Here is a 113,709-nt window from a genome sequence, read left to right as displayed (position 1 = left end):
GTTCACGCCGAACTTTTGATATTGGCTTTGAGTCAGGCACATCACCAAAATGTTTTAACCAAGCACTGCAAGCAGATACGCTACTTAGAATATCGGCAATTGGTGCGGGTGTTGAAATAACTATCTACCCTATTGAGAGCTAACCTTTCGCTCAACCACTGCTGCGGTCATTCTTGATACGCAGCATAGTTCACCTCGGCTATTCGTTATTTGGATATCCCAAACTGAAGTACGCCTGCCCAAATGTATTGGCTTGGCGATGGCTGTTAAAACCCCGTTTCTGGACGCTTTTAAGTGATTGGCGTTGATCTCCTGTCCAACACAGTAATACTTGGTAAAATCAACAACAAAGTTAGCAGCATAGCTTGCTACTGTTTCAGCTAAAACGACATTAGCGCCACCATGAACCATTCCTATTGGGTTGTGATGCGCTGGTATTGCCGGCATAGTTGCGACTAAATAATCCTCACCAATTTCGCTAATCTCAATGCCCATGGTTTTCATTAATGTGCCTTTGTCATTAATGCCTTCATCAAGTTGTTTACATTGTTCAAGAGTGATTGCTTGATACCAAATGCTCATCAGGCCTCCATTTAAGTTTGAGTAGTGTGTTCAGTCTACACTTTTGTACACTTTCCTACAGTTAAGATCATCAAAATAGCTAAAATGTACCGAATGTTACATTTTAGGAACACATAATGAAAAAAGGAATATTGCTATTAACTAGCTGCTTATCGTTTGTGAGCTATGCAGATATTAACCATCAGGTTGATCTCGGGTTTACGGATTTAAGCGGTTTGGATAAAGCATTTTTAGGTGCAAGATACCGTTATTTTAGTGATGACTTAAATGTCTTATCGGGTCCTCAAGAGTTGAAAAGTCATTTGCATCGAGTGAGTAATGTCGCTATCGGCGGGTTTGCTAACGATAACCTGTATTATCTTACCAGTGATGCGACTTATTATTGGCAACATGGCGTTATTTTAAACGCGGGCATCCAGCACGTGGAAGATGATAGCGGCATCAGGCAATCAGATAGTTCTTTGCTTAGTGCATCAATAGGTAATCAAGTAAATGAGCAATTGCAAATTGGCTTAACTGCTTTTTATAGTCGGGTGGAAGAAGCTCGTCATTTTTATCCAAGCGAGGAGTTCACTTCGGTTGAATGGAGTTATGCGCCTTATATTCGCTGGACTAATATCAATAATAATCAAGGCTGGGATATAGAGGCAAAACAATTAGCAGGGCGCTATCGCTACATCCAAGGCCGAGCTGCTTATTATATAAATCAAGACTGGTCTTTCGGCTTAATTGCTAACGTACATAGTCGGGGCAATCGAGATGATAATTATGAACTGCAAACACAATTTTGGTTTAATGAGTATGTAGCGCTAAAGTTTGGCTTGGGTTCAGCGCTTGACTCAAATGGGGGGTTAAATAGTGCTAGCTTATTATTGAGCGCTCGATGGTAACTCACTAGAGTTTGGGCTAATAAATTTAATATTTGCGATTCTCAAATAACTGTATATACTCACAGTTAAATGTACTGTATGGAAAACCAGTTGTATGCGCCCATTAACGAATCGTCAAGCTCAAATACTCGAACTAATCAAAGTGTTTATCAAAGACACTGGTATGCCGCCTACACGTGCAGAAATTGCACAAACCCTAGGCTTTAAAAGTGCTAACGCTGCAGAAGAGCATTTAAAAGCACTGGCAAAGAAAGGGGTTATAAAAATGAAGCCAGGCGCTAGCCGTGGTATTCAGCTGGTTGAAGAAGAAGAGCCAGAGCAGCTTGGTTTACCCTTGATAGGACGTGTTGCTGCTGGTGAACCAATACTTGCGCAACAGCATGTTGAAAGCCATTGCCAGATTGACCCTTTAATGTTTAAACCAGCTGCCGATTTTTTATTGCGCGTACAAGGTATGAGTATGAAAGATATTGGCATAATGGATGGTGATTTATTAGCTGTGCATAAAACGCAAGTGGCTGAAAATGGCCAAGTTGTTGTTGCTCGTGTTGATGATGATGTAACCGTGAAGCGCCTTGAAAAAGCTGGACGTAAGGTTTTATTGCATGCCGAAAACGAAGAGTTCTCAGCCATTGAGGTCGATTTAGAGCATGAGTCTTTTAATATTGAAGGGCTTGCCGTTGGTGTGATCCGCAACGCAGATTGGATGTAAAGCTACTTTGCAGCAAACCTATGTTGCACCAAATTGGTGATATTTGGTGCTTTCACTTCTTTATTGATTTAACCGCTCGTTTAAGCACTTACTCGGGGCCACTTAGTCCTTATATAAGCTAGATATCCTCTACTTTTAGCCATTCCCTTACCTTTACAAATTTAAAATAACGCGCTGATTTTGTATTGTTATTTTTGCACCAAAATAGAATTTTATTTGCACTAAAACTTGCTAATTGTTCATTTTTTAACTAATTGGTTAATACACTGAGTTAATAACTGATCTTTTGCGCTCTTGCTACACGATATTGTTGCATGCAAAGAGATTAACTTAACCAGTTACAATAAAAATAACGAATTGGCGCGAATAAAAGCAGTGCCGCCTTTTCGCTTTGCGTTTAGCAATAGCATCAAAAGGAGCCGTCACATGGGTAAACTGAGCTCTACCTTGTGGCTTATATTACTTATGCTACCGCAGCAATTATTGGCAAATAGCCAGTTTAATATGCGCGAGGGTGTAACCGATATAAGCAATAATGTTTATCAACTGCACATGACAATATTTATTATATGTTGTGTGATTGGGGTGATTGTATTTGCCGTTATGTTTTGGGCATTAATACATCATCGCAAATCAAAAGGGGCAATACCTGCCCAGTTTCACGAAAGTACCAAAGTAGAAATACTGTGGACTGCGATTCCGTTTGTCATTCTAATTGCAATGGCAGTGCCTGCAACAAAAACTTTAATTGCGATGGAGGATGCCAGTAAAGCAGATTTAACTATCAAAATTACCGGTTCGCAGTGGAAGTGGCACTATGAATACATGGGAGAAGACGTCGGTTTTTACTCGATTCTATCAACACCGAGTGACCAAATTACAAATCAAGCCGACAAAACGGATACCTACCTACTTGAGGTTGATAAACCTTTAGTGTTGCCAATCAATAAAAAAATTCGTTTTCTAATGACCTCAGATGACGTTATCCACTCATGGTGGGTACCTGACTTTGCCGTTAAAAAAGATGCTAACCCGGGATTTATTAATGAAACATGGACCAAAATTAACGAAGAAGGAATTTACCGCGGTCAATGTGCTGAGTTATGTGGCAAAGATCACGGTTTTATGCCTGTGGTGGTCGAAGCAAAGTCAGAGCAAGCGTTTGCTAATTGGCTTGCTGATGCTAAGCAAGCTAAAGTAAAAGCGGCTGCCGCTGATGCCGCGCTGATGGATCAAACGTTACCTAAAGAGGAGTTAATGACCTTAGGTGAACAAGTCTATATGGCTAGTTGTGCAGCATGTCATCAACCTACCGGTATGGGGCTGCCAGGCGTTTTTCCTGCACTTAAAGATAATCCTGTTGTGTTAGGAGATGTTAACGATCACATTGATGTGGTTGTGCATGGACGTCCGGGGACAGCAATGCAAGCATTTGTGAAACAACTATCAATAAAGCAACTTGCGGCAGTTATTACCTATAAACGAAATGCATGGGGTAATGACACCGGTGATGTAGTGCAACCAAGCCAAGTTCAGGCTTTGATTGATGCAACTGCGGAGGCTAAGTAATGAGTAGCACAACAGACGAAAATAATAACGGCGCTGCGCATCACGATGCTGGACATCATCACGGCGCAACAGGGTTTAAGCGTTGGCTATTTACGACGAATCATAAAGATATCGGTAGCTTATATTTAATATTTTCACTGACCATGTTTTTGATAGGTGGTGCCATGGCAATGGTGATCCGTGCTGAATTATTTCAGCCTGGATTACAATTAGTTGACCCACACTTTTTTAATCAGATGACCACTGTACATGGTTTGATAATGGTGTTTGGTGCTGTTATGCCTGCTTTTACAGGGCTCGCAAACTGGATGATACCGCTGATGATTGGTGCGCCAGACATGGCATTACCGCGAATGAATAACTGGAGCTTTTGGATTTTACCATTTGCGTTTTTGATTCTATTAGCGTCGTTATTTATGCCCGGTGGCGGCCCTGCTTTTGGTTGGACTTTCTACGCCCCTCTATCAACAACCTATAGTAACGACAACACAGCTTTATTTGTTTTTGCCGTCCATATTATGGGCATTAGCTCCATTATGGGGGCTATCAATGTGATTGTTACCATAGTGAATATGCGCGCGCCTGGCATGTCTTGGATGAAGCTACCGTTGTTTGTATGGACGTGGCTTATTACTGCGTTTTTACTGATTGCGGTTATGCCTGTTTTAGCTGGTGCTGTGACCATGGTACTAACAGATAAATACTTTGCCACTAGCTTTTTTGATGCTGCCGGTGGTGGTGATCCGGTGATGTTTCAGCATATATTCTGGTTCTTTGGTCATCCTGAAGTGTACATAATGATCTTACCGGCATTTGGTATCATTTCGACCATAGTACCTACCTTTTCACGCAAGAAATTATTTGGCTATGCCTCGATGGTTTATGCCACATCATCGATAGCATTACTGAGTTTTATCGTGTGGGCACATCATATGTTTACTACGGGTATGCCAGTGGCTGCTGAGCTGTTTTTTATGTATTCGACCATGTTGATATCAGTACCTACAGGGGTAAAAGTATTTAACTGGGTAGCTACCATGTGGCGAGGTTCAATAAGCTTTGAAGTGCCCATGTTATTTAGTATTGCGTTTATTGTGTTGTTCACTTTAGGTGGCTTCTCCGGTCTGATGCTAGCAATTACACCGGCTGATTTTCAGTATCATGATACTTATTTTGTGGTGGCGCACTTTCATTATGTTCTTGTTACTGGTGCGGTCTTTTCGATAATGGCTGGAGCTTATTATTGGCTGCCTAAATGGACTGGCAATATGTTTAATATCACCTTGGCTAAATGGCATTTTTGGCTGTCTTTGGTCAGTGTGAATGTGTTGTTTTTCCCGATGCACTTTGTTGGCCTTGCGGGTATGCCACGACGGATCCCTGATTACGCGCTGCAATTTGCTGACTTTAACGCCATTATCAGTATTGGTGGGTTTGCTTTTGGCTTGTCACAATTGCTGTTTGTTGTGGTGGTATTTAAATGTGCTAGAGGTGGCGAAAAAGTACCGGCTAAGGTGTGGGATGGGGCGCAAGGGCTAGAGTGGGAAGTTGATTCTCCTGCGCCATACCATACCTTTGACACACCACCGGAGATCAAGTAATGAACCATGCACCTTTGCTCAAGCGCTTAGTTTTAATATGCCTTGGCATGTTTGCCTTCGCGTTTGCTTTGGTGCCTTTATACGATGTTTTTTGCGATATCACTGGGCTAAATGGCAAGCCTTCTCTTGAGCAAGCAAAGCAAAGCACACAAGTTGTTGAATCACGAGAAGTTGATGTGAGTTTTACCACTCACGCGCAAAGTGGTGCGCCATTTGAAGTTTTATCTGATGAATATAGTGTGCTCGTAAAGCCAGGTGCGATGCGTGAAGTATTGTTTAAGGCAAAAAACCTCAGTAATGAAGACAAAGTTATGCAAGCAGTGCCTTCGGTGTCGCCAGGCAAAGCGGCAAAGTACTTACATAAAATGGCCTGCTTTTGTTTTGATCAACAGCCATTGAAAGCCGGTGAAGAAGTGGAGTTTAAATTACTTTTTTATGTTGATACCGAGCTGCCTGATGATGTGGAAGAGCTTACTTTGTCATATACGGTGTTTGATATTAGTAGCCAGTTAGTGGCTAGTAATTAGGAGCAAGTGAAATGAATCAAAATTACGATAAATACTATGTACCCGCGCAAAGCCCGTGGCCTATTGTAGGCGCTGTGGCGTTATTTTTAATCGCTGTAGGCGCAGCACTGACTGTGATGCAAGTAAACTCAGAAGGCGGCTCTGGCCAATATATACTTTATGGTGGCATCGCTATTTTGCTCTATATGTTATTTAGTTGGTTTAAAAATGTAATAGATGAGTCGCACCAAGGTTTGTATTCAGCGCAAATGGATCGCTCCTTTCGCCAAGGTATGAGCTGGTTTATTTTCTCTGAAGTGATGTTTTTTATGGCCTTCTTTGGTGCTTTATTTTACGCGCGAATGATCTCAGTACCTTGGCTAGGAGGCGCTGGCAATAACGCCATGACCAACGAAGTGTTATGGCCAACATTCGAAGCTATGTGGCCATTAGTTACAACTCCAGGTGGTGGCACAACACAAGCAATGGGCTGGCAAGGTTTACCATTAATAAATACCGTGATTCTGCTGATTTCATCAGTGACTCTACACTTTGCCCATGTCGCGATGGAGAATAATAAGCGCGGCCCACTTAAAGCCTTTTTAGGGTTAACCATTTTACTTGGCATTGTTTTTTTAGGGCTGCAAGTTGAAGAGTACATTCATGCCTACAATGACTTAGGTCTTACCTTAGACGCCGGTGTATACGGTAATACGTTTTTCTTGCTGACTGGGTTTCACGGTATGCATGTGACTTTGGGTACAATTATTTTATTAGTTGTATTCTTTAGAATCTTAAAAGGTCACTTTAGTCCAGATAAACATTTTGCTTTTCAAGCTGCGGCTTGGTATTGGCACTTTGTTGATGTGGTTTGGCTGTGTTTATTTGTGTTTGTATATGTGTTGTAGGGTTGGCATTTGGGTAGATGTAACCGAGTTTTAGTGCGGCAATAACAACAATGAGTACAACCACTGAAAATAACACGCGGCGGCCTAAATAATGTGACATTGGCCGCCTATTATCGCGCCCCGATACCATAATAAATAAGGCTCTGAATAAGTTAAAAAGTATAAACAATAACAACAGTACGATAATAATTTTAATAATCACTGGATTCACCTTTATGCAGCTAATTTTATGGCGTAAACAAAAGCTTAGCTCAATTTTCATCATTTGCGTGGTGCTAATTGTGTTGTTGGTGTGTTTACGCTTAGGCTATTGGCAGCTGCAGCGGGGAGAGGCTAAGGCACAGCAACTTTTGCATATCGCTCAGGTGCAATCACAGGGCGTAATGCCGTGGTCACAAGTATTAGCACTTCCTCGTGATTGGAATAAAACAGGCATACAAGCAACGATAACTGGCATTGTTAATAATGATGTGTATTGGCTGCTCGATAACCAAGTTTATCAAGGGCAAGTGGGCTATGACGTATTGGTACTGGTGCAGCCTTTAGCTAGCAATCAAGCCGTGCTTGTTAATTTGGGCTGGGTTAAAGCCCCTGCCTCTCGTAATCAGCTACCACTAATTACCTTACCTTTAGAACCTATTGAATTTAAGGTGCAGCTAAAACAAGGCCAGCTTAGTGGCTTTACATTAGATAATCCGGCAGATTCTAAACAAAATAACACCTGGCCTAAGCGGGTACAAACTATCGACTTAGAGTTATTCAGCCAGCAAAGCCGACAGCCTATAGTTGATTTTATCGGTTACCGCCAAGGTACTGGAGATGAGCTCGGGGTACCGCATTATCAAGCGGTGGTAATGAGTCCGCAAAAGCATTATGGCTATGCCGTACAGTGGGTATTAATAGGCCTGTCTTGTGTGGTGGTTGCAATGTTTGCCAACAAAAGAAGGAATCAAGATGAAAAATAAACCTATGATTGTTTTTATTGGCTGTTGTTTAGTGCCTTTAATTTTGGCTTATCTTGCGTTAAAGCTAGATTGGATACCTTCAGCCTCGACCAATAATGGTGAGTTTTTAACAACAGAAATAAAATTAAAGAACTGGCAAAACTCAGAGCACAAACAGTGGACCATCGCTTTAAATCATCCGCAACAATGTCAGGATGCGTGTGCACAACAGTTACAAGCACTTGATAACTTGTATGTAGCCCTTGGTAAAAACCAAGGCAAAGTCGATATGGTTATTTTAGGCTCGGCGCAAAAACCAACGTCAACATGGCGGCAAATAGCTGGCTCAGATGAGCTAGAGCCAGCTAGTTTATATTTAATTGATCATATGGGGTTAGTGGTTTTGCAGTATCCCTATCAGCAAGAGCCGCAACAAAACCGACTGGTACAAAAAGGGTTATTAAAAGATTTAAAAAAGCTACTGAACTACTCTCGCTCAAGTTAACGTGATCTTAGGGGCTGATTATGTATAAAAATTATAAATATTTAGTGATAGCAACCTTCTTTTTATCAATTTTAGTAGTGGGGTTGGGCGCGTATACCCGTTTAAGTGATGCCGGGTTAGGTTGCCCAGATTGGCCTGGCTGTTATGGTTTTCTAACTGTACCAAAGCATGAGGCTGATCTGGCTTTGGTGGAGCAAACTTACCCTGACATGATGTTTGAAACGGCAAAAGCGTGGAAGGAAATGATTCATCGCTACTTTGCTGGCACCTTAGGATTACTAATTTTAGCGCTGTTCATAGTGGCATTTGTGAAGCGCAAACAGCCAACGATGCCTATAAAATTGCCGTTATTGTTATTAGTGCTGGTGGTGTTTCAGGCTGCTTTGGGAATGTGGACGGTGACGATGAACTTACAACCGTTAATTGTTATGGGGCACTTGCTCGGCGGTTTTAGTATTTTATCACTGGTGGCGCTACTTTATTTGCGCTTAACAGCAAAACCCATTCCGGGTGGTGATGCACCTGCGAGGGATCAGTTTAAACTAAGTTTAGTTGCTCTAGTGGTTTTGATATTACAAATCGCATTAGGGGGTTGGCTTGCCGCTAATTATGCTGCGCCACATTGCAATGGTTTACCGCTTTGCAGTTATGGTCAGCCATTTTCTTTCAGCAGTGTATTCCAGTTACCCTTGGAACACAGTACCTATGAATATGGCGTGTTATCGCAACAAGCTAGAATGTCAATTCACTTACTGCATCGGATGTGGGCGCTTGTGACCTGCGTTGTGTTGGCGCTGATTATGTGGCGTATTTATAGTCGGGCAGTTTCGGCTAAAATTAAACATTGCTGCGCATCCGTACTGGTCGCTTTATTTTGTCAAATCGCGCTTGGTTTGGCAGTTGTACATTGGCACTTTCCTCTGGGTATTGCACTGGCACATAATTTAATGGCAGCCATACTGTTAATTACCCTTGTTCGTTTATGTTTTTATCTAAAAGCCCGTACCTAGGAGGCTGTTATGGCACATTTATTAACAATAACTAAAGATGCACCTCGCCAACTAACTGAGCTATTTAAAGATTATTTAGCTATTAGTAAATTTAAAGTAGTCGCTATGTTGGTGTTAACCGCTTGGGTCGGATTAGCATTAGCCCCTGATGTTGGCCGTGGTATTGGAGTGCAGTTTATAAGCCTCTTAGGTATTGGCTTGTTGTCGGCAGCCGCGGCGGTAATCAATCATGTGGTTGATAGTGAAATTGACAGTAAAATGGCTCGTACAAGGCACAGACCGGTAGCAAAAGGGCGTTTATCTAAATTTCATGCATTAAGTTTTGCCAGTGTTATTGGCGTAAGTGGTTTTACTATGTTGGTCATTTGGGCTAACACGCTTACAGCAATTCTCACTTTATTTGCTTTAGTGGGTTATGCATTTATTTATACTTCATTTTTAAAGCGTGCTACACCGCAAAATATTGTCATTGGCGGGCTTGCTGGAGCGATGCCACCCTTACTGGGCTGGGTATCTGAAACCGGGCAAATGGCCGCTGCACCTTGGCTATTAGTAATGATCATATTTACTTGGACACCACCGCATTTTTGGGCATTAGCTATTGCCCGAAAAAGTGATTATGAGCGAGCTAAAATTCCGATGTTACCAGTGACACATGGTATCGACTTTTGCAAAACATGTGTCATTGCATACTCTGTGTTACTTGCTTTGGTGTGTGTATTACCTTATTTAATTGGTATGTCAGGGCTAATTTATTTACTCGCTGCTACACTATTAAATACAATGTTTATTTACAAAGCGATTAAGCTAAAAGTAGCGCCGAAAGATGATACTGCCATGGATTTATTTCGTTTTTCAATTATTCATTTGATGATACTCTTCGTCGCCTTATTTATAGATAAATGGCTGGTTATATGAAGTTTTTAACTGTGGCACTTAGCAAGCGTTTTTTTATGCTAATAAGCGTGATGCTATTGGCATCATGCAGTGATGCGACGAAACCTGATGTAGAAGCGTTAGTGTATGAGCAAGCTAAGCCTCTGAGTGATTTTACGTTAGAGGATCAAGATAATAAAAAAGTGACTAAAGCTACATTTCTTGAACAATGGAATTTGGTGTTTTTAGGCTATACCAGCTGCCCTGATATTTGCCCATTAACGCTAGCAAAATTAAACGCCGTACATAAAGCGTTAAATGAGCAATACCCATTACAAATTTGGTTTTTATCAGTGGATCCTAAACGTGATACAGCCGATAAACGTAAAGCCTATATTGATTATTTTAACCCAGATTTTTTAGCAGTGTCAGGTGAGCATAAAGACTTATTTCCATTGGTGCGTGAGCTTGGATTAATTTATGCCATTAGTGACAGTGATGAACAAGAGTACGCTGTTGATCACAGTGCGTCTGTTGCTATGGTTGATTCACGTGGGGCTGTGAGGGCAATATTTAAACCTGAGTTTAAACAAGGCAGTGTTCCCTTAATTAATGCAAAACAATTAATCAAAGAGTTTAAACAGGTAGCAGACTTTTATAAATAATCCACAATAAAAGGAGCATTGTGCTCCTTTTTTGTTTTCCGCAAACAAATTTCCTCTTTTTTTAATGCATATATGGCATTTTCTACAACTCGGTCTAAGCTTTTGTTATGAATTAGGTAATTACGAAAGTGATTAGTTTATGTTAAAGCTTCCTGAAGAGTTGGCGATCACTAAAATTGAATCCTTACATCAAGATTTATTAAATGAACTCAGTACGAATGATGATGTTTGTATAGACATTAGTGAGGTATCGCGTGCTGATACCGCTTCTATTCAATTATTGTGTGCATTACAGAAGCATTTACTTTCAGTTCACCACAAAATAATTTGGATTGGGCAAAGTGAGCCACTAAACAATGCCATCAATCAATTAGGTTTAAATGAATATTTAATACTCGATAATGCAAGTTAAGAGGTTTATATGAAAAGAATTTTAGCTGTGGATGATTCTGCGTCGATGCGTCAAATGGTGGGCTTTACGTTAAAAAAAGCGGGCTTTGATGTAACTGAAGCAAAGGATGGCAGTGAGGCGCTGAATATAGCTAAGCAACAAGGGTTTGACGCTGTGATCTCGGATGTAAATATGCCTGTTATGGATGGTATTACCTTAATTAGAGAGCTGCGCACGTTACCTAATTATAAGTTTACTCCCTTATTAATGCTGACTACAGAGTCGGGCATGGACAAAAAAGTAGAAGGTAAAGCCGCGGGGGCAACGGGCTGGATTGTAAAACCTTTTAATCCTGAGCAGTTATTAGCGGTTTTAAAAAAAGTGATTCGCTAATTTAGGGAGCGGGGCATGAGTATAGATTTAAGTCAGTTTTTTGAAGTTTTCTTTGAAGAAAGCTTTGAAGGCTTGGATGCCATGGAAGCGGAGCTGCTTAACTTGGTGCCGGGCGAAGAAGATTCAGAAACAATCAACACCATATTTCGTGCTGCACATTCAATTAAAGGAGGGAGTGGCACTTTTGGCTTTGACTCTGTAGCTGAGTTTACTCATGTATTAGAAACGCTGCTAGACGAGGTTCGTGAGGGCAAGCGCGTTTTAACCACTGAATTGGTAAATTTATTGCTAAAATCAGTGGATTGCTTAAGAGCAATGTTAAGTTCATTGCAGGCTGAACAAACCCCTGACTTAAGTGAGTCAACTGAGCTTAAAAAACAGTTTGAGAAAATTTTAGAACTTGATGATACCCCCTCAACTCAAGCTGACCCCGTTACTTCGAGCGCAGCCGAAGTAAATACCTATCAAATAGACTTTAAACCGCATCACCACTTATTTAAAACCGGTAACGAACCGCTGTATATGATCAGTGAATTAGCCGAGTTAGGTGATTTAGAGATTATTGCATTTCATAATGAAATTCCCGACATAACTGATATCAGTGTGGATGATTGCTTTTTGTCGTGGCGTTTTTTCTTAAATACCGACAAATCTGAAAAAGCCATTTCTGAAGTATTTGAATGGGTAGAAGACGATGCAGATATAACCATCACAATGTGCGGCGGGTTATTTTCAGATGAAAGCGATGATGCCGCAGACGAGACTGCAGCAGAGCCCGCTATAGCGCCAGCGGAGACATCAACAGTAGTGGTGGCTGAGCATGCAAAAAGTAAAACGAATGCTGTGAACAAGACGCCAGCACCTGCTGCAGAGTCAACGTCAATTAGAGTGGGTATCGATAAGGTTGATTCATTAATCAATATGGTTGGTGAGCTGGTTATAACCCAAGCAATGCTCAGTCAGCTAGGAGAGCAAGAAGTGACTGAAGCGACTTTAACATCACTACAAGAAGGATTAGCTCAGCTCGCTCATAATACACGAGATTTACAAGAAAATGTCATGCGCATACGGATGTTACCAATTAGCTTTGTGTTTAGCCGGTTTCCCCGTTTAGTCAGAGATATATCACAAAAATTAAACAAACAAGTCGAGCTGAAATTAATTGGTGAGCAAACGGAGCTTGATAAAACGGTCATGGAGAAAATTTCTGATCCTATGGTGCATTTGGTCAGAAACTCTTTAGATCATGGTTTAGAAACCGTTGATCAACGCATTGCCTCAGGCAAAGACCCTATCGGGACTGTGACCCTAAATGCCTTTCACCAAGGAGGCAATATTGTCATTGAAATTATGGATGATGGCCAAGGCTTAAATACACAAAAAATAAAACAAAAAGCCATTTCAAATGGGCTTATTAATGAGAGTGATGAATTATCAGATAATGAAGTTAACGAGCTCATTTTTATGCCCGGTTTCTCTACCGCGGATGAAGTAAGTGACCTTTCTGGACGTGGGGTCGGAATGGATGTTGTTCGGCGTAATATTCAATCGTTAAATGGCTCTGTTGAAGTGTCATCTGCGCCAGGCATTGGTTCTACCTTTACCATTAGGCTGCCGCTGACATTGGCAATATTGGATGGTCAATTAGTCAAAGTTGCACAACATACGTATATCATTCCGTTAATTTCTATCGTGGAATCGCTGCAAATTGATATCACTAAAGTTAGCCGAGTAGGTAAAGACCTAGACGTGTTGCGGCTACGCGACGATTACATTCCTATCTTACGTTTATACAAAATATTTAATCATCAAAATGCCATAGAAACACTCGATAAAACCTTATTAGTGGTGGTTGAAAGTGATAACCAAAAGGTAGGCTTATTAGTGGATGACTTACTATCGCAGCAGCAGGTTGTGATTAAAAGCTTAGAAGCAAATTATCAAAAAGTAGATGGTGTTTCAGGAGCAACTATTTTAGGTGATGGCCGGGTATCGCTGATTGTAGATATTAGCGGTTTGATCAAACTATCGGGCTTAAGAAAGCCGGGTAGTCAAGAGTTGATTGTTGAATCACAAGCCAGCTTGGAGGCGTCATGAGCGCACTAAGTAGTGAACTAGATAATAAATTGGTGCTTGAAAATGTACAGGGGGTAAAGCAGTTTCTTACCTTTATTATGGCAGATGAAGAGTACGGTGTAGATATCTTGACTGTGCAAGAGATCCGTAGCTGGGAAGATATTACGCAAATTCCAAATGCCCCAGATTACGTTAAAGGTGTAATAAATTTACGCGGCACAATAGTTCCTATAATTGATTTAAGGCTTAGGTTTGGCTTGGCGAGTATAGCGTACAACGCATTAACAGTAGTGATTGTCGTCAAAGTTGAGTTTGCACAACAAAGTAAAATTATGGGCATGGCGGTAGATGCTGTGTCTGATGTTTATAGCATTATGGAGCAAGATGCGAAGGTGGTGCCTTCATTTACAGAGTCAGACAACTCAGAGTTTGTTGCAGGATTGGTGAATGTGGGCGAAAAGATGGTTGCATTACTTGATCTAAAAAAAGCAATGGATATATGAATATCTATTAATCGAGCTAATAAAAGTTATATAAAAGGTGATGGACATGGGGTGGTTTAGTAATTCTCAACGGGCAAAATCAGAAAGTGATTTGGTTCTAACTGCATTGAATAAATCGTTAGCTGTTATTGAGTTTGAGCCAAATGGCACTGTTATTACTGCTAATAACAACTTTTTAGCTGTGATGGATTATCGTCTCGAAGAGATTCAAGGTCAGCATCACAGTATGTTTATAGACTCTGATGAAGCAGCATCATCACAATACCAAGAGTTTTGGCGACGCTTAAAAAGTGGCGAGTTCATTAGCGATGAATTTAAACGCATTGGTAAAAACGCTAAAGAAGTCTGGATCCAAGCAAGTTATAACCCTGTTATTAACGAGCAGGGTGATGTAATCAAAGTTGTTAAATTTGCTTCAGATATCACCAAACAAAAAAATGATGTCGCTGAAACTGAGGGGCAAATTGAAGCAATTAGCAAATCTCAAGCGGTAATAGAGTTTGAGCTTGATGGCACCATCATTACGGCTAATGATAACTTTTTACAGACTTTGGGCTATCAGCTTGATGAAATCGTTGGTCAGCACCATCGCTTATTTGTTACTAAAGCGTTGGCTGCAAGTAGTGAATACAAAGAATTTTGGCGCCAGCTTGGTCAAGGAAATTTTGATTCAGGTGAATACTTGCGTATTGCTAAAGATGGCAGTGAAGTGTGGATCCAAGCTTCTTATAACCCCATTTTTGATGCCAATGGTAAGCCTTATAAAGTCATTAAATACGCGACAGATATTACCGAGCAAAAACATGCTGAAGTTGAAGCTCACAAAAATTCGCAGTTATCCAGTGCGCTTATGGTTTGCCAAGCGAATGTAATGATTGCAGATAATGACCTTAAAATTGTTTATGTGAATGATCAAGTTCAGCGTATGTTGCAAGCAAGAGAAACGGCACTGCAAAGCGTATTACCTAACTTTTCTGTCGCTAAATTAATTGGCACATGCGTAGATGATTTTCATAAAAATCCACACCACCAAAGAAAGTTATTGGCTGAGTTAACTGAGCCTTATAAAGCAGAGCTTAGGCTCGCAGGGCTTATATTTAGTTTAATTGCGACCCCTTGGATTGGAACCGATGGCGAACGCTTAGGTACAATTGTTGAGTGGCAGGATATTACGGATGCGGTGAATCGAGCAGAACAAGAAAAGCTTGAAGCGGAAGAAAACTTACGGGTGCGACGCGCGCTCGACCGCGTCGCAACCAATACCATGATTGCTGATGCGAGTAACGATATTATTTATATGAATGAAGCTGTAGTAAGAATGATGCAAGCAGCTGAATCGGACTTGCGTAAAGACTTACCTAATTTTGATAGTAGTAAGTTGATGGGGCAAAACATTGATGTATTTCATAAAAACCCTGCGCATCAGCGCAATATGCTAGCTAAGTTAGAAACCACCTATAAAACAGAAATATTAGTAGGCGGACGTACTTTTAGCTTGGTAGCGAACCCAATTTTCACCCCTGAACAAGAAAGAATTGGTACTGTGGTGGAATGGGGCGATCGTACTGATGAAGTTGCAATTGAAAAAGAAATGGCTGATCTAATCACTGCAGCTGGAGAGGGCGATTTACAAACACGGGTATCAGTAGAAGACAAAAAAGGGTTCTTTTTACGCTTAGCAAAAGGGCTCAATAGTCTAATCTCCATCGTAGATGCAGCTGTTGCAGATACAGGGGAAATGCTTGCTGCGATGGCTAACGGTGATTTATCTATACGGATAGAAAAAGAGTATCAAGGCTCATTTGATAAATTAAAAACCGATGCGAATACAACCGCTGACAAGCTAACAGAGGTGATTAATCGCATTAATTCCTCCGCGACTATGGTTGCCAGTGGTGCTGAAGAAATATCTCAAGGTAATGCTGATTTAAGTCAGCGTACAGAAGAGCAAGCATCATCCCTTGAAGAGACAGCTTCAAGTATGGAAGAAATGACCAGTACGGTTAGGCAAAATGCTGACAATGCCAAAGTCGCTAATGGCTTAGCGGCAGAAACGCGTGATAAGGCGTTACAAGGCGGTGAAGTAGTTAACCGCGCGGTTGTTAGTATGTCAGCAATAAATGAATCAAGTAAGAAAATTGCTGACATTATCAGTGTTATTGATGAAATCGCATTTCAAACCAATCTGCTTGCGCTCAATGCTGCTGTTGAAGCCGCCCGAGCAGGAGAGCAAGGACGTGGTTTTGCTGTTGTAGCGGGTGAAGTACGTAACCTCGCACAACGCTCTGCTGGTGCCGCAAAAGAAATTAAAGAGTTAATAAGAGACAGTGTTGGTAAAGTGGAAGATGGAACGTTATTAGTCAATGAGTCCGGTGCAACATTGCAAGATATTGTAAGTTCAGTGCAAAAAGTGACGGAGATGATTTCGGATATATCGGAGGCATCTGAAGAGCAAAGTGCCGGTATTGAGCAAGTTAATAAAGCTATATCGCAAATGGACGAAATGACGCAACAAAATGCTGCATTAGTTGAGCAAGCATCAGCCGCAGGTGAATCCATGTCGGAGCAAGCAAATGATATGCGCCGGTTGCTTAATTTCTTTTCTCTAAGCCAGCAGGAAATGACTCAAACGATCGAATCAACCCCTGCTATAAAATCGCCAGTAACAGGGCATAGCCAAAATATTCGTAGTGCGCCTCGAGGTAACAACTTCGCCGATCCCGCGGACGAGTGGGAAGAGTTTTAGCGTAAAGTACAGGCAGTTTCTTGTTTAATTAGAGCTGCCAGTGCCAGGCTATTTTTACTATTGTATATCGGGCGCAAGCTATGAAAGAGTTTTTATTAACAGATAGTGACTTTAAAAAAATCGCATCATTGGTTTATAGCGCCTGCGGAATTGTACTTGGCGAGCATAAGCGAGAAATGGTTTACTCTCGTTTAGCTCGACGAATTCGCCGCTTGCAATTAGATAGTTTCAAACAGTATTTAGATTATTTAGATGCTCATAAAGAGCAAGAGTTTAGTGATTTTATTAATGCGATTACTACAAACCTAACGTCTTTTTTTCGTGAAGCTCACCACTTTGAATATTTAAAGTCACACATTGTTCCTGCGTTGTTACAAGCCAATAAACAGACAAAACGAGTAAGAGTGTGGTCTGCTGGGTGCTCGAGTGGTGAAGAACCTTACACCTTGGCCATGACATTAAATGAGTTATTTCCAACTAATTGGGATATAAAAATACTCGCCACCGATTTAGATTCTAATGTACTTGCAAAAGCGCAGTCGGGAAGTTACACCGCAGCGAATGTGAATGGTCTTGAGCAGCATCATTTACAGCGTTGGTTTTTAAAAAGTAAAAATGGTGAACTCTTTAAAGTAAAGCCGGAGTTACAAAAAAATATATATTTTAAGCGGTTAAATTTGCTTCAAGATTGGCCGATGAAAGGGCCCTTTGATGTAATATTTTGTCGCAATGTTGTCATTTATTTTGATAAGGCAACCAAAGATCAGTTGTTCCAACGTTATTGTAATATTTTAGCGCCCCATGGGCATTTATTTTTAGGTCACTCTGAAACTATGGGTAAGGAGCATAGTGAATTTAAGAATTTAGGTCGAACTATGTATCAAAAGGTGTTGCATGAAGCAGAGTCTTAAACCTGTATTACCCGGCTTTGAGCATGTAAAGCGGTTTTGGGACGCGGGTCATCAACATGTTGTTGCCAAAGTTTTGCCTGGCGAGTTTTATGTTTCTAAGCATAATGAATTAATATCGACCGTACTGGGTTCGTGTATTGCAGCATGTGTTTATGATGACCGTTTGGGCATTGGAGGCATGAATCACTTTATGCTCCCCATGGAAAAAGGGGCTGACTACAGTAATGCGCATAGTTTAAATTGCCGCTACGGCAATTGGGCCATGGAGTTTTTGATTAACGAAGTGCTTAAAAATGGCGCTTCTCGGCAAAATTTAAAGATAAAGTTGTTTGGAGGCGGGAAAATAATTCGCTCGATGACAGACATAGGGCTTGGCAATATTCGTTTTGCCTCTGCGTATGTTAAAGAAGAAGGGCTTGAACTGGTATCTCATGATGTGGGAGGGCCTTGGCCAAGAAAGGTATTATTTAATCCGCAAACAGGCAAAGCACAAGTGAAAAAGTTACGAGATATGCACAGTGATGCGCTGGAAAAACGTGAAATACGTTATTTACATGATATCGAAAAACAAGACTCGCAAACAGATATCGAACTATTTTAGGGGGGAGTATGATCAAAGTATTGGTTATCGATGATTCGCCCTTGATCAGGCAGCTACTAACAGAAGTGCTGAATCAAGCGAAAGATTTAACCGTGGTTGGTTGTGCGGAAGATCCATATCAAGCGCGTGAGATGATTAAACAGCTAAACCCTGACGTAATTACACTTGATATTGAAATGCCGAAAATGGACGGGATCAGCTTTTTAAAAAATTTAATGCGACTGCGGCCTATGCCAGTGGTGATGATTTCTACCCTAACCAAAAAAGGCTCACCAATAACGTTAGAGGCTTTGGAGCTTGGGGCCGTTGATTTTATTGCAAAGCCAAGTGTTAATGTTTCGCAACAATTTGCCCAGTACACCCAATTAGTGCAACAAAAAGTACGCACCGCAGCCTCAGCTCGGGTTCGGTCATTTAAAGTAATGCAAGAAAAACCGTTAGATGCATCGGCTATCACCGAATTTGATATAAAAGCTGTTTTAGCAATTGGCGCATCAACAGGCGGCACAGAAGCGATTAAAGAAGTACTACTTAGAATGCCAAAAAACTGCCCGCCGATAGTTGTTACGCAACATATTCCTCCCGTTTTTAGCAGTTCTTTTGCGCAGCGAATGGATAGAACCTGTGCGATTAATGTAAAAGAGGCTGAACACGGCGATAAGCTCGTAGCTGGTTTAGCTTATATTGCCCCAGGTGATAAACACCTCACCGTTATTAAGCAAGGTATGAACCTGTATTGTCAGTTAGATGAATCTACGCCGGTTAATCGTCATCGACCTGCAGTAGATACTTTATTTAATTCATTAGTGAATGTTTGCCCGAAAAATACCGTTGCTGCATTGTTGACAGGTATGGGAAGTGATGGGGCTCAAGGTTTATTAGCACTAAGACAGCATGGCGCCTATACCTTAGCGCAAGATGAGTTAACGTCGGTTGTGTGGGGAATGCCAAAAGCCGCCATAGAATTAAATGCTGCGACTGATGTTGTGCCACTGGATAAAGTGGCACATAAGTTACTACTACACGCGCAAAAACAACGCGCGTAAGCAGGTTACTTTACAATAACCCAAGGTTGTGAAAACCAGTAATAACTCCCCTTATACTGCTTAGATGGTGCTGTACAATTAAAACGAGAGCGCCCTTGGCTAAGCTTTTTCGGGGAGCTAACAGTTACAGTATCATCGCTGGTCCAATCAAGTTTTGCTTGGCCTACCCCCGACACATAACAAGCTAGTTGGCTTTTGTGAAAACCCCCCATATTAAAAGTAATACTAATTTGAGGTGGATTTTGCTGGGTAACACTATCGGTGTAAACAAGCTCTTTGATAGAAAAGGCACGAGAATTCAACTTAGTTATTAAAGTATCTAATTTGCTATAGAACCCAGATGCAGGAAAACGGGGCAGGCGGCTGAAATCTGACTCTGCATTTAGTGCGCCTGAGTGTTGACCTATGCCAATGAAGCCAAGTTCTTTCACCAGAGCTTGTAGTTGATTGTTAAATTCTCCATAAGGATATGCTAGGTACTTATAGTCATGGCCAATTTCTTCTTTAATGCGCTGTTGTGAAGATAAAATATCTTGCTTAATACGTGATTGCCATTGCGTATCGCTTTCACCTTCATACTTTTTATGTAAGTAATCATGTTGGGCGCTATGATTACTGATTAACGCCCCTTTTTTGGCGAGCTCTCTTAACTTATCCCACCCCATAACATAGCGTTTTCCTTCATCTATAAGCTTTGGGTTAACAAAGATGGTATAAGGAAAGTTAAATTTTTCCAGAATAGGCGCTGCTTGTTCATAGTTATTGTTATAAGCATCATCAAATGTAATTGCGACCGTTTTATCTGGTAAACTTTGCCCTGCTTGCAAGGTTGTTAATAATTCATTGAGCGGTATTACTTTAAAGTCATGTTGCTGCAAATAGCTAAGGTGCTCTGTGAATGTGTTGGCGCTAATGCTGGTGACTGCTGGTAGCGTTTCGCTCACATGGTGGTACTGTAAAATAACTGCGCTCTTGGCAGGTAAAGATAACCAAAATAGGATTGAAAAAACACAGTGAAACAATTTCTTAAACGTCATAAGGCACACCATCAAAGCTTGCTGTTGTTAGCGGGTCCAATGATACTATCAAATATAACCGTGCCATTGTTAGGAATTGTTGATACTGCGGTAATTGGTCATCTTGGCAGTGCCCATTATCTTGCTGGTATTGCCCTGGGTGCCTCGGTAATTTCATTACTATTTTGGCTTGCAGGCTTTTTAAGAATGAGTACCACAGGGCTTGTCGCACAGGCTTATGGTAAACAAGATGTGGAGCTATTGGCCGGTCTATTAAAACGTAGTTTAGTGTTGGCATTAATTGTTGCTTTCTCATTGTTAGCTTGCTCGCCATTAATAAAACAGGCTATCGCTTTTTTATCCGGATCAAATAGCGAGGTCTTACAGCAAGCCTATAGTTATTTTGATATTCGTATATTTAGCGCACCTGCAGCGCTATGTAATTTAGTATTATTGGCTTGGATGCTCGGCGTACATTATGGCCGCGGACCTTTTTACTTATTGTTAGTGACCAATATTACAAATATTGTATTAGATGTCTATTTTGTGGTCTTTTTAGATTGGCAAGTAGCGGGAGCTGCTTGGGCCTCGGTGATTGCGGATTATACCGCGCTTATATTTGCGCTTTGTATGGTACTTAAGTTAGCAAACAAAATGGCAGTGCCTCTTTTTATAGGCAATTGGTTCAGTGTTACCAAAATGCAGGATTTACTCAGTTTGAATCGCGATATTTTTATTCGCTCACTGATCTTACAGCTTTGCTTTAGTTTTATGACTTTTTACGGTGCGCGTATTGGCGAGGTAACCTTGGCGGCAAATGCCGTTTTGCTGAACTTTTTAATGTTAGTCAGTTTTGCACTAGATGGCATAGCCTACGCCAGTGAGGCTAAAGTGGGTCACGCTAAAGGACAAAATAGCGCACGCAAAATTCATCTATGGGTTAAGGTAAGTCTGTTTTGGGGGGTTATATTTGCCTTTGCATACAGTGTATTTTTTGCCTTGTTCGGTTCGCAAATTATTTCTTTATTAACCGATGTACCCGAAGTTATCAGTGCTGCAAATACGTACCTTCCTTGGTTAATTGTATTGCCAATTGCGGCGATGGGATGTTTTTTATTTGATGGCGTTTTTGTTGGTTTAACACGCGCGAAAGATATGAGAAATACCATGATTATCTCGGCTGGAGTTGGCTTTTTCGGTGTGTTTTTACTTTTTAGTGGCTGGCAAAACCATGGTTTATGGCTGGCAATGACCTGCTTTATGTTATTACGTGGCGTGACCTTGATTATAAGGTATGCGCAATTGTATAAAAAAGAATGTTTAACCGTGCAAAGTAGTGAGTAAGATTTTTGCACGTGAATTATTTCTCAAGATAGCTTAAAACTGTGTGATGATTGTGTTAAAACAATTACATAGATCACTTTTTAGCGACAACTATGACGGAACTTTATCACTGGTTTGATTTAATCGGCGTAGCCGTGTTTGCGGTGTCGGGTACTTTAATTGCGTTTGATAAAAAAATGGATGGCTTTGGTGTGGTGGTACTGGCAACAGTTACTGCTATTGGTGGAGGGACGCTACGTGATTTGATTTTAGATGTGCCGGTATTTTGGTTACATGATCAAAGTTATTTTGTTGCTATCTTAGCGTCGGTGTTTGTTACGGCACGATTGATTAATAAGCAAAAGTCTATTCCGTTATATCACTTACATGTTGCTGATGCTTTTGGTTTGGCATTTTTTGCTGTGATGGGAGCACAAAAAGCATTACTAGCAGGCATGCCAGCAATGACGGCGATTATTATGGGAATCATCACCGGGTGTTTTGGGGGGATGATCCGCGATGTATTAGCAGGCAACATTCCCATGCTTTTAAAGGGGGAGTTATACGCAATTACCTGTATTGCGGGTGGATTTGTGTATACGCAAAGCATTGCATTTAATGTGATGACCGAAGTTGCGATGGTATTAGCTATGCTGACCACTTTATTTTTACGCCTTGCAGCAATGAAATGGCATCTAACACTACATATTTTTAAATATCCTGACTAGACTGTAATAAAGGTTAAATTACAGGGACAAAGGATGTCGTTAGCACGTATTTATTCTCGCGCACAAATTGGAATACAAGCACCAGAAGTGATGGTGGAAGTTCACTTAGGTAATGGTTTACCAGCCTTTCATATAGTTGGGCTGCCTGAAGCGTCAGTTAAAGAAGCGAAAGACCGCGTACGTAGTGCATTAGAAAACTCTCAATTTGGTTTTCCAGATCAAAGGATTACGGTAAACCTAGCCCCAGCAGATCTGCCAAAAGATGGTGGTCGTTTTGATTTAGCAATTGCTGTGGGGATTCTCGTTGCCTCAGGGCAAGTGATCTGTAATGAGCTCGAGCGTTATGAGTTTTACGGTGAGCTTGCACTCAATGGCGAAGTACGAGGTGTGAATGCCATTCTGCCCTCTGTATTAGCGGCTAAGGAGCAAGGGCGGTGTTGTTTTTTACCCGCGGTAAATGACAGTTTAGCCAGTTTGGTTAATGGCGTGGCTCGTAAAGCTGTTTACTCCATTCAAGATGTGTGGAATGACTTGCTGAATCAACAACCACTGCCTTTAAATATCGAATATGCGCAGCGCGTTAATAATACGCATTTTATTCATGATTTAAGTGATGTTAAGGGTCAGCCGGGGGCTAAAAGAGTATTAGAAATCGCAGCTGCTGGTGGCCATAATTTGCTATTTTTAGGGCCGCCAGGTACCGGTAAATCGATGCTCGCGCAGCGTATGCCTACAATAATGCCGAGTATGTCTGATGAAGAAGCCCTCTCAAGTGCCGCGCTCTATTCTATCATTGGCCAATCTATCGATTTAACGAACTGGCGTAAACGACCCTTTCGTAGTCCCCATCATACCTGTTCAGCAGTGGCTTTAGTTGGCGGCTCATCTAACCCCAAACCGGGGGAAATATCATTAGCACACAATGGTGTTTTATTCCTTGATGAGCTCCCTGAATTTGAAAGAAAAGTGCTCGACTCTTTGCGTGAGCCTATGGAAACCGGCACGGTAACTATTTCAAGGGCTGCACGACAAATGGAGTTTCCCGCGCAATTTCAACTTATCGCGGCATTAAACCCAAGCCCTACAGGGTGTCATAATGATAAGCGGGCAACGCCTGATCAAGTAATGCGTTATCTCTCTCGAGTATCAGGGCCTTTTATCGACCGTATTGACTTACAAATAGAACTACCACGGTTAAATAGTATGCAGTTACAAAGCACCGAAGAGGAAGAAAGTAGTGCGACAGTACGCGCTCGGGTAGAGGCTGCTTATAATATTCAATTAACACGTCAGGGAAAAGTGAACGCCCGACTTAACAATAAAGAAATGAGCGAGCATTGTGCGTTGGCTCCAGCCGAATTAGAGTTTTTAGCCAAAGCCAGTGAGAAGCTGTCGCTATCGCCGCGTTCATATCATCGGGTTATTAAAGTTGCGCGGACGATCGGTGATTTAAAAGGGCAAACAAATATCAGTTTAATTGAGCTAAAAGAAGCCCTGAATTACAGGGCTTTTGAACGCTTGATTCACCAGTTAACACAATACTAGCAAGGCGAATAGTCATCAGTGATGCTTGAATTGTGCCTTCACTTGAGTAATGAGCGTCTCAGCTTGGGTAGAAGTGCAATAAAAGCGCTTCTTTAATTTTTTTACGCTGACTTCGTGTTTTTCTCGCAAAATTGAGTCTATGTGCTCGCTATCCAGCATTGATGTAGATGGATAATTTTCACGGTTATTGGCAATTAAAAAGTTTAACTTAGCTGCTGTTTCTTCATGCAATAATGTTAACTTTTTTATTAACTTAGCTACACCACTAGCTACGATAAGAAAGAAAATAAATAGTACTGCTAAATCTTCTCTACTCATGGGTGACCCCTAAATTATTTATAAACCACATTGGCTTTTTGGTGATGTTTTTTGTTCACCTTTTGTTTGAATTGCACTAAATAAAACGAATCAGTGAATAAAAGCCTCATGTATTTCATTATATCTTATCGAAGTTCAGGTTAAATACGTTCAGGTGGTGGCTAAAGGTGTTTGCAACGATTGATTAAAAAGTTAAACGTAAATACACGGTTACTATTTAGGGCTGCTTGAACTAAAAGCAATAAAACTAAATAGACAACATATAACCTTTACCACGCACGGTAACAATGCGTTTTTGGTCTTTTTCGTCACTGAGCTTTTTACGTAGTCGGCCAATCAAAACATCAACAGTGCGGTCATTAGGGCTCCAATCTGGTTGGCCTATTTCTTCGGAGATCTTTTCTCTTGGGGTGGCTTTTCCGGCATTGGAAATTAAGCAAATAAGTACTTTGTGTTCTGCTTCTGTCAGGCGTGATTCAATGCCGTTGGTTGTAATTAGAGTGCGGTTATCTGGATGCAGTTTAAAGTCTGCGTATTCAATAAACTCTTCGCTTTCATCGTTATCATTATTACTTTTTAGGCGTTTATATAGCGCTCGCATACGAAGTTCAAGCTCTAACAAATCGACAGGCTTACAAATATAATCATCAGCACCTTGTGCAAGGCCTGCAATTCTATCTGCTTGTGAGTCACGGCTTGATAGCATGATGACACCAATATTAGTTAGTGTGTTTAGCTCTTTTGCAAGGTGAAGGCCATCTCGCTCAGGTAAGACTATGTCAACAATGGCGAGTGAAATTGCATTGTGGTTGTTTTCACGGCAGCGAACTAGCTCCAAAGCTGACGCACCTGTTGCGTCAATTTCAATGTGAAACTCAGTTTGAGCAAAGTGATTGATGATGCGCTTGACTAATAATTCGTCATCTTCAACCAGTAAAACATGAATAGTCATAGTATCTTAATTACCTTTAATGATAACTCTATGTTAGCACTCATTAATAAAAGGGGAGAGTGCAGAAAGGGGATTTTTTATGGTTTTTTTGCACAAAACGAAAGAAAGAAAATAACCTATTTTCTTTCTTTCGGCTAAAACGTTATTTGGCAGGGTATAAATATTGCCACCATTGTGGCTCATCTTTTAAGTGCTTATCAAAATAAGCGAGCATAGTATCCCACCAGTTAAAGCGTTTATCACGGGCAAAAATTTGATGATCTGCACCCCTGTACTCAATAAGGTCTACGTCTTTGCCTAGTAGTTTCAGTGCTGTATACATATTATGACTTTCGCCGACTGGTACGTTTGTGTCTGAGTCACCGTGTAATAATAGTAAAGGCGTCGTTACTTTATCGGCATGAAAAACCGGGCTACGTTGGCTATATAAATCACTATTGTTCCAAGGAAAACTATTTTTAGATGCTTCGCCTGAGTATAAATAGCCCCACCAACCTTGCCCCCAATAGGAGGTAATATTGGAAATCCCAGCGTGGGCAATTGATGCACTAAACATATCGGTTTTAGTTGCAAGAAGCATGGTCATAAAGCCGCCATATGATGCGCCTAAATTACCTAAACGGTTGTTATCAATAAATGAGTAGTGTGCAAGTAAAGCTTGTGTACCTTGGATAATATCGTCAGCGGTGTGTTCGCCCCAGGCATTAACATGCTTAGCTGAGAACTCTTGGCCAAAACCGGTAGCACCAGTAGGTTGTACAACGTAAACGATGTAACCATTCTCTGCCCATAAGTTAAACGGGTAGCGGCCTGTAAAACCTCGTGATACAGGAGATGTGCCGCCATAGTAATAAATCAAGGCAGGGTATTTCTTTGATTTATCTAAATTGGTGGGTAGGTATACGCGGCCTTTAATTTCTACACCTTGTTGATTAGTAAAGTTAAACTCTTCAAGCTTTGGGATGTTAGTATCAGTATAAGCTAATGGCTTTGAGTCCCATATTGTTGTTGCTCTATTTTTATTTATATTTAAGCGTTTGAGTTGTTGCGGTGCAGATGCTGTTGTTCCACTATATAAGATGGCTGGCGAGCGGTTTTTTGCAACACTAAATTGTTCTACCACATCTAGCTTTGTGTTCAGCTTGTTAAATCGGCTTTTACTTAAATCAAATAAATACAGCTGTTGCGTGTCTTGCTCAGTTACTTTTAAAATCGCATCACCGTTTTTGAGCACATTTAATTGGCTAATGGCAGGGTCAAAATTTTTGCTCAATGCTTTGGCTTGTGTACCATCTGAGTTAAGTAAATATAGTTGGCCATCATAGTTGTTGGCGAGCATATCACGTGGGATATTGCGCCCTAAACCATCTTTAAAGTCAGGCCCTGCAATTATGTAGACACCCTTAGTTGTGTATTTTGCTTGATTGAAAGTTTTAAATTGACCAATAACTGTTTGCTTTGCTGATTCAATATCTGCTTCTACTAACGTTGTTACTGGATGGGTAGATGCCTCCATAGCCTGAGCGCTACGGCTGAGTAATACAGTGCTTTGCTCACTATTAAAATCTTCAATCTGGTGGCTCAGTGGCCCTTCACTTAAGGCTTTACTCAAACCTGAGTTAATATCAAGTAAATAAGCTTGTGTTGTAGTGCGTGCGTAAGACCAGCGATCTTGTAAACCTCGGTAATGTTTAGTTAATCCGTTATCTGGAGTGGGCGACTTTGACCAAGCATAAATTAAACTGTGGTTATCATAAAATGCAAAGCCACTGGCTCCTTCAAGGTCGCTGGCTATGACGTTAAGCGATAGGGTTTCACGATCCAGCTGTTTCAGTTGGCCATCTAGTAAATAAATCACAGAGTTATTATCTGGGCTCCAAATAACATTGCTAGGTTGGCCGGATTCAAACCGATACACAACTTCATCATCTTGATTTTTAAGCTCAGTGACTATTTGCGCTTGGTTGCCTGTTTTATCACTGTAATGGCGCTTACTACTAATATAGTGCTTAGCATCAGGTGCGAGGGAAAGCATGCTAATTGTCGGTGCATCAAATAGTTGTTTAGCCGATAAGGTGCGTTTTGGTTGTTGGCTAATCGTAATGTTATCAAGCTCTGATTCGGGGTTAAACTCTATTTCAAGGTCATGCCAATTCGCAACTTGCTCAGCAATGATCACAACTTGATGCTCGCCAGTTGCAAAAGCTAGTTCATAGCTGTGCTTTTTACCGTTTTGTTTCTGGCCATTAATAAATACTTGCGCTTGCTCAATACCATTTAGCTTAAGGGTACCTTGACTAAAGCGCTCGCTTTTAACAGTAAACTTTAACCCCTGTACACCGGCTAAAGTCAGTGCATTGATATTACTTAATGTTTGCCATTTATGCTGTTTGCCAAATACTGAGACTGTTTTGGTGTCTGCTTGTAAGCGAGGCAATAGATTATTGATAATCGCATCATGATGCTGTGTTTGATAAGGCTTAAGCTGCATTTGCTCGCCAAGTGGACCAATAAATGCAATATTATTTTTATCAACAGGGGCCGCTAAAGCAGAGCCCGTTGCACTGCATAGTGCCAAAACGCTGAGTATTTTTGCAACATAGTTGCGATAAGGTTTTACAGCTAAAATAGATGTCATAATTAAGCCTGTGAACGAAATTTGGCTAAATATAGCATGTATTGTTAGGATGCTCATTAGTCTAGTTATGAGGGAAATTGAATGACGTTATTAATTGTTTACATGCTAGCTGCCATAGTCATATCCTTCCTATGTTCGATCATGGAAGCCGTATTGCTAAGTATTACCCCTAGTTATGTTGCTTTACTACGCAAGCAAAAACCAAAACTTGCAAAGCGGGTAGAAAAGCTAAAGCAGAATGTAGATCAACCGTTAGCGGCCATTTTAACATTAAATACGATTGCCCATACAGCCGGTGCGGCAGGGGTTGGGGCGCAAGCCGCGGTGGTTTTTTCTGACGCAGCCGTGGGTATTGCCTCTGCGATAATGACGCTATTGGTATTAGTATTGTCTGAAATTATTCCAAAGACTTTAGGGGCGAATCATTGGCGCGCTTTAACTCCAGTCGTAGCACAAGGTTTGGTCTACCTAGTATGGGTGTTAAAACCTTTTGTGTGGTTTGCTGACAAGTTAACTAGCTTATTGGGTCGTAATTACGATGAAGCATTCTATATTCGCCAAGAAATTGAAGCAATGGCTGATATCGGCTCTGAATCTGGGGCTTTACATCAAGAAGAATCTGAAATAATTCGCAGCCTGTTACATTTTCGCCACGCCAAATTAGACTCAATAATGACCCCGCGTACAGTGCTATTTAAAGTACATAAAGATTTAACAGTTCATCAATATTTAGCCGAGCATGGCTCGTCATCATTTTCGCGGGTACTGGTTTATGATAAAAACGGTGATGATATTATCGGCTTTGTACATAAAAATGACATCATGTTGGCCTATCACCGTTTGGGTGAAGATTACAAAATAAGCAAATTAGTTAAGCCTATCTATACCGTTCCAGAAACACTCTATGTGCCAACCTTATTGCACACTTTACTGGCAGAGCGTACACATATTTGTTTAGTGATTGATGAGTATGGTGAAGTGCAAGGAATTATTACACTCGAAGATATGATAGAAGCCTTGATGGGGCTTGAAATTATCGATGAGCATGATCAATCTGCAAATATGCAAGTTGTGGCAAAGCAGCGTTGGCGGCAACGATTAGCGGCAAGCGATAAGCTACTCAGTGGTGACGAGCAAAATTACAAAAAGTAGCATCAGCTGCTGCTTGAATTCCCCACCATTTGTAGCCATGACTTAGCCCAGTGGACAAATTCGCTTTTAACTTTAGGGCGACAAATTAAAAACCCCTGCATTAAAATAAACTCTTTAAAACGATCCAAATATTCAAGCTCTTCGATGCGTTCAATACCTTCTGCGACGATTGCTATGTCCCTTTGAATGGCAATGTTCACTAAACTGCTGGTAACGACTTGGGCGAATTGATCTGTATCGATGTGGCTTATCAGAGTGCGGTCAATTTTAACCTCAGTAAAAGGAAGTGTTTTTAGCTGATTAACATTGGTAAAGCCAATGCCAAAATCATCTAAGGAAATATCAAAGCCGCGTATTCTTAGTCGATTTAAGGTTTCTAGTTGTGCATTACTACATAACGCATATTGCTCGGTGATCTCTAATATAATTTCACTAGGGGTTAAGTTATTAAGTTGCAATATAAGTGCGAGCTTATCAGGGCAGCTTAAATCTTCTAATTGGCAGGGAGATAGGTTAAACGCTAATTTAAATTTATACCCTAAACTATTTTTTAGGGCACTAAATTCATTGGTGGCTTTTTCAAATAGTTGAAAAGTGATCAGGTTTATTAAGTCTAACTGTTCCGCAACACATATGAAGCGTTCAGGTAAAATGACTTCATCTTGAGCGGTAGTAATACGCGCTAGCACCTCTACGCTTTCCACTTTATTTGTATGGCGGTTTACTTTTGGTTGGTAATAAGGCGTCACTTCGTTATGACTGATTGCATGTAGTAATCGTGCTTCAGTGATTGGTTCAATCGGTTTTTCAATATGGCAAGCTAAGTGCTCTAGTTTCTTTAGTAAGGTATGAACTTGGCTTAGTTGAACGGGTTTTGCGATATTACCAATCAGGTGCGCATTACTTTTTTTAGCTAAATCAGCAGCTAAGTCGATGACTTTAAGGTCCATTTCAGAAATAATAACAATTGCACCAGTGTAATTTATATCACCTAAATGACGAATAAGCTCCATGCCATCCATTTCAGGCATGTTCAAATCAGTGAATACGGCATCAAATCGTTGCGGTGATTGTTTAACTTTATCCAGGGCTTCTTGAGCACTTAGGCAGGTAGTAACATGGGGCACTTCTAGTTCACTTAAAATAGCCTCCATCACGACTAAAATAGCTTTCGAATCATCGACTACCAGTATATTACGGGCTAATTTAGACATCGTCACTCCTTGATTGAAAACTACCCAACCACTTAAAAGTAGTAGAATAAAATAAAAAAGTCAGTATTACGGCTAAAATAAATTCACTATTTAGGTTTAAAAAATAGGTATAATGCACGCATTGCTTTTAAGGTAAAAAAATATGATCAAAATACAACTCACACTTGCAGAGCAACCTTATAGCTTGGTGTTATCTGGGCAAAAAATAGTACAAATATTTCATCATCAACAAGCCATTGCTTTTGAAAATCCAAGAGAAAATTATTTTGAGTTTAATCTAGACGATAAAGTGGTTGGCTTTGATACTGCGCAGGTTAATGAACATAGCTTAATTTTGTATGTAAACGAACAGCTGGTACAAAAGTTAGCAATTCCTCCTATTGAAAAAAGTAAACCCAAACAAGGACTATTAGGTTTATTTGCGTTAGGCTTTAAGTTGTTTAAAAGTGCTAAAGTTGTCAAGGTTGCATTGGCTGGAGCATCCGTTGCTGGCTATGCTTGGTTGTTTACCTTTGAATTTGCCTTAATGCTGATTGCTTGCTTAGTGGTGCATGAATATGGTCATGTTAGAGCTATGCAGTATTTTGGCATAAAAACTAAAGGTATTTACTTAATTCCGTTTGTTGGCGGCCTTGCCGTCAGCGACGATAAAATTACTACCCGTTGGCAGGATGTGGTTATCTCACTTATGGGGCCCGCGTTTGGTTTGATCACCTCGGTACTTGGCGTGGTACTTTATTACGCCACTGAGATGGAGGTTTTCGCAGGTGTCGCGGTGCTCAGTGCCTTACTTAACTTATTTAACTTATTGCCCATTTTACCGCTTGATGGTGGTCATGTATTAAAAAGCATAAGCTTTTCAATGCGCTCATGGGTTGGCTTGAGTGTGTGCTTACTTGGTGTGTTATTTGGTTTATGGATAAGCTACACCTTTGGTTTAATGCTATTAGTATTTTTCTTATTTATTGGTGCGCTGGAAATTGTGTTTGAATGGCGCGGCCGCCACTTTTCACACCTTGTGCCTTTGGATAAATACGGTCAAGGGTTCTCTGCGGTAATGTATGCTTTGGTTGTGGCCGGGCACGTTGCGGTGATGATGCACTTTGCCGACTCAGAAAACCCGATATTAAGTCTACCTATGAAAATCTTATCGAGTTAACAGCCTTGAGTGTAATGCAAGCCAAACTAAGATCTGTACTACTTAAAAAAGGTTCTCCTTTCGCGTTATATTGCGTCTTTGCGGGAGGGATTGCCTTGCTTGGCTCATTTATAATATTAGCGTTCATTTATCTTATAGATAGCCTGTTTAATTTTGGCTGGGGGCCAAGTAATGAAGCTGAAGCGGTGGTTACATTCGCAGACTTTTTTGGTTATATAATTCTTGCTCCGGTAATCGAAACCTTTATTTTAGGTTTTTTTATCAGATTGCTTTTGCGCACTAAACTCACTCATTTGTGGATATGTATCGTGAGTGCTATTGGGTGGGGCGCTTTGCACGCTTTAGTTGAGACCGTGAATTTTTTGGTACAGTTTGGAGCTTTTTTATTTTTAGTCATTGTTATTTAACATGGCTCGATTGCTCTAAACGGCAAGCATATTATGCAGCTCTTTTACCTCATATGCTGCTCAATACCGCTGTTATGTTGACTTATATTGTACTGTAGGCAGTAATGAATAAGGTTGTTTTTAAAACGCAATAAATACACCAGTAATAATTATACAAAGCCCATAATGTCTTTGGCTTTTAAGCCTACAATAAGCAATACGGGTAACGCCATTGCTATGTGGGGCATATCTGCACCAACTGAGAGTGTTTTTATTATGGTTACATATTGCCAATTAATCATGAAATAGCTTAATTGGCAAATCGACCAAGGTATTAATTGTTAGTGTTTAACACAACTTTTAAGCGGTTTTGTACTTCTTCAACTAATAAGTCAGGTTGGAACTTGGATAAAAACGCATTACAGCCGACTTTTTCAACAAGGGCTTGGTTAAAGCTACCGCTGAGTGAAGTATTAAGCACCACATGCAGATTCTTTAAGCGATTATCGTTACGAATTTCATGGGTTAAACGATAGCCATCCATCGCTGGCATTTCGGCATCGGTGATCACCATTAATAGGTCTTGCTCTACGTTATCACCGCGATCGGCCCAGCTTTTCAGCATGTTCAAGGCTTCAAGGCCATTACTCGCTGGGATAATTTCAATACCTAACTGAGACAGGGTGTCACTCACTTGCTTGCGTGCTGTGGGTGAATCATCGGCATGGAGTACTTTGCGCCCGACAAACTCATTTACTATGCTTTTATCGAGAATTTCATCTGATATTTGCACTTCATACTCGACTATTTCAGCAAGCACTTTTTCTACGTCGATAATTTCGACCAATTGCTCTTGGCCATCTCGTTGAATTTTGGTCAGTGCTGTAAGGTAGTGGTTTTTGCCTACAGACGTTGGCGGAGGCATAATATCTGACCATGTCATATTAACGATTTGGTCAACTTTACCTATTAAAAAGCCTTGTACAGTACGGTTATATTCAGTAATGACTAAATTACTATCTTCGATATTTTTGGCCGCAGGCATGCAAATAGCTTGGCGTAAATCGATGACTGGAATTGATTCGCCACGAATGTTTGCGACACCGGATATTTTAGGATGGGCGTGAGGAATGATGTTTAAGTGAGGTAGCTTTACTACTTCTTTAATTTTAAATACATTCAGTGCAAATAAATGACGGCTATGTAAATAAAATAACAGTAACTCAAGACGATTCTCACCGACCAGTTGGGTTCGTTGATCTACAGAAGCTAATACACCCGACATAATACACCCGTCTTTAAAGTTATAATGCAATGATAGCTTACACTGTTTTTTGCCCCCTAGAAAATAATCTCTAAACATTGTCATCAATAACGCATTACAGTAACTTAGTGGGTAGATGAATTAGAATAATTAAGTGCTCGCATGCCTTTTATATTTAGACGATTTTTTTTATTGGTTAGAAGTCACATAGATCAAGTGAGTTGGCAAGCCGTAGCATTAGCAACACTACTGCATATGGCACTAATTTGGTTGTTGCTAGTATTTGCTGGTGAATCATCACTTACTCCAGCCAGTACGTTTGTTTATTACTATATAGTGACTACATCGACGGTTGGTTACGGTGATTTTAGTGCTAGCACTGATTTGGGACGTTGGATTGTCGCATTATTACAAATCCCTTTTGGGTTAGCTTTATTTGGTGTTCTGTTGGGTAAAACAGGGCAAACAGTTACATACTTAATTAGGCGTGCTATGACAGGTGATAAAAGTTTTTCGCATTTTAACAATCACATTATTATTTTTGGTTGGCATCAAACACGTACCAAAAAAATGATTGATTATATTTTGGCTGATCAAAAGCGAGCTGATAGGCGTATTCTCCTTGCTGTTACTGAGCAAATGGAGCATCCATTTTTAACTAACGAGCATGTAGATTTTGCCCGTTTAAGTAGTTTTACTGATTGTGAGCAATTAGAGCGGGTTGCAATTAAATACGCTGATAAAATTATTATAGATGGCCAAGACGACGATCAAACCTTTACGACCGCTTTACGAATTAGCAAGTTGGTGAAAGAAGGCTGCCATATTAGCGCGCATTTTAACGATGAAAGTAAAGTCGAAATGCTATTAGAGCATTGTCACAATGTAGAGTGCTCAAGTGCAAAGTCAGCTGAGATTTTAGTACGCTCAATGCAAGACCCAGGCTCAAGTCGCGTGCAAGAAGAGTTATTATCAACACTTCATGGCGATACGCAATTTAGTTTAGCTATTCCTGCTGGGTTAGCACAAATGGAGTTTGGTAAGTTGTTTCATCATTTTAAACATGATCACGATGCCATTTTACTTGGTGTTGCACATAACCTGAGTGCTAAAAATATGGATTTGAATCCACCGCTTAATTATCCTGTTAATAGTGGTGATATCTTACATTATATCGCGATTGACCGTGTGCTAAGTGACGAAGTCAACTGGCAAGAGCTGGCAAAATAATGGATGAAATCGCGTTTTTACTGCTGATCTTAAGCGCTTACATTTTACCTGTGGTGTTAGTGCTTAATAGTAAGCGTACGCAAGGGCATGAAAAAAACGCTTGGTTAATTGGCATCATTTTCTTTTCGTGGCTCGGACTTGTTATGTACTTTGCGATTGTGCCAAAGCATGGCCATAAAAAGAAAGGCCTAAAGAAAAAAGCCTAACTTAATATGCTGCCTCATTATCGCGTTATTTTAACTGCTTGAGCTTATGATCAATTAGTGGATCTTCTGGGGCAAGCTGTTGCGCCACTTCGAGCAGCTTTATGGCATCATTCGGGTGCTCATTTTGGTGTGTTATTGCAACATCAATGAGTGGTTGCACATCAATTTTATCTTTTTGCTCTTGCATATGAGCCTGTTTTTCATCAATTAGGATATTATGTGCGGTGCTGAGCAGCTCAAGGCGGTGCTCAGAGTGAGCATTCGCTTTATTAAGGCATTGGTAATAATCTTCTTTTAAACGTAATGTTTTTGTTTGTAATCTAAACTGCGCAATATCAAGTTGTTGATGGCGAATAAAATCAACGGCCACTTGTTTGTAAAAGCCAAACTTATTGAGGTAGCTGGCATGTGTGCCATGACCCATACCAAATACGCGTAAATGAGTGAGTTGTGGGTAGCGCTTTGCATGAAGGCGATCGATGTGGTTAGTTGGATCGTAAATAATGTAACCTTTGGCATGCCCAAGGTCGAGGTCATGGTAATCACTCTGCCAATCGAATTGTTGGGCTATATCGGTACTTGAGCGGGTATCCCAAGGTACGATATGTTTATTCTTGGTACTGACTGGGTGATAGAGTAATACTTGATCCAGCTTGAGTAATTTTGCAAATGCTCCCACTGCGTAGCCCCCTCGACTTAAGCCATAGCCTAAACGTTGGTTAAATGGCGCTAATAGCTCTGCAAGTTGCTCAAGAAAAAAGATGATACTGCGGTTTCTAAACCAGTTACTTTTGCCAAGATGCTGAAACGCGATAATGTTTACATTTTGTTTTTTCGCTAAGTTAAAGCCCCAAGGAGCAAACGCTTCATTAAGATCCTGCTCTTGATAATCTGTACCGGCAGGGGGAAAAGTAAAGAGTAGAGGTTTGTTAAGATCAGTAAAGTGATATTTTACGTAAACATCACCAAGTAGGTCACTGCCAGATAGCGGCAGCTTACTTTGTTGAACATCGCGGGGGTGAGTTAACCATTCATCAAGCCAATATAGTAGTTTCATTTACCCCCCATAAAAAATCGCGGCAGATCATAGCAAACGCATGCAAAATGGGTCAAACGTTGTCGTTAATTTGCCATACTGATGATTTCATCCCAATCATTTTGAGTCACTGGCATTACTGACAAACGGCCGCCTTTTTTTAGTGCAATGTCAGTTATAGCATCATTGTTTTTAATCGCTTTAAGGCTAACTAATTTATTTAGATGCTGCTGATAGGTCACATCAACAACTACCCAACGCGGATTGTCTGATGTGGCTTTGGCATCGTAATAATCGCTGCTTAAATCTAATTGGCTTGGATCAGGGTAGGCCTCACGAGTCACGGAGGAAATGCCTACTACGCCAACTTGTTTACAGCTTGAATGGTAAATCATCACTAAATCGCCGAGTTTTACATTATCACGCATAAAATTGCGTGCTTGGTAGTTACGCACACCTTCCCATTGCGTTGTTTGTTGTGGTGCATTTTTTAAGTCAGCAATTGAGAAAGCATCAGGTTCGGTTTTAAATAGCCAATAAGCCATTGTTATCTCCCTAAGATTTACATAATTATAGTCTATAGTATTATGTGAGCCTTGTCGGGATTGAGGATATAAAAATGAGTCAGGTTTTAGATGATTTACTTTCGTTATTAGCATTAGAAGAAATAGAGCAAGGCTTGTATCGCGGACAAAGCCAAGATTTAGGGTTCGGTGCTGTATTTGGTGGCCAAGTGATGGGGCAGGCACTTTCTGCCGCTAAAGAAACCTTACCGCAAGGGCGTATTGTTCACTCTCTGCATTCTTACTTTTTACGTCCGGGCGATGCCGCAAAACCGATTGTTTATGATGTTGAAACGATTCGCGATGGCAAAAGTTTTAGCACACGTCGGGTTAAAGCAATCCAATATGGCAAACCTATTTTTTATATGACAGCCTCGTTCCAAGGGCTTGAAGAAGGGTTATCGCACCAAGCAACTATGCCTGATGTACCACAGCCTGAGGAACTTAAATCTTCGCTGGAATTTTACCAAGCGAACGCCAGCCATATCCCAGAGGCGATCCGTAATAAGTTTATCCGTGAAGTGCCAATTGATATGCGCCCAGTAACTTTCCACAACCCGTTTAAGCCAGAGGCAATGGAACCTGTTAAGCATATTTGGTTTAAGGCCAATGGTGATATGCCAGATGATCAGCGTATTCATAATTATTTATTGGCCTATGCGTCAGACTTTGAGTTTTTACCAACCGCATTGCAGCCACATGGAGTGTCGTTTATGCAGCCAAATATGCAGGTTGCAACGATTGACCATGCAATGTGGTTTCACCGCCCATTTAGGTTGGATGACTGGATTTTATATACTATTGATAGCCCAAGCGCGAGCTCGGGGCGTGGTTTAGTACGTGGCCAGTTCTTTGATCGTCAAGGCAACTTAGTTGCCTCAACAATTCAAGAAGGTGTCATGCGCCAGCGTTAATATGCTAAGTGCGAGGTTAGATATAACAACTACCTAACCTCGCTTAGTCGTTACTTTGACTTTGCACTATATCGGTTATTGATTGCCAAATACGAGCAGGTAATAATGCTTTGAGGTGCATATAGAGCTCACATAGTTCATTACTGCCTTGTAAACCGTTTTCTGATTCGCTGATCAAACCTTGTTCTCTTAAGTTGCTAATAAAACCTACCAGCACTTTTTTGTCGAAAAACTCAGGACTCTTTATGCCATGTAAAGTACCAAGGCGCTGCGCTAATACTTGGCTTTCACGTTCTAGCTCTTCGCGATCAATGCCCGAGCTAGTTTGTATAAAGCCAATAGCAATTGCATAACGCTGTAAAGTTAAGCTAAGTGCGCGGCCTAGCATTTCTAGTTTTGCTAGGCAGTCATTGCTGTTGGTGATTTTTATATTATCTCCCTCTATTTCAATCAGCTCGTGATCAACAAAGCTTGCCAATATACGGGTGATATAATTTTCGTCTAATTCATGTAAAAACCACTCTTTAGCGAACAAAGGATAAAACTGACTAATCAGGTTTTTACATTCACTCAAGGTGGTGTTGTGGCTTTTGAATATATGTAAGGCGAGTAAGCTTGGCACGGCAAATACATGCAAAATATTATTACGATAATAATTAAACAACGTTTTTTCTTTGTCGTTGATAGCGATTATCTCGCCAAACTCATCACTTATTACATCAAATTTATTGAGTTTTAGGGCATGATTTAATAACTCTTGGGCACTCTCATCTGGTGCGCTTACTTTGTCGCTATAGCGTGCGTTACGCTGCAGATGTAAATAAAAATCAAGCTGCGCTAACAATTTAGGCTTACTCAGTGCTTGTTTATCATTAACTAGTAAAATCATCGCTAGTAAATTAACGGCATTGAGTGCTGCGGCACTATTGATATTTACCATGACTTTGTCAGCAAGATTGGCAACTTGTGGTCCTAACCATTGTGGTTTTTGTACATCAGTTGGGTGAATTGATTCGCGCCAATCTGGTTGATGCTCATTTAAATACTGGTTAATGGAGATTGGGTCGCCGAAGTTTAAATTACCACGACCATAGTTTTTCAAATTCTTAATGGCTTTAAAAATACCAAATACTGACTCGCCTTTTTTATCGTTACCAGCTAGTTCTTTCAGATAGGTATTGATCTCCATGACATGCTCATAACCAATGTACACCGGCACTATAGAGATAGGCCGGTCAATTCCGCGCATCATAGCCTGTAGTGTCATAGCCAGCATACCGGTTTTTGGTGGTAGTAAACGCCCGGTTCGACTGCGGCCACCTTCAGTATAAAACTTCACTGAATAGCCTTTAATAAACAGTTGGCTTAAATATTCTTTAAATACCGCAGAGTAAAGCTTATTGCCGGCAAAAGAGCGGCGAATGAAAAACGCGCCACTGCGGCGGAATATGCCACCGGCAGGGAAAAAGTTAAGGTTAATACCTGCTGCTATGTGCGGTGGTACTAAGCCTAGGTGGTAAATAGAGTAGGTAAGCAATAAATAATCCATATGACTGCGATGGCATGGCATATAAATTATTTCATGACCTTTATTAGTTAAATCGTGTAGTTGCTCGGTGTATTTAATATCAATACCGTTATAAAGCTTGTTCCATAACCAAGTAAGTACACGCTCTGCAACCCGAATTGTAGCGTCACTATAATTAGCGGCAATTTCATCAAGTAATTTTAAAGCGTTTTGCCTTGCTTGGTCATGGCTGATGTTTTTTTCTTTAGCTTCTGTTTGAATCGCTTTTTTAATCGTAGGTGAAGCTAATAATGAATTAAATAATTGTTCACGAGAGGGCATTTTTGGCCCTGTAGCCGCGAGTTTTTGTCGACGAAAATGAACACGGGCTACACGCAGTAGTTTATGAGGTAGTTCATTAACGTCGGCTTTTTCATTAACCAATAACGATAAATCTAATGGTTGGCTAAAGCGGACAAAATTATCGCGCCCTGAAAACAGTAAAACAAAAAACTTGCGAAACCAACTTGGTGTTAAAGAGTGCGAAACAAGTGTACCTAGCCCAGGCTTTTCTTTACCCGGATTACGCCCCCATAAAATAGTCACAGGAATGACCTGGACATTTTTCTCATCGCTGGCGATAAGTTGATCAATAATCAGCTTACCTTTTTGTAATGCATCGGTTGGTTTTGCTTTATCACCAAATAAAGGGGGAGGATTTTGCAGGCCAATAAAACGGTCAAGCTCTGCACTACCTAATAATTGTTGTTCAGTAGGGTTTGGTAACCCGTACTTTTTGCATACTTGAGCAAGCGCGGCTAAATCAGATCGTGCATTGAGCTTAACGATATAAAAAGTAGGATATGCCGGATTAAGGCCGTATTGTTCAATAGGGTTCTCAGGGAGTACTTTACTTTTTACAAGCAAGCGGTTCATCAGCATAGAGAAGAAGTTTAAACAATAATTAAAAATACGCATCAACTCACCAAAGTTAGAGGGTAAAAAGCAAAATAAGCGCAGATAATACCAAGTAATAACTGGACTGACCATTTATAGCAGTATTAAAGCCCTTTTATTATAGCTAATACTACTTTGAGTTTGTTGTGTTTTTAATGAACAATTCAAAATCTAGTAAGGATTATTGAAATAGTTGTTGCATTTATCACCAATATCACTATAATACGCAGGCTTTCAAAATTCCCCCGGGAACTTGGAAGGAACATTAAGCTTGGATTTCAAGCTAATAAAACAGGAGTTCCGATTTGGAACTCAACGTAGATATAAATCAACAACCGGCATCTTAATTATTAAGATTGTTTCGGTCGTTTTTTTATGCTCTTTTAAATGCTCTTTATATTGAGGTTTAAGAATGTCAAATCAACGCATTCGTATTCGCCTAAAAGCTTTTGACCACCGTTTGATTGACCAATCAACGGCGGAAATCGTGGAAACTGCGAAACGCACTGGCGCACAAGTACGTGGTCCAATTCCACTACCTACACGCTTTGAACGTTTTACTGTACTTACTTCACCGCACGTTAATAAAGACGCGCGTGATCAGTACGAGATCCGCACCCATAAACGTCTGATCGACATCGTAGAACCAACTGACAAGACTGTTGACGCTCTTATGCGTTTAGATCTTGCTGCTGGTGTTGATGTTCAAATCAGCCTGGGTTAATCGGAAGATTAGAGAGGTTTTAGGAAAATGGCATTAGGTCTAGTCGGTCGTAAAGTGGGTATGACACGTATCTTCACTGAAGATGGTGTATCTATCCCTGTGACAGTTATTGAAGCGACACCTAACCGCATTGCTCAGATCAAATCTGAAGCAACAGACGGTTATAACTCACTTCAAGTAACCGCAGGCACTAAAAAAGCAAGCCGTGTAAACAAAGCAGCAGCGGGTCATTTCGCTAAAGCTGGTGTTGAAGCGGGTCGCGGTCTGTGGGAATTCCGCCTAAATGGTGGTGAAGGCGATTTTGAAGTAGGCGCTGAGCTTACTGTTGAATTATTCAACGAAATCAACAAAGTTGACGTAACCGGTACTTCTAAAGGTAAAGGTTTCCAAGGTGGTGTTAAGCGCTGGAATTTCAGCATGCAAGACGCTACACATGGTAACTCTCTATCTCACCGTGCTCCTGGTTCAATCGGTCAAAACCAATCACCTGGTAAGGTGTTTAAAGGTAAGAAAATGGCCGGTCAAATGGGTAATGAGCAAGTAACAACTCAGAACCTAGAACTAGTTCGCGTTGACGCTGAGCGTAATTTGCTTTTAGTTAAAGGTGCAGTACCTGGCGCTATCGGCGGTGACGTTATCGTTAAACCAGCTGTTAAAGCATAAGTCCTGGAGATTTAGTGATGGAATTAGCAATTAAAGACGCTTCTGGCGCTCTTGAAGTTTCTGAAGCTACTTTTGGACGTGAGTTTAACGAAGCATTAGTACACCAAGTAGTTGTTGCATATGCAGCAGGTGCTCGTCAAGGTACTCGTGCTCAGAAGACACGTTCTGAAGTAAGCGGTGGTGGTAAAAAACCATGGGCTCAAAAAGGTACTGGCCGTGCACGTGCTGGTACAATCCGTAGTCCAATTTGGCGTTCAGGTGGCGTTAGCTTCGCAGCTAAACCACAAGACCACAGCCAAAAAGTAAACCGTAAAATGTACCGCGGTGCGATCAAAAGCATCTTATCTGAATTAGTTCGTCAAGAGCGTTTAATCGTTGTTGAAAGTTTTGGTCTTGAAGCACCAAAAACTAAAGAACTAGTTTCTAAGCTTAAAGAACTTGAGCTTAAAGATGTTCTTATCGTGACTGAAGAAGTAGATGAAAATCTATTCTTATCGGCACGTAACCTGTACAAGGTTGACACGCGCGATGTAGCTGGTATCGATCCTGTAAGCTTAATCGCTTTCGACAAGGTACTTATTACAGCTGCTGCTGTTAAGCAACTTGAGGAGACGCTAGCATGATCCGTGAAGAACGTCTTTTAAAAGTGATCCTTGCTCCACATATCTCTGAAAAGAGCACAATTGCTGCTGAAGAAAACAACACGATTGTTTTCAAAGTAACAAATGACGCAACTAAAGCTGAGATTAAATCAGCTGTTGAGAAGCTTTTTGAAGTGGAAGTAACTGGTGTTCGCACACTAAACGTTAAGGGTAAAACAAAACGTACTGGCATGCGTTTCGGTCGTCGTAGCGACTGGAAGAAAGCTTACGTTACTCTTAAAGAAGGTAGCGAGCTAGACTTTGTCGGCGGCGCCGAGTAATAAGGGGAGTTAGAATTATGGCACTTCAAAAGTGTAAACCAACTTCTGCGGGTCGTCGTCACCTAGTTAAAGTGGTTAACCCAGATTTACATAAGGGTAAACCTTACGCACCACTATTAGAGAAAAACTCTAAATCAGGTGGTCGTAATAACAATGGTCGTATTACGGTTCGTCATATCGGTGGTGGTCATAAGCATCATTACCGTTTAATCGATTTTAAACGTACTAAAGATGGCATTCCAGCCACTGTTGAGCGTTTGGAATATGATCCAAACCGTAGCGCAAACATCGCTCTTGTATTATATGCAGACGGTGAGCGTCGTTACATTATCGCACCTAAAGGCTTAAAAGCTGGCGATGCAATCCAGTCTGGTGTTGATGCACCAATCAAGCCTGGTAATGCATTACCTATGCGTAACATGCCTGTAGGTTCGACTGTTCACAACGTAGAATTAAAACCAGGTAAAGGTGCTCAAATCGCACGTTCTGCTGGTGCATACGTTCAAATCCTTGCGCGTGATGGTCAATACGTAACATTACGTCTTCGTTCTGGCGAAGTTCGTAAAGTACAATCTGATTGTCGTGCAACGCTAGGTGAAGTAGGCAATGCTGAGCATATGCTTCGTTCACTTGGTAAAGCAGGTGCAAATCGCTGGCGTGGTATTCGTCCGACAGTTCGTGGTGTTGCCATGAACCCGGTTGATCACCCACACGGTGGTGGTGAAGGTCGTACATCTGGTGGTCGTCATCCTGTGTCTCCATGGGGTAAGCCTACTAAAGGTGCTAAGACGCGTAAGAACAAGCGTACGGATAAATTTATAGTACGTCGTCGTACTAAGTAATATTGAGGAATAGCCATGCCACGCTCTCTCAAGAAGGGTCCTTTTATAGACCTACACTTGCTGAAGAAGGTAGAGAAAGCTTTGGAAAGCGGTGAAAAGAAGCCAATTAAAACTTGGAGCCGTCGTTCAATGATCATACCTAACATGATCGGATTGACCATTGCTGTCCATAATGGTCGCCAGCATGTACCAGTTTTCGTTTCTGACGAAATGATCGGTCACAAACTAGGTGAATTTGCACCAACTCGCACTTACCGTGGCCATGCTGCGGATAAGAAAGCGAAGAAACGCTAAGAGGGGAATGATAAATGCAAGCATTAGCTAAACATAAATTCGCCTCTGGTTCGGCGCAAAAAGCTCGTCTAGTTGCAGATCAGATCCGCGGACTACCTGTCGATCGCGCTCTAGAAATCCTGGCGTACAGCCCGAAAAAAGCGGCTGTATTAGTTAAAAAAGTACTTGAGTCTGCTATTGCTAACGCAGAGCATAACGAAGGTGCTGACATTGATGAGCTTCGCGTAAGCACGATTTTTGTGGACGATGGTCCTACAATGAAGCGTATTATGCCACGTGCTAAAGGACGCGCAGACCGCATCCTTAAGCGTACAAGCCACATCACTGTTGTGGTTTCAGATAGCTAGGAGTATAAGTAATGGGACAAAAAGTTCATCCTACTGGTATTCGCCTAGGTATATCTAAACCTTGGGTTTCTACCTGGTACGCGAGTTCTAAAGATTTCTCTGATCAGCTTTTTGGCGATCACAAAGTACGTACTTTCCTTACAAAGGAATTAAAAGCGGCTTCTGTGTCTAAAATCGTTATTGAGCGTCCAGCAAAATCGATCCGCGTAACAATCCACACGGCTCGTCCGGGTGTTGTTATCGGTAAAAAAGGCGAAGACGTTGAAAAGCTACGTCAAGCGGTAACTAAGATCGCAGGTGTACCTGCTCAGATTAATATTTCTGAAGTACGTAAACCAGAATTAGATGCACAACTAGTAGCAGACGGCATTGCCTCTCAACTAGAGCGTCGTGTTATGTTCCGTCGCGCTATGAAGCGTTCGGTACAAAATGCAATGCGCATCGGTTCTAAAGGGATCAAAGTTGAAGTTAGCGGTCGTCTTGGCGGCGCAGAAATCGCACGTTCAGAATGGTATCGTGAAGGTCGTGTACCTCTACATACTCTTCGTGCTGATATCGACTACGCAACTTCTGAAGCCTTAACCACTTATGGTATCATTGGTGTTAAAGTTTGGATCTTCAAAGGCGAAGTTATTGGTGGTTTACCACTAGTACAAGAGCAAGAGAAGCCAGCTAAACGCGCACCAAAGAAAGCCAAAAAAAGTGCTAAGTAGAGGTAGCGAGTAATGTTACAGCCAAAACGTACAAAATTCCGTAAAACGCACAAAGGCCGCAACCGTGGTCTTGCGCAAAACGGTAACAAAGTAAGCTTCGGTACTTTCGGTTTGAAAGCTACTGGTCGTGGCCGCATGACTGCTCGTCAAATCGAAGCAGCTCGTCGAGCTATGACACGTCACGTCAAGCGTCAAGGTAAAATCTGGATTCGTGTATTCCCAGACAAGCCAATTACAAACAAACCGCTTGAAGTTCGTATGGGTAAAGGTAAAGGTTCTGTTGAATATTGGGTTGCTGAAATTCAGCCTGGTAAAGTACTTTACGAAATGGAAGGTGTTTCTGAAGAGCTTGCTCGTGAAGCGTTCAACCTTGCTGCACGTAAATTACCATTCAAAACAACTTTCGTAACTCGGACGGTGATGTAATGAAAGCTAGCGAACTAAAAGACAAAAGCGTAGAAGAGCTTAATGCTGAACTTCTAGGACTTCTTCGTGAGCAGTTTAACCTGCGCATGCAAGCAAGCACTGGTCAGTTAGCTCAAACTCACACGCTAAGAACAGTACGTCGCGATATCGCGCGTGTAAAAACAATTATTAACCAGAAGGCAGGTCAATAATGAGCGATAAAATCCGTACTCTTCAAGGCCGTGTAATCAGCGACAAGATGGAAAAATCTTTCACTATCGCAATCGCACGTTACGTGAAGCACCCAATCTATGGGAAATTCATCAAACGTACGACTAAGTTACACGTACATGACGAAAGCAATACAGCTCAGGCTGGTGACGTAGTTACTATCCGTGAGTGTGCTCCTATTTCTAAGAACAAATCTTGGACTTTAGTAGACGTTGTTGAGCGTCCAAAGAAAGCTTAATTTTAATTAAGTTTACTTTACTAAAAAGCCCTGGCATTAGCCGGGGCTTTTTGTTTTCGCAGCTATAAGCGGTAAGCTTTCAGCCATCAGCTGATCGCAGTGAATTTGAGCCCCGTAGCTTGGGTTGAGTCTAGGACAACAAAGGAGAAAAGAACGCCATAAACGTGCTGAAATAATATTCTTAGAATTAAGTAACAACTAAATAACGGGTTTATAATTTACAAAGCTTATGCCTTTGTGAAAATACACCTACAATTATAGATAGTAAAATACACACTACAGAACCTACAATTAGAAAGCGGTTTTCGATCCTACTTACCTTTCTTTCGCCTACAATTTGATAAGTAGCGTCTCCTTCAATAAATCGCTCACCTTGATATTGCTGACTAATATTAAACGCTAAAAAGTCACCTTGTTTTGCCTGATAAGTAAAGTAGGTTTCCGGATAGAAAATTTCATAAGTTGCACATAGCCAAACAGTGAGGCTGATTAAAAACAATGTAAAACTTAAAATAGGCAGTATTTTTAGAGGTACTTTTGTTGATGGTGTCGATGGTAAACAGTGATCAAAACACGCCTCGCTATAACATACTTTCAGTTTTTCAATTACTTCAGGAGAGGGGATAAATTGTCCATTTTCTAGCTTTGATAAATATGATTGTTGAATACCTATCTCACGAGCAGCAAACGCTTGGGTCCACTTTCTGTTTGCTCGAAGACGTTTTAACTCTACCCCTAAAGATTGCATATCTAATATTCTTTTATTTATTGTTGACGCTTTATTATCACCAATTAGCTAATCTAGAGATAGAGGGATCACCAATATTCATATCTATGAATAAAAGAATACTATGAATATTAATGGATTAGCGTTTTTTATGGGTTATTTTAAATTATGCTAGCATTATCAAACTAACGAAAGGATATATTGTATTATGAAAGAACACGTCTATTTATTACTTAGCTCCATGGCTTTATTATTGGTAAGTTATCAAATTAATGCCGAACCTGTTTTTGCCGTTAAAGCTGATATTTATAAGTTAAAAAACGAAATAACAATTGATAGCAAAGTAGCTGAAACTTTAAAGCTATTAACCCCTATTCATCAGCCCGCTTTATTAGCTTTATTGGGTGAAAGCGCATTAATTGAGATTGGGGATGAAAACCGTTTAACCGCACTTGAAGTAAAGACAAATAAAGATGGTACCTTTTTCAATGCGGCGATGAAGTTAAAGGACAAAACAGATGGGAAGTGGCAATCGATAACGTCGTTTATGCCACATATACCAAGTGGGCAGACGGTGTACTTTAGCCGCAATTTTTCAGGTAGTACTTGGTTAATAAAATTAACGGGAAAACGGTTCGCATCTGAAGAGCTTGGATTAGCGAGTTTGCAGAACTAAATTATAAAAGTGATTGTTTTTAAATAAATTGGGCATAGCTTAAAAACCCCTTTACCTAAACCTAACTTGAGATTTTATGATGTATTTTTCTCACTGATTAATAACATTATGTGCCCAGTTCAAAATTACCTTTTAAGCCTTAGGCTAACAGAATATAAATCGTCATTTCTACAAGTCGTGAAGCTCGTTCAAGCAGTGCAACAGTCAATGGCAGACAACTGTGAGTTTGCGCAAGCGGCATTAGCTTGGGTAGAACGAAACAATCGCAACTGCATGATTACAAATGAATATGCACTGGTTACACTGCTACTCAAGAAGCTGTGTTGACAATCTTAGAACTAATACTAGAAGAGGTTGAAAAGCAAGGCTATTTCCACAGATCGGGATCATCTTGTTCAGGTGTGGTTTTATTTAAAACTTGTGAAAAACGATTGGCAAATATTCCAACGTACCCCCAAGCTGCAAAAAACAGGGCGACAAGAAGAATAACCAAACCAATGACTTGAAGAGTGTAGTGGCTAAAGTAGCCCAGCGCTATAAATATAACGGCCAGCACAAACAGTGCTAGGCCGCGTAAAAAGCGCTTTAAGCTGAGCTTAGGGTTTGAGCCTAAACGGTATATCAGCGGCTTTATCATGTTGCTTAGTAGTAAGAGTGATCGCCAGCTTGGTGATCGGTAATATCAGCAACCCCTGAAATTTCATCAAACTTAGCAATCATCTCTTTTTCAATGCCTTCTTTTAATGTGACATCGATCATAGAACAGCCATTACAACCGCCACCGAATTGCAGTACAGCAATGCCTTCAGCTGTTACTTCAACTAGGCTTACTTGGCCACCATGGTTAGCCAGCTGCGGGTTTACTTCGGTTTCTAGCATGTGCTGAATACGCTCGTTAAGGGTAGCATCATCACCAATCTTACGGGCTTTAGCATTAGGCGCTTTAAGCGTTAACTGGGTGCCCATTTTGTCAGTAACAAAATCAATTTCTGCTTCTTCTAAAAATGGTGCACTTTCAGCGTCAACCACAGCATCAAAGCCATTAAACGGAAGGCGAATATCGCTTGCTTCAACAGCATCTTCAGGGCAGTAAGAAACACCACACTCAGCTTGTGATGTACCAGGGTTAACAACAAATACGCGAATATTGGTTTGTTCAGCTTGGTCAGCTAATAATTTTGCAAAATGTGATTGTGCGGTTTCGGAAATAGAAATCATAAAACAACTATACTTGTTTAGAGCGTACTGACCTTTCGAGATTGCTTTTGCAGTAGTGTGTTTGGTTTTTAGGCAAGGCGGAACACGTGAAGTGTAGTTGCTCTACTTAAATCGTGTGATAACGCAGTATAAAAGCCAAACACGCACTGCCCTAAGGGTTCTGCCTAGGAATACCTTACTCTTTGTTGCTCGGACTTTACATAGAAAAACTATGCTACAGCCCTCGCGCCGCGATTAAGGAATTCCTAGGTTGAACAAATCCAATCCTGAAAGGTCAATACGCTCTTCATTACTCGGATACTGAGTATCATACTCCGCTCATCGCGTTGTCGCCAGTGTTGAGCGTAAAAAGTTGGCATCTAATTTAAGCAATGTTAGCGTGCAAACATTGATCATTTTATGAGTGTTTTATATGCGTTTGATAATAACAATCTTTACACTATTTTTGAGCTTTTCGAGTTTGGCTCAGCCGCTGTCGTATTATTTTGAAGACGACGTAAAATTTGACCCAGCAATCCCTACTCCAAAAGAAGTCTTAGGCTATGAAGTGGGCGAGTGGCACGTGCGTCACGACCAGCTAGTTCGATACATGGAAATACTGGCTGATAAAAGTGACCGTATGAGTTTTGAAGTGATTGGCCGCACTCATGAGCAGCGTCCTTTAGTAATGCTAACAATTACCGCAGCTGATAAGTTAGCGAATATTGAGCAAACACGCCAAGCTCACTTAGCGCGCCTGGCAGATAAAAACGCTAAAAAAGCAGACCAACCAGCAGTAGTATGGATGGGTTACAGCGTTCATGGTAATGAATCATCAGGCAGTAATACAGCGTTATTGGTAGCTTATTATTTAGCTGCAGCGCAAGGCAAAGAAGTAGAAACGTTATTAAACAATACAGTCATCTTACTTGATCCGTCATTGAACCCTGATGGCTTAGCGCGTTTTGCTAATTGGGCTAACAGTAACCGAGGTATGAATTTATCATCTGACCCACAAACCCGTGAGCATGTTGAAAGTTGGCCAAGTAGCCGCACAAACCATTATTGGTTTGATTTAAACCGTGACTGGTTGTTGTTACAACACCCTGAATCGCGTGCACGTATTGCTAAATTCCATCATTGGAAACCAAATGTTTTAACTGACTTTCATGAGATGGGGCCAAACAGTACTTATTTTTTCCAGCCAGGTATTCCAACCCGTAAGCACCCAATTACTCCAGATGAAAACGTCAGTCTAACTAAAGCAATTGCTAATTATCATGCAAAAACGTTAGATGAAAACAATGCATTGTATTTCACTGAAGAAAGCTTCGATGACTTTTATTATGGTAAAGGTTCAACCTATCCAGATGTGAATGGCGGTGTGGGTATTTTATTTGAGCAAGCGAGCTCGCGTGGTCATGTACAAGAAACTCAAAACGGCACTTTAACTTTCCCTTTCACAATTAAAAACCAGCTCTTAACCAGCATGTCTACGTTTCAAGCTGCGATAGACAATCGCCAAGCCTTACTTGATTATCAGGCAAAATTTTATAATCAAGCAGTGGAGCTTGCAAACGAAGAAGACTTTAAAGGTTATGTGGTGCAAGCAGGTAACGACCCAGCTCGCTTAGGGTTATTTTTAGATTTATTAAAACAGCATCAAATAGAGGCTTATCCATTAAATAAAGAACTAAAAGCTGATGGCAAGCGTTTTTCTGAGGGCAGCTACTTTGTGCCATTGGCGCAACCACAATTTCGTTTGGTAAAAGCGGTGTTTAGTGAGCAAAAACGCTTTGTTGATAACACTTTCTACGATGTATCAGGCTGGACATTGGCTCACGCATTTAACATTGAGTTTGCTTCAGTTAAAAGTGGCTGGGGACTCGATGTGAGTGATAATGCATGGCAAAAAATTGCAAAGCCGAACTTTACAGCGTTATCAAATCAGTATGCCTTTGGTTTTAAGTGGGATAATTATTTAGCGCCAAAAATGCTGAATAAACTGCTTAGCCAAGGCGTTAAAGCTCGAGTTGCGCTGAGTCCGCTCTCGGCCAAATCAGTAGCAAAGAGTGTCGACTTTGCCGCAGGTAGTATTATTGTTCCTGCGGGTATCCAAGAGCAAGAGAATTGGGTTGAATTATTAAGCGCAGCACAAAGCGAATTTGGCATTGAAGTAACTCCAATTACTTCTGGTTTAACAGCAAAAGGCGCCGATTTAGGCTCACGCTCACTCGCGGTTGTTAAAGCACCTAAAGTGTTACTAGTGGGTGGACAAGGTACTAGTCAATATGAAGTCGGTGAAGTGTGGTATTACCTTGACCGCTTTGTAGGTGTTGCGCCTACTATTGTTGAAATGCAGCGCTTAGGGCGATTAGAGCTTAGTGACTATAGTCATATCGTACTGGCGCATGGTAATTACAACAGCTTGAGTGATGCAGATAAAGTTGCTATTAAAACATGGGTCCGCAAAGGCGGGGTTATTTGGGGACACAAAGGTGGCGCTAAGTTTTTAGTTGACCAACAACTATTAAAAACAGGTTATTTATCGCGCCAAGATGTTGCTAGTGCATTTAACACAGGCGGCTTAAACTATGGCGATAAAGATCACTTAGCGGGTAGACAGCGCATTGCAGGTGCAATATTCAACACGCATGTTGATTTAACACACCCACTTACCTATTCCCTTGAGCGTAAAACGTTACCTGTGTTTAAAAATAGTACCTGGTTATTAGAGACTTCATCAGCTCCATTTGTCAATGTATTGCAATACACACAAAAGCCGTTATTAGCAGGATTTACTGATGATGTGAACGTAGAGCAAGTTGCTGGTGCAGCTGGCCTTGTGGCTCATTCTTATAGTCGTGGTAATGTTATTGGCATGACAGATAACCCTGTGTTTAGAGGTTACTGGTACGGCACTAGTCGCTTACTAAGCAATGCGTTGTTTTTTGGTCATACATTTAGAGCAAACAGCGAATAAGATTATCGTCCTAGTGGCGTTAGGCAAGTAACAAAAGCCCACACTTGCTCAGCGCCAGCTTCTTTCAAAACCACTGTTGCTGCATTGAGTGTTGCACCAGTGGTCATTACATCATCTACAATAGCCACCGTTTTTCCGGTTAAATCATCCTTACATACGAACGCACCTTGTAAATTTTTTATCCTTTTTGCTTTAGTTAAGCTCGATTGTGCTTTGGTTTTTTTAGGTCTTTGTAGATAATTAAGGTTGATTGTATCTGCCGGTAAACACGCCGCCCATGTTTGTGCTACTTGATTATACCCGCGCTGTAGAAACCGCTTGTTGTGTAAAGGTAAAATAATAAATAGCTCAGGCCAGTGCTCACAGCATAGCTTACTGGCTGCTAGCTGTTGCTTAATTACTTGTTGCAATGCTTTTTTATAATAAATTTGATTGCTAAATTTTAGTTGGCTGAGCCAATTATCAAAAGGGGGTCTATACCAGGCACATGCAATTAAATGATCAAATTGGCAATCAGGGAAAAACTCAATAATGTCAGGCCGGTGTAACAAGTTTGCTTGCGTACTTAAATCCAATAGAGGTAAATCGTTGAGGCAACAGTCACAAATACCTTGGCTCGCTTTGATAGGGGTTTGGCACTGGGTGCAGAATGATGGAAAAAACCAATCAAACAGGGCGCTGGTACGCTCACTTAAGCTAGACATTGCATTCATTCCTTTAAACGCTATTATGAGCGCTAAGTTTGGATGAGGGTTGGCAAAAATGCAAAACGAGTTAGTACTACTACACGGCTGGGGTATGAACCAAGGGGTGTGGCAGGTAATTTTACCTGAGTTAGAATTTCTCCACACAGGCACTGTAAAGTGCTTAGATTTACCAGGTTACGGAAACAGCCAGCAATGCCCGCAGCCTTACAATCTCCACGATGCGGCAAAGCAACTAAGTGAGCAATTACAACCTAAATCAACACTAATGGGCTGGTCCTTGGGCGGTTTGTTTGCTCTGTATATTGCTAAGCATTGGCCCGAAAAAGTCGCTAAAGTTATTTTGGTCGCATCAACGCCATTTTTTGCCGAGCAACTTGAGTGGCCTGGCATAAAATCCGACGTGCTTAATGCCTTTAAAGAGCAATTAGTTACACACCGGGAAAAAACCATAGAGCGATTTTTAGCAATCCAAGCCATGGGCAGTACAAGTGCACGGGATGATATTAAGCAGCTAAAACAATTATTAAATGAGTTTCCTGCACCTAAAAATGAAGCACTGACAGCAGGCCTTGAGATTTTACAACAACAAGATTTACGTGATTTGCTTGCAACATCTAAGGTGCCAGTACGTGGGGTGTTTGGCCGTCTCGATGCATTAGTCCCGTATCGAGCAATTACTCAGATTAAAGCGTTGCACAGTGACTTTGAATACGAAGTTATCGATAAAGCATCGCATGCACCGTTTATCTCGCATAAAGCAGAATTCTTATCCGCTATTAAATCAATGCTTTAAAAACGTGTAATGGCAAGCCTGCAAATATAAAGGGTTTATACTTTATTTTGTCTGTTTTATGAGCGATAATTAATTAAATCTAACATTGGTGGAGGTGTAATATGCCAATCGGATCTGTGTTTAATAATGGGGTAGAAGGGTTTAACCGTGCCAGCCAAGGTATTGAAAAGGCAAGCGCGGAGATTAACCGTGCCAGCATTGATCAGCAAGACGATGCACAGCTCGCGCAGCAGCGCCAATTACAAGCAGCACGCCCTGAAGAGGCCGTGACTGCGCCAGTTTCGCAGCCCGCGCGAATCGATGAAGCTTTGGTCAACTTAAAAGTTGAAGAGTTTAACGCGAAAGCGAATGCGCAAACTATTCAAACCGCTGATGAAGTACTGGGCACTTTAATTGATGTGCGAGTTTAATTAAATATGAATATCGTCACGCCATTTCCTAATGTAAATATAAACACGGCTAATGTTTATACGGAAACCGCTCGGCGTGACAATCAACTACGTGAAGTAATTCCCCCTCCTGCGGCCACTAAACCGAGTAACGCTGAAAATAAAGCGCTTGGTGATAATGATAAAGCTAAACAACCTGGTACCTCTGAAAGCGTTACTTACGATTCTAAAGGTAAGGTTGCTGACGAAACGGTTGTTCAAGAACGAGAGCAGGGCGAACAAAACCCTGATCAACAAAGCGAAGAACAACAAAAAGAAGCTAAAAAAGAGCAGCAAGTAGCAGAGCAAGAAGAGTTAGACGCAGCACAAATTGAAGAGCTGAAAGCGCGAGACACTGAAGTGCGCGTTCACGAACAAGCCCATGCATCTATCGGTGGTCAGTATGCAGGCTCACCGAGTTACGAATACCAACGCGGCCCTGATGGGCAAAATTATGCGGTTGGCGGTGAAGTGCAAATAGATGTTGCTGAAGTCGAAGGCGACCCACAAGCCACAATAGAGAAAATGCAAACAGTTCGCGCTGCAGCGCTTGCGCCAGCTGAACCTTCAAGTGCAGATAGAGCCATTGCTGCAGATGCGACCCAAAAGCTTGCGGCAGCCCAAGCGGAGCTAACAACCCCTGAAAATAACGATGACAGCGATGAAGGCAATGGCGCAAGTTTTAAAATAGATAATGCCGGCGAGCAAAGTGCATCAATTACAAACTCTGAAACTGCGACAGCTAAACGCGATGCTGATGTTGACGCGCGAGCAGGGCGTATTGCGCAATTCTATCAAGCAGCAACCTCACCTTATGGACAAGCAGGCTTTTCCGCGACTATTTAAGTAGTCAATTTTTGCCTATTATATAAGACTCCCAATTAAAAGTTTCACGTTTGTTTACACTATATTGCATTTTATGTTGTTAAGAACATTTCTAATTGTTACTTTTCCTGCGAATTTTATTAAGGAAGACAATTAAATGAAATATGCAGTAATCGCAGGCGCTTTAACTCTTTTCTCAATCACCGCAGCGGCAAATCAAGCATCAAGCCTAAGCTATGATTATGTTGAAGTTGGCTATGCAAAAACTGACATTAAAAGCAATGATAAAACAGACCCTGACAGCTCAAGGTATTCTGGTTACGATGGGTATGTTATTAATCTTAGCAAACAACTTTCTGAAAATTGGTACGTTACAGGCTCATATTCTCAAAGTCGTGTTGATTATTCTAGCACTACTGCATTTACATCATTTGCTCCTCTACCAGATGGCACCTCCCCGTCTAATATGACAGATTCTTATCATGAAACAACGGATATTTAACTCGCTATAATGTTGGCTGTGGATACATTCAACATCTTTCAAGAGAAACTTCTGTTGACTATGCCCTGAAATATGGGAAAAGTAAGATTAAAACTGAGGAAACACTTGCACATAGACTTGAATCTGATGGTAATGTTATTGATGTTTCAAAAACAAACTATGAAAGATCAGAAGCAGCTGACTCTTTTGAAGTAACTGCACAAATTCGACATTTATTGACCGAACAATTTGAAATAAATGCAGGCGTTGGTTATGAGCGTTTACATGGTGTAGGAGCTGGTTATGTACGTTTGCATGATGTTGAAAGTGAAAATAACCTTCTGTTAAAAGCGGGTATAAATTACGCAGTCACTGATAAAATAGCGTTTGCTGCTTCCTACAGTTACACAGATGAATACGCTGACATCGCAGCTGCAGTATTTCGTTATTATTTTTAAAGAAAATTTAAATAGCAGAACAGCAACGCCACAAACCCAGTTTGTGGCGTTTTTGTTTACGCGTTATTTTTTCACTTTGGCATTGGCGAAGGCATCGGCAAAGGCATTGCCCATCATCGCATTACCTGTATCGCGTTTGGGTTTAGCTGCACGAGACTGGTGATTGTTACCACGAGCATTAGTTTGCGGCTTTTGGTTAGTCGGTGGGGCTGGTTTATTGCTAGTATCAATGTCATCATCTAAACGCATGGTGAAACTAATGCGTTTACGTGCAGCGTCGACTTCAACTACTTTTACTTTCACAATATCGCCAGCTTTAACCACTTCTCGGGGATCAGAAATAAACTTATTCGTGATTGCTGATATGTGCACTAAACCATCTTGATGTACGCCCACATCAACAAAAGCACCAAAGTTTGCGACGTTAGACACGACGCCTTCTAATATCATACCGGGTTTTAAGTCAGTGATTTTTTCAACACCGGCTTTAAACTCAGCGGTTTTAAATTCTGGGCGAGGATCGCGACCCGGTTTATCAAGCTCGCTAATAATATCGGTCACCGTTGGTAGGCCAAATTTATCATCAATGTAGTCGTTAGCAACGAGTTTATTGAGTAGTTCAGAGTTACCAATAAGGCTGTTAACGTCTAAACTGTTTTGCTCACAAATACGCTTAACAACAGGGTAAGCTTCAGGGTGAACAGATGAGTTATCTAGCGGATCATTACCGTTACTGATTTTTAAGAAACCAGCCGCTTGTTCAAACGCTTTTGGTCCTAAACGCTCTACTTTTTTAAGCTCTGAACGTTTGGCAAAAGAGCCATTAGCATCGCGATAGTTAACAATGTTTTGCGCTAAGGTTTTATTTAGCCCTGATACACGAGTTAACAGCGGCACAGAGGCCATATTTAAATCAACACCCACGGTATTTACACAATCTTCAACCACTGCTGTTAGAGTTTGACCTAACTGACTTTGTGACACATCGTGCTGATATTGCCCCACACCAATTGATTTAGGTTCTATCTTCACCAGCTCGGCAAGAGGGTCTTGCAGGCGACGGGCAATAGACACTGCACCACGTAATGATACATCAAGATCAGGGAATTCATTGGCGGCAAATTCAGAAGCAGAATAAACCGATGCACCGGCTTCGCTAACCATGATTTTATTGAGTTTAAGCTCGCTATTCGCTTTGATAAGTTCAGCAACTAGTTTGTCAGATTCACGCGATGCAGTACCATTACCAATGGCGATTAGCTCAACTTTATGTTGACGACATAATTGCTCAAGGGTACGTAATGATTTATCCCAGTGGTTTTGTGGTGCATGTGGGAAGATAGTTTGTGTTGCTAATAACTTACCTGTGCTATCAACCACTGCGATTTTACAGCCGGTACGTAGGCCAGGATCAAGGCCAAGTGTTGTGCGTGCGCCAGCAGGTGCCGCCATTAATAAGTCTTTTAAATTTTTAGCAAATACATCAATCGCACCCGTTTCGGCTTTTTCGCGCATGGCGGCTAAAAATTCGTTTTCTAAATGTAGGCCAAGTTTTATTCTCCATGCCCATTGCACCACTGTCATCAACCATGCGCTGGCGGCTTGGCTTTTTATATCAAGGCGATAGTGATCGGCAATCATGATGGCACAAACAATACTTGGGTCTTCGGCACTTGGTTCAGGGTTAATACTTAGTTGTAAAATACCTTCATTGCGAGCGCGCAACATGGCTAGCGCACGGTGAGAAGGGATTTTTTTAAGCGGCTCTTGGTGCTCAAAGTAATCTCGGTATTTTGCTCCCGCTTGCTCTTGGCCTTTAATGATACTTGCTTCTATCTGACCATGTTGACTGATGTGGCTACGGAACTTTGCTAATAATTTAGCATCTTCAGCAAAGCGTTCCATTAGAATAAACTTAGCGCCATCAAGAACCGCTTTATTATCTGCAAAGCCTGCATCGTTATTTATAAACTGGCTTGCTTGCTGCTCAGGATCTAGAGTCGGGTCTTTAAAAAGTGCATCAGCTAGTGGCTCGATACCTGCTTCTATCGCTATTTGACCTTTAGTACGACGTTTTGCTTTATAAGGAAGGTATAAGTCTTCAAGCTCGGTTTTACTAGCGGCATTATTTATATCTGCTTCAAGCGATGTGGTCAGTTTATCTTGCGCTTTAATGGTCGCTAAAATAAATGTTCTACGTTCTTCTAGTTCACGTAGGTATGATAAACGCTGCTCTAATAAACGTAGCTGAGTATCATCTAAACCACCGGTTACTTCTTTACGGTAGCGAGCAATAAAGGGAACAGTTGCCCCTTCATCAAGTAATTTTGTAGCAGCAACAATTTGCTGCTGTTGAGCATTTAGCTCAGTGGCTAAACGTGCAGAGAGTGTGCTCATGCATAAACCTTTTCAAACGAAAAATAAAGCCAGTATTGCTTTACTGGCACAGTAAGACTAACTGAATAATATCACAGTACTAAGCAATGAAAAGGCCTTAAAAGCAGAGCTTTTAAGGCCTTTTTCAAATCGATATCACAACGCGGTAAAAGGGGTATTAATGAGGGTGTTCAATATTTTCCAATACTTCGCTAAAAGTATGGGCAATAGGGCTGATATGCAGTGGAATTTGCAATGTTTTAGTAATTTCACGTGCTGACAATAAACCACATATTTCGTTATGTGCGGTGGTCACGAGTAAAAACATAGTACCGTGATGCTCCATTGTTTGTAGTGCATCACCAATGCACGCGTAACTTAAGCTTTGCATGCTAACGCCTGTTAATTGACTTAGTGGGGTCATAACATGACGTAAGGTAAGATCAGTGCGGTGTACATTTAAACGTTGTGAAAGCACTGTAATTTTTGCACTTTGTAAATCAGCACTAGAGACAATACCTATTAGTTTTTCGTTATCATCAATTACTAAAATAAAGTCAGTATGTTGGCTGCTGGTTTTTTGTAGTGCTTCGATAATGCTGATGTCGTAATGAGCGCGTAGCGGATCTTTTTGGGTAAAGTTATTTACCATTTTTAAAGCGGGAGAAGTTAGATCAATTAGCGGCTGAGTGTCGCTGTATACATGAGATAATACGCCTTTTGATACATCTTGAGTACGTAATTCTTTGAAATTAGCCATAGTAGTCACCATTTTTATTAAATTTAATATTTTTTAAAGTAATGAATTAAATAAAATAAGTAGGTGGCCCTCGTACCGAAGCACGATTAAAAAGTGATGCTAATTGTGGTCTCACATAATGTGAAAGTGTGGCTTCAGGGAGTGGTTGAAGCGCCCCAAAGTAAAGTGCGTTGGCATGGGTATCTATGTCAACGTCAAGGTTTGCTTGGTCGGGAATATCACAAGCAACGTAGTGGGCGGTTGGAGTAGAAAGTTCAGTTGAGTTGTCAAAGTCATGGGCAAATACGGTCAAACTCACACTCATTAAGAGTGTAAATAATACAGCATTATTAAATATGCGATGCATTAAGTTTGACATAACACGACCTTTTAATTACCACCTCAAGTGCAAAATGCTTTACTTGAGTAACTCTATTTATAGTCTACATATACACATTAGACAATCAATTATGAACTTAATCTGAACTATCTTTGTGTTGTTATGATTGTTTTTATTTTGCTCCAGGGTATTCAATACTATTTACATACCACTCTTTTTTCCCTTGCGGTGTAGTAACATAAAACTCATCATCAACCTGTTTTTTTAATAATGCACGGGCCATCGGAGAGTCAATCGAGATGTAATCTTTACGATCATAAATTTCATCGGGGCCGACAATTCTAAACTTGAGCACTTCGCCTTGTTCGTTTTCGACTTCGACCCAGGCACCAAAAAACACTTTACCTGCTTGTTGCGGTGAATAATCAATGATTTGTAAGTCCGGCATGCGTTTGCGTAAATAGCGTACACGGCGGTCTATTTGTCTAAGTAAACGTTTGTTGTACTGATAATCTGCGTTTTCAGAGCGATCCCCTAAACTGGCTGCCCAGCTCACAATCTTGGTGACTTCTGGGCGCTTCACATTCCAAAGGTGGTCATGCTCTTGTTGTAATTGTGAGTAACCCTCTCGGGTTATAAGATTTGTTTTTGCCATTAACTACTTTTCGCTTTGTTGAAAACTATTTCTAGGTATTACGGCTATGCTTTGAAATGTTGTGTAACAATCTAATCAATCAATTCGTTTTTATTAGCCTGATTTTCATTTATATTAACTATTAACAAGTCAAAAACAACAAGAATGAATGTTATGGGACACGAAACCACAAAAGTATTAGTCGTCGATGATGACATGCGATTACGCAGTTTATTAGAGCGTTATTTGGTAGAGCAAGGATTTATTGTACGTAGTGCTGCAAATGCTGAACAAATGGATCGGTTATTAGAGCGTGAAAACTTCCACTTAATGGTACTTGACCTGATGCTACCAGGCGAAGATGGCTTATCTATCTGCCAGCGTTTACGGCAAAAAGAGAACGAAATTCCTATTGTTATGCTGACAGCTAAAGGTGATGAAGTTGATCGCATTATAGGCTTGGAGCTTGGCGCTGACGATTATATCCCTAAACCTTTTAACCCGCGCGAACTACTCGCACGTATTAAAGCAATCTTACGTCGCCGCTCTAAAGAAGTGCCTGGCGCACCTGCGGCAGAAGAAAACGAAATTACCTTCGGTGAGTTTTCGCTTAATCTGGCCACCCGTGAAATGACCCAAGGTGATAAAACGATGTCTTTGACCAGTGGGGAATTTGCTGTGTTAAAGTCGTTAGTGACTCATCCTCGTGAACCGCTAAGTCGCGATAAGTTAATGAACCTAGCTCGTGGTCGTGATTACAGTGCACTTGAACGTAGTATTGATGTGCAAGTCTCACGCCTGCGCCGCATGATTGAAGATGATGCAGCCAACCCGCGTTATATACAAACCGTGTGGGGCCTTGGGTATGTATTTGTTCCTGACGGTGAAAAATAACCGTTTATGAGTATGTTTCCCAAAAGTGCATTTGGCCAAACTGTGTTTCTAGTGGCAGCATTATTGCTGATCAACCAAGTTGTTTCATACATTACTGTTAGCCTTTACGTGGTTAAGCCGACCATCGAACAAGTAAATCTTATTCTCGCTAAACAAGTTAAAACTGTGTTTATTGATTGGGAAGATGGCGTTGAAATTAGCGATGAAGTATCTGCTAAATTTTTTGAAATCACGGGTATTGAAGTGATGACTCAACGCCAAGCTATGTCCGAAGGGCTTGGCCAAACACGCGAGTACCCAATGCTGTCGCGCAGTATGTCGGAGCAATTAAATGGCTCTGCTCGCGTGCGTATTAGTCAAATTGGACCGTTGATTTACTGGGTCGAAGCACCCCAAGCACCTGGGTTTTGGGTAAAAGTACCACTCACGGGGTTTAAAGATAACAACTTAGAATTTTTGACCTTTTATTTGTCGAGTATTGGCTTTTTGAGCGTGTTAGGTGGTTGGTTGTTTGCCCGTCATTTGAATCGGCCGTTAAAAGCATTGCAGCAGGCCGCGGTAAAAGTAGGCGTAGGAGATTTTTCTACCAAACTAGAAGAGCACGGCTCAACCGAAGTGATTGAGGTAACACGAGCATTTAACCAAATGTCACGGGGTATTGCAGCGCTTGAGAATGACCGAAGGTTATTGATGGCGGGTGTGTCACATGATTTACGTACACCACTTACACGTATTCGCCTTGCGACAGAAATGATGTCGGCTGAAGAAGATTATCTGCGTGAAGGTATTATTTACGATATCGAAGACATGAATGCCATTATCGATCAATTTATTGAATATTTACGCCATCATAAACGTGAAGAACTTGCGCTTGAAGATTTAAATGCGATTGTCTCAGAAGTGGTACATTCTGAGCAAAAGCACCAACGTAATATCCGCTTTATCGAAAATCCAAACCTCGATAATGTGCCTTTGAGTATGGTTGCTATAAAGCGTGTAGTAACCAATATGATTGAGAATGCAATTCGTTACTCGCAAGATGATATTGAAGTTGAAACCGCGCTAAGCCCAGATAAAAAATATGCCATTGTAATGGTAAACGATCGTGGCCCAGGTATTCCCGAAAGTGAACTGGAAACCGTATTTGAACCATTTAAGCAAGGTGATGCGGCCAGAGGCAGTGAAGGCAGTGGACTTGGTTTAGCAATTATCAAACGAATAATTGATATGCATAACGGTAAAGTAAAGTTAGTAAACCGCCAGGAAGGGGGCCTCAGCGCACAAGTTTTTCTCCCTTTGAAGTAAGTAACTTTAAATCAGGTTGAGTAACCAGATGCAAGGTTTAGTCTGTTTGTATAGGAGTTTTAAGTTAATGGAAGATGATAAATTCAGCAAGTTAAAGCGGCTAATGGATAAAGGTAAATGGCATTATACCTTTGTACATGGTGTGCTCGGTTGGGGAGTTTCGACAGCTATTTTGTTTTCGCTACTGCAAGGTTTTTTCGGTTACGTTGATTTTTTTGATGTATTACCGCTCTCGCTTATTTTGTTTCCAATAGGAGGTTTATTTTGGGGACTTTATATGTGGTCTTACTTAGGTAACCAATATGCCAAGGCTGTTAATGAGCGAAGCGCAGCATCATCTTAAGTTGCCTGTAGCGATAGATTACACTGCTTATATCTTCGGTAGCAATAAAATAAAAAGCGCGATTTAGATCGCGCTTTAACCTATCATATAATATAAATATGACTACTTTTACAGCGCTTTAAACCTAATTGCTGTGCCTCCACTTGTCGCTAGCTTTAGCGATAATGTATCTTTTGCTGTCACAATACGTTGTTCAATCTTGATATCGTAAGGGTTGTTTTTCCACTCTGCCTTATCGCCATCTCGGTATATATGTGCTTCGAATACTTTGCCAGGCTCTAAAAAATCAAGCTTAATATCTATTGTTCGAGCTTGCTCATCGGTGACTGCGCCTAAGTACCAATCATTACCAGCGTAATTGTCACGCTTGCGCTCTTTACGTGCAAACACCACGTAGTCGCCAACTTCACCGGCTAGTGCGATACTTTGTTGCCAGTCGGTGGGTACGTCTTGAATAAATTGAAATGCATCCGGTTTAGCTAAGTAATTACGCGGTAAGTCAGCAGCCATTTGAATTGGGCTATACATAACAACATATAAAGCCAGTTGTTTAGCTAGGGTTGTTTGTGGGCGGTTAGTATCAGCGCCTAAACCATTAAAGCCCATATCAAATATGCCCGGGGTGAAGTCGATTGGGCCTGCTAACATGCGAGTAAAGGCTAGCATGGGGATGTGCTCAGGTGGGTTAGGTGGTGTGCCCCACGCATTAAACTCTTGACCTCGGGCGCCTTCACGAGCAATCCAATTTGGGTAAGTGCGGCGCAAGCCAGTGTCTTTGATTGGTTCATGGGTATTAATGCTAAGCTTATGTTTGGCTGCGAGTTTAATGCTGTGTAGATACTCGTTAACCATAAACTGGCCGTCATGCCATTCTTTTCGAATAATGCCATTTTCATCAATGCGTTTGATATTACCGCCATCAGCGACGTAACCTGTTTTTACTTGGCTAACGTTAGATTTTTCATACAGGGCGTAAGCATCTTCCATTTGATTGCGATAGTTTGTAACGTTACCAGAGGTTTCATGGTGGCCAATAAGCTGCACACCTTTTTGTTTACCGTAACGAGTCAGCTCGGCAATATCGAAATCATCATAAGGTTTAGTAAAGCTAAATACATCGCCGTTAAAGAACCAATCACCATCCCAGCCAATGTTCCATCCCTCAACGAGCACACCATCAAAGCCATATTTCGCGGCAAAATCCATGTAGTATTTAGTGTTTGCCGTGGTGGCTCCGTGCTTTTCACCACTGCCCCAAGTGGTCTCATTGATATGCATACCCCACCAAATACCCACATATTTACCCGGCTTAACCCAGGATACATCACCGAGTTTGTTAGGTTCGTTCAGGTTTAAGATAATATCTGAATTGATCAAATCAATGGCTTGTTCGCCAATTTGTACTGTCCGCCATGGGGTATTAAATGCGCCTCGCTTTTTAACTGCGATGCCGTCAGACCAAGGTGTTAAATCAGCTTGTAATGTACCAGGGCGGCGCTGGTTGAGTACCATACCGGCGTAATCAACAAGCGCGGCTTCGTGAATACTAATGTGCACACCGTCAGCATTTTTAAAAGTAAAAGGGGTGTGTACAAGGGCTGCATCTTGTAATGGTGTGGTGTTGTAAACATATTCGTAGCGATTCCAGCCTCGCGCGGGGATCCACCAGGCTGTGGCTTTATCCGCAGCGGTAACTGCAAATTCGGTAAGTTCTTTGGTTATTTCAATGTTTTCAAAGCCAGCTTGTTTAGGAATTTCGTAACGAAAACCTACACCACTATCAAATGCTCTAAAGCGTACAGTGTAGGTTCCACCGTGAGGGGCTGGCTTACTGAAGGTGACTGCTACTTCATTGTGACGATCAATAACCGTTTGACGTTCACCCCAAGGTTGTTGCCACTGGGTGTTTACTTGGTTGTTAGTAATATTAGTGATCGTGAAGCCTTCATCAAACGCAGCTTGTTGCTTAAATTCAAACCCTAGAGATGAGTTTCCAATTACGTTTTTGTTGTTGAAGCTAATAGAATAATGCGGTGTAGCATTTTGATCTGAAATGGTTATTTTAATTTTTTTATTCGGTGACTCGAGCGTTGCTTCTTTAGCGAAACAACTGCCTGACAATATCACGAGCAGTAGTAAAGGTAATCGCATTGTGTGTCCTTTATGTCTAACTGGGTAAGTTATCCAGAGTTCAGTTAGTTAGCATAAAACGCACAGGGGAGATTTACGAGGTAGCTACATACGTATTCATTGCAATAACTTTTTTTAAATAAGTAATAAAGTATCAAGAAAACAGGTCTATACTGGTATATAAAATAATTAGAATAGCCAACATGAAACTCTTCTCTTTGCTACTTTTAGCTTTTATTACGGTTAAAAGCTATGCCGTTACTGTGACAATAGCTGATTTAGATCAGCAAGCTGTGGCCAATGCGGTGGTGTGGTTAACCCCGTTACAACCTTTAGAAAGTAAGGTGCGCCCTAATCAGTCATTTACTATGTCGCAAAAAGACCGCCAGTTTACTCCTCATGTATTAGTAGTAGAGCAAAATGCTGAGGTTGAATTTCCTAATTTAGATTCGATTATGCATCACGTTTATTCGTTTTCTAAAAGTAAGTCGTTTGAGTTAAAGCTTTATCGCGAACAGCCCAAAGCACCGATAACCTTTGAGCAAACAGGGGTTGTTGAGCTTGGCTGTAATATTCACGATTGGATGCTTGGTTATATCGTGGTTGTTGATAGCCCTTTTTATGGCATAACAAATGAGCAGGGCAAATTGTCGTTTGATGCGCCATCGGGGGATTACACACTTAATGTATGGCATGAAGGTTTCAACGATATAAGTTTAACGGAATCGCAGCGCGTTAAAATTGCTGATACAGCTTTACAATATCAACTAAAACAACAATTAATTCCCCGTATTATGCTGGGGGTCGATGAGTTTGATGAATATTAGAATACTATTAATTTTAACCCTGCTAACACTAACTACACATGCCAGTGCGCAAGTTAAAGGGTTATTACAGCTAAGTGCTATAAAGGGGGATTCACAACCTAGTTGGCAAGAAGGTGGGGTGGGGCTATATCGTTATGATAGTGATACTGATGGTATTGTACTGTCACAAGGGTTAATTGATTTTAGAGCGGATCTCAGCAGTGCATGGTCTGCCCATGGCGTAATTAATGCGCATCAAGATCCAGAACCGAGTTTAGGCGTTAGCCAAGCGTATTTACAATATAAACCTCTGACCAGAAGTAACTACAAATGGCATGTTCGCGCTGGTGGTTTTTATCCGTTATTGTCACTAGAAAACCCTGATATGGGCTGGATCTCTCCTTATAATTACACCAACTCAGCTATTAATTCATGGATTGGCGAAGAGGTCCGTACTTTGGGCGTAGAGGCAACCATTAAACGCCCAGGTCGTAGTTTTAATAGTAAACATAGTTTTACTTTTGTTGGCGCGACATTTAAAGGTAATGATCCCGCAGGAACACTGCTAGCGTGGCGGGGTTTTGCTCTGCACGACCGACAAACAACATTTAATGAAGCTATTGCATTTGCGCCAGTTGCGTCCTTAAATACACCGCAATTACAGTGGCAGGCGAACCAGGTTTTACCGTTTGAAGAAGTGGATGGCCGATTTGGTTATTATGCTGGTGTACATTGGGATTATTTAAAAAAATCGCAATTTAGGTTTTATTATTACGACAATAATGGTGATCCGGCTGCATTAAATCATAGCACTGGGCAGTATGCCTGGGACACCCGCTTCGCAAGTGCAGCTTGGCTGTATAAGTTTAATGCTAAAACACGGCTAATCACTCAAGTGATGTCGGGTAATACGGCGATGGGCGAAGCCCGCGGGGTCGATAATGACTTTTACAGCCACTTTATTTTATTAAGCCACAAAATGGCAGCACATCGGCTATCTGTGCGTTATGACTACTTTGAAGTCACCGATAAAGACGACTGGGCGTTTGATCCAAATGCCAGTCATGGTGAAGGTATTACGGCCACATGGCGCTATCAGCTCACACCACAATGGCAGTTAGGTATTGAGGGCTCAGCATTGCATAGTCATGCTGATAATCGCGCTACGATGGGCATCACAGAAAAAATTTCCCAGCAACAAATTAGCTTAAATGCACAGTGGCGCTTTTAAGTTTGAGTGCTGAAAAGCAAAAAGGGTTCATACGAACCCTTTTTGTTATTTTATACTCGGTACTTACTTTTTCTCAAAAGCACGCTTCATAAAATTAGGTGTTGCTAATGCACCATGGTGAATACCGCTGTTGTAGTATTCAGTGCCTTGAGCAAGCTCACTAGCGGCATCTTCTCTAAATCCTGCAAATGCTTCATCTTTACGAGCAAGTGTCACTGACCATAGGCCGCTTGGGTAAATTGGTTGCGGGAAAGGCAGGGTTTGCAAATCGTTAAAGCCTACTTCAGTCATGGCATCACGCATCTCAACTAATAATGGCATGTGCATTAATGGTGACTCACTTTGCTGTACCATGATGCCACCTGGGCGAAGAGCATTTAAGCAACTTGTGTAAAATGCATGGTTGAACAAGCCTTCACCAGGGCCAACTGGGTCAGTGCCATCAACAATCACCACATCAATAGAGTCTGCGGCGGCTTCGCGCATGTATTTAATGCCATCATCAAACATTACCGTTGCACGAGGGTCTTGGTTTGCTTCACATAACTCAGGGAAGTATTTTAGCGACATTTGGGTGACGACTTCGTCGATATCTATTTGGGTTACAGACTCAACACTTGGGTGTTTTAGTACTTCGCGCAATGTACCGCAGTCACCACCGCCGATGATCACAACATTTTTCGGATTCGGGTGAGCCAATAGTGCCGGGTGACTGATCATTTCATGGTAAAAGAAGTTTTCGCGGCTACTAACCATAGTGCAGCCATCTATAATCATCAAATTACCAAAGTCAGTGGTCTCGAACATTTCGACTTTTTGAAAAGGCGACTGTTTTTCGTCTAGTTTTTTATTAATGCGTAGAGAAAACGCACTGCCGTCACGGTCGCTTATTTCGGTAAACCATTTGCTTTGATCTAAATTTGCCATGTCGCTAGCTACACTTTTTAGTTGAGTATGAAAAAGGGGCAATTCTGCCAGTGGTTGGCGTTTTGCTCAATGAAATTTTATCAGTATAGCGAATATTTTATCCTAGCTTTGGCTTAAAGGTTAATTTTTGTTAGCGTAGGGCGTTATGACGTATTAAAATAACCGATTCCGCGAAACAGTTAACTTAAGAAGAAATTGCCATGACTTGGGGTTTAGACACAGCACGCGCGACCTATAATGTTGCTCACTGGAGCGATGGTTACTTTGACATAAATAGCCAAGGCGAGTTGGTGGCTTACCCTGATGGGGACCAGTCCAAAGCGGCTATCTCATTAACTGAGCTTACCGAGCAGTTTAAGAAGCAAGGTTTAACCTTGCCGGTATTAGTGCGCTTTACCGATATTTTGCAAAATCGTGTTGATACTCTCACCAGTGCTTTTGGCAAAGCTCGCGATGCTCGTGACTATCATGGCCAGTACACCTGTGTTTATCCAATAAAAGTAAACCAGCAGCGCTCAGTTGTGAGTAAGTTATTAGCTCACCCAAGTGGCTTAGTAGGTCTTGAAGCCGGCTCAAAACCTGAGCTTATGGCGATTTTAGGGGTGGCAACATCACCTATCACCATTGTTTGTAATGGCTATAAAGATAGCGAATTTCTACGTTTGGCCTGTATCGGTCAAGCGATGGGGCACAAAGTAAAAGTGGTTGTTGAAAAGCTCTCAGAATTGACCACCTTGCTAGCTGAAATTGATGATTTAGGTATTGAACCTGCCATTGGTATTCGTATTCGCTTAAACTCTGTGGGTAAAGGTAAATGGCAAAATACTGGCGGCGAAAAAGGCAAGTTTGGTTTAACTGCAGGGCAAGTGCTCAGTGCGGTTGAGGTGCTTAAACAGCACAATAAATTGCACTTAATGCAAATGGTGCATTTTCATATTGGCTCACAAATTGCCAATATTCGCGATATTCATCGTGCATTACGCGAATGTTCACGCCATTTTGCTGAATTAACGCAATTAGGAGTACCACTAAATACCGTTGATGTAGGCGGTGGACTTGGCGTGGATTACGAAGGTTCTGGTTCGCGTAGTGCCTGTTCTATGAATTACACGGTGGATGAATATGCTCGTAATGTCGTTAACGCATTTGCTGAAGTATGTGAGCAGCACGACTTACCTCACCCAGCAATCATCACTGAATCTGGGCGAGCGCTGACGGCACATCATGCGGTTTTAATTACTGATGTGATTGATATCGAACAAGCGCCAAATCATTTAAACCCGAGTGCACCAGAGCCAAATAGTGTGTTAGTGCTTGATGAAATGTGGCAATGTTTACAGCGCTTAACGCCACGTATGGCACTGGAAATTTATCACGATGCGATGCACTTATTTAGTGAAGCGCATGATCAGTACGTGCATGGTTTAGTAAGCATGTTAGAGTGGGCTAAAATAGAGCAACTGTACTTTACGATATTGCATCGTGTGCGGGCATCTTTAAGTAACGCTCGCGCCCATCGTGAAGTACTTGATGATTTAAATGAAAAACTGGCCGATAAGCTATTCGTTAACTTTTCTTTGTTCCAGTCGTTACCAGATGTATGGGGTATTCAGCAGTTATTTCCGGTAATGCCAATTGAAAACCTAGACAAACCATTAACGCAACGGGCTATTATCCAAGATATAACCTGTGACTCAGACGGGCAAATTCGTGAATACGTAGAAGGTGCTGGGATTGAAACAAGTTTACCTATCCCGCAATATGTTCCTGGTCAGCAATACCATGTTGCCATGTTTATGGTGGGCGCATACCAAGAGATTTTAGGCGATTTGCATAACTTATTTGGCGACACAGACTCAGTGCATGTTGAGTTGAACGAAAATGGCTACCAGCTAACTAATGCCATAAAAGGTGATAGCGTTAAGGATGTATTAAAGTTTGTCGACTATGATAGCGAGATTTTAGCTGAGAACTTTGCTGCAACCATTGAAAAATTAAATGTCAGCGATAGTAACAAAGCACAGTATTTACTAGAACTAAATGCGGGCCTTGCAGGCTATACCTATTTTGAAGATTAATTGCGATACTGCATAATATGTTATACGTCACCGAACAGTTTTAATGAAAAGGAATTAAGTAGTAATGTCTTTGATCCGTTGTATTTTTAGTATTTTCTTTTACACCCTCAATACTGTGGTTTGGTTTATACCTATTTTTGTTTGTGGCTTAATTAAATTGCTGCCAATTAAACCACTGCAAAAAGCGATGAGTTGGGCGGCTAAAAAGTGCGCCACTATGTGGGTGAGCTGTAATTCATTAAATCAAAATATATTTACACCGTATCAGTTAAATGTAACGGGTCTTGAGCAAGTTCAACTTAAAGACTGGTATTTGATTATTGCTAACCACCAAAGCTGGGTCGATATTTTAGTATTGCAGCGCTTATTGAACCGTAAAATTCCGTTTTTGAATTTCTTTTTGAAGAAAGAACTTATCTACGTGCCAATTTTAGGCTTAGCGTGGTGGGCTTTAGATTTCCCATTTATGACCCGTACCAGTAAAAGCCAGTTAAAAAAGAATCCAAAACTACGTGGTAAAGACTTAGAAACAACCCGTAAAGCCTGTGAAAAGTTTAAAGAGATGCCAGTGAGCATAGTTAACTTTGTTGAAGGCACGCGGTTTACCCCAGCAAAGCATGCGCGCCAAAATAGCCCATTCCCGCATTTATTAAAGCCAAAAGCGGGCGGTATCGCGTTTGTGATGCAAGCAATGGGTGAGCAGATTTCTAAAGTGGTTAATGTCACGATTCATTACCCAGATGGCATACCAAGTTTTATCGACTTTGCCAGTGGTCGAGTGAAAAATATCAACGTGCACGTTGAAGTATTGCCTGTTAGCCCTGAGTTAATCGGTGATTACACCGGTGACTCTGAATTCAGAGTTGGTTTTCAAACAGAGCTAAATCGTCTGTGGCAAGAAAAAGAGCAACAATTAGTCAAGCTTGAGCAACAAGCGAAATGAGTTTAAAAAGCGGGCATGCATGCTAAAAAATATTTTACCTAACTGGCTAAATGGCCTGATTGTAGGCCTAGTACTTTTTAGCAACACCTTGCTGTGGGGCTGCATCGTATTAATATTGGGTTTAATAAAACTAGTATTGCCTCTAGCTTGGATAAGTAACCTGTTACATATAGCCTATCAAGGCTGGTGTAGAGGTAATCGGCTCGGTTTAAAATTGAGTAACGCGCAAATCACCACAGTTATTAATGGTGATGTAAATCAACGCGGTTGGTATTTATTGATTTCGAACCACTTTAGTTGGTTAGATATTGTTGTCTTGAGCGCGATCGACGTATTACCTGCTCCTAAATTCTTTTTAAAAGACGAACTGAAATATGTGCCGCTCATTGGCTCCGGAGCGTGGGCTATGGGCATGCCATTTATGAAGCGAGTCAGTAAAGCGCAGTTAGCGAAAAACCCTAAACTAAAAGGTCTTGATGTTGCGCGAACTAAGCACAGTTGTCGAAACTTTCGCAGTCACCCAACCACTATCATTAATTTTGTCGAAGGCACGCGCTTTACCAAGGCAAAGCATCAGGCACAGCAAAGTCCATTTCAGCATTTATTAAAACCTAAAGCCGGTGGAGTGGCATTTGCACTAGAAGTGCTTGGTGAGCAATTTGATGCCATCCTTAATACAACGCTGATGTACGAAGCGCAAAGCAATCATATTTGTGGTAGCTTTTTACGTGGTCGCTTAAATAAAGTAACCATTAATATTTGCTTAGAGCCTGTACGTGCAGAGCTATTAGGTAATTATCAGCAAGATAGTCAGTTTAGAAGCCACTTTCAAGAATCAATTAATCAGTTATGGTTAAACAAAGATGCTGAGCTTGCGCTAGCTTATGGCAAACAGAAATCAGAGGCTGTAATTATCAATAATAAGGAGATTGAATTACCGTGACGACACCAACACGCCTACAACAATTAGTAACACCTTGGTTTGAAGGAATGCCTGACGCTGAATTGTTCGGTTCATTAACGGCGACTGCAATTGGTATAGCTACATTACTGGTTGTGTATTTATTTACTCGTCGTTTAATGTTGCCGGGAATTCAGGCGGTGGTCACTAAACTCTCTCCTGAACGCATTGGCATACTTTCGCCACTGCTAACAAAGCTTAATCGTCGTTTTGCAGGCATGCTTTGCTGTGTGTTGTTTTTAGCGACGTTTGACAGTGTTTACCCGGTTGGTGAATTTGCCGCCGAAGTATTTAAAACCATAGGTCAAACACTGTTGATCATTCATGTTGGTTTTATCATAAGTAGTATTGTGAGTATTGCTGGCGCTATTTATAACCAATTAGAATTTGCCCGTGAAGTACCAATACAAGGGTTGATTCAGGTTGTTAAACTAATTACTTTTATGATCTGTGCGATTTTAATCGTCAGTATTGTGCTGGAAAAGTCTCCCACCTATATCTTATCTGGCTTTGGTGCCATTGCTGCGGTTACCCTACTCGTATTTAAAGACACGATTCTCGGCTTTGTTGCGAGTATTCAAATCGCTGCCAATCGCTTAGTGACATACGGAGATTGGATTCAAGTTGATAATTACGGTGCCGATGGTGAAGTTATCGACTTAGGGCTAAACACAGTTAAGGTGCGTAACTGGGATAATACTATTACGACTATTCCTACTTACATGTTGGTAGCGGGTTCGTTTAAAAACTGGCGTGGTATGCAGGAGTCTGGCGGCCGCCGTATTAAACGCTCCCTTAATATTGATATGAATAGTATTCGCTTAGCTGATGAAGAGCTTACTAAAACGATTGGTCAAACAATTGCCCTAAAAGACTTTATTAAAATGAATAGTTTGCCAGATCCGGTATCAAACTTAGGCTTGTTTCGTCGTTACGCCGAAGGCTATTTAAAGCAACATGAGAAAATAAACACCTCTTTAACGCTTATGGTGCGTGAGCTTCAGCCACTAAATCATGGTTTACCTATTGAGTTTTATTGTTTTAGTGAAGATAAGCGCTGGATATCGTTTGAACACTTGCAAGCTGAAATAATGGACCATCTACTTGCGGTATTGCCGCTGTTTGATTTACGTCCTTACCAAAGTGTCACAGGGCAGTTCAGCCCTGCGATAAATGGAACAACGGGAATAAAGCCCACCGTTAAAGTGGCAAATAATGCTGCCCAAGACCAATCATAATAAAACCAACTAATAGCCACCATATCGGTGGCTTTGCCAACCTCAGCCAAGCAAATGCAGCGATTACCAGCGCTATCTGCCAAATATTGTGCACCGCTGAGGTCCAAATTGGCGAGTATAGAGCCGCCGCTAAAAAACCAACTACAGCAGCATTGAGTGCAGCAATACTACTGGCGAAGCGAGGGCGTTGAGCTAATTGTAACCAACTACTCTGCAGTGCAAACATGAGTAACAGCCCAGGTAAAAAGATTAAAGCAGTGGCAAGCAGTGCGCCTACTACTGGCTGTATGTGCTCAAACTGTGTTCCTAAATAACTCGCTATAGTAAACATAGGGCCTGGTACTGCTTGAGCACTAGCATAAGCTGTTAAAAACTGCTCAGTGCTGAGTGTGGGTAAGCCTGCCTGAAGTATTGGCAACACAACGTGGCCACCACCAAACACCATCGCACCCGCTTGATAAAAAGGTGCGAATAATGCGGCGCTTTCACCTAAAGGCATAAAACTGATTAGCAGTAATAAAGCAAATAACGCTAAAGCAAACCAGTTAACGCCAGCTTTTGTTGTTGCTGCGGTTTCGTTGTTGGTTGTTAAATTAAGCATAGGCCAAATAGCGCCAATACTGGCTGCTACCACCAGAACCGCTATTTGGCTGGCAAGGTTCGGTATGACGATGAGCAGCAAGGTACTTGAAGCCGCCAAGGCTTTTAACAGCCAACTTGTGCAAAAGCTTTTTGCCATACTGAGTGTTGCATCAGCGACAATCACCACTGCAAATAATTTTAATCCGGCGATTATAGCAAAGTAAATGGCGTCAAACTGATGGGCGCTAATGGCAAGTAATATCATAATTAATAATGACGGCAGCGTAAAACCGATAAATGCAGCAATACCACCTAGTAAGCCGCCACGCTCAACACCAATGGCAAATCCGACTTGGCTTGAACCAGGACCTGGTAATGCTTGGCTTAAACTAATAAGTTGCGCATAGCGCTGGGTGTTTAACCACTTTAGGTTGTCAACAAAGTGGCGTTTAAAATAACCTAAATGAGCAGCCGGGCCGCCAAAACTCATGCAACCGAGTAAAAAAAATTGTTTAAAAATAGCGAGCAACATAGCGTCGGTTTTCCCTGTTATTGCTTTTATATTTCATTATGACAAATTTTAGTGACAATTTTATGGTTTTTAATTTATGTACCTGTCTACAATAAGAAGAAGCGAAGCTAAAATTAAGTTGTTATGCGATCTATTGTGCACATTTTATTAGCCCTTATGTGTTCGTTTAGCATTGAGGCTCAGACCAGCGCACCGACTACTAAGGTGTCGTTAGCGGTTGATCATGGCCCTCCTTATAGCCAAATATCTGAGGATGGTGAAATCAGCGGTGCAATTGTTGATATTTTTCAGGAAATACAGCAACAGCTTGGGTTTAAATTAGAGTTAGTTGGTTGTCCATTTTCTCGTTGTATCAGAATGCTTGAGCAAGGTGAAGTCAACGCAATGGGAGGGTTAATCCTTACCCCTAAACGCCAGCAATTGATGCACTTTGTAACCCCTCCTTATATGGTAATTACCTCATCATTTGTGTTTTATGCGCGCCATGAAAGTCAGTTAGAAATTAAGCGCTACGATGACTTGTATGGAAAGAAAATAGCCATTATGCGTGGAGCTGCATATTTTAAGCGCTTTAATGAGGACGATAAGTTAATTAAAGTTCCAGTGCTGACAGAAAATACAGCCATTGATTTATTAGTAAAAGGTCGAGTGGACCTTGTTATAGGAATTGAAAGCACCACAGATCATGCCATGAGTGTATTAAACCAACCTATCAATAAACTAGTGAAAATGGACTACCGTCACAGCGACACAATCTATGGTTACCTTGCTCTAAGCCAATCGTTTCATAATACTGATTTGGCTAAACGTATTGATGAGCAACTAAAAAAGTTGGCTGATAGTGGCGAATTAACGAAGCTCGTGGCACCTTATAAATTACCCGCCGTAGATCGAGAGTCGCTGGGCTTTTAACTGATTCTTCATGGTTTGTTCATGGATAGCTTTGCATACTTGTTGGTAAATGAGTATTTATAGGCAAGGAGTTACCATGACGTTAACTAAACCACTACTAACAGCGACAATCGTAGGCGTATTACTGACAGGTTGTGAAACCAACAATACTGGCATGGGCGCAGGTATTGGTGCTGCAACAGGTGCGGTACTGGGTAAAGCAACCGGTGACCATGATGATAAACGTATTTTCATAGGTGCTGCAATAGGTGCTTTAGCGGGTGCTGCCGTTGGCGACTATATGGATAAGCAAGAGCAAGCTTTTCGCGATGAACTTGCCGGCTCTGGAGTTGAAATTGTTCGTGAAGGTGACAATTTGCGCTTAGTTATGCCGTCAAATATTACCTTTGCTACTGATCAATCGTACATTTCATCAGGCTTTCATAACACCTTAGATGCGATTGCTAAAGTAATGAACAAATATGAAAAAACCTTCCTTAGTATTGAAGGACACACTGATAGTGTAGGCAAAGATAGCTACAATATGACGTTATCTGAGCAGCGTGCACAAAGTGTGAAAAGTTACTTAGTGAACCAGCAAATCCTAGCAGGGCGTATTAGCACTCGCGGTTATGGAGAAACTCAACCAATCGCCAGTAACGACAATGCTAACGGCCGCGCGCAAAACCGCCGTGTAGAAATTCAAATTGTACCAAATACCGAAGGCTAGTTATTTGCATTTATTTATCTCAATCACTTGTTTATTAGCTGGTGATTGAGATTATTTACCGCTGACCGCTGACCGCTGACCGCTGACCGCTGACCGCTGACCGCTGACCGCTGACCGCTGACCGCTGACCGCTGACCGCTGACCGCTAATCTCTATTAAACTGTAACTCACAGAGCTGTTTATAAAGCGGGTTTGACTCTATTAATTGCTGGTGGCTGCCTGTTGCAATAATTTCGCCTTGTTCCATTACGACTATGACATCAGCATGTTTTACCGTTGCTAAGCGGTGAGCAATAATAAGTGTTGTACGATGCTGCATTAAATGCTCCAGCGCAGCTTGTACGTGATGTTCACTTTGTGCATCAAGTGCACTGGTTGCTTCATCAAGTAGCAGTATTTCAGGGTCTTTTAATATCGCTCTTGCTAAAACAATACGCTGCTTTTGCCCGCCAGATAGACGCACGCCTTGCTCTCCTAAAAAGCTTTCATAGCCGTTTGGTAGCTGGGTTATAAACTCATCAGCATGGGCATGCTTAGCCGCAGCATAAACTTGTTTATCGCACGCATCGGGATTACCGTAGCGAATATTGTGCATTACATCTGAGCTAAATAAAATTGGGTTTTGTGCCACCATACCCATGCTATTACGTAATTTATTGAGTGATAGCTCTTTGATGTTAACACCATGAAACTTAATATCGCCGCGAGCGGGGTCGTAAAAGCGTTGTAGCAGTTCAAACAGGGTGGTTTTACCTGCACCAGAAGGGCCTACAATTGCCACGGTTTGGCCTTGTTTAATATTAAGCGTAACGTTTTTAAGTGCGCTTACATCAGGGCGTGACGGATAATTAAAGGTAATGTTATTAAGTTCTATAGCCGCCGACTCATTGTTTAACTGCAGTTGATCATCAAGGGGTGTTTCAGGGTTTACAATCTCACTTTTTACCGCTAACAACTCAAGTAGTCGTGCTGCAGCGCCCGCGGCGCGTTGCAGCTCACCGTATACCTCTGCTACAGTTGCCACTGACATTGCCACCATAATGGCATAAAATACAAAAGCTCCTAGCTCACCACCTGTCATTGTGCCGGCCAGTACATCACTACCACCGACCCATAACATCACGCTAATGGCACTAAAGGTTAAAAATATAACCGCGGCAATTAAAAATGAGCGCTGCTTAATACGGCTTTTAGCCACATTAAATGCTTTATCGGTTTCCAGAGCAAAGGCGTGTTGCTCACGCTGCTCGTGACTATAGCTTTGCACTACTTTAATATTTTGAATTATTTCACCCGCATAGGTGCTGATATCGGCAATCGCGTCTTGGCTAGAGCTGGCAAGTTTGCGTACTTTACGGCCAAACACCATCATAGGCACGAGCACCAAAGGCACACAGGCCACCACTACTAACGTGAGTTTTAAGTTAGTGAATAACAACATGGCTAAACCACCAACCAGCATCAGTGCGCTGCGCAGTGCCATTGAAAATGACGAACCAATAATTGATTGCAGTAAGGTGGTATCAGTGGTTAAGCGTGACATGAGCTCACCGCTGCGGTTTTCTTCAAAGTAACTTGGGTGCAGAGTGACAATGCGATTAAACACCGCTTTACGGATGTCGTTACTCACGCGCTCGCCAATCCACGACATTAAATAAAAACGGCTGAATGTTCCTACAGCTAATAAACTGATCAGTCCTATTAGTACTAGCACTGCTTGTTTTAATTGTGCTTGGGAGCCGGCAATAAAGCCATGATCGATGACAAATTTAACCCCTTGGCCTAGTGATAAATTAACTCCAGCGGTAACAAGTAGCGCTACAAGCGCCGAAATTACCACCCATTTATAGGGCTTAATAAACTGAAAAATCGGAATTAAACTACTAAAAGCAGCTTTGTCTTTTGGCTCGGCTTTACTGGTGCTCATGCTGGATTCTTTTTGTGCAATAGGGTATAGATATGGTTACTTAAATTGTAATTTCAATAACTAACTTAATAACAACTAAGGGACTAACATGGCAACTCATAAAGTAACCGGTGAATTTACCGTTAAACTCAACCCCATTGAAGGCTATGCAAAAGGCATTGATGGCGTAAATTTAGGCCGTATGTCGATAGATAAAACCTTTACTGGGGAGCTTGATGCGACCAGCACTGGCGAAATGCTCAGCGCTATGACAGCCACCCAGGGCAGTGCAGGCTATGTTGCTATTGAGCAAGTGGTTGGCACACTTGCAGGCAAACAAGGCAGTTTTGTACTGCAGCATTTTGGCACTATGGATAAAGGCCAAGATTCATTGATTTTAAATGTAGTACCAGATTCAGGTAGTAATGAACTTGCAGGCCTTAGCGGGAAAATGGCTATTCGTATCGAGGCTGGAATACATTTTTATGATTTTGAGTATCAACTTTAAAAGGTGATAGCAGTGCAAAAAATAATAGAATTTAAAAAGACGCGTTTTTTTGGTGGCGCAGATATTAAAGCACTTAATGAAAAGATTTATCAGTTAAACCAAGATGGTTGGAAAGTCATAAATGTAAGCTCAATCACAGGGTTTTTCGGTGAAGCGAATGGCTATGCGTTGCTCATTGAAAATAACGAGTTGTAGATGACATTATCACTTTGGCTCAGTTTAGTCGCTGTCTGTATGATGGGGGCTATGTCACCCGGGCCTAGTTTGGCTGTAGTGTTAAAGCATAGCATTCATGGCAGTATGAAAAACGGCATGTTAGCAGCGCTAAGCCATGGTGTGGGGGTGGGTTTTTATGCCGCAGCATCGTTACTTGGCCTCGGTGCATTGATGTTGCAATTTCCCACTGTATATCAAGTGCTAGTCTACCTAGGCGCAGCTTATTTAGCGTATTTAGGAATTAAAATCTTATTAGCAAAGCCAAGTGCTGATGAGCTACAGATTGCTCAGCAAAGTGGTAATGGCAAACAGGCGCTGCAAGATGGTTTTGCGATTGCGTTTTTAAACCCCAAACTTGCGGTATTCTTTTTAGCGTTATTCTCGCAGTTTATTGACCCTGCCAATCTCACATTTAAAGTCGGCATGATCATGTGCGTGACCGTGTTTGTTATCGATACTGGTTGGTATTTATTGGTGGCTGCACTCACTGAGTTTTCAAAAAAGCGTTTTGCTTTTACAAAGCCTTCGCCATGGCTGGATAAGTTACTAGGTATTATATTTATTATTTTAGCTATTCGAGTTGTGATTAGTTTATAAGGAATAATTGTGTCAGAGTCTATTTTAAAAACCGCAAGTTTTAACCCTAAAGTAAAATCTTACTGGATCACACTAGGAGTTATTACCTGCTTGGTGTGTTTGGTTGGTATTCCATTAATTCCAATCGTAGCCTTAATAATTTGGATCGTGGCAGGGCGTATGCTTAAAGCAATGTCAGCAGTGCTCTTAGAACGTAAGCTGGTGGTAAAGCGTGGTTTGTTTTTTAAAGAAGAAAAGTCGATTCCACTTGAAAAAATAACCGATGTAGGATTAAGCCAAGGGCCATTGATGCGTTTATTTGGTTTATATCGATTAAGCTTTGAAACCGCAGGTCAGTCGGGGCACGGTGCGTTAGTGTCGTTGCTCGGGGTTGAGAATGCCAGCGAATTTCGTGAGGCGATATTAACGCAAAAAGACAATCTAGCCGAAACAAAGCCAAGCAAGGCTAAAGCTGATGAACCACAAAGCCAAGTCGAATTACTCCGCGCACTTACCTACAGTGTGAAAAATATCGAGCAAATGATGGTCACGCTACTAGACGAGAAGAAATAACAAGCACATCTCTCATGTATTAAACATTTTTATCAACTCAACCCAGCGATCGTGTGATCGCAGGGCTGTTTTGATCTTTCAACTAGAACCTTTTCCCTAGCCCCTAGATACTTTCTTGAGCCTTTACCCTTGAATTACGGGCTGACCTGCTAGCATATGTAACGCTTTACTTCGCTCAGTTTGCATTTCGTAAGAGGCGGTTTTAATGCTGCTGACGTAATTCCATTTGGCTTCGGCTTGCTCTGGTGTAAAGGTAACGGTTAAATAACCACGATCGACGAGGTTGTTATAAACCAAATCATTAACCAATAGCGGGATAACTTGCTCCATTTGCGCGGTTGCTTCTGGCCCTTGGGTGTTCAGCGCTAAGTACTCTTCAAGACCAGGCGAAGACACTGATGAGGTAGCAAATTCAACACCGGCATTTTGTGATGCAGCAATTGGGTTGCTGGCGTCGGTGGTTAATTGGCCCGCCCACGCATTATGAGTATCGCCAGCTAATACAACTAGGTTCTTTTGTGTCGCGATCGCAGTGCCTAGTAATACTTCACGTTCATAAGCATAACCGTCCCATGCATCTAAATTGTAAGGCGCAGTGGTATCAACACGCGCGCGCTCTGCATCAGTGACTGTTGGGTCACCGGCTAGAATGCGGCCCTTAATTTGTGCCAACTCAGCAAATAATGCTGATGCTTGAGCTAATAAGGCATTTGTATCGGCGCCATTAGCTTGGCTTACTTGCAGGCTCACTAAAAGTTGCAGTACTTCAAACGGTAGGTGCATCTTGGTCATTAACACTTGTTGGCCAAGTACTTGCCATTTTGAACTAGAGTTTGTCATGCCATCGGTAAGCCAAGTTAGCTGCTCATTTCCCAGCAATGCACGCGTTGGCGAGCTAATCGCAGCAACAAAGTCACTTTGCCCCTGCGCACTGGTTAAATCAAAGTCACCGTAACTTAGTTGCTCATCGCGAGCGAGTACTCGAGTATCAAGCATATACAGCGAGACTAAATCACCAAATTCAAAACGACGGTAAATACGTTCTTTATCGGCTACATTACGTATAGGCATCCACTCAAAGTAGGCTTGTAAAGCGTGCATTTTACGCGCGTTAAATTCACCTTCACCATCGTTATGATTTTCTGCGCCTTCACGCCAAGTATCATTAGTAACCTCATGGTCGTCCCACACGGTTATAAACGCGCAATTGCTATGAGCAGCTTGTAAGTTACTATCGGTGCGATAATGGGCATAACGTTTACGGTAATCAGTTAGGCTGATTATTTCGTCACTATTGTCTTCAGGTAAAAGGCGACCAAGTAAAGCTGCGTCTTCACTGGCGTAGCCACCATTGCCGTATTCATAAATGTAGTCACCAAGGTGAAGTACAGCGTCAAGGTCTGTTTGTTTAGCTATTTCGCCATAAACATGAAAAAAGCCAGCAGGGTAGTTAGCACACGAGATAACTGCAAATTTTACTTTATCAATACTGCCTGTTGGTAGTGTTTTACCTGCACCAATAGGTGAGGTTTTGCCATTCGATTTAAAGCGGTAATAGTAAGTAGTGTTAGCATCAAGGCCTTGCAAATCGACTTTTAAGGTAAAGTCGGTAGCATCGCTGACATGGGTCTCGCCGTCATGGACTATATTACTAAAGTCAGCATCGGTTGCCGCTTGCCATTGCACTTTTATGCTGCTAGCTGCTGCATCAAGGGGAGTTACACGGGTCCATAAGATCAGGCTGTCACTCAATGGATCGCCACTGGCTACTCCGTGCTCAAAGCTTACTTCAATGGTTTCATCATCATCGTTGTCAAATGTACAACCTGTGATACCTAATGATAAAACGGCAGCGCCAAAACCCGCTGCCGATGCTTTTAAAAAACTTCTCCGTGTAAACGTCATTGCTCTGTACCGTTAAAAATAAAACTACGAGCTTATCCGACCAGTGTGACTTTTATGTGAAGCTGTTATGCTAATTGTATTAAAATACCTGACAAACTTCCCCTGCATTACAAGTAATTACAGTGACATTTTCATAACCTACTCGAGTCAGGGCTTCTGCACTTAATGTTGCCCGTGCGCCACTGGCGCAGTGAAGGTAAATCGGTCGTGCAGGGTCTTTCTCTATTTCCATTAACTTCATTTCAAGCAAACCGCGCGGAATATTAATAGCGCCTGTAGCGGCTTTGGTTGCATGCTCAGCTGGCTCGCGAACATCAATTAATAAGCCTTGGTTTTGCTCTAGCTCTTGTTTTGCTTGTTCTGCATCAATACGACGTTGGTTCGGCGTAACTATTTTCATTAGATCAGGGATTGAAGTAAGCATTAGTCTGTAAATCCTCGTTTGCGCAAAAAATTTATAAGTGGGCACCATTTAGTAAACGCTGTTTGGATCAGGTTTACTCCTATAAATAATGTTAACCACATAAAACGGCTATCTACAAAGTAGCTTAAAATGACTGAAATTGTCACCATACTACCTGCAAGTAAAAGAATACCATCGTTCACTTTCATATAAATACCTTACATTAGTTTTTTCTAATGTTATTTATATTAGATTTAACTAATGTAAAAGTCTATACTTTACTTAGAACGTTTTAGTGGGATCGTTATGAATATTGAGCAATTAGCGAATAATGCACAGCAGGCGGAACAATTTTTAAAACTGATGGCGAATAAAAATCGCTTAATGATTTTATGCAGCTTATTAAACAATGAGTTAAGTGTAGGGCAGCTAAATGAGCGTGTTCCGCTTGCTCAATCTGCTTTGTCGCAACATTTGGCGAGTTTGCGCAAAGCCGATATGGTGGCTACTCGCCGTGATGGACAAACAATTTATTATTATTTGATCGACTCAAAAGTAGAGTCGATCATAGCCATGCTCTACCAATGGTTTTGCAAAGAGGAAAACACTAAATAAATGTAGCAATTTCATCCAGCGATTTTTTCACTAGGGCATGATTTGGTACGGTTGCTTCATCACTGGGGTAACCGGCAATGAGTAGCATATAAGGGCGTTCGTTGTCTTTATCTCGGCCGCAGATATCAGTTAAAAAGCTCATTGGTTTTGGAGTGTGGGTGAGTGTTGCTAACCCCGCTCTATGCAGTGCCTGTATTAAAAAACCTGTTGCCAGTCCTACTGACTCATGCACGTAATAGTTAGTGTTTTTATCATCAGTCGTTAACCCGCCTTTCTTTTGACTAAACACGGCGATTAACCAAGGTGCGTGTTCTAAATAAGGTTTACTGGCATCTGTGCCAAGGGGTTTTAACGCATCAAGCCATTCTTCGCCAGCACGGCCCTCATAAAATGAACGTTCTAGTTTTTCAGCTGCCTCACGAATTTGTTTTTTTACGTCACTAGAGTTGATCGCTACAAAATGCCATGGTTGGTGATTTGCACCACTTGGTGCTGTTCCAGCGGCTTTAATACAAGTTTCAATGATCTCTTTTGGCACTGGGCGATCACTAAAACTACGAATACTATGGCGACGCTGGCTGGTAGTTAAAAACTCTTGGGCACGCTCTAGCATGACGTCTGCGGGATATTCGGTAAAGTCGGTGAGTGGTTGATTATCATGTTGTTGCATGGCTTTTCGCTTCTAATTAAAGTTAGTGATTATTTTTATACCTAGTCGCAAGATTAGGTGCAAGTAATATCTGCTTTACAGTTTTGCTTTTTTTGGTGTGATTGTTTATTTATTAAACGTTGTGTTCACTAAATATTCAGCTATGTTTTCTTATAGTATCGATCTAGATGGAGAGAGATCATGAACATTCAAGCCAGTAATCAAATTAACCAATACCAACTGAACACTAAGTTAAACGATAGCAGCAGACAGCTAACCCCTGTTCAGGCTCCATCACAAGAAGGCTTAGCGAAGACTGATAGTATTCAAATATCAGCACAAGCAAGAGCGCTTAGTGCCCAGCCTCTGACACCTGAAGTACCGGCAATTGGTGAAATCACCCAGCCAGTAAATAATAAGGTGCAGCAGTATTTAGATATCCAAAAGTCATTGGCAAAAGCTGATGCAATAGAAAACTTCTCTGACGATAACTTCTCGGTAGGCGAAGCATATGTTGCTAAAAATAATGAAACAGTTAGAAATGCTTACTTAGAAAAAGATAAGATTGAACAAACGAACGAAATTGCTGACATTATGATTGATTCTATCGAGCAAAATGATGAGCAAGACGAGAATAATTTACTGCAATATTAAGATTGTAGTATTACTTCAGAAATTAAGTCACCTCTCCTAAAGAGTGAAACCAAGCCGCATTTACTGCGGCTTTTCTGTATTTCGTAAGCGTGTTAATTCATCGGTTAACCACTCATTGGCGGTAATTGTAGTGCCATCAGTTAAAATCACTGTGTACGGCTTACCACTCCATGAGCTTTTGCTCGCAAGGTTTTCTATAAAATCTTCAGCCGTTTTAGCATAGCGTTTTGCTCTGCGATATTTCATTGCTAAATGATCGGCCGCTTCGGTGCCGCTGTGCTCATCGCCATTGCGAATAAACGTTGCATTACTTTGGCTGATAAATTCGATCAGCTGGTTTATTTCATTATCACTTGTAGTGGCAAAATTATACTGACTAAATAGCGCGAAAAAAGTAATAAATAACCAGCTGAGTGTGGCTTTTCTCATGGCTTTTCCTCGTTGAGAGCTAAGGTTACTAAAATAGGATTGTGATCTGAACTGTCGTATTGCAACACTGTACTATCGGCAATCGTGACACCTCGAGTCCATACTTGATCAAGTGCTAAACCAAATACTTTTGTACGCTTGTCATCAAAGTAATTTGTTTCTGTCAGTCCTAAGTTTGTCAGTGAGCTGACAACTAAATGTTGGCGGGCGTCGCTCCAGGCATTGAGGTCACCGGCAAAAATTATTGGCCCTGTATGTTGCGCCATTATATTGAGTGAGTCTTGCAGTTGTTTTTTATAATCTGCGGTACCTAAAGTAAAGTTAATACCATGCATATTTATACTAAGTAAGCGTTGATTGCCTGCTATAACATACTCAACAATGTTAGTCGCTTTTGGGCTACGTAACCAAGGCTCTCGATGAATGAAAGTACAGTGTACCGCAGCAGGCCAATGGCTTAATGTCATTACGCCAGTTTGCATCTCACCACTTTTATAACCCAGTGCAAAACGCCAATAGGGTTTCAGCTGAGTTAAACGGGGGTCTTCAATGGCTTCTTGTAGCAAAATGATATCTGCTTGACTATTCAGGGTTGTTAAATCTTTTATTAAATCAGCATCTTGTGCTTTATAAATATTCCACGTAAGTAATTTAAGTTGCTGAGGGATATTAAATTGCTTGCTATAAGTTTGCATACGGCTTGCTTGTAAATGCTGTTTGCACAGGTCAGGCGTGTAGGCTGTATCTGTAATACCTAGTTGTTCATCAGAGGGAGCGCTGTCGACAAATAAGCTGGTTATTAGCAGCAAACCTAGAGCAAGTTTAAATAGTGGTTTTATATGCATTAAATACCTTTAGCTAGCGATTTCATACTTGTCTAATAATAGTAATTAGGCGCTAAAGAGCTAAATAAGTTCCGTGTAAGAAAATGTTCAAATCCCCCTTGTCTGTCTACAAATTAACTACAGTTTTTTACCTTTATTTAGAGTTTCTCTCGATACAATTACAGCTCTTAACCAAATTAATTAAAGGATACAATAATGAGAGCACTCTTAACTTGCTCAGTGTTACTTATGCTCAGTGCTTGCTCTTCGGTAACGATTCAGCCGCAGCAAGTCACTAAGCTTAGCTCAAAACCTAGTTACCAAGATAGTCGACCATTTTTTATGTGGGGATTAGTAGGCGAACAGCGTGTTGATGTAAAACAAGTGTGTGGCCAGCAAGCCGTAGTACAAATGCAGTCACAACAAACATTTACCGATGGCGCGTTAGGCTTGGTAACACTAGGAATATATGCACCGCACACTATTAGAGTTTGGTGCGATGAACAGCAGATTGCAGGAGCGGGAATATGAAAAATCTAACACTTTTGACTCTTTGTTTGCTGCTAATGGCTGTAACTGGTTGTACAAATATTCATTTTGATAATGGTGAGTATGATGACTTGGCGAAAAATCATAAAAGTGAGCAATGGCATCATAACTTTGCAGCTGCGCTTTATGAGGGGTCAGATGCAGTTGATTTATCTGAAATATGTCCTGACTCGCAGTGGCAAAGTGTGCACACCTATAAATCATTTACTAATGGCTTAGCAGAGCTGGTAGTAAATGACTTAGGTCCTATTTGGTACCCTAAAACAGTGGCAGTAAGCTGTGCTAAGGTACCTTATAAAGTGCAATGATCATTCGTAACGAAGTGCATCTATTGGGTTTAGTCTTGCTGCTTTAATCGCGGGGGCTAAACCAAAGACTATGCCGATTAGAGAAGTAAACCCAAATGACAACATAATTGCCCAGCCTGGTATGTAGGCATCAGGCATACTTGGCACTGACAGCGAGATCAGAGCTGCTGCGCCATAACCGATAGCGAGACCAATTAAACCGCCAAATAATGATAACACCACCGCTTCTACCAAAAACTGCAACATAATGAACCCTGGTGTAGCGCCCAGAGCCTTTAAGGTGCCAATCACCCGTGTACGCTCGGTGACCGATACCAGCATGATATTCATTACCCCAATACCGCCGACCACCAAACTAATACCGACGATGCCTGCGGTAATGGCTGTTGCACTGCCGGTAAATTTGTCTACATTGGCACGGGCTTTTTCAGCCGTTTCAAATTCAAAGTCGTTTTCTTCATCGTCTTTGAGTTTATGAAGTTGGCGTAAAATACGCGTGATTTTAGCGAGTACGAGCTCTTCGTCGCTGTCTTCTTTTAGCCTAAACATAATTTGTACATTACTGGTACTACTCGCACCTTCCAAGGCGCTCATGGTACTGATAGGAATATTAATATAATCATCTTGATCAAAGCCTAGCAAGCTACCTTGTTTTTCTGCCACACCAATGATTCTAAACCATTCACCGCCAAGCTTTATATATTCACCAACGGGATTCTCAGGTAAGTTAAGTTTTTCAATGATTGATGGGCCAATGAAAGCAACGCGGCGACGCTTTTCATCATCTTCAGCACGAATGAAGCGGCCAAGCTCAGGAAAGGTGCGATATGCTTTTTGATAGTCTTGCTCTGTGCCCATTACGCGGGATGAGTGGCTTTTATTGCCATATTCTGCACCACCAGAAAAACGCCATGTAAACATAAGTGCAGTGAAGGTTTCGGCTTCTTTTACTCGTGCTTTTAGGGTCAAAAAGTCGGTATAGGTAAGTTTGGCATTTTTACCGACCATTTCTTTTTCAATACTAGTAAAGGGTTTGATTGAGGTTACATCAGGAGCCATATCAGCAAGCTGATCATTAATTTGTTTGGTAAACCCCTGCATTACCGCAACCACAGTTATTACGGCAGCAACCCCAATAATAATTCCTAAACAGGTAAGTGCACTACGCATGGCGTTAGCTTTAATTGCCATTAACGCTGCTTTGGTACCTTCCATAATCGCAATGGCAGATTTAAACATGTTGTTTTTCTCCTTCACCTTTGCGTACATCGCTCACTACTTTACCATCAACTAAACGGATCACCCGTTGACAATGATCGGCAATGTCTTGTTCATGGGTCACTAAAATAATGGTATGGCCTTCATTATGCAGCTCATCAAACAATGCCATGATCTCGGTGGTGGTTTTACTATCTAAATTACCTGTGGGTTCATCGCCTAATAAAATATGTGGCTTAGTCACCAAGGCACGAGCAATCGCGACTCGTTGACGCTGACCCCCTGATAACTGGCTTGATAAATGATCTACCTTATCGCCAAGGCCCACTCGCTTTAGTGCTTCAAGCGCATGCTGTTTACGCTGCTTAGCAGGAATGAAGCGATATACTAAGGGTTGCATTACATTTTCAAGAGCTGAGGCACGTGGCAATAAATTAAAACTCTGGAAAATAAAGCCAACACTTTCATTACGCTGATGAGCAAGTTCAGTTTCAGTCATACTTTTTACGAGCTTATCTTTTAAAAAGTAATCACCGCTTGTAGGTGTATCTAAGCAACCTAATAAATTCATTAGAGTTGATTTACCTGAACCCGAAGGGCCAATAATAGCAACGTATTCGTTTTCGTTAATGACAACATTCACATCATCAAGAGCTTTAAATATTTGCTCACCCATTTTGTATTGTTTATTGATGTGTTCCAGCTTTATAACTGCCGACATTATTGCGTATCCTTGGCTAGAGGCTGTTTCACTTTTACGGTATCATTTTCTTTTAATTTACTAATTGGCCGTGCGGGGCCTATTACTATTCGCTCACCTTTATTTAAGCCTTTAGTAATCGCTTGTTCAATATCTGATGAAATACCCACTTCAACATAGGTTTTAGTGACTGTGTTGTCATCGTTTAAGCGCCAAACAAAGTATTTATCATCTTCTTTTTGAATAGCTTCAATGGGTAGTTTCAAACCATCTACAGCCATGCTGGTGGCAATTTCAGCGCGACAGCTCATACCTGCGTAGAGTTGCCTGTCGGTGTTATCAAGTAGTACCTTTACGCGAAAAGACAATCCTTGAGAGCCGGCTTGATTTTTAGCTGATGTGCCAATATTGATGACTTTACCGGTGAAAGGTTGGTTTGGGTAAGCTGCGGCATAAATGTCAGCGTGCTGATCAAGTTTAATACCCGCAATATCAGTCTCATCGACTCTTAACTCAGCTAAAATAGCGCTTGGGTCTGCAACCAGCATTAAATCTGAGCCAATGATATTGGTGGTACCGGCTATAACAGTTTCACCTTCTTTAATATTTACAGACGCTAATAATCCGCTCATAGGGGCGCGAAATACACTCTTACTGAGCCTATCTTCAGCGATGGATAAAGAGGCTTTAGCTTGATTAAAAGCTTCAACACGGGCTTCAATATCTATTTTTGCCAGATCACGCGCATTTTGTAGGTTTTCGTAAACCTCTTGTCCTGCAAGGCCAACATCATACAATTCTTTTTGTCGCTTTAATTGGCGTTCAATATTAATTAAGCGTGTTTTACTGTGTTTAATTTCGATTTCGCTAGCACGGAGCACAGCCTTATTACGATTTACTTCTGACTCAAACGCCGTAGTATCAAGGCGCATTAAAATATCACCTTGTTTAACACTTTGACCTTCTTCAACAAAGACCTTATCAACACGACCTGTTACTTCAGAACGAAGTTGTACTTGCGTATTAAATACTAAGTTTCCAGATGCCAAAATAGAATCAGCAATACTGCCTTGCTCGACTTTAGCAATATTTACTTCTGGTGCCTTGTCGCTACCAGTGATTTGCTTTGACACAATCAAAGCAATAAATGCGGCAATGGCTAAGGTGACGATAATCGCTTTTTTCATTTTTACTTCCATATAGAATTGAGAGGGTAAAAAATACTCACCCTCTCATTTTTTTAAACAACAGCAATCACAGTCCAAATACCGTAAATGATAATGCTAGGAAGGGCTGCAAATAAGATCGCTTTATTTAAGCTAAAGTTGGTCCAACATTTAAGCCCAATAGCTGCCAGTGCGATGCCCCAAATACTGAAAATATTTAAACTTTCCATCATGGTATAAAATGGGTGACCGAGCTCTAAGCCCAATATTAACTGGTTGATAGAAGCGTAATTAAATAAGCTCATGGAAAGCTCATTAGTGCTTGCGGTTAATACCAATGCAATGACACCTAAGCTAGAAATAACCATAGGCATCATGGCCCAAAAACCAAAACCATACCAGGCGCCATAGCTATAATTTGCATCAGGATCTTGTTTTGATACAAGCAAATAATAGCCCGCAATTAATGCGTTAATTAATATAATGCCAAAAACACCGCCTCCCATAGCAAACCATATTTGGTTATCTATGCCTTGCTCCATGCTTTGGCGAATCATTTTTTTCTCACCAATAGTGGCATCAACAGTTGCAGCCGCAACTTGCTCTTCTAAAATAAATTGTGAGTCAGCATTACTGTAAAAAATATAGGTGCTGGCGACTAACATAATAGTGATAAGCGCGAACGCTAGCCAAGACCAGCCTTTCGCTTCTTTTAGACCATTAAAGGTTTTACTCGGACTGATAAAAATATCAATAGATGCAGATAAAGCATTTGCAGATTTCATTGTTTTAATTCCTTTTTTTAATTTTAAAGGTACAAACCTTATTACTATTAATACCTTAATAAGTAGGTAGAATAAAGAATAAATTAATTCTCGACTCGATTTAATTGTAACGGCTTATTAACGTAGGCTTAACTGATTTGTTAAAAGGGTTAAAGTAGGAAAAAAAATGAGTGATTTAGACCGTAAAATAGATGAATTAGTACTGGGGTTTTGGCGGTTATTAGATTGGCAAGTCACGCCGCAACAGTGTTTAAACTTTCTTGAGCAAGCAATTGAAGTAGGCGTAAAGCATACTGATCACGCCGATATTTATGGTGAATATGGCTGTGAGGCTGAGTTTGGTAAGGCTTTGGCGCTTAAGCCAAGCATTCGTGACGAGATTAAGATAATTACCAAATGCGGGATAAAGCCTGCATTTCCAAGTCTAGGATTGGCAGGGCAGGCTAACCACTATGATTCGAGTGCGCAACATATTATTACTTCAGCCCAACAGTCACTCAAGCACTTTAATACTGATCGCTTAGATGTGTTGTTGATTCACCGCCCTGATTACTTAATGCATGCTGATGAAATGGCACAAGCTTTTAATACCTTAAAGCAAAACGGTGATGTACTTGAGTTTGGTGTATCGAACTTTACGCCATCGCAACTAAGTTTATTACAGTCACGTCTGGACTTTGAATTAGTGACCAATCAGATCGAGTTTTCTCCTTATGAGATGAAAGCACTCGATGACGGTAGCTTAGATCAATGCCAGTTATTGGATATTAAACCAATGCTTTGGTCGCCACTTGCCGGTGGGCGCATTTTTGCAGAAAATGATGATAAAGCGATTCGTTTACGCCATGTGCTGGAACAGGTTGCTAGCGAGATTGGCGCAAGTTCAATTGACCAAGTGGTATATGCTTGGTTGTTAATGCACCCAAGTGCACCATCGGTAGTACTTGGTACGGGCAATATCAAACGTGTTGAATCAGCCGTCGCCGCCAAGCAATTAAAGCTTACCCGCGAACAGTGGTATCGTATTTGGCAAGGTTCAACAGGGCACAGTGTGCCGTAAAAATATAGTGAGTGAGCACAGTTGTGTGCTCACTCGAATAAACAGTTATTGCGCAGCTGCGTTAAGCGCGCGAGCTTTAATATCGGCAGCAAAGGCCAAGCCTTTTTTAAAGCTAGCCTCAGCAACAGCAATATCCTCAGCATCACCATTAGCCCCTAAAATTGCCTGACTCAGGGCGTTATATAAATTAGTAATTTGTGTTTGGTATGCCGATTCAATCGCTTTTTCAACAGTCGTCATTATTGTTCCTTATAATTAGTTGTGATTTCATTTTAAGGTACAGCAATAAATCATGCACGAAAAAATTTTAACGCAGAAAGCTCTACCGCTTATCCCTTAAACATGCTGGGTTTCGCTTCGCTCTACCCAGCCTACGTCACGGCATTCAACCTAGCCTACGATGATAAATTTAACACCGATCTGTTCTTAAACTTACCACTTAAAACTTACGGCTTATAGCTTTGTTTCTTCTTCTATTGCTGAAACAACAAAATACGGATTCAAATATTCATCTTTGCTGTTGTACAGTAGTGGGCTGCCGTCGAGTTTAGTGACTTTTGCACCAGCGATTTCGGCAATAGCATGGCCTGCGCCTGTGTCCCATTCGCAGGTTGGGCCGAGGCGCGGGTATATATCAGCGCTGCCTTCGGCGACTAAGCACAGCTTTAATGAACTGCCTTTTGACACCATTTCCACCTCATCAAAGCGTTTTACAAACTCGGCTAAATCAGGAGAAGGATGCGAACGGCTACCGACTACGCGAATTAAGCCTTTATTTGCTTTAGTCGTTACTTTAAGCTCAATGCGTTCATCGCCTTTATCTTTAAATGCACCTATAGCTTCAGCAGCTAGGTAAGAAACCCCAAGTGCTGGGGCATCAACCACGGCTAACGTGGGTTTGCCATTTTCAATTAGTGCGATGTTTACAGTAAATTCGCCGTTCTTTTTAATAAACTCTTTAGTGCCATCAATTGGGTCAACCAGCCAATAACGGTCCCATGTTTGACGCACATCCCAGCTGATATCGGCGCTTTCCTCACTAAGAATTGGAATGTCAGGGGTTAAGTGCTTTAAACCATTAGCGATGACTTTGTGAGCTGCTAGATCGGCGTCGGTTACTGGGCTTTCGTCGGCTTTGTATTCAACGTTAAAATCTTTTTCGTAAATCCCCATAATAGCGCTACCAGCTTGGCGAGCGAGGATTAATACTTCTTCTAGCAGTTCCGTTTGGTTCATGACTTAACCTTTAATAATTTGCTGTTGTTTTAGATACGCTATCAGCACTTGCACCGATTGGTCTAGGCTATTTTTACTGGTATCTAAGATTATTTCTGGTGAGTTGGGAATTTGATAATCAGAATCTATTCCTGTGAAGTGTTTAATTTCACCCGCGCGGGCTTTTTTATAAAGGCCTTTAGGGTCGCGGCTTTCGCATACATCCAGCGGTGTATCTATAAACACTTCAATGAATTCACCGTCATCGACTAAGTCTCTTACCATATCGCGCTCACTGCGAAATGGTGAAATAAATGCGGTGAGCACCAAAAGCCCTGCATCAACCATGAGTTTGGCTGTTTCGCCCACGCGGCGGATGTTCTCGATGCGGTCTTCGTCACTAAAGCCTAAGTCTTTACATAAACCGTGGCGTACGTTGTCGCCATCAAGTAAGTAGGTATGAATACCTTGTTGATTTAGTGCGCTTTCAAGGGCGTTTGCAACGGTACTTTTACCTGACCCTGAAAAGCCAGTAAACCATAAAATAGCGGGTTTATGGCTTTTATGCTCACTACGCTGTGTTTTAGTAATGGCATAGTTATGCCAAACAATGTTCTCATCCATTGTAATAGTCTCTTCTTGCGTGCTGGCTTAAAATGGAAATACCAGCGGAATAAGGGTTAAAACCGTTATTGAATATATAATAGAAAGCGGTAATCCCATTAATACGTAATCTTTTAGCCGGTAATTACCCGCGCTATAAACCATTAAGTTAGTTTGATAACCAAACGGCGATATAAAACTGGCCGAGGCGCCAAATGCTACCGCCATAATAAAGGGCAGCGGGTCAACATTAAAGCCAACCGCCAGTGCGTATGCAACCGGAAACGATAATGCCGCTGCTGCATTGTTTGTAATAAGCTCAGTGAATAACACCGTCATAATAAATATGGCGATAAATGCGCCGTAGGGGCCAAAGTCACCGAGCACATAAAACATCGCATCTGATATTTGCCCTGCTAAACCTGTGCCTATCATGAGTTTGGCAAGGCCAATGGCACTACCGACTACGGCAAGTAACTCAATAGGAAAACGGCGCTTAACTTCACTTAGCTTTATTGTCCCACTAAGCATTAAGCCGATTAGCAATACCAATAAGCCTTTAACAAGTGGCACGATAGCAAAAATGCTTAATCCTAGTACGGCTGCAAAACTAGCCAGCACTAAATTAGACTGCTTAGGCGCTAAGTGAGTTTGTAAATCAAGCCCTGAGATATAAACAAACTCGCGTTTTAAATTAGGTAGGGTATAAAAGTCTTTACCGGGTGCAAGAATCAGTGAATCACCCGCTTGTAGCTGCACTTTACCAAGACCACCTTGCAGGCGGTCGTGACCACGGCGAATAGCGATAACTGCGGCATGAAATTGCTCGCGAAAACGAATTTCTTTGACCGTTTTGCCAATAAATTTAGATGATTGACTTACCACCACTTCAACCAGGTGTTCTACGTCTTTTTCGTGCTTATCATGCACGACTTTTAAACCATCAAAGCGGGTCAGTAGCGGCACTGATTTAATATCGCCAACAAACAGTAATACATCGCCAGATTTAATTACTTGCTGCGGGGTTACCGCGCATATGCGTCTGTCGCCACGTAAAATTTCGGCGAGGAATAAGTCTTTAAGGTCGCGTAGGCCGTTTTCTTCTACGCTTTTACCAATTAATTTTGAGCCAGGTTCTACTTTTCCTTCAAGGTAGAAGGGCACGACTTCTTGGTCGTTCTTACCGTTGTCGGGTAAGTATTTTAGCATCACTAAAATAGTGATAAGGCCAACACTTAGTGCGCCTAAACCGACTAAAGTAAAGTCGAAAAAGCCCAGTGGTGCCATGCCGGCATCAACGGCAAAACCATTGACAATTAAATTTGTAGAAGTACCAATTAAGGTAATCGTGCCACCTAAAATAGCGGTGTACGATAAAGGTAATAACAGCTTCGAAGGTGAATGGGTTGGGCTGTCTTTAATCGCTGTAATTAATGACGCAACCACCGCGGTATTATTAGTAAATGATGATAAAAAGGCGGTTGAGAGACCAAGCTTTGTCACTGAGCTGGTTAAGCTACCTTTAGACAATGACTGGGCAAGCTTTTGTACTAGCGTGGTTTTTTCAACCGCGATAGAAACCAAAACTAATAAAACTAAAGTAATAAGGGAGGGGTTGGCGTAATTTACCAACATGTCTTCAAGCTCAATCAGGCCAGCTAAATAGGCGGTGCCAATGGCACCGACAAAAAGCCATGCCGGCTTTAGTCGAGTGCCAAAAAGGCAGCCGACTAAAGTTAGCATAATGCCTGTTAATACTAGCTGTTGATACATGCTTTATGCGTCCTTAACAGGCAGTGTTGACTATTTAAGCTTTGAGATATCAAGCGCTTGCCAATGTGGGAAGTGCTTGCGTACTAAAGCATTAAATTCAACTTCAAAATCACTAAAGTCACCGCTTTGCTCTTGGCTGGCAAGTGCTTGCTCTACCATGCCTGCTGCAACGGTTAAGTTAGATAAACGGTCGATTAAAATAAACGAGCCGGTTTCATGATTATTGTGATACTCATCAGCTAAAATCGTTTCTGTCAGCTCAAGCGTTACAATGGCAATTTCATTAAGTTGTAGGCTGTCTGCGCTGCCATGCTCAAGCGTGTTCACATCAATGGTGTGATCAATCTTCTTAACGATAGCAGATGTATTTTTACTGCCTAACTTAAAGTTATAGCTTTTACCTAAAACCAATGGTGCTTCGTGCATCCATACTAGCTTTGCTTGTACTTGGTTAGTAACGGCAATTGTAGAATCAGCTGGAACAATCACATCGCCACGGCTAATATCTATTTCAGTATTTAGCGTAATAGTTATGGCTTGGCCTGCTTGTGCGGTATCTAAGTTACCATCAAACGTTACCAGCTCTTTGATGCTTGATGTTTTACCCGACGGTAATACTTTTACAGCATCACCAACGCTTAACTTACCTGAAGTTAATGTACCTTGGAAGCCACGGAAGTTTAAGTTAGGACGCACTACATATTGCACCGGGAAACGCGCTTCAAAGCCAGTGTCGGTTTCGGCCGCTGGCGAGTCTTCTAGTAACTCAAGTAGCGGCTTATCTGTGTAATACGGTGTGTGCTCAGAGCGAGTAACTACGTTATCGCCTTTAAGCGCTGACATAGGCACAAACTTAATGTTAGTTACATTCAGTTGCTCAGCAAATTTTAGGTAATCAGCTTTGATGCGCTCATAAACGGTTTCGTCAAAATCAACGATATCCATTTTGTTAATTGCCACAACAAACTGTTTAATGCCCAGTGAGTCACAAATAAAGCTATGGCGCTTAGTTTGTACTTGTACACCGTAACGGGCATCAACAAGAATAATCGCGACATCACTGGTTGATGCACCGGTTACCATGTTGCGGGTGTATTGCTCGTGCCCTGGGGTGTCGGCAATAATAAACTTACGTTTAGCGGTTGAGAAGTAACGATACGCTACGTCAATGGTAATGCCTTGCTCACGCTCGGCTTGTAAGCCATCAACCAGTAGTGCTAAATCAAGCTCTTCGCCTGCATTGCCTACTTTTTCGTTATCTTTATGAAGCGCCGCTAGCTGATCTTCATAAATTTGGTGACTGTCATGTAATAGGCGGCCAATCAGAGTTGATTTACCATCATCCACACTGCCACAGGTCAACATACGTAATAGGCTTTTATCTTGTTGGCGAGCAAGGTAGGCGTCGATGCCAATTTCTCTTACTTCGTTAATGGTGTCGTTAGTGTTAGTAGACATTAGAAATAGCCCTCACGTTTTTTCTTCTCCATTGAACCTGCTGAATCGTGGTCAATTACTCGGCCTTCACGCTCTGATGAAGTCGATAGCAGCATTTCTTCGATAATTTCAGTTAATGTGCTTGCCGTTGACTCTACTGCACCAGTAAGTGGGTAACAGCCAAGAGTACGAAAACGAACTGACTTCATTTGTGGTACTTCGCCTTCATTTAGCGGCATACGCTCATCATCAACCATGATCAAGGTGCCATCACGTTCTACAACTGGGCGCTCTTTTGCTAAGTAAAGTGGAACCATGTCGATGTTTTCTTGGTAAATGTATTGCCAAATATCCAGCTCAGTCCAGTTAGACAGTGGGAATACTCGAATACTTTCACCTGGATTAACTTGGCTGTTGTAAGTATTCCAAAGTTCAGGACGCTGATTTTTTGGATCCCAGCGATGGTGTTTATCACGGAATGAGTAAACACGTTCTTTTGCACGAGATTTTTCTTCATCGCGGCGCGCGCCACCAAAGGCTGCATCAAAACCGTACTTATCAAGTGCTTGCTTTAAGCCTTGAGTTTTCATTATATCGGTATGCTTACCAGAGCCATGGGTGAATGGGCTGATATCAATGGCCAAGCCTTCCGGGTTTTTATGGACGATTAAATCAAAGCCGTATTCTTTGGCTAAGCGATCACGAAATTCAATCATTTCTTTAAACTTCCAGTTAGTGTCAACGTGAAGCAGTGGAAATGGAATTTTACCTGGGTAAAACGCTTTACGCGCTAAGTGTAAAAGCACCGATGAATCTTTACCGATAGAGTAAAGCATAACTGGATTCTCAAACTCAGCGGCGACTTCGCGCATGATTTTGATACTTTCAGCTTCTAATTGCTGAAGGTGAGTTAAAGCCATTGTTAGTCGTCCTACTAAAATGATTAAAAGTTAAAATCTAAATAAGTTAAGCTTATGCGACGCCAGTAAGTGGCTGGGCAAAGCTACTGGTTTGCGCTTTTTCGCCAAACCAATGAAGCTGCTGATGTAACGAGGCAACTTCACCAATAATTAATAATGCCGGTGAGATAATACTGTGGCGTTCAATTAAATCAGCCAGCTCACCGAGTGTGCCAGTAACAACACGTTGATTTTTACGGGTGCCATTTTCGATAATAGCCACTGGTGTGTCTGCACCACGGCCATGTTTAAGTAGCTGCGCTTGAATATGCGGCGACTTAATCACACCCATATAAATAGCCAAGGTTTGGTTTGGCTTAGCCAGTGATTGCCAATCTAATTCTTGGCCGTCTTTTTTACAGTGGCCGGTAACAAATTGAATCGCTTGTGCATGGTCACGATGCGTTAGCGGAATACCTGCATAGGCACTACAGCCTGCAGCAGCGGTAATGCCGGGCACTATCTGGTAACTTACGTTATTCGCTGCGAGTACTTGTACTTCTTCACCACCACGGCCATAAATAAACGGGTCGCCGCCTTTGATACGGCATACTTTTTTACCTTGCTTGGCAAAATCGACCAGCATTTGGTTAGTATCTTCTTGTGGTACACTGTGATCGCCTAAACGCTTACCAACACACACTAAATCAGCATCACGACGGACTAGGTCCATAATTTCGTCAGACACTAAGTAGTCATAAACCACTACATCTGCTTGTTGCATTAATTGCAGTGCTTTTAAGGTTAATAATTCAGGATCGCCAGGGCCTGCGCCAATTACATATACTTCACCTTCAGGCTCAGGTTTTGCGTCAAGCAATTGTTCTAATTGCTCGCTCGCTGATTGAGTGTCGCCACTTTGTACTTTACTCACTACCGATGAATCAAATACGGTTTCCCAAAACTGGCGGCGATCAGCAAAGTGCTTAAAACGTTGTTTTACTTTATCGCGAAAACTACCCACTAAAGTTGCAAGTGGGCCAATATGTTGTGGAATAAGTGTTTCAAGCTTTTCGCGTAAACGACGTGCTAACACTGGAGCCGTACCGGCGCTTGAAATTGCAATGGTGATTGGGTCGCGGTCAACAATCGATGGAAAAATAAAACTGCATTTAGGCTGGTCATCAACCACATTAACAAAAATATTGCGCGCGTTGGCAAGTTCAAATACTTGGGCGTTGACGTCTTCAAGATCTGTTGCTGCAATAACCAGCATCATGCCATTTAGGTGTTGCTCGTTAAAATAGGCTGTAATTAGTGTTACTTCATTATTGTTACCAAGCTCAACAAGTTCATTACAAAACTCAGGAGCTACCAAAGTAACTGCAGCGCGGGCTTTTAAAAATGCACGGCACTTTCTTAGCGCCACATCTCCACCGCCAACAACCAATACAGGCTTATTGTCTAGCTTGGTAAAGATTGGTAAATATTGCATTGTAGTAACACCCCTAACAACAGTCATAACATAAAAGCTTTTCAGAAAGGCAGAATATAGCGCTCTATGCGAAGTAAAAAATAATTAAAACCCAGTTTATATAACCAAATGTTATATCGGGTGGGTTAATTTGGCTTAAGGCTTAGTTAACAGGGGATTGCGCCGAGTTGCAAGTAGAGTTCATCTGCTTATGGTGATTAGTTATGTGATATAGCTAGATTATGAAAATTTGGTACTATAGGTAGTATAAACACTGACAAGGTGAACCTATGACTACTCAATTAGCTGTACAATTAATGGATTTAACGAGTTTAAACGACGACGATACCACTGCGACTATAGAAACGTTAATTAATAGTATTGAGCCTAAATTGGGCATTCCTGCTGCCATCTGTGTGTACAGTGAGTTTGTTGATGATGCAAAGGTGTTCCTTGGCGAAAGACAGCTAAATCACGTTAAGGTCGCTACGGTGACTAACTTCCCTAGAGGGAGTAACTCGCTCAGTGATGTGATAAATGAAACCCTTATTGCGATTGAGCGTGGAGCTGATGAAATTGATTTGGTTTTACCATATCAAGCCTTAATGGCTGGCGATCATGAGTTAGCCTTAAAATATGTTGAAGCCAGTAAAGAGTGTTGCCCAGAGCACGTTAAATTAAAAGTCATTATCGAATCAGGAGAACTAAAAACACCAGAGCTAATTGCCCAAGCGACCCAAATTGCAATTAATGGCGGCGCTGACTTTGTAAAAACAAGCACAGGTAAAGTAGCCGTAAATGCTACTTTGCAAGCGACAAAAATAATGCTGAGCGCTATTAAAGGCTCTGGAAAGTTAGTTGGTTTCAAAGCTGCCGGCGGTGTTAAAACAGTTGAACAGGCTGATGAATACCTGACTATTGCGGAAAATATTATGGGGGGAGACTATTTGCGCCCACAGACATTTAGGTTTGGTGCATCTAGTTTACTAGCAGATGTATATACGGAGCTTAAAAAAACATCATAAGCGGTTATCTTTTGTGAGTATCGAGTTTACTAGGGGAGATTTAAGGCTGCACAATTAATTAACCGCTAAGATTTTATAATATGGGTATCTTTTACTCTTGTGTTAATGATTTGCGTAAGTATAATAGGCATCCACTTTGCAGGGGCGTAGTTCCAATTGGTAGAACAGCGGTCTCCAAAACCGACGGTTGGGAGTTCGAATCTCTCCGCCCCTGCCAATTTTTCTTGTGAGTGGGTAAAGTCTTAGGTTAAAAATCGGTTTAAATAAGTCTGTTTTTAAGTTTAGATTTTAATGGATTAACCCTGCCATTGTGTAGGGTTGTTGTGTCTGTAGTTAAGGTAATAATATTATGAGCACGAATGTAGAAACGCCATCAAGTGGGATGGATGCAGTAAAGTGGCTTGTGGCAATTGCGCTACTTGCAGGCGCAGTAGTTGGTAATTATATGTACGCAGATCAGTCTGTGTTATTACGTGCTATTGGTGTTGTTATTGCGGTTGCAGCTGGCTTAGGCATTGCAGCAGTAACAGAAAAAGGACGTACCTTCCTTGCTTTTGCAAAAGAAGCGCGTATTGAAGTACGTAAAGTAGTTTGGCCGACGCGCCAAGAAACTACCCATACGACATTTATTGTAATGGTAGCAACTGTGATTATGGCACTTATCCTTTGGGGATTAGATGGCATTTTATTCCGCGCAGTAGGCTTTTTAACTGGATTGGAGATCTGATCCCATGTCGGATGAGAACAACGAAAAGAAACTACGTTGGTACGTAGTACAGGCTTTCTCAGGTTATGAGAAGCGTGTTGCACAAACTCTTCTTGAGCATATCAAGATTGAAGGTTTAGAAGATAGCTTTGGTGAAGTATTAGTACCTACAGAAGAAGTGGTTGAGATGCGCGCTGGTCAAAAGCGTAAATCTGAGCGTAAGTTCTTCCCAGGTTATGTACTCGTACAGATGGATATGAACGATGCGAGCTGGCACTTAGTGAACAGCACAGCACGTGTAATGGGCTTTATCGGTGGTACATCTGACCGCCCAGCACCAATTAGCTCTAAAGAAGCTGATCGTATTCTTAACCGCTTACAAGAAAACGCTGAAGCACCTAAGCCTGCTACATTATTTGAACCAGGTGAAGTTGTTCGTGTTGTTGATGGTCCATTCGCTGACTTTAGCGGTGTGGTTGAAGCTGTTGACTACGAAAAGAGTCGCGTAAAAGTATCTGTACTTATCTTTGGTCGTTCTACGCCAGTTGATCTTGAATTTGGTCAAGTTGAACAAGATAAGTAATAAAATTAGATAGTTTATGCGAAGTGATTTATTACTTTGCATAGGGCTTGAAAAAGGCCGCTGATTAACTTATAATCAGCGGCCTTTTTGTATTCAGGGATAGAGTTTCTTGAATTGATTACAAAAAGTACGAAACCAATTTTTAAACTGGGAAGCCGCTAGAGTACGCGTCCTCGCGCGCACAAGGCTAAGACCCACCTAATGAGGTATTTATAATGGCTAAGAAAGTTGAAGCTCTAATCAAGCTACAAGTTGCTGCTGGTATGGCTAATCCTAGTCCTCCAGTAGGTCCAGCACTAGGTCAACACGGTGTAAACATCATGGAATTCTGTAAAGCGTTCAACGCACGTACAGAATCTATCGAAAAAGGCGCTCCAGTTCCTGTAGTGATCTCTGTTTACGGCGACCGTTCATTTACGTTCGACATGAAAACGCCACCGGCTGCTTACTTACTTAAGAAAGCTGCAGGCATCAAATCAGGCTCAGGCCGTCCTAACACTGAAAAAGTAGGTACGGTAACTCGTGCTCAACTTGAAGAAATCGTTGAGACTAAACGACCTGATCTTACAGCGGCTGATATGGACGCTGCGGTTCGCACTATCGCAGGTTCTGCGCGTGCGATGGGCTTGAACGTAGAGGACTAAGAGAATGGCTAAATTAACTAAACGTATGCGTACTATCCGCGAGAAAGTGGAAGTAACTAAAGATTACGAAATCAACGAAGCAGTTGCTCTTTTAAAAGAGTTAGCGACAGCTAAATTCGTAGAAAGTGTTGACGTTGCTGTTAACCTTGGTATCGATGCTCGTAAATCTGACCAAAACGTTCGTGGTGCAACTGTACTACCTAACGGTACTGGTCGTGACGTTCGCGTTGCAGTATTCACACAAGGCGCTAACGCAGAAGCTGCGAAAGAAGCCGGTGCTGAACTAGTAGGTATGGAAGATCTTGCTGATCTAGTTAAGAAAGGCGAGATGAACTTTGACGTTGTTGTTGCATCACCAGACGCTATGCGTGTTGTTGGTCAACTAGGTCAAATCTTAGGCCCACGTGGTCTAATGCCAAACCCTAAAACTGGTACTGTAACACCTAACGTTGCAGAAGCAGTTAAAAATGCTAAAGCTGGTCAAGTGCGTTACCGCAATGACAAAAATGGTATCATCCACACTACTATTGGTAAGGTTGATTTCACAGCTGAGCAACTTCAACAAAACCTTGAATCTCTTATTGTTGCGCTTAAGAAGGCTAAACCTTCTCAGGCTAAAGGTACTTACGTGAAGAAAGTAACTATCTCTACAACAATGGGCGCAGGTGTTTCTGTTGACCAAGGCACTTTAAGCACAACTGTAGCTTAATAGGTGTTTACATGGCGTGAAATTTGTACTATAATTTTGCGCCATTTTGTTGATTAATTTGATTAGTCAGCAAAGTAAAGAATTCGGGTTGAAGTCCATAATTTCGGTGCGCCTTCGGGTAAAGCGATAAATTGGGCTTCCGTCCAAGACCGTAGGTGGTTTAGGCCTTAATTTTACCTACGTAGACGGTGTGAATCCCCAGATAGATTTTTCCTAATCCTTCTGGCTCTCGCCGTAAAAAGCATCTCCATCACGTGTGATGGGGAAGAGTAAAACAGGGAAGCCGATAACGGTAACCCATTAAACCAGGAGTAACACCCATGGCTTTAAATCTTCAAGGCAAAAAAGCAATTGTTGCTGAAGTCAACGAAGCAGCCACTGGTGCTCTATCTGCAGTAATCGCAGATTCTCGTGGTGTAACAGTTGGTGCAATCACTGCCCTTCGTAAAGAAGCTCGTGAGAACGGTGTTTGGATGAAAGTTGTCCGTAACACTCTAGCAAAACGTGCTATCGAAGGAACAGATTTTGAGTGCCTTAACGATTCATTAGTTGGTCCAAGCTTAATCGCTTTCTCATCAGAGCACCCAGGTGCTGCTGCGCGTATCTTCTCAGATTTCGCGAAAAAGAATGAGAAATTCGAAATTAAAACGGCCGCTTTTGAAGGTAATGTAGTAGACGCAGCTATGCTTGCAACTCTACCTACATACGACGAAGCTGTTGCACGCTTAATGAGCGCTATGAAAGAAGCGTCTGCTGGCAAATTGTGTAAAACAATTGAAGCAGTACGTGTACAGAAAGAAGAGCAAGCTGCTTAATTTTAAGCTGTTTAAACTCTCTTTCGGTGTAAAATTTTTTTGGACCTTTGAGTCCGTTAATTATTAGGAAATTTGTAATGTCTGTAACTAAAGACCAAATCCTTGACGCAATTGCTGAAATGTCAGTAATGGACGTTGTTGCTCTTGTTGAAGCAATGGAAGAAAAATTCGGCGTAACTGCTGCAGCTGCTATGGTAGCAGGTCCTGCTGCTGAAGCTGCTGAAGAGAAAACTGAATTTGACGTAATCCTTACTGGCGCTGGCGCTAACAAGGTTGCGGCAATCAAAGCTGTACGTGGCGCAACTGGCCTAGGCCTTAAAGAAGCGAAAGCTCTTGTTGAAGCTGCTCCAACTCCAGTTAAAGAAGGTATCTCTAAAGAAGAAGCTGAAGCTCTTGCTAAAGACCTTACTGAAGCTGGTGCTGAAGTTGAGGTTAAGTAATCTAGCTCACGCTAGGTTCGCTGCCTGAGAAATCAGGCAAGGGCTGGTGATTATTTAATCACCGGCCTTTTTGCGCTATAGAGTTATGTATTCCTATAGCTCAAATAAAATCTGGTTTTCTCTTTACTTTCAACGCTTTATAGTTTGCTAGTGTTAAAGTGGGAGCTTATCGGAACAACAATTAAATGTTGTACATCTTGGCATAGATGCCAGTTAAGTCTGTTCTTACAAGAACAGGTCGGGTCAAAGATCAGCAAGCTGAGGAACCCCATGGCTTACTCTTATTCTGAAAAGAAACGTATCCGTAAGGATTTTGGTAAACGTCCACAAGTATTGGATATACCTTTCTTACTGTCGACGCAGTTAGAATCGTTTAAAAAATTCTTAGTCCCGGACGCTGATGGCGATCATGGTTTGGAAGCAGCCTTCCAATCTGTGTTTCCAATCAAAAGCTACTCGGGAAATTCTGAGCTTCAATACGTAAGTTATCGTATTGGTGAGCCAGTATTCGATGTAAAAGAATGTCAAATTCGCGGTGTGACTTTTTCTGCTCCACTTCGCGTAAAATTGCGTCTTGTAGTAATGGACAAAGAAGCTCCAGGCACAGTTAAAGACATTAAAGAGCAAGAAGTTTACATGGGCGAAATTCCGCTCATGACCGATACCGGTACCTTTGTAATCAATGGTACAGAGCGTGTTATCGTTTCTCAGCTACACCGTAGCCCTGGTGTATTCTTTGATAACGACCGCGGTAAAACTCACTCATCGGGTAAGGTACTATATAACGCACGTGTAATTCCTTACCGTGGTTCGTGGTTAGACTTTGAGTTTGATGCAAAAGATAACTTATATGTACGTATTGACCGTCGTCGTAAATTACCGGCGTCTATCATGTTACGTGCACTTGAGTACACGACTGAAGAAATCCTTGAGATGTTCTTCGACACAACTGCGTTTGAAGTAACCGACGGTAAAGTTCTTATGGAACTTGTGCCTTCACGTTTACGTGGTGAAACCGCTGCCTTTGATATTAAAGGTGAAGACGGTGATGTGCTGGTTGAAAGTGGCCGTCGTATTACTGCGCGTCATATCAAGAGCATTGAGAAAAAAGGCATTACTCAGTTAGAAGTACCACATGAGTACATCATTGGCCGTGTTATTGCGAAGAACTACGTTGACGAGTCAACGGGTGAGATCATCGCAACTGCTAATGACGAACTAACACTTGAGCTAATGGCCGAGCTTGTTAAAGCGGGTCACACTAAGATTGATACTTTATATATCAACGAAGTTGACAGCGGTGCATACATTTCAGATACCTTACGTATCGATTCAAGCACTAACCGTTTAGAAGCACTTGTAGAAATTTATCGCATGATGCGCCCAGGCGAGCCACCGACGAAAGACGCGGCTGAAGCCTTATTTGAGAACTTATTCTTCTCAGAAGAACGCTATGACTTATCTACTGTAGGTCGTATGAAGTTCAATAGCCGTGTTGGTTATGACACTGACACAGGCCCAGGCACATTAAGCAAAGAAGACATCGTGTCTGTTATGAAAGTATTAATTGCTATTCGTAACGGTCAAGGCGATGTTGATGATATTGACCACTTAGGCAACCGTCGTATCCGTAGTGTTGGCGAAATGGCTGAGAACCAATTCCGTGTAGGTTTAGTACGTGTTGAACGTGCTGTACGTGAGCGTTTAAGCTTAGGTGACCTTGATGCGGTAATGCCACAAGATCTAATTAACGCTAAGCCTATTTCGGCAGCGGTTAAAGAGTTCTTTGGCTCATCTCAGTTATCACAGTTTATGGACCAAAATAACCCGCTATCAGAAGTAACGCATAAGCGTCGTATTTCTGCATTAGGTCCGGGCGGTCTAACTCGTGAGCGCGCTGGCTTCGAAGTACGTGACGTTCACGTAACTCACTATGGTCGCGTATGTCCAATCGAGACTCCTGAGGGTCCAAACATCGGTCTAATTAACTCATTGTCTACGTACGCACGTACTAATGATTATGGTTTCTTAGAAACACCTTACCGTAAAGTGGTAGACGGTGTTGTAACTGATGAAGTTGATTATTTATCAGCCATTGAAGAAGGTCAGTTTGTTATCGCACAGGCGAACTCAAACTTGAACGAAAGCAATGAATTTGTTGATGAACTAATTCCATGTCGTCACAAAGGTGAATCAACCTTTATGGGCAAAATGGACCAACAATATATGGACGTATCACCACAACAGGTGATCTCTGTAGCGGCAGCACTTATCCCGTTCCTAGAACACGATGATGCTAACCGTGCATTGATGGGTTCAAACATGCAACGTCAAGCAGTACCAACATTGAAAGCGGATAAGCCGTTAGTAGGTACGGGTATTGAGTTAACACTAGCGAAAGACTCTGGTGTGACGATTGTTGCAAAACGTGGTGGTGAAGTAATGTATGCTGACGCAAGTCGCATCGTTGTTAATGTACATGAAGAAGAACGCATTCCTGGTGAAGCGGGTATCGACATCTACAACTTAACTAAATACACCCGTTCTAACCAAAACACATGTATTAACCAAAAACCAACTTGTATGGTTGGCGAACCGGTTACTCGTGGCGATGTGTTAGCAGATGGTCCTTCGACTGACTTAGGTGACTTAGCCCTTGGTCAAAACCTTCGCGTGGCATTCATGCCATGGAACGGTTATAACTTCGAGGATTCAATCCTACTATCAGAGCGCGTAGTTGAAGAAGATCGTCTAACGACTATCCATATTCAAGAACTACAGTGTATCGCCCGTGATACTAAGTTAGGTCCAGAAGAGATCACAGCAGATATTCCGAACGTGGGTGAATCTGCACTAGGCAAACTTGATGAATCAGGTGTTGTTTATATTGGTGCTGAAGTTAAAGGCGGCGATATCCTAGTAGGTAAAGTGACTCCGAAAGGCGAAACGCAATTAACACCAGAAGAGAAGCTACTACGTGCTATCTTCGGTGAAAAAGCGTCTGACGTTAAAGACAGCTCATTACGTGTACCAAACTCTGTAACTGGTACTGTAATCGACGTGCAAGTTTTCACCCGTGATGGTGTTGAAAAAGACAAGCGCGCGCTAGAAGTTGAAGAAATGCAACTTCGTGATGCGAAAAAAGACTTTAACGAAGAATTCCGTATTCTTGAAGCAGGCGTTTTAGACCGTGCTCGCAAGTTACTTGTAGCTGCTGGTCAAAGCGAAGAACAATTAGCGACACTGAATGCTGAGAAGCTACTAACTCAAAGTCTTGCAGAAGAAGATAAGCAAGCTGAACTTGAGCAACTAGCTGCACAGTACGATGAGCTTAAAGCTGAATACGATAAGAAGTTTGAAAACAAACGTCGTAAGATCACTCAAGGTGATGACTTAGCACCAGGCGTACTTAAGATTGTTAAAGTATACCTTGCTGTTAAACGTCGTATCCAACCGGGTGATAAGATGGCGGGTCGTCACGGTAACAAAGGTGTTATCTCGACTATCGTACCAGTAGAAGATATGCCATATGATGACAAAGGTCGTACGGTAGACATCGTATTGAATCCACTAGGTGTACCATCACGTATGAACATCGGTCAGATCCTTGAAACACATATGGGTCTAGCTGCACGTGGTATCGGTGAACGTCTAGAAGAAATGATGAAAGAACAACGTGAGCTGCATGAGTTACGTGAATTCATCAAGCAAGCCTACGAGATCGGTGATTGCCGTCAAAAAGTAGATATTGCTAGCTTCTCTGATGATGAAGTTCGTCGCTTAGCTGTAAACTTAAAAGGTGGTTTACCAATCGCTACTCCTGCATTTGATGGCGCGAAAGAAGACGAAATCAAAGACATGCTTGAGTTAGGTGGCTACCCAAGAAGTGGTCAGGTTACACTTTATGATGGCCGTACTGGCGATCAGTTTGAACGTCAAGTAACCGTAGGTTACATGTACATGCTGAAACTAAATCACTTAGTTGATGACAAGATGCATGCGCGTTCAACTGGTTCTTATAGCCTTGTTACTCAGCAGCCGCTGGGTGGTAAAGCACAGTTCGGTGGCCAGCGTTTCGGTGAGATGGAAGTATGGGCACTTGAAGCATACGGTGCTGCTTACACTCTACAAGAAATGCTAACAGTGAAGTCGGATGACGTGAACGGTCGTACTAAGATGTATAAAAACATCGTTGATGGTAACCATAAAATGGAACCAGGTATGCCAGAATCGTTCAACGTATTGTTGAAAGAAATCCGCTCACTGGGTATCAACATCGAGTTGGAAGAAAATTAAGCCAATTAGGTGCTGTAGCTAGCTACAGCACCTGTTACGGCCGAATAGAATGTAGGGGCGAGATTATCCGCCCTCAAGATTAACTCCGACAGGAGAGCTAAGGTGAAAGACTTACTTAAGTTTCTGAAGCAACAAAATAAGACCGAAGAATTCGATGCAATTCGCATTGGTCTTGCTTCGCCAGACATGGTTCGTTCATGGTCATACGGTGAAGTAAAGAAACCTGAGACTATTAACTACCGTACTTTCAAGCCTGAGCGCGATGGCTTATTCTGTGCCCGTATTTTCGGTCCAGTGAAAGATTATGAGTGTTTATGTGGTAAATATAAACGCCTTAAACACCGTGGTGTGATCTGTGAAAAGTGTGGCGTTGAAGTAACATTGACTAAAGTGCGTCGTGACAGAATGGGTCACATCGACTTGGCAAGTCCAGTTGCGCATATTTGGTTCTTAAAATCATTACCGTCACGTATCGGCTTAATGCTTGATATGACGCTTCGTGATATTGAACGTGTTCTTTACTTCGAATCATTCGTAGTAACTGAGCCTGGTATGACAACGCTTGAGCGTGGTCAACTATTAGGTGAAGAAGAATACTTAGATGCACTTGAAGAGCACGGTGATGAATTTGAAGCTAAGATGGGTGCAGAAGCAGTTTTAGACTTGCTTCGTGAACTTGATCTTGGCCAATTAATTGCTGAGATGCGTGAAGAGTTACCAACAATTAACTCTGAAACTAAGCGTAAGAAGATCACTAAACGTCTTAAATTAATGGAATCGTTCCACCAATCAGGTAACAATCCTGAGTGGATGATCATGACAGTACTTCCAGTATTGCCACCTGATCTACGTCCATTAGTACCACTAGACGGTGGTCGTTTTGCGACATCTGATCTAAATGACCTCTACCGTCGTGTTATTAACCGTAATAACCGTCTTAAGCGTCTACTAGATTTAGCAGCACCAGACATTATCGTACGCAACGAAAAACGTATGTTACAAGAAGCGGTAGATGCGCTACTTGATAACGGTCGTCGTGGTCGTGCAATTACAGGTTCTAACAAGCGTCCGCTTAAATCTCTTGCTGATATGATCAAGGGTAAGCAAGGTCGTTTCCGTCAGAACTTACTTGGTAAGCGTGTAGATTACTCAGGCCGTTCTGTAATCACAGTGGGCCCTACTCTTAAGCTTCACCAATGTGGTCTTCCTAAGAAGATGGCACTTGAGCTATTCAAACCATTTATCTATGGCAAATTAGAGCGTCGCGGCATGGCTACGACAATCAAAGCTGCTAAGAAAATGGTAGAGCGTGAAGTTCCGGAAGTATGGGATGTATTAGACGAAGTAATTCGTGAACATCCAGTATTACTTAACCGTGCACCAACACTTCACCGTTTGGGTATCCAAGCGTTTGAACCTGTGCTTATTGAAGGTAAAGCAATCCATTTACACCCATTAGTTTGTGCGGCTTATAACGCCGACTTCGATGGTGACCAAATGGCGGTACACGTACCGTTAACACTTGAAGCACAGCTTGAAGCACGTGCGTTAATGATGTCGACTAACAACATCTTATCGCCTGCGAATGGTGAGCCGATCATCGTTCCTTCACAGGACGTTGTATTAGGTCTTTACTACATGACTCGTGATCGCATCAATGCGAAAGGCGAAGGCACAGTATTTAAAGATCCAAAAGAAGCAGAAAAAGCATACCGTAGTGGCAATGCAGAACTTCACGCTCGCGTAAAAGTTCGTATTAGCCAATCAGTTGCTAACGAGCATGGTGAAGTAGAAGATACAATCACTATTATCGATACCACTGTAGGTCGTGCAATTCTGTCTCTAATTTTACCTAAAGGTATGCCGTTTGAGTCAATCAACCAAGCATTAGGTAAAAAACAGATTTCTAGCTTATTAAACGAGTGTTACCGTCGTTTAGGTCTAAAAGACACTGTTGTGTTTGCTGACCAAGTTATGTACACCGGTTTCCACTACGCAATGAAATCAGGTGTTTCAATTGGTATTGATGACTTAGTTATCCCACCAGTTAAAGCGTCTATCATTGAAGCAGCAGAAGCTGAAGTAACTGAAATCAACCAACAATTCCAATCAGGTCTTGTGACGGCTGGTGAAAAGTACAACAAAGTTATCGATATCTGGTCACGTGTAAATGAAAACTTATCACGTGAGATGATGGCCAACTTGTCTAAAGACACGGTTATCAATGCCCAAGGTGAAGAAGAAGAGCAACCGTCATTTAACTCAGTGTTTATGATGGCCGACTCAGGTGCTCGTGGTAGTGCCGCTCAGATCCGTCAGCTAGCAGGTATGCGTGGTCTAATGGCACGTCCAGATGGTTCAATCATCGAGACGCCAATCACGGCTAACTTCCGTGAAGGTCTAAACGTACTTCAGTACTTCATCTCAACGCACGGTGCGCGTAAAGGTCTTGCCGATACAGCACTGAAAACAGCGAACTCGGGTTACCTAACGCGTCGCTTAGTAGACGTTGCACAAGATTTGGTAATCAACGAAGACGATTGTGGCACAGAAGATGGCTTAACAATGAAACCGCTTATCGAAGGTGGTGATGTTGTAGAAGCACTTCGCGAACGTGTTCTTGGTCGTGTTGTTGCTGAAGATGTTGTGATCCCAGGAACTAATACTGTTCTGGTTGAGCGTAATATCATGCTTGATGAAAAACTGTGTGACCTTTTAGAAGAGCACTCAGTGGATGAAGTTCGTGTACGCTCAGTTATCACTTGTGATAACGACTTTGGTGTATGTGCTAAGTGTTATGGTCGTGACCTTGCACGTGGTCATATCATCAACGCGGGTGAATCAGTCGGTGTTATCGCAGCTCAATCAATCGGTGAGCCAGGTACACAGCTTACGATGCGTACATTCCACATCGGTGGTGCGGCATCAAGAGCATCTGCTGAAAACAATGTACAAGTTAAAACTAACGGTACATTAAAGCTTCATAACGCTAAATATGTATTAAATACAGACGGTAAGATTGTTATTACCTCACGTTCTACAGAGATCACTATCATTGATAGCTATGGTCGTGAAAAAGAACGTTATAAAGTACCTTACGGTGCGGTTTTAACAGTTCAAGATAATGCTGAAGTTCAAGGTAACGACATTGTTGCTACTTGGGACCCGCATAGTCACCCAATCGTTCTTGAGCATAAATCAAAAGTATCGTTCAGCGATATCGATGACTCGAATACAGAGACACAGACTGATGAATTAACCGGTTTAACTCGTATTGTTGTTAAAGATCTTGCTAAAGCGAATGCGAAAGAGCCTAAGCTTATCATCGAAAGTGAAGAGCGTGGCTTGCAAGAAACTCGTCTTCCTTCATTCACTACGATTGAAGTTACAGACGGCGCGACTGCAAACCCTGGTGACGTGTTAGCACGTATCCCGCAAGAAGGTTCGAAAACTCGTGATATCACGGGTGGTCTACCACGCGTAGCCGACTTATTCGAAGCACGTAAACCGAAAGAGCCAGCTATCTTAGCTGAGATCACAGGTACTATTAGCTTCGGTAAAGAGACTAAAGGTAAGAAACGTCTAGTTATCACTCCACCAGAAGGTGATCATTACGAAGAAATGATTCCTAAGTGGCGTCAACTTAACGTGTTTGAAGGTGAGCAAGTGTCTAAAGGTGAAGTTATCGCCGATGGTCCTGAATCACCACATGACATCTTACGCCTACGTGGTGTGACTCATGTTGCTAACTACATCGTTAATGAAGTGCAAGAGGTTTACCGTTTGCAGGGCGTTAAGATCAATGATAAGCACATTGAAACAATTATTCGTCAGATGCTACGTAAATGTACCATCCTTGACGGCGGTCATAGTGAATTCTTAGCTGGTGAGCAAATTGAAGTGGCACGCGTTAATATCGCAAACCGCGACTTAGAAGCTCAAGGCAAGTTACCAGCTAAATATGAAATCCAGTTAATGGGTATCACTAAAGCTTCACTAGCCACAGAATCTTTCATCTCGGCAGCCTCGTTCCAGGAGACAACTCGTGTCCTAACAGAAGCCGCTGTGAATGGTAAGAGCGATGAACTTCGCGGTCTGAAAGAAAACGTAATCGTGGGTCGTTTGATCCCAGCCGGTACCGGTTTTGCGTATCATCAAGATCGTATGGCACGTCGTAAGCAAAGTTTAGTTGTTGAAGAGCAAACCGTAAGTGCAGAAGAGGCGACTCAGGCACTAACAGATGCTTTAAACGCTGATTTATCTGGAAATCAATAAACTGAATCTAATCAATAGATTAGATTTTAGCAAGGCAGATATATACTGCCTTGCTAACGGTTTATGTTGACAGGTTAATCTTTGCTCATTAAAATTCCGCCACCCATTTACCTGCGCGTTTGTAACAAGCTTGTAAAAAGGGCGGATTTTTTATTTTTTCAGTAGTAATTTTAATTTCAGGAGCTATTTAAATGGCAACTATTAACCAGCTAGTGCGTAAGCCACGTCGTAGCAAGGTTACTAAAAGTAACTCAGCTGCGCTTAAAGCGTGTCCGCAAAAGCGTGGTGTATGTACTCGCGTATATACAACTACACCTAAGAAACCAAACTCGGCGTTACGTAAAGTAGCTCGTGTACGTTTAACTAACGGTTTCGAAGTAACATCATACATCGGTGGTGAAGGTCATAACCTTCAAGAGCACAGTGTAATCCTAATCCGTGGTGGTCGTGTTAAAGATTTACCAGGTGTGCGTTTCCACACTGTACGTGGTGCACTTGACTGTGCAGGCGTAAGCGACCGTCGTCAAGCTCGTTCTAAATACGGTGCAAAACGCCCTAAGGGCTAATTGTATTCCGTTAGTAAGGCCAAGCACTAAATATTATTAATTATTGTTTTGGGTTATTGTCTCGAAAGAGCAAACCTGAATAAACCGGAGATACAAAATGCCTAGAAGACGCGTAATAGGTCAACGTAAAATTCTTCCAGATCCTAAGTTCGGATCGGAACTTCTTGCTAAATTCGTTAACATCGTAATGTTAGACGGCAAGAAATCTACTGCTGAAAAAATCGTTTACGGTGCGCTAGATGTGGCTGCTGAGAAATCAGGCAAATCGCACCTTGAAATCTTTGAGTCTGCACTTGATAACATCCGTCCACAGGTAGAGGTTAAATCTCGCCGTGTTGGTGGTTCAACTTATCAAGTACCAGTTGAAGTACGTCCAGTACGTCGCAACGCATTAGGTATGCGTTGGTTAGTAGACGCTGCACGTAAGCGTGGCGAAAAATCTATGGGCTTACGTTTAGCTCAAGAAATCGTTGACGCTGCTGACAACAAAGGCACTGCGGTTAAGAAACGTGAAGACGTTCACCGTATGGCTGAAGCGAATAAAGCATTCGCTCATTACCGTTGGTAATCTGTCCTTAACCTTTAAGAGGATCATATGGCACGTACAACTCCACTTGAGCGCTACCGCAATATCGGTATTGTTGCTCACGTAGATGCAGGCAAAACCACTACAACAGAACGTGTTCTGTTCTACACAGGTCTTTCTCATAAGATCGGTGAAGTACATGATGGCGCCGCAACTATGGATTGGATGGAGCAGGAACAAGAGCGTGGTATCACAATCACTTCTGCTGCAACAACGTGTTTCTGGAAAGGGATGGACGCGCAATTTGACGACCATCGTATCAATATTATTGATACTCCAGGGCACGTAGATTTCACTATCGAAGTAGAACGTTCTTTGCGTGTACTTGATGGTGCGGTAGTTGTTCTTTGTGCTTCATCAGGTGTACAGCCGCAAACTGAGACAGTTTGGCGTCAAGCGAACAAATACGAAGTTCCGAGAATGATCTTCGTAAATAAAATGGATCGCACGGGCGCTGACTTCTTAACGGTTGTTAGCCAGGTGAAATCTCGTCTTGGAGCAACGCCTGTTCCAATTCAGCTACCTGTTGGCGCTGAAGACGACTTTAAAGGTGTAATTGACCTCATAAAAATGAAAGTGATTAACTGGAATTCTGAAGACCAGGGTATGACTTTCAGCTATGAGGCAATCCCGGCAGAACTTCAAGAGCTTGCTGATGAATGGCACTCTCACTTAGTTGAAAGTGCTGCAGAAGCTTCTGATGAACTAATGGATAAGTATTTGGAAGGTGAAGACCTGAGCGAAGCTGAAATTAAATCAGCTTTGCGTCAGCGTACATTAGCTAACGAAATCGTCCCGATGACTTGTGGTAGCGCATTTAAAAATAAAGGCGTTCAAGCTGTGCTTGATGGCGTTATTGAATATATGCCTGCACCAACACAAGTGAAACAAATTCAAGGTATTCTTGAAGATGGTACTGAGGAAGAGCGTCCAGCTGATGACAACGCACCGTTTGCTGCACTTGCTTTTAAGATTGCAACAGACCCGTTCGTTGGTACTTTAACCTTTTTCCGTGTTTACTCTGGTACTGTTAAACAGGGTGATGCGGTTTACAACCCAGTAAAAAGTAAGCGTGAGCGCCTTGGTCGTATCGTTCAGATGCATTCAAACTCACGTGAAGAGATCAAAGAAGTCCACGCAGGCGACATCGCGGCGGCTATTGGTCTTAAAGACGTAACAACAGGTGAAACACTGTGTGATCCGAATTCTAAAATTACGCTTGAGCGTATGGAATTCCCAGAACCAGTAATCTCTGTTGCGGTTGAGCCTCGCACAATCGCTGACCAGGACAAGATGGCTATCGCACTAGGTAAACTAGCGGCGGAAGATCCCTCTTTCCGAGTACAAACTGATGATGAATCAGGCCAGACTATTATTTCTGGTATGGGTGAACTTCACCTTGATATCATTGTCGACCGTATGAAACGTGAATTCAGTGTTGAATGTAACGTTGGTAAGCCGCAGGTTTCTTACCGTGAAGCTATTCGTGATACCGTTAAGGTGGAAGGAAAGTTCGTTCGTCAATCAGGTGGTCGTGGTCAATATGGTCACGTCTGGCTTAAACTTGAACCGATGGATATTTCGGATGATGACGCCCCAATTTACGAATTCGTTAACGAAACCGTAGGTGGCTCAGTTCCTAAAGAATACATCCCTGCGGTAGACAAAGGCATTCAAGAGCAAATGGCTCAAGGTGTGCTGGCAGGCTACCCATTACTTGGCGTGAAAGCGACTTTATATGATGGTTCATTCCATGATGTAGACTCGAATGAAATGGCATTTAAAATAGCAGGTTCTTTGGCAATGAAGCAGGGCGCACTTGATGCAAACCCTGTTCTTTTAGAGCCAATGATGAAGGTTGAAGTACTCACTCCTGAAGCAAACATGGGTGATGTAGTTGGCGACCTAAACCGTCGTCGCGGCATGATCGAAGGCATGGAAGAAGCACTAGGTGGACTTAAACAAGTTAACGCTTTAGTTCCGCTCTCTGAAATGTTTGGTTATGCTACTGATCTGCGTTCTGCAACGCAGGGCCGTGCTTCATACTCTATGGAGTTTTTGAAGTACGCTGAAGCCACAAAGAGTGTTGCAGATAAAATAATTGCAGCTCGCTGTTAAGTAATTTTTAGCTTGGTTTGGCTCAATAACGAGCTAAACCTTTAATTTCTTTATAGGAATTTTTTAAGATGGCAAAAGAAAAGTTTGAACGCGTAAAACCGCACGTAAACGTTGGTACAATCGGCCACGTTGACCACGGTAAAACAACCCTAACTGCAGCAATCACTAACGTACTTGCAAAAGTATACGGCGGTGTTGCTAAAGATTTCGCATCAATCGATAACGCTCCAGAAGAGCGCGAGCGTGGTATCACAATCTCAACTTCACACGTTGAGTACGATACTCCAACTCGTCACTACGCACACGTAGATTGTCCTGGACACGCCGATTATGTTAAAAACATGATCACTGGTGCTGCTCAAATGGACGGTGCTATCTTAGTAGTAGCTGCGACTGATGGCCCTATGCCACAAACTCGTGAGCACATCCTACTTTCTCGTCAGGTTGGCGTTCCTTACATCATCGTATTCATGAACAAATGTGACATGGTTGATGATGAAGAGCTACTTGAGCTAGTAGAAATGGAAGTTCGTGAACTTCTTTCTGAATATGACTTCCCAGGTGATGACTTACCACTAATTCAAGGTTCAGCTCTTAAAGCTCTTGAAGGCGAAAAGCAGTGGG

Annotated in this window: 121 protein-coding genes and 1 tRNA gene (1 of these 122 only partly in view); 81 read left to right on the top strand and 41 right to left on the bottom strand. The window is 41.7% G+C overall.

What is annotated here, in order from left to right:
• Positions 1–143, top strand: partial view of a hypothetical protein gene (locus tag NQT69_RS17925; RefSeq protein WP_256829029.1) — the 3' portion only. The gene continues 241 nt to the left of window position 1, outside the view; 143 of the gene's 384 nt are visible here — the last part of the coding sequence; its start codon lies beyond the left edge, outside the window; its stop codon occupies positions 141–143.
• Here the strand turns inward: NQT69_RS17925 and NQT69_RS17920 are convergent.
• Positions 130–582: a PaaI family thioesterase gene (locus NQT69_RS17920; protein ID WP_256829028.1), complete on the bottom strand. Its 453-nt coding sequence runs from the start codon at positions 580–582 to the stop codon at positions 130–132. The two genes, NQT69_RS17925 and NQT69_RS17920, sit on opposite strands and share 14 nt — an antisense overlap.
• 116 nt (positions 583–698) lie before the next feature.
• On the opposite strand from NQT69_RS17920, the gene NQT69_RS17915 reads away from it, so the two are divergent.
• From NQT69_RS17915 to NQT69_RS17890, 6 genes are all read left to right on the top strand, one after another.
• Positions 699–1,472: a hypothetical protein gene (locus tag NQT69_RS17915; protein ID WP_256829027.1), complete on the top strand. Its 774-nt coding sequence runs from the start codon at positions 699–701 to the stop codon at positions 1,470–1,472.
• 94 nt (positions 1,473–1,566) lie between these two features.
• Positions 1,567–2,184, top strand: a complete 618-nt coding sequence (gene lexA, locus NQT69_RS17910) for a transcriptional repressor LexA (RefSeq protein ID WP_256829026.1) — start codon at positions 1,567–1,569, stop codon at positions 2,182–2,184.
• A 426-nt stretch (positions 2,185–2,610) separates the two neighbouring features.
• Positions 2,611–3,753, top strand: a complete 1,143-nt coding sequence (gene coxB / locus NQT69_RS17905) for a cytochrome c oxidase subunit II (RefSeq protein ID WP_256829025.1) — start codon at positions 2,611–2,613, stop codon at positions 3,751–3,753.
• Complete coding sequence (ctaD, locus tag NQT69_RS17900; protein WP_256829024.1) at positions 3,753–5,354, top strand: cytochrome c oxidase subunit I; 1,602 nt, start codon at positions 3,753–3,755, stop codon at positions 5,352–5,354. The genes coxB and ctaD overlap by 1 nt, the downstream gene beginning before the upstream one ends.
• On the top strand, positions 5,354–5,881 hold the full coding sequence (locus NQT69_RS17895) for a cytochrome c oxidase assembly protein (RefSeq protein ID WP_256829023.1): 528 nt from the start codon (positions 5,354–5,356) through the stop codon (positions 5,879–5,881). Before ctaD ends, NQT69_RS17895 begins: the two co-directional genes overlap by 1 nt.
• 11 nt (positions 5,882–5,892) lie before the next feature.
• A complete protein-coding gene (locus NQT69_RS17890; RefSeq protein WP_256829022.1) occupies positions 5,893–6,768 on the top strand; it encodes a cytochrome c oxidase subunit 3 in 876 nt (291 codons plus the stop codon).
• Here NQT69_RS17890 and NQT69_RS19550 read toward each other — a convergent pair.
• On the bottom strand, positions 6,668–7,030 hold the full coding sequence (locus NQT69_RS19550; RefSeq protein WP_306174099.1) for a DUF2909 family protein: 363 nt from the start codon (positions 7,028–7,030) through the stop codon (positions 6,668–6,670). The genes NQT69_RS17890 and NQT69_RS19550 overlap by 101 nt on opposite strands.
• Here NQT69_RS19550 and NQT69_RS17880 point away from each other — a divergent pair.
• From NQT69_RS17880 to NQT69_RS17820, 13 genes are all read left to right on the top strand, one after another.
• A complete protein-coding gene (locus tag NQT69_RS17880) occupies positions 6,984–7,733 on the top strand; it encodes an SURF1 family protein (protein ID WP_256829021.1) in 750 nt (249 codons plus the stop codon). The genes NQT69_RS19550 and NQT69_RS17880 overlap by 47 nt on opposite strands.
• Positions 7,723–8,217, top strand: coding sequence for a transmembrane cytochrome oxidase associated protein (locus NQT69_RS17875; RefSeq protein ID WP_256829020.1), 495 nt, complete (start codon positions 7,723–7,725; stop codon positions 8,215–8,217). The genes NQT69_RS17880 and NQT69_RS17875 overlap by 11 nt, the downstream gene beginning before the upstream one ends.
• Positions 8,218–8,237: 20 nt before the next feature.
• Positions 8,238–9,227: a COX15/CtaA family protein gene (locus NQT69_RS17870; RefSeq protein ID WP_256829019.1), complete on the top strand. Its 990-nt coding sequence runs from the start codon at positions 8,238–8,240 to the stop codon at positions 9,225–9,227.
• Positions 9,228–9,236: 9 nt separating this feature from the next.
• Positions 9,237–10,145 carry a heme o synthase gene (gene cyoE / locus NQT69_RS17865; RefSeq protein WP_256829018.1) on the top strand — a complete coding sequence of 303 codons (909 nt, stop codon included), beginning with the start codon at positions 9,237–9,239 and terminating at the stop codon, positions 10,143–10,145.
• The gene (locus tag NQT69_RS17860; protein WP_256829017.1) at positions 10,142–10,768 is read left to right on the top strand and encodes an SCO family protein; all 627 of its coding nucleotides are present in this window, start codon (positions 10,142–10,144) and stop codon (positions 10,766–10,768) included. Before cyoE ends, NQT69_RS17860 begins: the two co-directional genes overlap by 4 nt.
• A gap of 139 nt (positions 10,769–10,907) precedes the next feature.
• Complete coding sequence (locus tag NQT69_RS17855; RefSeq protein WP_256829016.1) at positions 10,908–11,180, top strand: STAS domain-containing protein; 273 nt, start codon at positions 10,908–10,910, stop codon at positions 11,178–11,180.
• A gap of 9 nt (positions 11,181–11,189) precedes the next feature.
• Entirely contained in the window at positions 11,190–11,552 is a 363-nt protein-coding gene (locus NQT69_RS17850) for a response regulator (protein ID WP_064667730.1), read from the top strand.
• A gap of 15 nt (positions 11,553–11,567) precedes the next feature.
• Positions 11,568–13,649, top strand: coding sequence for a chemotaxis protein CheA (locus NQT69_RS17845; RefSeq protein WP_256829015.1), 2,082 nt, complete (start codon positions 11,568–11,570; stop codon positions 13,647–13,649).
• Positions 13,646–14,131, top strand: coding sequence for a chemotaxis protein CheW (locus NQT69_RS17840; RefSeq protein ID WP_256829014.1), 486 nt, complete (start codon positions 13,646–13,648; stop codon positions 14,129–14,131). Before NQT69_RS17845 ends, NQT69_RS17840 begins: the two co-directional genes overlap by 4 nt.
• Positions 14,132–14,177: 46 nt before the next feature.
• Positions 14,178–16,877 carry a methyl-accepting chemotaxis protein gene (locus tag NQT69_RS17835; RefSeq protein ID WP_256829013.1) on the top strand — a complete coding sequence of 900 codons (2,700 nt, stop codon included), beginning with the start codon at positions 14,178–14,180 and terminating at the stop codon, positions 16,875–16,877.
• Between the two features lie 80 nt (positions 16,878–16,957).
• Positions 16,958–17,788, top strand: a complete 831-nt coding sequence (locus NQT69_RS17830; protein ID WP_256829012.1) for a CheR family methyltransferase — start codon at positions 16,958–16,960, stop codon at positions 17,786–17,788.
• Positions 17,772–18,389: a chemoreceptor glutamine deamidase CheD gene (cheD, locus tag NQT69_RS17825; RefSeq protein WP_256829011.1), complete on the top strand. Its 618-nt coding sequence runs from the start codon at positions 17,772–17,774 to the stop codon at positions 18,387–18,389. The genes NQT69_RS17830 and cheD overlap by 17 nt, the downstream gene beginning before the upstream one ends.
• 8 nt (positions 18,390–18,397) lie before the next feature.
• Entirely contained in the window at positions 18,398–19,435 is a 1,038-nt protein-coding gene (locus NQT69_RS17820) for a protein-glutamate methylesterase/protein-glutamine glutaminase (RefSeq protein ID WP_256829010.1), read from the top strand.
• 5 nt (positions 19,436–19,440) lie between these two features.
• Here NQT69_RS17820 and NQT69_RS17815 read toward each other — a convergent pair whose 3' ends face one another.
• On the bottom strand, positions 19,441–20,472 hold the full coding sequence (locus NQT69_RS17815; RefSeq protein ID WP_256829009.1) for a polysaccharide deacetylase family protein: 1,032 nt from the start codon (positions 20,470–20,472) through the stop codon (positions 19,441–19,443).
• 39 nt (positions 20,473–20,511) lie between these two features.
• Between NQT69_RS17815 and NQT69_RS17810 the strand changes: the two genes are divergently transcribed.
• The 3 genes from NQT69_RS17810 (at position 20,512) to NQT69_RS17800 (ending at position 24,047) form a co-directional block, all read left to right on the top strand.
• Positions 20,512–21,795, top strand: a complete 1,284-nt coding sequence (locus NQT69_RS17810; protein ID WP_372823481.1) for an MATE family efflux transporter — start codon at positions 20,512–20,514, stop codon at positions 21,793–21,795.
• 92 nt (positions 21,796–21,887) lie between these two features.
• Positions 21,888–22,502, top strand: a complete 615-nt coding sequence (locus NQT69_RS17805; RefSeq protein ID WP_256829007.1) for a trimeric intracellular cation channel family protein — start codon at positions 21,888–21,890, stop codon at positions 22,500–22,502.
• A 33-nt stretch (positions 22,503–22,535) separates the two neighbouring features.
• Complete coding sequence (locus NQT69_RS17800; protein ID WP_256829006.1) at positions 22,536–24,047, top strand: YifB family Mg chelatase-like AAA ATPase; 1,512 nt, start codon at positions 22,536–22,538, stop codon at positions 24,045–24,047.
• A 15-nt stretch (positions 24,048–24,062) separates the two neighbouring features.
• Here NQT69_RS17800 and NQT69_RS17795 read toward each other — a convergent pair whose 3' ends face one another.
• The 3 genes from NQT69_RS17795 to NQT69_RS17785 form a co-directional block, all read right to left on the bottom strand.
• A complete protein-coding gene (locus NQT69_RS17795) occupies positions 24,063–24,365 on the bottom strand; it encodes a hypothetical protein (protein WP_256829005.1) in 303 nt (100 codons plus the stop codon).
• Positions 24,366–24,612: 247 nt separating this feature from the next.
• Positions 24,613–25,317, bottom strand: a complete 705-nt coding sequence (locus tag NQT69_RS17790; protein ID WP_256829004.1) for a response regulator transcription factor — start codon at positions 25,315–25,317, stop codon at positions 24,613–24,615.
• A 142-nt stretch (positions 25,318–25,459) separates the two neighbouring features.
• Positions 25,460–27,955, bottom strand: a complete 2,496-nt coding sequence (locus tag NQT69_RS17785; protein WP_256829003.1) for an alpha/beta hydrolase family protein — start codon at positions 27,953–27,955, stop codon at positions 25,460–25,462.
• 81 nt (positions 27,956–28,036) lie between these two features.
• Between NQT69_RS17785 and NQT69_RS17780 the strand changes: the two genes are divergently transcribed.
• A complete protein-coding gene (locus NQT69_RS17780) occupies positions 28,037–29,107 on the top strand; it encodes a hemolysin family protein (protein WP_256829002.1) in 1,071 nt (356 codons plus the stop codon).
• A 2-nt stretch (positions 29,108–29,109) separates the two neighbouring features.
• Here the strand turns inward: NQT69_RS17780 and NQT69_RS17775 are convergent, their stop codons facing one another.
• The gene (locus NQT69_RS17775; protein ID WP_256829001.1) at positions 29,110–30,321 is read right to left on the bottom strand and encodes an EAL domain-containing response regulator; all 1,212 of its coding nucleotides are present in this window, start codon (positions 30,319–30,321) and stop codon (positions 29,110–29,112) included.
• A gap of 142 nt (positions 30,322–30,463) precedes the next feature.
• Between NQT69_RS17775 and NQT69_RS17770 the strand changes: the two genes are divergently transcribed.
• The gene (locus NQT69_RS17770) at positions 30,464–31,480 is read left to right on the top strand and encodes a metalloprotease (RefSeq protein ID WP_256829000.1); all 1,017 of its coding nucleotides are present in this window, start codon (positions 30,464–30,466) and stop codon (positions 31,478–31,480) included.
• Between the two features lie 14 nt (positions 31,481–31,494).
• Positions 31,495–31,887 carry a hypothetical protein gene (locus tag NQT69_RS17765; RefSeq protein ID WP_256828999.1) on the top strand — a complete coding sequence of 131 codons (393 nt, stop codon included), beginning with the start codon at positions 31,495–31,497 and terminating at the stop codon, positions 31,885–31,887.
• A gap of 149 nt (positions 31,888–32,036) precedes the next feature.
• Here NQT69_RS17765 and NQT69_RS17760 read toward each other — a convergent pair whose 3' ends face one another.
• Positions 32,037–32,168 carry a hypothetical protein gene (locus NQT69_RS17760; protein WP_256828998.1) on the bottom strand — a complete coding sequence of 44 codons (132 nt, stop codon included), beginning with the start codon at positions 32,166–32,168 and terminating at the stop codon, positions 32,037–32,039.
• Between the two features lie 32 nt (positions 32,169–32,200).
• Entirely contained in the window at positions 32,201–33,151 is a 951-nt protein-coding gene (locus NQT69_RS17755; RefSeq protein ID WP_256828997.1) for a chemotaxis protein CheV, read from the bottom strand.
• A 141-nt stretch (positions 33,152–33,292) separates the two neighbouring features.
• Here NQT69_RS17755 and NQT69_RS17750 point away from each other — a divergent pair, with 141 nt between their 5' ends.
• Together NQT69_RS17750 and NQT69_RS17745 are read left to right on the top strand one after the other, a co-directional pair.
• On the top strand, positions 33,293–34,360 hold the full coding sequence (locus NQT69_RS17750) for a potassium channel family protein (RefSeq protein ID WP_256828996.1): 1,068 nt from the start codon (positions 33,293–33,295) through the stop codon (positions 34,358–34,360).
• Positions 34,360–34,566, top strand: coding sequence for a PLDc N-terminal domain-containing protein (locus tag NQT69_RS17745; RefSeq protein ID WP_256828995.1), 207 nt, complete (start codon positions 34,360–34,362; stop codon positions 34,564–34,566). Before NQT69_RS17750 ends, NQT69_RS17745 begins: the two co-directional genes overlap by 1 nt.
• Before the next feature lie 25 nt (positions 34,567–34,591).
• Here NQT69_RS17745 and NQT69_RS17740 read toward each other — a convergent pair whose 3' ends face one another.
• On the bottom strand, positions 34,592–35,623 hold the full coding sequence (locus NQT69_RS17740; RefSeq protein WP_256828994.1) for a cytosolic protein: 1,032 nt from the start codon (positions 35,621–35,623) through the stop codon (positions 34,592–34,594).
• A gap of 65 nt (positions 35,624–35,688) precedes the next feature.
• A complete protein-coding gene (locus NQT69_RS17735; protein WP_256828993.1) occupies positions 35,689–36,147 on the bottom strand; it encodes an EVE domain-containing protein in 459 nt (152 codons plus the stop codon).
• Positions 36,148–36,221: 74 nt separating this feature from the next.
• Here NQT69_RS17735 and tesB point away from each other — a divergent pair, with 74 nt between their 5' ends.
• Positions 36,222–37,079, top strand: a complete 858-nt coding sequence (gene tesB, locus NQT69_RS17730; protein ID WP_256828992.1) for an acyl-CoA thioesterase II — start codon at positions 36,222–36,224, stop codon at positions 37,077–37,079.
• A 43-nt stretch (positions 37,080–37,122) separates the two neighbouring features.
• Here tesB and plsB read toward each other — a convergent pair whose 3' ends face one another.
• On the bottom strand, positions 37,123–39,564 hold the full coding sequence (gene plsB / locus NQT69_RS17725) for a glycerol-3-phosphate 1-O-acyltransferase PlsB (RefSeq protein ID WP_256828991.1): 2,442 nt from the start codon (positions 39,562–39,564) through the stop codon (positions 37,123–37,125).
• 391 nt (positions 39,565–39,955) lie between these two features.
• Here plsB and rpsJ point away from each other — a divergent pair, with 391 nt between their 5' ends.
• The 11 genes from rpsJ to rpsQ are packed head-to-tail and all read left to right on the top strand — an operon-like array spanning position 39,956 to position 44,922.
• Complete coding sequence (gene rpsJ, locus NQT69_RS17720; protein WP_002957900.1) at positions 39,956–40,267, top strand: 30S ribosomal protein S10; 312 nt, start codon at positions 39,956–39,958, stop codon at positions 40,265–40,267.
• 27 nt (positions 40,268–40,294) lie between these two features.
• Complete coding sequence (gene rplC / locus NQT69_RS17715; RefSeq protein WP_058561417.1) at positions 40,295–40,930, top strand: 50S ribosomal protein L3; 636 nt, start codon at positions 40,295–40,297, stop codon at positions 40,928–40,930.
• Positions 40,931–40,947: 17 nt separating this feature from the next.
• A complete protein-coding gene (gene rplD, locus NQT69_RS17710) occupies positions 40,948–41,553 on the top strand; it encodes a 50S ribosomal protein L4 (protein ID WP_058561416.1) in 606 nt (201 codons plus the stop codon).
• Positions 41,550–41,852: a 50S ribosomal protein L23 gene (gene rplW / locus NQT69_RS17705; protein ID WP_016709050.1), complete on the top strand. Its 303-nt coding sequence runs from the start codon at positions 41,550–41,552 to the stop codon at positions 41,850–41,852. The genes rplD and rplW overlap by 4 nt, the downstream gene beginning before the upstream one ends.
• Positions 41,853–41,869: 17 nt before the next feature.
• On the top strand, positions 41,870–42,694 hold the full coding sequence (gene rplB / locus NQT69_RS17700; RefSeq protein WP_004588688.1) for a 50S ribosomal protein L2: 825 nt from the start codon (positions 41,870–41,872) through the stop codon (positions 42,692–42,694).
• Positions 42,695–42,709: 15 nt separating this feature from the next.
• Positions 42,710–42,988: a 30S ribosomal protein S19 gene (gene rpsS / locus NQT69_RS17695; RefSeq protein WP_004588689.1), complete on the top strand. Its 279-nt coding sequence runs from the start codon at positions 42,710–42,712 to the stop codon at positions 42,986–42,988.
• A 14-nt stretch (positions 42,989–43,002) separates the two neighbouring features.
• Complete coding sequence (rplV, locus tag NQT69_RS17690; protein WP_087532558.1) at positions 43,003–43,335, top strand: 50S ribosomal protein L22; 333 nt, start codon at positions 43,003–43,005, stop codon at positions 43,333–43,335.
• A gap of 11 nt (positions 43,336–43,346) precedes the next feature.
• The gene (rpsC, locus tag NQT69_RS17685) at positions 43,347–44,048 is read left to right on the top strand and encodes a 30S ribosomal protein S3 (RefSeq protein WP_004588691.1); all 702 of its coding nucleotides are present in this window, start codon (positions 43,347–43,349) and stop codon (positions 44,046–44,048) included.
• Positions 44,049–44,060: 12 nt separating this feature from the next.
• Positions 44,061–44,474: a 50S ribosomal protein L16 gene (gene rplP, locus NQT69_RS17680; protein WP_054206129.1), complete on the top strand. Its 414-nt coding sequence runs from the start codon at positions 44,061–44,063 to the stop codon at positions 44,472–44,474.
• Complete coding sequence (rpmC, locus tag NQT69_RS17675) at positions 44,474–44,665, top strand: 50S ribosomal protein L29 (RefSeq protein WP_004588692.1); 192 nt, start codon at positions 44,474–44,476, stop codon at positions 44,663–44,665. The genes rplP and rpmC overlap by 1 nt, the downstream gene beginning before the upstream one ends.
• Positions 44,665–44,922 (top strand): 30S ribosomal protein S17, encoded by a 258-nt coding sequence (rpsQ, locus tag NQT69_RS17670; protein ID WP_256828990.1) that lies wholly within the window; start codon positions 44,665–44,667, stop codon positions 44,920–44,922. Before rpmC ends, rpsQ begins: the two co-directional genes overlap by 1 nt.
• Before the next feature lie 211 nt (positions 44,923–45,133).
• On the opposite strand, the gene NQT69_RS17665 is transcribed toward rpsQ, so the two are convergent.
• Positions 45,134–45,670, bottom strand: coding sequence for a helix-turn-helix domain-containing protein (locus NQT69_RS17665; RefSeq protein ID WP_256828989.1), 537 nt, complete (start codon positions 45,668–45,670; stop codon positions 45,134–45,136).
• A 187-nt stretch (positions 45,671–45,857) separates the two neighbouring features.
• Between NQT69_RS17665 and NQT69_RS17660 the strand changes: the two genes are divergently transcribed.
• Positions 45,858–46,325: a hypothetical protein gene (locus NQT69_RS17660; RefSeq protein ID WP_256828988.1), complete on the top strand. Its 468-nt coding sequence runs from the start codon at positions 45,858–45,860 to the stop codon at positions 46,323–46,325.
• 367 nt (positions 46,326–46,692) lie between these two features.
• Here NQT69_RS17660 and NQT69_RS17655 read toward each other — a convergent pair whose 3' ends face one another.
• Complete coding sequence (locus NQT69_RS17655) at positions 46,693–46,962, bottom strand: hypothetical protein (protein WP_256828987.1); 270 nt, start codon at positions 46,960–46,962, stop codon at positions 46,693–46,695.
• A gap of 5 nt (positions 46,963–46,967) precedes the next feature.
• Positions 46,968–47,543 carry a Fe-S biogenesis protein NfuA gene (gene nfuA, locus NQT69_RS17650; RefSeq protein ID WP_256828986.1) on the bottom strand — a complete coding sequence of 192 codons (576 nt, stop codon included), beginning with the start codon at positions 47,541–47,543 and terminating at the stop codon, positions 46,968–46,970.
• Positions 47,544–47,955: 412 nt separating this feature from the next.
• Between nfuA and NQT69_RS17645 the strand changes: the two genes are divergently transcribed.
• Positions 47,956–50,505 carry a M14 metallopeptidase family protein gene (locus NQT69_RS17645; protein ID WP_256828985.1) on the top strand — a complete coding sequence of 850 codons (2,550 nt, stop codon included), beginning with the start codon at positions 47,956–47,958 and terminating at the stop codon, positions 50,503–50,505.
• A gap of 2 nt (positions 50,506–50,507) precedes the next feature.
• Here the strand turns inward: NQT69_RS17645 and NQT69_RS17640 are convergent, their stop codons facing one another.
• The gene (locus NQT69_RS17640; RefSeq protein WP_256828984.1) at positions 50,508–51,209 is read right to left on the bottom strand and encodes a ComF family protein; all 702 of its coding nucleotides are present in this window, start codon (positions 51,207–51,209) and stop codon (positions 50,508–50,510) included.
• A 58-nt stretch (positions 51,210–51,267) separates the two neighbouring features.
• Between NQT69_RS17640 and bioH the strand changes: the two genes are divergently transcribed.
• The 5 genes from bioH to NQT69_RS17615 all read left to right on the top strand — a co-directional run bounded on the left by bioH (position 51,268) and on the right by NQT69_RS17615 (position 54,197).
• Positions 51,268–52,005: a pimeloyl-ACP methyl ester esterase BioH gene (gene bioH, locus NQT69_RS17635; RefSeq protein ID WP_256828983.1), complete on the top strand. Its 738-nt coding sequence runs from the start codon at positions 51,268–51,270 to the stop codon at positions 52,003–52,005.
• A gap of 101 nt (positions 52,006–52,106) precedes the next feature.
• Positions 52,107–52,415 (top strand): hypothetical protein, encoded by a 309-nt coding sequence (locus tag NQT69_RS17630; RefSeq protein ID WP_256828982.1) that lies wholly within the window; start codon positions 52,107–52,109, stop codon positions 52,413–52,415.
• A 6-nt stretch (positions 52,416–52,421) separates the two neighbouring features.
• On the top strand, positions 52,422–53,279 hold the full coding sequence (locus tag NQT69_RS17625) for a putative metalloprotease CJM1_0395 family protein (protein ID WP_256828981.1): 858 nt from the start codon (positions 52,422–52,424) through the stop codon (positions 53,277–53,279).
• Between the two features lie 136 nt (positions 53,280–53,415).
• Positions 53,416–53,760, top strand: a complete 345-nt coding sequence (locus NQT69_RS17620) for a hypothetical protein (RefSeq protein ID WP_256828980.1) — start codon at positions 53,416–53,418, stop codon at positions 53,758–53,760.
• A 215-nt stretch (positions 53,761–53,975) separates the two neighbouring features.
• Entirely contained in the window at positions 53,976–54,197 is a 222-nt protein-coding gene (locus NQT69_RS17615; protein WP_256828979.1) for a hypothetical protein, read from the top strand.
• Positions 54,198–54,260: 63 nt separating this feature from the next.
• On the opposite strand, the gene NQT69_RS17610 is transcribed toward NQT69_RS17615, so the two are convergent.
• From NQT69_RS17610 to greB, 4 genes are all read right to left on the bottom strand, one after another.
• Positions 54,261–56,594 carry a Tex family protein gene (locus tag NQT69_RS17610; RefSeq protein WP_256828978.1) on the bottom strand — a complete coding sequence of 778 codons (2,334 nt, stop codon included), beginning with the start codon at positions 56,592–56,594 and terminating at the stop codon, positions 54,261–54,263.
• 157 nt (positions 56,595–56,751) lie between these two features.
• A complete protein-coding gene (locus NQT69_RS17605; protein WP_256828977.1) occupies positions 56,752–57,333 on the bottom strand; it encodes a CBS domain-containing protein in 582 nt (193 codons plus the stop codon).
• Positions 57,334–57,379: 46 nt separating this feature from the next.
• Positions 57,380–57,691: a hypothetical protein gene (locus tag NQT69_RS17600; protein ID WP_256828976.1), complete on the bottom strand. Its 312-nt coding sequence runs from the start codon at positions 57,689–57,691 to the stop codon at positions 57,380–57,382.
• A gap of 133 nt (positions 57,692–57,824) precedes the next feature.
• Positions 57,825–58,307 (bottom strand): transcription elongation factor GreB, encoded by a 483-nt coding sequence (greB, locus tag NQT69_RS17595; RefSeq protein WP_256828975.1) that lies wholly within the window; start codon positions 58,305–58,307, stop codon positions 57,825–57,827.
• A 153-nt stretch (positions 58,308–58,460) separates the two neighbouring features.
• On the opposite strand from greB, the gene ompR reads away from it, so the two are divergent.
• From ompR to NQT69_RS17580, 3 genes are all read left to right on the top strand, one after another.
• Complete coding sequence (gene ompR / locus NQT69_RS17590) at positions 58,461–59,180, top strand: osmolarity response regulator transcription factor OmpR (RefSeq protein ID WP_256828974.1); 720 nt, start codon at positions 58,461–58,463, stop codon at positions 59,178–59,180.
• A 6-nt stretch (positions 59,181–59,186) separates the two neighbouring features.
• Complete coding sequence (gene envZ, locus NQT69_RS17585; protein WP_256828973.1) at positions 59,187–60,485, top strand: two-component system sensor histidine kinase EnvZ; 1,299 nt, start codon at positions 59,187–59,189, stop codon at positions 60,483–60,485.
• A gap of 67 nt (positions 60,486–60,552) precedes the next feature.
• On the top strand, positions 60,553–60,828 hold the full coding sequence (locus NQT69_RS17580) for a hypothetical protein (protein WP_256828972.1): 276 nt from the start codon (positions 60,553–60,555) through the stop codon (positions 60,826–60,828).
• 108 nt (positions 60,829–60,936) lie between these two features.
• On the opposite strand, the gene NQT69_RS17575 is transcribed toward NQT69_RS17580, so the two are convergent.
• A complete protein-coding gene (locus NQT69_RS17575; protein WP_256828971.1) occupies positions 60,937–62,979 on the bottom strand; it encodes a glycoside hydrolase family 97 protein in 2,043 nt (680 codons plus the stop codon).
• 182 nt (positions 62,980–63,161) lie between these two features.
• Here NQT69_RS17575 and NQT69_RS17570 point away from each other — a divergent pair, with 182 nt between their 5' ends.
• Both NQT69_RS17570 and NQT69_RS17565 read left to right on the top strand, forming a co-directional pair.
• On the top strand, positions 63,162–63,785 hold the full coding sequence (locus NQT69_RS17570) for a methylamine utilization protein (RefSeq protein WP_256828970.1): 624 nt from the start codon (positions 63,162–63,164) through the stop codon (positions 63,783–63,785).
• Positions 63,775–64,995, top strand: coding sequence for a hypothetical protein (locus tag NQT69_RS17565; protein WP_256828969.1), 1,221 nt, complete (start codon positions 63,775–63,777; stop codon positions 64,993–64,995). The genes NQT69_RS17570 and NQT69_RS17565 overlap by 11 nt, the downstream gene beginning before the upstream one ends.
• A 63-nt stretch (positions 64,996–65,058) precedes the next feature.
• Here NQT69_RS17565 and speE read toward each other — a convergent pair whose 3' ends face one another.
• Entirely contained in the window at positions 65,059–65,922 is an 864-nt protein-coding gene (gene speE / locus NQT69_RS17560; protein ID WP_256828968.1) for a polyamine aminopropyltransferase, read from the bottom strand.
• Between the two features lie 200 nt (positions 65,923–66,122).
• On the opposite strand from speE, the gene speA reads away from it, so the two are divergent.
• The 4 genes from speA (at position 66,123) to NQT69_RS17540 (ending at position 71,142) form a co-directional block, all read left to right on the top strand.
• Complete coding sequence (gene speA, locus NQT69_RS17555) at positions 66,123–68,000, top strand: biosynthetic arginine decarboxylase (RefSeq protein ID WP_256828967.1); 1,878 nt, start codon at positions 66,123–66,125, stop codon at positions 67,998–68,000.
• Positions 68,001–68,064: 64 nt separating this feature from the next.
• Positions 68,065–68,943, top strand: a complete 879-nt coding sequence (locus tag NQT69_RS17550) for an acyltransferase (RefSeq protein WP_256828966.1) — start codon at positions 68,065–68,067, stop codon at positions 68,941–68,943.
• Between the two features lie 19 nt (positions 68,944–68,962).
• Positions 68,963–69,886, top strand: a complete 924-nt coding sequence (locus NQT69_RS17545; protein WP_256828965.1) for an acetyltransferase — start codon at positions 68,963–68,965, stop codon at positions 69,884–69,886.
• A 47-nt stretch (positions 69,887–69,933) separates the two neighbouring features.
• Positions 69,934–71,142, top strand: a complete 1,209-nt coding sequence (locus NQT69_RS17540; protein WP_256829059.1) for a mechanosensitive ion channel family protein — start codon at positions 69,934–69,936, stop codon at positions 71,140–71,142.
• Here the strand turns inward: NQT69_RS17540 and chrA are convergent.
• The gene (gene chrA / locus NQT69_RS17535) at positions 71,105–72,256 is read right to left on the bottom strand and encodes a chromate efflux transporter (RefSeq protein WP_256828964.1); all 1,152 of its coding nucleotides are present in this window, start codon (positions 72,254–72,256) and stop codon (positions 71,105–71,107) included. The genes NQT69_RS17540 and chrA overlap by 38 nt on opposite strands.
• A gap of 135 nt (positions 72,257–72,391) precedes the next feature.
• Here chrA and NQT69_RS17530 point away from each other — a divergent pair, with 135 nt between their 5' ends.
• Together NQT69_RS17530 and NQT69_RS17525 are read left to right on the top strand one after the other, a co-directional pair.
• The gene (locus tag NQT69_RS17530; RefSeq protein WP_256828963.1) at positions 72,392–73,168 is read left to right on the top strand and encodes a substrate-binding periplasmic protein; all 777 of its coding nucleotides are present in this window, start codon (positions 72,392–72,394) and stop codon (positions 73,166–73,168) included.
• A gap of 76 nt (positions 73,169–73,244) precedes the next feature.
• Positions 73,245–73,877, top strand: a complete 633-nt coding sequence (locus NQT69_RS17525) for an OmpA family protein (RefSeq protein WP_256828962.1) — start codon at positions 73,245–73,247, stop codon at positions 73,875–73,877.
• Positions 73,878–74,022: 145 nt separating this feature from the next.
• Here NQT69_RS17525 and NQT69_RS17520 read toward each other — a convergent pair whose 3' ends face one another.
• Positions 74,023–75,804, bottom strand: a complete 1,782-nt coding sequence (locus tag NQT69_RS17520; RefSeq protein WP_256828961.1) for an ABC transporter transmembrane domain-containing protein — start codon at positions 75,802–75,804, stop codon at positions 74,023–74,025.
• 88 nt (positions 75,805–75,892) lie between these two features.
• Between NQT69_RS17520 and NQT69_RS17515 the strand changes: the two genes are divergently transcribed.
• The 4 genes from NQT69_RS17515 to NQT69_RS17500 are packed head-to-tail and all read left to right on the top strand — an operon-like array spanning position 75,893 to position 77,656.
• Positions 75,893–76,291, top strand: a complete 399-nt coding sequence (locus tag NQT69_RS17515) for a DUF3224 domain-containing protein (RefSeq protein ID WP_256828960.1) — start codon at positions 75,893–75,895, stop codon at positions 76,289–76,291.
• Positions 76,292–76,303: 12 nt separating this feature from the next.
• Entirely contained in the window at positions 76,304–76,486 is a 183-nt protein-coding gene (locus NQT69_RS17510) for a hypothetical protein (RefSeq protein ID WP_064668494.1), read from the top strand.
• Positions 76,487–77,104, top strand: coding sequence for a LysE family translocator (locus NQT69_RS17505; RefSeq protein ID WP_256828959.1), 618 nt, complete (start codon positions 76,487–76,489; stop codon positions 77,102–77,104).
• Between the two features lie 9 nt (positions 77,105–77,113).
• Positions 77,114–77,656, top strand: a complete 543-nt coding sequence (locus NQT69_RS17500; RefSeq protein WP_256828958.1) for a PH domain-containing protein — start codon at positions 77,114–77,116, stop codon at positions 77,654–77,656.
• Between the two features lie 123 nt (positions 77,657–77,779).
• Here NQT69_RS17500 and NQT69_RS17495 read toward each other — a convergent pair whose 3' ends face one another.
• From NQT69_RS17495 to NQT69_RS17485, 3 genes are all read right to left on the bottom strand, one after another.
• Entirely contained in the window at positions 77,780–79,561 is a 1,782-nt protein-coding gene (locus NQT69_RS17495; protein WP_256828957.1) for an alkaline phosphatase D family protein, read from the bottom strand.
• Between the two features lie 79 nt (positions 79,562–79,640).
• Positions 79,641–79,985 carry a rhodanese-like domain-containing protein gene (locus NQT69_RS17490; protein WP_256828956.1) on the bottom strand — a complete coding sequence of 115 codons (345 nt, stop codon included), beginning with the start codon at positions 79,983–79,985 and terminating at the stop codon, positions 79,641–79,643.
• A complete protein-coding gene (locus NQT69_RS17485; protein ID WP_256828955.1) occupies positions 79,985–80,173 on the bottom strand; it encodes a YgaP family membrane protein in 189 nt (62 codons plus the stop codon). Before NQT69_RS17485 ends, NQT69_RS17490 begins: the two co-directional genes overlap by 1 nt.
• 97 nt (positions 80,174–80,270) lie before the next feature.
• Here NQT69_RS17485 and NQT69_RS17480 point away from each other — a divergent pair, with 97 nt between their 5' ends.
• Positions 80,271–80,579, top strand: a complete 309-nt coding sequence (locus NQT69_RS17480) for an ArsR/SmtB family transcription factor (RefSeq protein ID WP_256828954.1) — start codon at positions 80,271–80,273, stop codon at positions 80,577–80,579.
• Here NQT69_RS17480 and NQT69_RS17475 read toward each other — a convergent pair.
• Complete coding sequence (locus NQT69_RS17475) at positions 80,572–81,249, bottom strand: nitroreductase family protein (RefSeq protein ID WP_256828953.1); 678 nt, start codon at positions 81,247–81,249, stop codon at positions 80,572–80,574. The genes NQT69_RS17480 and NQT69_RS17475 overlap by 8 nt on opposite strands.
• A gap of 180 nt (positions 81,250–81,429) precedes the next feature.
• Here NQT69_RS17475 and NQT69_RS17470 point away from each other — a divergent pair, with 180 nt between their 5' ends.
• Positions 81,430–81,882 carry a hypothetical protein gene (locus NQT69_RS17470; RefSeq protein ID WP_256828952.1) on the top strand — a complete coding sequence of 151 codons (453 nt, stop codon included), beginning with the start codon at positions 81,430–81,432 and terminating at the stop codon, positions 81,880–81,882.
• A gap of 60 nt (positions 81,883–81,942) precedes the next feature.
• Here the strand turns inward: NQT69_RS17470 and NQT69_RS17465 are convergent, their stop codons facing one another.
• Entirely contained in the window at positions 81,943–82,311 is a 369-nt protein-coding gene (locus tag NQT69_RS17465) for a DUF5329 domain-containing protein (protein ID WP_256828951.1), read from the bottom strand.
• Entirely contained in the window at positions 82,308–83,156 is an 849-nt protein-coding gene (locus NQT69_RS17460; protein WP_256828950.1) for an endonuclease/exonuclease/phosphatase family protein, read from the bottom strand. Before NQT69_RS17460 ends, NQT69_RS17465 begins: the two co-directional genes overlap by 4 nt.
• 195 nt (positions 83,157–83,351) lie before the next feature.
• Between NQT69_RS17460 and NQT69_RS17455 the strand changes: the two genes are divergently transcribed.
• Entirely contained in the window at positions 83,352–83,666 is a 315-nt protein-coding gene (locus NQT69_RS17455; RefSeq protein WP_256828949.1) for a Bor family protein, read from the top strand.
• A complete protein-coding gene (locus NQT69_RS17450; RefSeq protein WP_256828948.1) occupies positions 83,663–83,992 on the top strand; it encodes a Bor family protein in 330 nt (109 codons plus the stop codon). Before NQT69_RS17455 ends, NQT69_RS17450 begins: the two co-directional genes overlap by 4 nt.
• Here NQT69_RS17450 and NQT69_RS17445 read toward each other — a convergent pair whose 3' ends face one another.
• From NQT69_RS17445 to NQT69_RS17430, 4 genes are read right to left on the bottom strand one after another with little or no spacing between them, the layout of a single operon-like run.
• On the bottom strand, positions 83,993–85,231 hold the full coding sequence (locus NQT69_RS17445) for an ABC transporter permease (protein WP_256828947.1): 1,239 nt from the start codon (positions 85,229–85,231) through the stop codon (positions 83,993–83,995).
• On the bottom strand, positions 85,224–85,931 hold the full coding sequence (locus NQT69_RS17440; protein ID WP_256828946.1) for an ABC transporter ATP-binding protein: 708 nt from the start codon (positions 85,929–85,931) through the stop codon (positions 85,224–85,226). The genes NQT69_RS17445 and NQT69_RS17440 overlap by 8 nt, the downstream gene beginning before the upstream one ends.
• Positions 85,931–87,097 carry an efflux RND transporter periplasmic adaptor subunit gene (locus NQT69_RS17435; RefSeq protein WP_256828945.1) on the bottom strand — a complete coding sequence of 389 codons (1,167 nt, stop codon included), beginning with the start codon at positions 87,095–87,097 and terminating at the stop codon, positions 85,931–85,933. The genes NQT69_RS17440 and NQT69_RS17435 overlap by 1 nt, the downstream gene beginning before the upstream one ends.
• A 53-nt stretch (positions 87,098–87,150) precedes the next feature.
• Positions 87,151–87,861 (bottom strand): YIP1 family protein, encoded by a 711-nt coding sequence (locus tag NQT69_RS17430; protein ID WP_256828944.1) that lies wholly within the window; start codon positions 87,859–87,861, stop codon positions 87,151–87,153.
• Positions 87,862–88,027: 166 nt separating this feature from the next.
• On the opposite strand from NQT69_RS17430, the gene NQT69_RS17425 reads away from it, so the two are divergent.
• Positions 88,028–88,921 carry an aldo/keto reductase gene (locus tag NQT69_RS17425; protein ID WP_256828943.1) on the top strand — a complete coding sequence of 298 codons (894 nt, stop codon included), beginning with the start codon at positions 88,028–88,030 and terminating at the stop codon, positions 88,919–88,921.
• 45 nt (positions 88,922–88,966) lie between these two features.
• Here the strand turns inward: NQT69_RS17425 and NQT69_RS17420 are convergent, their stop codons facing one another.
• From NQT69_RS17420 to cysG, 7 genes are all read right to left on the bottom strand, one after another.
• A complete protein-coding gene (locus NQT69_RS17420) occupies positions 88,967–89,161 on the bottom strand; it encodes a hypothetical protein (RefSeq protein ID WP_256828942.1) in 195 nt (64 codons plus the stop codon).
• A gap of 213 nt (positions 89,162–89,374) precedes the next feature.
• The gene (gene cysQ, locus NQT69_RS17415) at positions 89,375–90,157 is read right to left on the bottom strand and encodes a 3'(2'),5'-bisphosphate nucleotidase CysQ (protein ID WP_256828941.1); all 783 of its coding nucleotides are present in this window, start codon (positions 90,155–90,157) and stop codon (positions 89,375–89,377) included.
• A 3-nt stretch (positions 90,158–90,160) separates the two neighbouring features.
• A complete protein-coding gene (gene cysC, locus NQT69_RS17410; protein ID WP_256828940.1) occupies positions 90,161–90,760 on the bottom strand; it encodes an adenylyl-sulfate kinase in 600 nt (199 codons plus the stop codon).
• A 27-nt stretch (positions 90,761–90,787) separates the two neighbouring features.
• Positions 90,788–92,512, bottom strand: coding sequence for an SLC13 family permease (locus tag NQT69_RS17405; protein ID WP_256828939.1), 1,725 nt, complete (start codon positions 92,510–92,512; stop codon positions 90,788–90,790).
• 30 nt (positions 92,513–92,542) lie between these two features.
• Positions 92,543–93,970: a sulfate adenylyltransferase subunit CysN gene (gene cysN, locus NQT69_RS17400; RefSeq protein ID WP_256828938.1), complete on the bottom strand. Its 1,428-nt coding sequence runs from the start codon at positions 93,968–93,970 to the stop codon at positions 92,543–92,545.
• Positions 93,970–94,869: a sulfate adenylyltransferase subunit CysD gene (cysD, locus tag NQT69_RS17395; RefSeq protein ID WP_256828937.1), complete on the bottom strand. Its 900-nt coding sequence runs from the start codon at positions 94,867–94,869 to the stop codon at positions 93,970–93,972. Before cysD ends, cysN begins: the two co-directional genes overlap by 1 nt.
• Positions 94,870–94,921: 52 nt before the next feature.
• Positions 94,922–96,343, bottom strand: a complete 1,422-nt coding sequence (cysG, locus tag NQT69_RS17390) for a siroheme synthase CysG (protein WP_256828936.1) — start codon at positions 96,341–96,343, stop codon at positions 94,922–94,924.
• Between the two features lie 269 nt (positions 96,344–96,612).
• On the opposite strand from cysG, the gene deoC reads away from it, so the two are divergent.
• The 14 genes from deoC to NQT69_RS17320 all read left to right on the top strand — a co-directional run.
• Positions 96,613–97,347, top strand: a complete 735-nt coding sequence (gene deoC / locus NQT69_RS17385) for a deoxyribose-phosphate aldolase (RefSeq protein ID WP_256828935.1) — start codon at positions 96,613–96,615, stop codon at positions 97,345–97,347.
• A 140-nt stretch (positions 97,348–97,487) separates the two neighbouring features.
• Positions 97,488–97,564, top strand: a tRNA-Trp gene (locus tag NQT69_RS17380).
• A gap of 132 nt (positions 97,565–97,696) precedes the next feature.
• A complete protein-coding gene (gene secE, locus NQT69_RS17375) occupies positions 97,697–98,074 on the top strand; it encodes a preprotein translocase subunit SecE (protein ID WP_087532505.1) in 378 nt (125 codons plus the stop codon).
• Between the two features lie 4 nt (positions 98,075–98,078).
• Positions 98,079–98,636, top strand: coding sequence for a transcription termination/antitermination protein NusG (gene nusG / locus NQT69_RS17370; RefSeq protein ID WP_256828934.1), 558 nt, complete (start codon positions 98,079–98,081; stop codon positions 98,634–98,636).
• Positions 98,637–98,851: 215 nt separating this feature from the next.
• Positions 98,852–99,280 carry a 50S ribosomal protein L11 gene (gene rplK / locus NQT69_RS17365; RefSeq protein ID WP_058561347.1) on the top strand — a complete coding sequence of 143 codons (429 nt, stop codon included), beginning with the start codon at positions 98,852–98,854 and terminating at the stop codon, positions 99,278–99,280.
• A 4-nt stretch (positions 99,281–99,284) separates the two neighbouring features.
• Positions 99,285–99,989, top strand: coding sequence for a 50S ribosomal protein L1 (gene rplA / locus NQT69_RS17360; protein ID WP_256828933.1), 705 nt, complete (start codon positions 99,285–99,287; stop codon positions 99,987–99,989).
• A gap of 320 nt (positions 99,990–100,309) precedes the next feature.
• Entirely contained in the window at positions 100,310–100,804 is a 495-nt protein-coding gene (gene rplJ / locus NQT69_RS17355; protein ID WP_087532501.1) for a 50S ribosomal protein L10, read from the top strand.
• Between the two features lie 77 nt (positions 100,805–100,881).
• Positions 100,882–101,244: a 50S ribosomal protein L7/L12 gene (rplL, locus tag NQT69_RS17350; protein ID WP_008108465.1), complete on the top strand. Its 363-nt coding sequence runs from the start codon at positions 100,882–100,884 to the stop codon at positions 101,242–101,244.
• Positions 101,245–101,514: 270 nt separating this feature from the next.
• A complete protein-coding gene (rpoB, locus tag NQT69_RS17345) occupies positions 101,515–105,540 on the top strand; it encodes a DNA-directed RNA polymerase subunit beta (RefSeq protein WP_256828932.1) in 4,026 nt (1,341 codons plus the stop codon).
• Between the two features lie 102 nt (positions 105,541–105,642).
• Complete coding sequence (gene rpoC, locus NQT69_RS17340; protein ID WP_256828931.1) at positions 105,643–109,815, top strand: DNA-directed RNA polymerase subunit beta'; 4,173 nt, start codon at positions 105,643–105,645, stop codon at positions 109,813–109,815.
• 191 nt (positions 109,816–110,006) lie between these two features.
• Positions 110,007–110,381, top strand: coding sequence for a 30S ribosomal protein S12 (rpsL, locus tag NQT69_RS17335; RefSeq protein ID WP_002958885.1), 375 nt, complete (start codon positions 110,007–110,009; stop codon positions 110,379–110,381).
• A 97-nt stretch (positions 110,382–110,478) separates the two neighbouring features.
• Positions 110,479–110,949, top strand: coding sequence for a 30S ribosomal protein S7 (gene rpsG, locus NQT69_RS17330; RefSeq protein ID WP_004588211.1), 471 nt, complete (start codon positions 110,479–110,481; stop codon positions 110,947–110,949).
• 27 nt (positions 110,950–110,976) lie between these two features.
• On the top strand, positions 110,977–113,085 hold the full coding sequence (gene fusA / locus NQT69_RS17325; protein WP_256828930.1) for an elongation factor G: 2,109 nt from the start codon (positions 110,977–110,979) through the stop codon (positions 113,083–113,085).
• Positions 113,086–113,153: 68 nt separating this feature from the next.
• Positions 113,154–113,709, top strand: a 556-nt coding sequence (locus tag NQT69_RS17320; protein ID WP_256828929.1) for a GTP-binding protein, incomplete at its 3' end; no start/stop codon positions are given.

It is taken from the genome of Pseudoalteromonas shioyasakiensis (assembly GCF_024518675.1).
Classification (GTDB): Bacteria; Pseudomonadota; Gammaproteobacteria; order Enterobacterales; family Alteromonadaceae; genus Pseudoalteromonas; species Pseudoalteromonas shioyasakiensis_B.
This window is presented reverse-complemented; position numbering and strand designations above follow the sequence as displayed.

Bases quoted from the DNA above. Each gene is read 5' to 3' on its own strand.
- NQT69_RS17630 (WP_256828982.1), top strand. From the start codon at position 52,107: ATGCCAATCGGATCTGTGTTTAATAATGGGGTAGAAGGGTTTAACCGT.
- NQT69_RS17665 (WP_256828989.1), bottom strand. From the start codon at position 45,670: ATGCAATCTTTAGGGGTAGAGTTAAAACGTCTTCGAGCAAACAGAAAG.
- cysD (WP_256828937.1), bottom strand. From the start codon at position 94,869: ATGGCTTTAACTCACCTTCAGCAATTAGAAGCTGAAAGTATCAAAATC.
- NQT69_RS17820 (WP_256829010.1), top strand. From the start codon at position 18,398: ATGATCAAAGTATTGGTTATCGATGATTCGCCCTTGATCAGGCAGCTA.
- speA (WP_256828967.1), top strand. From the start codon at position 66,123: ATGACTTGGGGTTTAGACACAGCACGCGCGACCTATAATGTTGCTCAC.
- NQT69_RS17855 (WP_256829016.1), top strand. From the start codon at position 10,908: ATGTTAAAGCTTCCTGAAGAGTTGGCGATCACTAAAATTGAATCCTTA.
- rpsQ (WP_256828990.1), top strand. From the start codon at position 44,665: ATGAGCGATAAAATCCGTACTCTTCAAGGCCGTGTAATCAGCGACAAG.
- NQT69_RS17490 (WP_256828956.1), bottom strand. From the start codon at position 79,985: ATGCTTACTTCAATCCCTGATCTAATGAAAATAGTTACGCCGAACCAA.
- NQT69_RS17870 (WP_256829019.1), top strand. From the start codon at position 8,238: ATGTATAAAAATTATAAATATTTAGTGATAGCAACCTTCTTTTTATCA.
- cysC (WP_256828940.1), bottom strand. From the start codon at position 90,760: ATGGATGAGAACATTGTTTGGCATAACTATGCCATTACTAAAACACAG.
- NQT69_RS17655 (WP_256828987.1), bottom strand. From the start codon at position 46,962: ATGATAAAGCCGCTGATATACCGTTTAGGCTCAAACCCTAAGCTCAGC.
- NQT69_RS17785 (WP_256829003.1), bottom strand. From the start codon at position 27,955: ATGACATCTATTTTAGCTGTAAAACCTTATCGCAACTATGTTGCAAAA.
- NQT69_RS17810 (WP_372823481.1), top strand. From the start codon at position 20,512: ATGATACTATCAAATATAACCGTGCCATTGTTAGGAATTGTTGATACT.
- NQT69_RS17455 (WP_256828949.1), top strand. From the start codon at position 83,352: ATGAGAGCACTCTTAACTTGCTCAGTGTTACTTATGCTCAGTGCTTGC.
- coxB (WP_256829025.1), top strand. From the start codon at position 2,611: ATGGGTAAACTGAGCTCTACCTTGTGGCTTATATTACTTATGCTACCG.
- NQT69_RS17880 (WP_256829021.1), top strand. From the start codon at position 6,984: ATGCAGCTAATTTTATGGCGTAAACAAAAGCTTAGCTCAATTTTCATC.
- NQT69_RS19550 (WP_306174099.1), bottom strand. From the start codon at position 7,030: ATGAAAATTGAGCTAAGCTTTTGTTTACGCCATAAAATTAGCTGCATA.
- NQT69_RS17405 (WP_256828939.1), bottom strand. From the start codon at position 92,512: ATGTATCAACAGCTAGTATTAACAGGCATTATGCTAACTTTAGTCGGC.
- NQT69_RS17845 (WP_256829015.1), top strand. From the start codon at position 11,568: ATGAGTATAGATTTAAGTCAGTTTTTTGAAGTTTTCTTTGAAGAAAGC.
- NQT69_RS17850 (WP_064667730.1), top strand. From the start codon at position 11,190: ATGAAAAGAATTTTAGCTGTGGATGATTCTGCGTCGATGCGTCAAATG.
- NQT69_RS17550 (WP_256828966.1), top strand. From the start codon at position 68,065: ATGTCTTTGATCCGTTGTATTTTTAGTATTTTCTTTTACACCCTCAAT.
- NQT69_RS17740 (WP_256828994.1), bottom strand. From the start codon at position 35,623: ATGAAACTACTATATTGGCTTGATGAATGGTTAACTCACCCCCGCGAT.
- cheD (WP_256829011.1), top strand. From the start codon at position 17,772: ATGAAGCAGAGTCTTAAACCTGTATTACCCGGCTTTGAGCATGTAAAG.
- ompR (WP_256828974.1), top strand. From the start codon at position 58,461: ATGGGACACGAAACCACAAAAGTATTAGTCGTCGATGATGACATGCGA.
- rpsS (WP_004588689.1), top strand. From the start codon at position 42,710: ATGCCACGCTCTCTCAAGAAGGGTCCTTTTATAGACCTACACTTGCTG.
- rplK (WP_058561347.1), top strand. From the start codon at position 98,852: ATGGCTAAGAAAGTTGAAGCTCTAATCAAGCTACAAGTTGCTGCTGGT.
- speE (WP_256828968.1), bottom strand. From the start codon at position 65,922: ATGGCAAATTTAGATCAAAGCAAATGGTTTACCGAAATAAGCGACCGT.
- nusG (WP_256828934.1), top strand. From the start codon at position 98,079: ATGTCGGATGAGAACAACGAAAAGAAACTACGTTGGTACGTAGTACAG.
- NQT69_RS17775 (WP_256829001.1), bottom strand. From the start codon at position 30,321: ATGTCTAAATTAGCCCGTAATATACTGGTAGTCGATGATTCGAAAGCT.
- NQT69_RS17795 (WP_256829005.1), bottom strand. From the start codon at position 24,365: ATGAGTAGAGAAGATTTAGCAGTACTATTTATTTTCTTTCTTATCGTA.
- NQT69_RS17420 (WP_256828942.1), bottom strand. From the start codon at position 89,161: ATGACGACTGTTGAAAAAGCGATTGAATCGGCATACCAAACACAAATT.
- lexA (WP_256829026.1), top strand. From the start codon at position 1,567: ATGCGCCCATTAACGAATCGTCAAGCTCAAATACTCGAACTAATCAAA.
- NQT69_RS17480 (WP_256828954.1), top strand. From the start codon at position 80,271: ATGAATATTGAGCAATTAGCGAATAATGCACAGCAGGCGGAACAATTT.
- NQT69_RS17790 (WP_256829004.1), bottom strand. From the start codon at position 25,317: ATGACTATTCATGTTTTACTGGTTGAAGATGACGAATTATTAGTCAAG.
- cysG (WP_256828936.1), bottom strand. From the start codon at position 96,343: ATGCAATATTTACCAATCTTTACCAAGCTAGACAATAAGCCTGTATTG.
- NQT69_RS17450 (WP_256828948.1), top strand. From the start codon at position 83,663: ATGAAAAATCTAACACTTTTGACTCTTTGTTTGCTGCTAATGGCTGTA.
- NQT69_RS17570 (WP_256828970.1), top strand. From the start codon at position 63,162: ATGAAACTCTTCTCTTTGCTACTTTTAGCTTTTATTACGGTTAAAAGC.
- NQT69_RS17435 (WP_256828945.1), bottom strand. From the start codon at position 87,097: ATGAAAAAAGCGATTATCGTCACCTTAGCCATTGCCGCATTTATTGCT.
- cyoE (WP_256829018.1), top strand. From the start codon at position 9,237: ATGGCACATTTATTAACAATAACTAAAGATGCACCTCGCCAACTAACT.
- nfuA (WP_256828986.1), bottom strand. From the start codon at position 47,543: ATGATTTCTATTTCCGAAACCGCACAATCACATTTTGCAAAATTATTA.
- NQT69_RS17745 (WP_256828995.1), top strand. From the start codon at position 34,360: ATGGATGAAATCGCGTTTTTACTGCTGATCTTAAGCGCTTACATTTTA.
- NQT69_RS17605 (WP_256828977.1), bottom strand. From the start codon at position 57,333: ATGGCTAATTTCAAAGAATTACGTACTCAAGATGTATCAAAAGGCGTA.
- NQT69_RS17515 (WP_256828960.1), top strand. From the start codon at position 75,893: ATGGCAACTCATAAAGTAACCGGTGAATTTACCGTTAAACTCAACCCC.
- NQT69_RS17830 (WP_256829012.1), top strand. From the start codon at position 16,958: ATGAAAGAGTTTTTATTAACAGATAGTGACTTTAAAAAAATCGCATCA.
- NQT69_RS17475 (WP_256828953.1), bottom strand. From the start codon at position 81,249: ATGCAACAACATGATAATCAACCACTCACCGACTTTACCGAATATCCC.
- NQT69_RS17660 (WP_256828988.1), top strand. From the start codon at position 45,858: ATGAAAGAACACGTCTATTTATTACTTAGCTCCATGGCTTTATTATTG.
- plsB (WP_256828991.1), bottom strand. From the start codon at position 39,564: ATGCGTATTTTTAATTATTGTTTAAACTTCTTCTCTATGCTGATGAAC.
- NQT69_RS17800 (WP_256829006.1), top strand. From the start codon at position 22,536: ATGTCGTTAGCACGTATTTATTCTCGCGCACAAATTGGAATACAAGCA.
- NQT69_RS17815 (WP_256829009.1), bottom strand. From the start codon at position 20,472: ATGACGTTTAAGAAATTGTTTCACTGTGTTTTTTCAATCCTATTTTGG.
- NQT69_RS17545 (WP_256828965.1), top strand. From the start codon at position 68,963: ATGCTAAAAAATATTTTACCTAACTGGCTAAATGGCCTGATTGTAGGC.
- NQT69_RS17465 (WP_256828951.1), bottom strand. From the start codon at position 82,311: ATGAGAAAAGCCACACTCAGCTGGTTATTTATTACTTTTTTCGCGCTA.
- NQT69_RS17610 (WP_256828978.1), bottom strand. From the start codon at position 56,594: ATGAGCACACTCTCTGCACGTTTAGCCACTGAGCTAAATGCTCAACAG.
- NQT69_RS17755 (WP_256828997.1), bottom strand. From the start codon at position 33,151: ATGTCGGGTGTATTAGCTTCTGTAGATCAACGAACCCAACTGGTCGGT.
- rplA (WP_256828933.1), top strand. From the start codon at position 99,285: ATGGCTAAATTAACTAAACGTATGCGTACTATCCGCGAGAAAGTGGAA.
- NQT69_RS17840 (WP_256829014.1), top strand. From the start codon at position 13,646: ATGAGCGCACTAAGTAGTGAACTAGATAATAAATTGGTGCTTGAAAAT.
- NQT69_RS17580 (WP_256828972.1), top strand. From the start codon at position 60,553: ATGGAAGATGATAAATTCAGCAAGTTAAAGCGGCTAATGGATAAAGGT.
- cysN (WP_256828938.1), bottom strand. From the start codon at position 93,970: ATGTCTACTAACACTAACGACACCATTAACGAAGTAAGAGAAATTGGC.
- NQT69_RS17520 (WP_256828961.1), bottom strand. From the start codon at position 75,804: ATGAGCACCAGTAAAGCCGAGCCAAAAGACAAAGCTGCTTTTAGTAGT.
- rplJ (WP_087532501.1), top strand. From the start codon at position 100,310: ATGGCTTTAAATCTTCAAGGCAAAAAAGCAATTGTTGCTGAAGTCAAC.
- NQT69_RS17860 (WP_256829017.1), top strand. From the start codon at position 10,142: ATGAAGTTTTTAACTGTGGCACTTAGCAAGCGTTTTTTTATGCTAATA.
- rplC (WP_058561417.1), top strand. From the start codon at position 40,295: ATGGCATTAGGTCTAGTCGGTCGTAAAGTGGGTATGACACGTATCTTC.
- NQT69_RS17890 (WP_256829022.1), top strand. From the start codon at position 5,893: ATGAATCAAAATTACGATAAATACTATGTACCCGCGCAAAGCCCGTGG.
- NQT69_RS17770 (WP_256829000.1), top strand. From the start codon at position 30,464: ATGATCAAAATACAACTCACACTTGCAGAGCAACCTTATAGCTTGGTG.
- tesB (WP_256828992.1), top strand. From the start codon at position 36,222: ATGAGTCAGGTTTTAGATGATTTACTTTCGTTATTAGCATTAGAAGAA.
- rplB (WP_004588688.1), top strand. From the start codon at position 41,870: ATGGCACTTCAAAAGTGTAAACCAACTTCTGCGGGTCGTCGTCACCTA.
- NQT69_RS17895 (WP_256829023.1), top strand. From the start codon at position 5,354: ATGAACCATGCACCTTTGCTCAAGCGCTTAGTTTTAATATGCCTTGGC.
- NQT69_RS17920 (WP_256829028.1), bottom strand. From the start codon at position 582: ATGAGCATTTGGTATCAAGCAATCACTCTTGAACAATGTAAACAACTT.
- rplL (WP_008108465.1), top strand. From the start codon at position 100,882: ATGTCTGTAACTAAAGACCAAATCCTTGACGCAATTGCTGAAATGTCA.
- bioH (WP_256828983.1), top strand. From the start codon at position 51,268: ATGCAAAACGAGTTAGTACTACTACACGGCTGGGGTATGAACCAAGGG.
- rpoB (WP_256828932.1), top strand. From the start codon at position 101,515: ATGGCTTACTCTTATTCTGAAAAGAAACGTATCCGTAAGGATTTTGGT.
- NQT69_RS17765 (WP_256828999.1), top strand. From the start codon at position 31,495: ATGCAAGCCAAACTAAGATCTGTACTACTTAAAAAAGGTTCTCCTTTC.
- NQT69_RS17445 (WP_256828947.1), bottom strand. From the start codon at position 85,231: ATGTTTAAATCTGCCATTGCGATTATGGAAGGTACCAAAGCAGCGTTA.
- rpsJ (WP_002957900.1), top strand. From the start codon at position 39,956: ATGTCAAATCAACGCATTCGTATTCGCCTAAAAGCTTTTGACCACCGT.
- NQT69_RS17625 (WP_256828981.1), top strand. From the start codon at position 52,422: ATGAATATCGTCACGCCATTTCCTAATGTAAATATAAACACGGCTAAT.
- rpsC (WP_004588691.1), top strand. From the start codon at position 43,347: ATGGGACAAAAAGTTCATCCTACTGGTATTCGCCTAGGTATATCTAAA.
- chrA (WP_256828964.1), bottom strand. From the start codon at position 72,256: ATGTTGCTCGCTATTTTTAAACAATTTTTTTTACTCGGTTGCATGAGT.
- NQT69_RS17485 (WP_256828955.1), bottom strand. From the start codon at position 80,173: ATGAAAGTGAACGATGGTATTCTTTTACTTGCAGGTAGTATGGTGACA.
- NQT69_RS17750 (WP_256828996.1), top strand. From the start codon at position 33,293: ATGCCTTTTATATTTAGACGATTTTTTTTATTGGTTAGAAGTCACATA.
- rplD (WP_058561416.1), top strand. From the start codon at position 40,948: ATGGAATTAGCAATTAAAGACGCTTCTGGCGCTCTTGAAGTTTCTGAA.
- NQT69_RS17600 (WP_256828976.1), bottom strand. From the start codon at position 57,691: ATGTCAAACTTAATGCATCGCATATTTAATAATGCTGTATTATTTACA.
- NQT69_RS17805 (WP_256829007.1), top strand. From the start codon at position 21,888: ATGACGGAACTTTATCACTGGTTTGATTTAATCGGCGTAGCCGTGTTT.
- rpsG (WP_004588211.1), top strand. From the start codon at position 110,479: ATGCCTAGAAGACGCGTAATAGGTCAACGTAAAATTCTTCCAGATCCT.
- NQT69_RS17835 (WP_256829013.1), top strand. From the start codon at position 14,178: ATGGGGTGGTTTAGTAATTCTCAACGGGCAAAATCAGAAAGTGATTTG.
- ctaD (WP_256829024.1), top strand. From the start codon at position 3,753: ATGAGTAGCACAACAGACGAAAATAATAACGGCGCTGCGCATCACGAT.
- NQT69_RS17495 (WP_256828957.1), bottom strand. From the start codon at position 79,561: ATGACGTTTACACGGAGAAGTTTTTTAAAAGCATCGGCAGCGGGTTTT.
- cysQ (WP_256828941.1), bottom strand. From the start codon at position 90,157: ATGAACCAAACGGAACTGCTAGAAGAAGTATTAATCCTCGCTCGCCAA.
- deoC (WP_256828935.1), top strand. From the start codon at position 96,613: ATGACTACTCAATTAGCTGTACAATTAATGGATTTAACGAGTTTAAAC.
- NQT69_RS17425 (WP_256828943.1), top strand. From the start codon at position 88,028: ATGAGTGATTTAGACCGTAAAATAGATGAATTAGTACTGGGGTTTTGG.
- NQT69_RS17540 (WP_256829059.1), top strand. From the start codon at position 69,934: ATGCCTGACGCTGAATTGTTCGGTTCATTAACGGCGACTGCAATTGGT.
- NQT69_RS17525 (WP_256828962.1), top strand. From the start codon at position 73,245: ATGACGTTAACTAAACCACTACTAACAGCGACAATCGTAGGCGTATTA.
- NQT69_RS17575 (WP_256828971.1), bottom strand. From the start codon at position 62,979: ATGCGATTACCTTTACTACTGCTCGTGATATTGTCAGGCAGTTGTTTC.
- NQT69_RS17565 (WP_256828969.1), top strand. From the start codon at position 63,775: ATGAATATTAGAATACTATTAATTTTAACCCTGCTAACACTAACTACA.
- NQT69_RS17620 (WP_256828980.1), top strand. From the start codon at position 53,416: ATGAAATATGCAGTAATCGCAGGCGCTTTAACTCTTTTCTCAATCACC.
- NQT69_RS17780 (WP_256829002.1), top strand. From the start codon at position 28,037: ATGACGTTATTAATTGTTTACATGCTAGCTGCCATAGTCATATCCTTC.
- NQT69_RS17430 (WP_256828944.1), bottom strand. From the start codon at position 87,861: ATGAAATCTGCAAATGCTTTATCTGCATCTATTGATATTTTTATCAGT.
- rplW (WP_016709050.1), top strand. From the start codon at position 41,550: ATGATCCGTGAAGAACGTCTTTTAAAAGTGATCCTTGCTCCACATATC.
- rplP (WP_054206129.1), top strand. From the start codon at position 44,061: ATGTTACAGCCAAAACGTACAAAATTCCGTAAAACGCACAAAGGCCGC.
- NQT69_RS17760 (WP_256828998.1), bottom strand. From the start codon at position 32,168: ATGATTAATTGGCAATATGTAACCATAATAAAAACACTCTCAGTTGGT.
- greB (WP_256828975.1), bottom strand. From the start codon at position 58,307: ATGGCAAAAACAAATCTTATAACCCGAGAGGGTTACTCACAATTACAA.
- NQT69_RS17440 (WP_256828946.1), bottom strand. From the start codon at position 85,931: ATGTCGGCAGTTATAAAGCTGGAACACATCAATAAACAATACAAAATG.
- rplV (WP_087532558.1), top strand. From the start codon at position 43,003: ATGCAAGCATTAGCTAAACATAAATTCGCCTCTGGTTCGGCGCAAAAA.
- NQT69_RS17640 (WP_256828984.1), bottom strand. From the start codon at position 51,209: ATGTCTAGCTTAAGTGAGCGTACCAGCGCCCTGTTTGATTGGTTTTTT.
- fusA (WP_256828930.1), top strand. From the start codon at position 110,977: ATGGCACGTACAACTCCACTTGAGCGCTACCGCAATATCGGTATTGTT.
- NQT69_RS17735 (WP_256828993.1), bottom strand. From the start codon at position 36,147: ATGGCTTATTGGCTATTTAAAACCGAACCTGATGCTTTCTCAATTGCT.
- NQT69_RS17470 (WP_256828952.1), top strand. From the start codon at position 81,430: ATGAACATTCAAGCCAGTAATCAAATTAACCAATACCAACTGAACACT.
- rpsL (WP_002958885.1), top strand. From the start codon at position 110,007: ATGGCAACTATTAACCAGCTAGTGCGTAAGCCACGTCGTAGCAAGGTT.
- NQT69_RS17460 (WP_256828950.1), bottom strand. From the start codon at position 83,156: ATGCATATAAAACCACTATTTAAACTTGCTCTAGGTTTGCTGCTAATA.
- secE (WP_087532505.1), top strand. From the start codon at position 97,697: ATGAGCACGAATGTAGAAACGCCATCAAGTGGGATGGATGCAGTAAAG.
- envZ (WP_256828973.1), top strand. From the start codon at position 59,187: ATGAGTATGTTTCCCAAAAGTGCATTTGGCCAAACTGTGTTTCTAGTG.
- NQT69_RS17645 (WP_256828985.1), top strand. From the start codon at position 47,956: ATGCGTTTGATAATAACAATCTTTACACTATTTTTGAGCTTTTCGAGT.
- NQT69_RS17915 (WP_256829027.1), top strand. From the start codon at position 699: ATGAAAAAAGGAATATTGCTATTAACTAGCTGCTTATCGTTTGTGAGC.
- rpmC (WP_004588692.1), top strand. From the start codon at position 44,474: ATGAAAGCTAGCGAACTAAAAGACAAAAGCGTAGAAGAGCTTAATGCT.
- NQT69_RS17505 (WP_256828959.1), top strand. From the start codon at position 76,487: ATGACATTATCACTTTGGCTCAGTTTAGTCGCTGTCTGTATGATGGGG.
- NQT69_RS17875 (WP_256829020.1), top strand. From the start codon at position 7,723: ATGAAAAATAAACCTATGATTGTTTTTATTGGCTGTTGTTTAGTGCCT.